The organism is Herbidospora yilanensis (genome assembly GCF_001570565.1).
Lineage (GTDB): Bacteria > Actinomycetota > Actinomycetes > Streptosporangiales > Streptosporangiaceae > Herbidospora > Herbidospora yilanensis.
This window is the reverse complement of the sequence record NZ_BBXE01000018.1, coordinates 55,417-170,759: the sequence shown is the minus strand read 5'-3', so window position 1 is coordinate 170,759 and position 115,343 is coordinate 55,417. Positions and strand designations below refer to the sequence as shown.

General features: G+C 71.2%; 99 protein-coding genes (2 of these 99 only partly in view). 51 read left to right on the top strand and 48 right to left on the bottom strand.

Translation table 11 applies throughout. From position 1 onward, the window contains the following. The 4 genes in view from AW273_RS12025 to AW273_RS12010 are tightly spaced (each overlapping or abutting the next) and all read right to left on the bottom strand, a layout consistent with a single transcriptional unit that may run on beyond the window. Positions 1-61: the 5' portion of a 5-dehydro-4-deoxyglucarate dehydratase gene (locus AW273_RS12025; protein WP_062348233.1), read on the bottom strand. It extends 794 nt beyond the left edge of the window; 61 of the gene's 855 nt are visible here — the first part of the coding sequence; its start codon is at positions 59-61; the stop codon falls past the left edge of the window. After that, positions 62-946, bottom strand: a complete 885-nt coding sequence (locus AW273_RS12020) for an NAD-dependent epimerase/dehydratase family protein (protein WP_062348231.1) — start codon at positions 944-946, stop codon at positions 62-64. Beyond that, positions 946-1,815, bottom strand: coding sequence for a carbohydrate ABC transporter permease (locus AW273_RS12015; RefSeq protein ID WP_083949693.1), 870 nt, complete (start codon positions 1,813-1,815; stop codon positions 946-948). Before AW273_RS12015 ends, AW273_RS12020 begins: the two co-directional genes overlap by 1 nt. Next, the gene (locus tag AW273_RS12010; protein ID WP_062348229.1) at positions 1,812-2,690 is read right to left on the bottom strand and encodes a carbohydrate ABC transporter permease; all 879 of its coding nucleotides are present in this window, start codon (positions 2,688-2,690) and stop codon (positions 1,812-1,814) included. Before AW273_RS12010 ends, AW273_RS12015 begins: the two co-directional genes overlap by 4 nt. Positions 2,691-2,865: 175 nt before the next feature. Here AW273_RS12010 and AW273_RS12005 point away from each other — a divergent pair, with 175 nt between their 5' ends. The 5 genes from AW273_RS12005 to AW273_RS11985 are packed head-to-tail and all read left to right on the top strand — an operon-like array spanning position 2,866 to position 7,174. Then, positions 2,866-3,861, top strand: coding sequence for a LacI family DNA-binding transcriptional regulator (locus tag AW273_RS12005; protein WP_062348228.1), 996 nt, complete (start codon positions 2,866-2,868; stop codon positions 3,859-3,861). Then, a complete protein-coding gene (locus AW273_RS12000) occupies positions 3,839-4,792 on the top strand; it encodes an aldose epimerase family protein (RefSeq protein WP_062348226.1) in 954 nt (317 codons plus the stop codon). Before AW273_RS12005 ends, AW273_RS12000 begins: the two co-directional genes overlap by 23 nt. A 49-nt stretch (positions 4,793-4,841) precedes the next feature. Then, positions 4,842-5,648 (top strand): 5-dehydro-4-deoxy-D-glucuronate isomerase, encoded by an 807-nt coding sequence (kduI, locus tag AW273_RS11995; protein WP_062348224.1) that lies wholly within the window; start codon positions 4,842-4,844, stop codon positions 5,646-5,648. Then, positions 5,645-6,397, top strand: a complete 753-nt coding sequence (locus tag AW273_RS11990) for an SDR family oxidoreductase (RefSeq protein WP_062348222.1) — start codon at positions 5,645-5,647, stop codon at positions 6,395-6,397. Before kduI ends, AW273_RS11990 begins: the two co-directional genes overlap by 4 nt. Before the next feature lie 12 nt (positions 6,398-6,409). Beyond that, entirely contained in the window at positions 6,410-7,174 is a 765-nt protein-coding gene (locus AW273_RS11985) for an IclR family transcriptional regulator (protein WP_062348220.1), read from the top strand. Here the strand turns inward: AW273_RS11985 and AW273_RS11980 are convergent. Next, a complete protein-coding gene (locus tag AW273_RS11980) occupies positions 7,161-8,114 on the bottom strand; it encodes a PfkB family carbohydrate kinase (RefSeq protein WP_198168117.1) in 954 nt (317 codons plus the stop codon). The genes AW273_RS11985 and AW273_RS11980 overlap by 14 nt on opposite strands. A gap of 46 nt (positions 8,115-8,160) precedes the next feature. Here AW273_RS11980 and AW273_RS11975 point away from each other — a divergent pair, with 46 nt between their 5' ends. After that, complete coding sequence (locus AW273_RS11975; RefSeq protein ID WP_030450844.1) at positions 8,161-8,346, top strand: tautomerase family protein; 186 nt, start codon at positions 8,161-8,163, stop codon at positions 8,344-8,346. A gap of 41 nt (positions 8,347-8,387) precedes the next feature. Here the strand turns inward: AW273_RS11975 and AW273_RS11970 are convergent, their stop codons facing one another. Then, positions 8,388-9,872, bottom strand: coding sequence for a sodium:solute symporter family protein (locus AW273_RS11970; RefSeq protein ID WP_062348216.1), 1,485 nt, complete (start codon positions 9,870-9,872; stop codon positions 8,388-8,390). A gap of 243 nt (positions 9,873-10,115) precedes the next feature. Between AW273_RS11970 and AW273_RS11965 the strand changes: the two genes are divergently transcribed. From AW273_RS11965 to AW273_RS11940, 6 genes are all read left to right on the top strand, one after another. Next, positions 10,116-12,632 carry an FtsK/SpoIIIE family DNA translocase gene (locus tag AW273_RS11965; protein ID WP_062348463.1) on the top strand — a complete coding sequence of 839 codons (2,517 nt, stop codon included), beginning with the start codon at positions 10,116-10,118 and terminating at the stop codon, positions 12,630-12,632. A gap of 59 nt (positions 12,633-12,691) precedes the next feature. Beyond that, positions 12,692-13,426 (top strand): helix-turn-helix domain-containing protein, encoded by a 735-nt coding sequence (locus AW273_RS11960; protein ID WP_083949719.1) that lies wholly within the window; start codon positions 12,692-12,694, stop codon positions 13,424-13,426. Between the two features lie 29 nt (positions 13,427-13,455). Beyond that, on the top strand, positions 13,456-14,862 hold the full coding sequence (gene rimO, locus AW273_RS11955) for a 30S ribosomal protein S12 methylthiotransferase RimO (RefSeq protein ID WP_062348461.1): 1,407 nt from the start codon (positions 13,456-13,458) through the stop codon (positions 14,860-14,862). Between the two features lie 29 nt (positions 14,863-14,891). Next, positions 14,892-15,500 carry a CDP-diacylglycerol--glycerol-3-phosphate 3-phosphatidyltransferase gene (gene pgsA, locus AW273_RS11950; protein WP_062348459.1) on the top strand — a complete coding sequence of 203 codons (609 nt, stop codon included), beginning with the start codon at positions 14,892-14,894 and terminating at the stop codon, positions 15,498-15,500. After that, positions 15,497-15,994, top strand: a complete 498-nt coding sequence (locus AW273_RS11945) for a CinA family protein (protein WP_062348212.1) — start codon at positions 15,497-15,499, stop codon at positions 15,992-15,994. Before pgsA ends, AW273_RS11945 begins: the two co-directional genes overlap by 4 nt. Before the next feature lie 253 nt (positions 15,995-16,247). Next, the gene (locus AW273_RS11940; RefSeq protein ID WP_030450836.1) at positions 16,248-16,604 is read left to right on the top strand and encodes a helix-turn-helix domain-containing protein; all 357 of its coding nucleotides are present in this window, start codon (positions 16,248-16,250) and stop codon (positions 16,602-16,604) included. Here AW273_RS11940 and AW273_RS11935 read toward each other — a convergent pair. The 3 genes from AW273_RS11935 to AW273_RS11925 are packed head-to-tail and all read right to left on the bottom strand — an operon-like array spanning position 16,601 to position 19,607. After that, positions 16,601-17,380, bottom strand: a complete 780-nt coding sequence (locus AW273_RS11935; protein WP_062348211.1) for a DNA-formamidopyrimidine glycosylase family protein — start codon at positions 17,378-17,380, stop codon at positions 16,601-16,603. The two genes, AW273_RS11940 and AW273_RS11935, sit on opposite strands and share 4 nt — an antisense overlap. Next, a complete protein-coding gene (locus tag AW273_RS11930; protein WP_061294310.1) occupies positions 17,380-17,847 on the bottom strand; it encodes an RrF2 family transcriptional regulator in 468 nt (155 codons plus the stop codon). The genes AW273_RS11935 and AW273_RS11930 overlap by 1 nt, the downstream gene beginning before the upstream one ends. Before the next feature lie 50 nt (positions 17,848-17,897). After that, the gene (locus tag AW273_RS11925) at positions 17,898-19,607 is read right to left on the bottom strand and encodes an endonuclease/exonuclease/phosphatase family protein (RefSeq protein ID WP_157555726.1); all 1,710 of its coding nucleotides are present in this window, start codon (positions 19,605-19,607) and stop codon (positions 17,898-17,900) included. A gap of 168 nt (positions 19,608-19,775) precedes the next feature. On the opposite strand from AW273_RS11925, the gene AW273_RS11920 reads away from it, so the two are divergent. Then, on the top strand, positions 19,776-20,954 hold the full coding sequence (locus tag AW273_RS11920; protein ID WP_062348207.1) for an ROK family transcriptional regulator: 1,179 nt from the start codon (positions 19,776-19,778) through the stop codon (positions 20,952-20,954). Here the strand turns inward: AW273_RS11920 and AW273_RS11915 are convergent, their stop codons facing one another. The 4 genes from AW273_RS11915 to AW273_RS11900 all read right to left on the bottom strand — a co-directional run bounded on the left by AW273_RS11915 (position 20,955) and on the right by AW273_RS11900 (position 25,782). Beyond that, positions 20,955-22,409 carry a glycoside hydrolase family 3 protein gene (locus AW273_RS11915; protein ID WP_062348205.1) on the bottom strand — a complete coding sequence of 485 codons (1,455 nt, stop codon included), beginning with the start codon at positions 22,407-22,409 and terminating at the stop codon, positions 20,955-20,957. It lies immediately after the preceding gene. Between the two features lie 132 nt (positions 22,410-22,541). Then, positions 22,542-23,408 carry a carbohydrate ABC transporter permease gene (locus tag AW273_RS11910; RefSeq protein ID WP_439648623.1) on the bottom strand — a complete coding sequence of 289 codons (867 nt, stop codon included), beginning with the start codon at positions 23,406-23,408 and terminating at the stop codon, positions 22,542-22,544. A 17-nt stretch (positions 23,409-23,425) separates the two neighbouring features. After that, positions 23,426-24,451 (bottom strand): carbohydrate ABC transporter permease, encoded by a 1,026-nt coding sequence (locus AW273_RS11905; protein WP_062348203.1) that lies wholly within the window; start codon positions 24,449-24,451, stop codon positions 23,426-23,428. 5 nt (positions 24,452-24,456) lie between these two features. Continuing rightward, positions 24,457-25,782: an extracellular solute-binding protein gene (locus AW273_RS11900; RefSeq protein WP_062348201.1), complete on the bottom strand. Its 1,326-nt coding sequence runs from the start codon at positions 25,780-25,782 to the stop codon at positions 24,457-24,459. A 202-nt stretch (positions 25,783-25,984) separates the two neighbouring features. Between AW273_RS11900 and AW273_RS11895 the strand changes: the two genes are divergently transcribed. After that, a complete protein-coding gene (locus tag AW273_RS11895; protein ID WP_062348200.1) occupies positions 25,985-27,151 on the top strand; it encodes an ROK family transcriptional regulator in 1,167 nt (388 codons plus the stop codon). Positions 27,152-27,155: 4 nt separating this feature from the next. Further along, the gene (locus AW273_RS11890; protein ID WP_062348198.1) at positions 27,156-27,794 is read left to right on the top strand and encodes a M15 family metallopeptidase; all 639 of its coding nucleotides are present in this window, start codon (positions 27,156-27,158) and stop codon (positions 27,792-27,794) included. On the opposite strand, the gene AW273_RS11885 is transcribed toward AW273_RS11890, so the two are convergent. The 4 genes from AW273_RS11885 to AW273_RS11870 are packed head-to-tail and all read right to left on the bottom strand — an operon-like array spanning position 27,773 to position 36,141. After that, positions 27,773-29,623, bottom strand: a complete 1,851-nt coding sequence (locus tag AW273_RS11885; RefSeq protein ID WP_062348196.1) for a N,N-dimethylformamidase beta subunit family domain-containing protein — start codon at positions 29,621-29,623, stop codon at positions 27,773-27,775. The genes AW273_RS11890 and AW273_RS11885 overlap by 22 nt on opposite strands. Then, positions 29,620-30,888, bottom strand: a complete 1,269-nt coding sequence (locus AW273_RS11880) for a condensation domain-containing protein (RefSeq protein WP_062348195.1) — start codon at positions 30,886-30,888, stop codon at positions 29,620-29,622. The genes AW273_RS11885 and AW273_RS11880 overlap by 4 nt, the downstream gene beginning before the upstream one ends. Next, positions 30,885-31,127, bottom strand: coding sequence for an acyl carrier protein (locus AW273_RS11875; RefSeq protein ID WP_061294331.1), 243 nt, complete (start codon positions 31,125-31,127; stop codon positions 30,885-30,887). The genes AW273_RS11880 and AW273_RS11875 overlap by 4 nt, the downstream gene beginning before the upstream one ends. Further along, entirely contained in the window at positions 31,087-36,141 is a 5,055-nt protein-coding gene (locus AW273_RS11870) for a non-ribosomal peptide synthetase/MFS transporter (protein ID WP_062348193.1), read from the bottom strand. The genes AW273_RS11875 and AW273_RS11870 overlap by 41 nt, the downstream gene beginning before the upstream one ends. Before the next feature lie 281 nt (positions 36,142-36,422). Here AW273_RS11870 and AW273_RS11865 point away from each other — a divergent pair, with 281 nt between their 5' ends. From AW273_RS11865 to AW273_RS37855, 5 genes are read left to right on the top strand one after another with little or no spacing between them, the layout of a single operon-like run. Continuing rightward, a complete protein-coding gene (locus AW273_RS11865) occupies positions 36,423-37,799 on the top strand; it encodes a class I adenylate-forming enzyme family protein (protein ID WP_062348191.1) in 1,377 nt (458 codons plus the stop codon). After that, positions 37,796-39,211 (top strand): condensation domain-containing protein, encoded by a 1,416-nt coding sequence (locus AW273_RS11860; RefSeq protein WP_062348189.1) that lies wholly within the window; start codon positions 37,796-37,798, stop codon positions 39,209-39,211. The genes AW273_RS11865 and AW273_RS11860 overlap by 4 nt, the downstream gene beginning before the upstream one ends. Next, positions 39,208-40,080, top strand: a complete 873-nt coding sequence (locus AW273_RS11855) for a thiamine pyrophosphate-dependent dehydrogenase E1 component subunit alpha (RefSeq protein ID WP_062348188.1) — start codon at positions 39,208-39,210, stop codon at positions 40,078-40,080. Before AW273_RS11860 ends, AW273_RS11855 begins: the two co-directional genes overlap by 4 nt. After that, a complete protein-coding gene (locus AW273_RS37860) occupies positions 40,077-41,054 on the top strand; it encodes an alpha-ketoacid dehydrogenase subunit beta (RefSeq protein ID WP_062348186.1) in 978 nt (325 codons plus the stop codon). Before AW273_RS11855 ends, AW273_RS37860 begins: the two co-directional genes overlap by 4 nt. Next, entirely contained in the window at positions 41,051-42,130 is a 1,080-nt protein-coding gene (locus AW273_RS37855) for a 2-oxo acid dehydrogenase subunit E2 (protein ID WP_062348184.1), read from the top strand. Before AW273_RS37860 ends, AW273_RS37855 begins: the two co-directional genes overlap by 4 nt. Here the strand turns inward: AW273_RS37855 and AW273_RS11840 are convergent. From AW273_RS11840 to AW273_RS11830, 3 genes are all read right to left on the bottom strand, one after another. Next, entirely contained in the window at positions 42,120-42,548 is a 429-nt protein-coding gene (locus tag AW273_RS11840) for a VOC family protein (protein WP_062348183.1), read from the bottom strand. The two genes, AW273_RS37855 and AW273_RS11840, sit on opposite strands and share 11 nt — an antisense overlap. Before the next feature lie 166 nt (positions 42,549-42,714). Continuing rightward, a complete protein-coding gene (locus tag AW273_RS11835; RefSeq protein ID WP_062348181.1) occupies positions 42,715-43,641 on the bottom strand; it encodes an oxidoreductase in 927 nt (308 codons plus the stop codon). A 46-nt stretch (positions 43,642-43,687) separates the two neighbouring features. After that, positions 43,688-48,304, bottom strand: a complete 4,617-nt coding sequence (locus AW273_RS11830) for an ATP-dependent helicase (RefSeq protein ID WP_062348180.1) — start codon at positions 48,302-48,304, stop codon at positions 43,688-43,690. 90 nt (positions 48,305-48,394) lie between these two features. Here AW273_RS11830 and AW273_RS11825 point away from each other — a divergent pair, with 90 nt between their 5' ends. The 3 genes from AW273_RS11825 to AW273_RS11815 all read left to right on the top strand — a co-directional run bounded on the left by AW273_RS11825 (position 48,395) and on the right by AW273_RS11815 (position 50,384). Next, positions 48,395-48,892 (top strand): VOC family protein, encoded by a 498-nt coding sequence (locus tag AW273_RS11825; protein WP_232327310.1) that lies wholly within the window; start codon positions 48,395-48,397, stop codon positions 48,890-48,892. Positions 48,893-48,923: 31 nt separating this feature from the next. Then, positions 48,924-49,118, top strand: coding sequence for a DUF3046 domain-containing protein (locus AW273_RS11820; protein WP_030450812.1), 195 nt, complete (start codon positions 48,924-48,926; stop codon positions 49,116-49,118). A gap of 135 nt (positions 49,119-49,253) precedes the next feature. Beyond that, a complete protein-coding gene (locus tag AW273_RS11815) occupies positions 49,254-50,384 on the top strand; it encodes an RCC1 domain-containing protein (protein WP_062348176.1) in 1,131 nt (376 codons plus the stop codon). An 85-nt stretch (positions 50,385-50,469) separates the two neighbouring features. Here the strand turns inward: AW273_RS11815 and AW273_RS11810 are convergent, their stop codons facing one another. After that, positions 50,470-51,222 (bottom strand): SDR family NAD(P)-dependent oxidoreductase, encoded by a 753-nt coding sequence (locus tag AW273_RS11810; protein ID WP_062348174.1) that lies wholly within the window; start codon positions 51,220-51,222, stop codon positions 50,470-50,472. A 65-nt stretch (positions 51,223-51,287) separates the two neighbouring features. Beyond that, positions 51,288-51,551 (bottom strand): hypothetical protein, encoded by a 264-nt coding sequence (locus AW273_RS11805; protein WP_062348172.1) that lies wholly within the window; start codon positions 51,549-51,551, stop codon positions 51,288-51,290. 285 nt (positions 51,552-51,836) lie between these two features. Here AW273_RS11805 and recA point away from each other — a divergent pair, with 285 nt between their 5' ends. From recA to cqsA, 5 genes are all read left to right on the top strand, one after another. Beyond that, positions 51,837-52,934: a recombinase RecA gene (gene recA / locus AW273_RS11800; protein WP_062348170.1), complete on the top strand. Its 1,098-nt coding sequence runs from the start codon at positions 51,837-51,839 to the stop codon at positions 52,932-52,934. A gap of 611 nt (positions 52,935-53,545) precedes the next feature. Continuing rightward, complete coding sequence (gene recX / locus AW273_RS36165; RefSeq protein WP_232327347.1) at positions 53,546-54,253, top strand: recombination regulator RecX; 708 nt, start codon at positions 53,546-53,548, stop codon at positions 54,251-54,253. 216 nt (positions 54,254-54,469) lie between these two features. Further along, complete coding sequence (locus tag AW273_RS37140) at positions 54,470-54,685, top strand: hypothetical protein (protein WP_157555724.1); 216 nt, start codon at positions 54,470-54,472, stop codon at positions 54,683-54,685. A 167-nt stretch (positions 54,686-54,852) separates the two neighbouring features. After that, positions 54,853-56,493: a ribonuclease Y gene (gene rny / locus AW273_RS11790; protein ID WP_062348168.1), complete on the top strand. Its 1,641-nt coding sequence runs from the start codon at positions 54,853-54,855 to the stop codon at positions 56,491-56,493. A 468-nt stretch (positions 56,494-56,961) separates the two neighbouring features. After that, a complete protein-coding gene (gene cqsA / locus AW273_RS11785; RefSeq protein WP_062348167.1) occupies positions 56,962-58,128 on the top strand; it encodes an alpha-hydroxyketone-type quorum-sensing autoinducer synthase in 1,167 nt (388 codons plus the stop codon). Between the two features lie 11 nt (positions 58,129-58,139). Here the strand turns inward: cqsA and AW273_RS11780 are convergent, their stop codons facing one another. The 6 genes from AW273_RS11780 to AW273_RS11755 are packed head-to-tail and all read right to left on the bottom strand — an operon-like array spanning position 58,140 to position 63,934. Continuing rightward, the gene (locus tag AW273_RS11780; RefSeq protein ID WP_062348166.1) at positions 58,140-59,951 is read right to left on the bottom strand and encodes a S9 family peptidase; all 1,812 of its coding nucleotides are present in this window, start codon (positions 59,949-59,951) and stop codon (positions 58,140-58,142) included. Between the two features lie 41 nt (positions 59,952-59,992). Next, positions 59,993-60,727 (bottom strand): type 2 periplasmic-binding domain-containing protein, encoded by a 735-nt coding sequence (locus AW273_RS37850; protein ID WP_062348164.1) that lies wholly within the window; start codon positions 60,725-60,727, stop codon positions 59,993-59,995. Positions 60,728-60,780: 53 nt separating this feature from the next. Beyond that, positions 60,781-61,635 carry an amino acid ABC transporter permease gene (locus tag AW273_RS11770; RefSeq protein WP_062348162.1) on the bottom strand — a complete coding sequence of 285 codons (855 nt, stop codon included), beginning with the start codon at positions 61,633-61,635 and terminating at the stop codon, positions 60,781-60,783. Next, positions 61,632-62,300 carry an amino acid ABC transporter permease gene (locus AW273_RS11765; protein ID WP_062348161.1) on the bottom strand — a complete coding sequence of 223 codons (669 nt, stop codon included), beginning with the start codon at positions 62,298-62,300 and terminating at the stop codon, positions 61,632-61,634. Before AW273_RS11765 ends, AW273_RS11770 begins: the two co-directional genes overlap by 4 nt. A 57-nt stretch (positions 62,301-62,357) precedes the next feature. After that, positions 62,358-63,167: a glutamate ABC transporter substrate-binding protein gene (locus tag AW273_RS11760; protein WP_062348159.1), complete on the bottom strand. Its 810-nt coding sequence runs from the start codon at positions 63,165-63,167 to the stop codon at positions 62,358-62,360. An 11-nt stretch (positions 63,168-63,178) separates the two neighbouring features. Then, complete coding sequence (locus AW273_RS11755) at positions 63,179-63,934, bottom strand: amino acid ABC transporter ATP-binding protein (RefSeq protein WP_062340678.1); 756 nt, start codon at positions 63,932-63,934, stop codon at positions 63,179-63,181. Between the two features lie 150 nt (positions 63,935-64,084). Here AW273_RS11755 and AW273_RS11750 point away from each other — a divergent pair, with 150 nt between their 5' ends. After that, positions 64,085-64,714, top strand: coding sequence for a hypothetical protein (locus AW273_RS11750; protein WP_062348158.1), 630 nt, complete (start codon positions 64,085-64,087; stop codon positions 64,712-64,714). Here AW273_RS11750 and AW273_RS11745 read toward each other — a convergent pair. After that, on the bottom strand, positions 64,686-65,321 hold the full coding sequence (locus AW273_RS11745) for a response regulator (RefSeq protein ID WP_157555720.1): 636 nt from the start codon (positions 65,319-65,321) through the stop codon (positions 64,686-64,688). The genes AW273_RS11750 and AW273_RS11745 overlap by 29 nt on opposite strands. Position 65,322: 1 nt before the next feature. Then, the gene (locus tag AW273_RS11740) at positions 65,323-67,224 is read right to left on the bottom strand and encodes a GAF domain-containing sensor histidine kinase (RefSeq protein ID WP_157555718.1); all 1,902 of its coding nucleotides are present in this window, start codon (positions 67,222-67,224) and stop codon (positions 65,323-65,325) included. A 93-nt stretch (positions 67,225-67,317) separates the two neighbouring features. Between AW273_RS11740 and miaB the strand changes: the two genes are divergently transcribed. The 4 genes from miaB to AW273_RS11720 all read left to right on the top strand — a co-directional run bounded on the left by miaB (position 67,318) and on the right by AW273_RS11720 (position 70,962). Continuing rightward, complete coding sequence (miaB, locus tag AW273_RS11735) at positions 67,318-68,799, top strand: tRNA (N6-isopentenyl adenosine(37)-C2)-methylthiotransferase MiaB (RefSeq protein WP_062348154.1); 1,482 nt, start codon at positions 67,318-67,320, stop codon at positions 68,797-68,799. Positions 68,800-69,012: 213 nt separating this feature from the next. Then, positions 69,013-69,621, top strand: a complete 609-nt coding sequence (locus tag AW273_RS11730) for a CAP domain-containing protein (RefSeq protein ID WP_232327309.1) — start codon at positions 69,013-69,015, stop codon at positions 69,619-69,621. Positions 69,622-69,711: 90 nt separating this feature from the next. Beyond that, the gene (locus AW273_RS11725) at positions 69,712-70,221 is read left to right on the top strand and encodes a hypothetical protein (protein ID WP_062348150.1); all 510 of its coding nucleotides are present in this window, start codon (positions 69,712-69,714) and stop codon (positions 70,219-70,221) included. Between the two features lie 78 nt (positions 70,222-70,299). Continuing rightward, positions 70,300-70,962, top strand: coding sequence for a class III extradiol ring-cleavage dioxygenase family protein (locus AW273_RS11720; protein ID WP_062348148.1), 663 nt, complete (start codon positions 70,300-70,302; stop codon positions 70,960-70,962). Here AW273_RS11720 and AW273_RS11715 read toward each other — a convergent pair. Next, on the bottom strand, positions 70,929-71,870 hold the full coding sequence (locus AW273_RS11715) for a ribonuclease Z (RefSeq protein ID WP_062348146.1): 942 nt from the start codon (positions 71,868-71,870) through the stop codon (positions 70,929-70,931). The genes AW273_RS11720 and AW273_RS11715 overlap by 34 nt on opposite strands. A 54-nt stretch (positions 71,871-71,924) precedes the next feature. On the opposite strand from AW273_RS11715, the gene AW273_RS11710 reads away from it, so the two are divergent. Continuing rightward, positions 71,925-72,437 (top strand): methylated-DNA--[protein]-cysteine S-methyltransferase, encoded by a 513-nt coding sequence (locus AW273_RS11710; RefSeq protein ID WP_063909925.1) that lies wholly within the window; start codon positions 71,925-71,927, stop codon positions 72,435-72,437. 80 nt (positions 72,438-72,517) lie between these two features. Here the strand turns inward: AW273_RS11710 and AW273_RS11705 are convergent, their stop codons facing one another. Further along, complete coding sequence (locus AW273_RS11705) at positions 72,518-72,781, bottom strand: antitoxin (RefSeq protein WP_062348144.1); 264 nt, start codon at positions 72,779-72,781, stop codon at positions 72,518-72,520. A gap of 11 nt (positions 72,782-72,792) precedes the next feature. Beyond that, complete coding sequence (locus AW273_RS11700) at positions 72,793-73,020, bottom strand: antitoxin (protein ID WP_232327307.1); 228 nt, start codon at positions 73,018-73,020, stop codon at positions 72,793-72,795. 40 nt (positions 73,021-73,060) lie between these two features. Here AW273_RS11700 and miaA point away from each other — a divergent pair, with 40 nt between their 5' ends. From miaA to AW273_RS11670, 6 genes are all read left to right on the top strand, one after another. Continuing rightward, on the top strand, positions 73,061-73,966 hold the full coding sequence (gene miaA, locus AW273_RS11695) for a tRNA (adenosine(37)-N6)-dimethylallyltransferase MiaA (RefSeq protein WP_062348142.1): 906 nt from the start codon (positions 73,061-73,063) through the stop codon (positions 73,964-73,966). After that, positions 73,954-74,760, top strand: a complete 807-nt coding sequence (dapF, locus tag AW273_RS11690) for a diaminopimelate epimerase (RefSeq protein ID WP_062348140.1) — start codon at positions 73,954-73,956, stop codon at positions 74,758-74,760. Before miaA ends, dapF begins: the two co-directional genes overlap by 13 nt. 64 nt (positions 74,761-74,824) lie before the next feature. After that, complete coding sequence (locus AW273_RS11685) at positions 74,825-75,559, top strand: SCO6745 family protein (RefSeq protein WP_157555716.1); 735 nt, start codon at positions 74,825-74,827, stop codon at positions 75,557-75,559. A 58-nt stretch (positions 75,560-75,617) separates the two neighbouring features. Further along, entirely contained in the window at positions 75,618-77,903 is a 2,286-nt protein-coding gene (locus tag AW273_RS11680) for a hypothetical protein (RefSeq protein ID WP_062348139.1), read from the top strand. 24 nt (positions 77,904-77,927) lie between these two features. Continuing rightward, positions 77,928-78,689, top strand: a complete 762-nt coding sequence (locus tag AW273_RS11675; RefSeq protein ID WP_232327305.1) for an SDR family NAD(P)-dependent oxidoreductase — start codon at positions 77,928-77,930, stop codon at positions 78,687-78,689. Between the two features lie 54 nt (positions 78,690-78,743). Next, on the top strand, positions 78,744-79,502 hold the full coding sequence (locus tag AW273_RS11670) for an HNH endonuclease family protein (protein ID WP_062348137.1): 759 nt from the start codon (positions 78,744-78,746) through the stop codon (positions 79,500-79,502). A gap of 24 nt (positions 79,503-79,526) precedes the next feature. On the opposite strand, the gene AW273_RS11665 is transcribed toward AW273_RS11670, so the two are convergent. Genes AW273_RS11665 through aceB form a run of 6 tightly spaced genes read right to left on the bottom strand, consistent with a single transcriptional unit; the run spans position 79,527 to position 85,830 of the window. Beyond that, positions 79,527-79,739 carry a DUF2277 family protein gene (locus AW273_RS11665; protein ID WP_062348135.1) on the bottom strand — a complete coding sequence of 71 codons (213 nt, stop codon included), beginning with the start codon at positions 79,737-79,739 and terminating at the stop codon, positions 79,527-79,529. Positions 79,740-79,748: 9 nt separating this feature from the next. Next, positions 79,749-80,489, bottom strand: a complete 741-nt coding sequence (locus AW273_RS11660) for an IclR family transcriptional regulator (RefSeq protein ID WP_062348133.1) — start codon at positions 80,487-80,489, stop codon at positions 79,749-79,751. Beyond that, positions 80,486-81,712 carry a (Fe-S)-binding protein gene (locus AW273_RS11655; RefSeq protein WP_062348131.1) on the bottom strand — a complete coding sequence of 409 codons (1,227 nt, stop codon included), beginning with the start codon at positions 81,710-81,712 and terminating at the stop codon, positions 80,486-80,488. The genes AW273_RS11660 and AW273_RS11655 overlap by 4 nt, the downstream gene beginning before the upstream one ends. Position 81,713: 1 nt before the next feature. Continuing rightward, positions 81,714-82,826, bottom strand: a complete 1,113-nt coding sequence (locus tag AW273_RS11650) for an FAD-binding oxidoreductase (protein WP_062348129.1) — start codon at positions 82,824-82,826, stop codon at positions 81,714-81,716. Further along, on the bottom strand, positions 82,826-84,244 hold the full coding sequence (locus tag AW273_RS11645; RefSeq protein ID WP_062348128.1) for an FAD-binding oxidoreductase: 1,419 nt from the start codon (positions 84,242-84,244) through the stop codon (positions 82,826-82,828). Before AW273_RS11645 ends, AW273_RS11650 begins: the two co-directional genes overlap by 1 nt. After that, on the bottom strand, positions 84,241-85,830 hold the full coding sequence (gene aceB, locus AW273_RS11640; protein WP_062348126.1) for a malate synthase A: 1,590 nt from the start codon (positions 85,828-85,830) through the stop codon (positions 84,241-84,243). Before aceB ends, AW273_RS11645 begins: the two co-directional genes overlap by 4 nt. 138 nt (positions 85,831-85,968) lie before the next feature. Between aceB and AW273_RS11635 the strand changes: the two genes are divergently transcribed. Beyond that, positions 85,969-86,655, top strand: coding sequence for a DUF4097 family beta strand repeat-containing protein (locus AW273_RS11635; RefSeq protein ID WP_232327303.1), 687 nt, complete (start codon positions 85,969-85,971; stop codon positions 86,653-86,655). Here the strand turns inward: AW273_RS11635 and AW273_RS11630 are convergent. Then, positions 86,652-87,998, bottom strand: a complete 1,347-nt coding sequence (locus tag AW273_RS11630; RefSeq protein WP_062348122.1) for an FAD-binding oxidoreductase — start codon at positions 87,996-87,998, stop codon at positions 86,652-86,654. The genes AW273_RS11635 and AW273_RS11630 overlap by 4 nt on opposite strands. Positions 87,999-88,140: 142 nt before the next feature. Here AW273_RS11630 and AW273_RS11625 point away from each other — a divergent pair, with 142 nt between their 5' ends. The 4 genes from AW273_RS11625 to AW273_RS11610 all read left to right on the top strand — a co-directional run bounded on the left by AW273_RS11625 (position 88,141) and on the right by AW273_RS11610 (position 95,373). Next, positions 88,141-91,425: an ATP-binding protein gene (locus AW273_RS11625; RefSeq protein ID WP_062348120.1), complete on the top strand. Its 3,285-nt coding sequence runs from the start codon at positions 88,141-88,143 to the stop codon at positions 91,423-91,425. A 75-nt stretch (positions 91,426-91,500) separates the two neighbouring features. Then, complete coding sequence (gene hflX, locus AW273_RS11620; protein WP_062348118.1) at positions 91,501-92,907, top strand: GTPase HflX; 1,407 nt, start codon at positions 91,501-91,503, stop codon at positions 92,905-92,907. Positions 92,908-93,324: 417 nt separating this feature from the next. Next, the gene (gene hutI, locus AW273_RS11615) at positions 93,325-94,533 is read left to right on the top strand and encodes an imidazolonepropionase (protein WP_030450768.1); all 1,209 of its coding nucleotides are present in this window, start codon (positions 93,325-93,327) and stop codon (positions 94,531-94,533) included. Next, a complete protein-coding gene (locus AW273_RS11610) occupies positions 94,534-95,373 on the top strand; it encodes a DegV family protein (RefSeq protein ID WP_062348117.1) in 840 nt (279 codons plus the stop codon). A 296-nt stretch (positions 95,374-95,669) separates the two neighbouring features. Here the strand turns inward: AW273_RS11610 and AW273_RS11605 are convergent, their stop codons facing one another. Beyond that, on the bottom strand, positions 95,670-96,221 hold the full coding sequence (locus AW273_RS11605) for a cysteine hydrolase family protein (protein ID WP_062348115.1): 552 nt from the start codon (positions 96,219-96,221) through the stop codon (positions 95,670-95,672). A 1,206-nt stretch (positions 96,222-97,427) separates the two neighbouring features. Between AW273_RS11605 and AW273_RS11600 the strand changes: the two genes are divergently transcribed. The 4 genes from AW273_RS11600 to AW273_RS11585 all read left to right on the top strand — a co-directional run bounded on the left by AW273_RS11600 (position 97,428) and on the right by AW273_RS11585 (position 102,192). Then, the gene (locus tag AW273_RS11600; protein WP_232327300.1) at positions 97,428-98,066 is read left to right on the top strand and encodes a ComEA family DNA-binding protein; all 639 of its coding nucleotides are present in this window, start codon (positions 97,428-97,430) and stop codon (positions 98,064-98,066) included. Positions 98,067-98,306: 240 nt separating this feature from the next. Next, positions 98,307-100,658 carry a DNA internalization-related competence protein ComEC/Rec2 gene (locus AW273_RS11595; RefSeq protein ID WP_083949689.1) on the top strand — a complete coding sequence of 784 codons (2,352 nt, stop codon included), beginning with the start codon at positions 98,307-98,309 and terminating at the stop codon, positions 100,656-100,658. 17 nt (positions 100,659-100,675) lie between these two features. Further along, positions 100,676-101,641, top strand: a complete 966-nt coding sequence (gene holA, locus AW273_RS11590; RefSeq protein WP_062348113.1) for a DNA polymerase III subunit delta — start codon at positions 100,676-100,678, stop codon at positions 101,639-101,641. A gap of 62 nt (positions 101,642-101,703) precedes the next feature. Next, positions 101,704-102,192 carry an HAD domain-containing protein gene (locus tag AW273_RS11585; RefSeq protein ID WP_062348111.1) on the top strand — a complete coding sequence of 163 codons (489 nt, stop codon included), beginning with the start codon at positions 101,704-101,706 and terminating at the stop codon, positions 102,190-102,192. 49 nt (positions 102,193-102,241) lie between these two features. Here the strand turns inward: AW273_RS11585 and AW273_RS11580 are convergent, their stop codons facing one another. The 6 genes from AW273_RS11580 to AW273_RS11555 all read right to left on the bottom strand — a co-directional run bounded on the left by AW273_RS11580 (position 102,242) and on the right by AW273_RS11555 (position 111,421). Then, positions 102,242-102,931: an ABC transporter ATP-binding protein gene (locus AW273_RS11580; protein ID WP_062348109.1), complete on the bottom strand. Its 690-nt coding sequence runs from the start codon at positions 102,929-102,931 to the stop codon at positions 102,242-102,244. Between the two features lie 103 nt (positions 102,932-103,034). Next, positions 103,035-103,958 (bottom strand): ABC transporter ATP-binding protein, encoded by a 924-nt coding sequence (locus AW273_RS11575; protein ID WP_062348107.1) that lies wholly within the window; start codon positions 103,956-103,958, stop codon positions 103,035-103,037. Next, entirely contained in the window at positions 103,955-106,624 is a 2,670-nt protein-coding gene (locus tag AW273_RS11570) for an FtsX-like permease family protein (RefSeq protein WP_062348105.1), read from the bottom strand. Before AW273_RS11570 ends, AW273_RS11575 begins: the two co-directional genes overlap by 4 nt. Then, complete coding sequence (locus tag AW273_RS11565) at positions 106,625-109,849, bottom strand: FtsX-like permease family protein (protein ID WP_062348104.1); 3,225 nt, start codon at positions 109,847-109,849, stop codon at positions 106,625-106,627. Between the two features lie 219 nt (positions 109,850-110,068). Then, positions 110,069-110,338 carry a 30S ribosomal protein S20 gene (rpsT, locus tag AW273_RS11560; protein ID WP_062348102.1) on the bottom strand — a complete coding sequence of 90 codons (270 nt, stop codon included), beginning with the start codon at positions 110,336-110,338 and terminating at the stop codon, positions 110,069-110,071. Positions 110,339-110,416: 78 nt separating this feature from the next. Then, positions 110,417-111,421, bottom strand: coding sequence for a glycoside hydrolase family 18 protein (locus tag AW273_RS11555; RefSeq protein ID WP_062348100.1), 1,005 nt, complete (start codon positions 111,419-111,421; stop codon positions 110,417-110,419). 74 nt (positions 111,422-111,495) lie between these two features. Here AW273_RS11555 and lepA point away from each other — a divergent pair, with 74 nt between their 5' ends. Next, positions 111,496-113,325, top strand: coding sequence for a translation elongation factor 4 (lepA, locus tag AW273_RS11550; RefSeq protein WP_062348099.1), 1,830 nt, complete (start codon positions 111,496-111,498; stop codon positions 113,323-113,325). A gap of 183 nt (positions 113,326-113,508) precedes the next feature. On the opposite strand, the gene AW273_RS11545 is transcribed toward lepA, so the two are convergent. After that, entirely contained in the window at positions 113,509-114,738 is a 1,230-nt protein-coding gene (locus AW273_RS11545) for a glycoside hydrolase family 18 protein (RefSeq protein ID WP_232327299.1), read from the bottom strand. Between the two features lie 156 nt (positions 114,739-114,894). Between AW273_RS11545 and hemW the strand changes: the two genes are divergently transcribed. Continuing rightward, a protein-coding gene (gene hemW / locus AW273_RS11540) for a radical SAM family heme chaperone HemW (protein WP_062348095.1) crosses the window boundary here: on the top strand, positions 114,895-115,343 show its start. The gene runs 769 nt beyond the window's last position; the window shows 449 of its 1,218 coding nt (coding positions 1-449); its start codon is at positions 114,895-114,897; the stop codon falls past the right edge of the window.

Here is a 115,343-nt window from a genome sequence, read left to right as displayed (position 1 = left end):
CCACCCGGCCATCGGCGTCGAAGGGGGTGACGGGGAAGAAGAGAACCCCGCTGAGGTCCATTCAGATGTCTCCCATCTCGGTACGCCAGCTCCGCTTGGCCTGCCAGCCGAGCAGCCGCCCGGCCTTGGCCGCGGAGAACGCGGGGGAGGTGCCCGTCAGCGCGGCGGCGTGGCCGGCCGTAGACGGGATCACCCGGGGAAGCAGGTCGGCCAGCGGCTCCCTGGCCAGCGCGTCGGGTGCCCCGGCGAAGAACACCTCGCCGCTGGGCACCTCGTGCATCCGGTCGACGAGGGTCAGCACCAGGTCGGAGGCGTCGCGCGCGTCGACGTAGTTGAACAGCGACACCCCGGCGACGCCGGGCCGGTCGAGCCGCTCCCTGATCGTGTGCCCCGACTGCGTCGGCGCGCCCTCCCACTCCTCGGGGGCGACCACGAAGCAGGGCCGCACCGCCGCGAAGTGGGTGTCGGCGCCCGACCGCGCGAACGAGGCCATGACCTGCTCGGCCACGAGCTTGGACACCGCGTAGGCGTTCCACGGCCGCGTCGGATGGTCCTCGTCGATCGGCAGATACGAGGGCGTCCACCCCTGGGGCGAGCCGTAGCCGATGACGGTCGGGCTGGAGGCCACGACCACCCGCCCGACGCCGAGCGCCGTCGCCGCGTCGCAGACGTTGAAGGCCAGTTGCGTGTTGACCCGGAAGGTCAGCCCGTCCGTACGGGAGAACGGCGTCGCGACGGCGGCGAGGTGGACGACGGCGTCGGGCCGGAACCGGCTCATCACCCCGAACGCCTCACCCGGATCGGTCAGGTCGGCCGGCAACCACACGGCCTGCGGGGGAGTGCCCGCGACCGTGTCGATGCCGACCACCTCGTGGCCCGCGTCGGCCAGCGCCGTCACCACACTGCGCCCGAACCGTCCGGCGCTGCCCGTGACCAGTACTCTCATCAGCCCTTCACCGCCCCCGCCGACAGGCCCTGCACGAGATAGCGCTGGATGACCGCGAAGACGAGCACGACCGGCACCGCCGCGACCACGCCGCCGGCGGCCAGCGCCCCGAAGTCGGCGCTGAACTCGCCGATCGTGAAGGCCAGGCCGACCGGCAGGGTGAACTTGTCCTGTTCGTTCACGAACATCAGCGCGAAGAGGAAGTTGTTCCAGGAGTGGATGAACGCGAACGACCCGACCGCGACGAGCGCGGGCCGCAACATCGGGAGCACGACCGCGAAGAAGCCGCGCAGCCGCGAGCAGCCGTCGACCCAGGCCGCCTGTTCGAGCTCGATCGGGATGTTCTTGACGAATCCGCTGATCAGGATGAGCGACAGCGGAAGCTGGAAGACGGTCTCGGCGATCACCAGCGCCCACAGCGAGTTGACCAGCCCGAGCGTCCGGAAGATCTCGAACAGCGGGATCAGCATCATCGCGCCCGGGATGAACTGGGTGCAGAGCATGCCGACCAGGAACGCCTGCCGGCCCCGGAAGTCGTAGCGGGCCAGGGCGTAGCCGCCGGCCAGGGCGATCACCGTGGTCGAGATGAGCGAGGCCACGCCCACCAGCAGCGAGTTCTGGAAGAAGACCGAGAACCCCATGCCGGTCCACACGTGCTCGAAGTTGTCGAGCGTGACCGGCCACGGCAGCAGCGAGTCCGAACCGCGCGGCCGGAACGCGAAGACCACCATCCAGTAGAAGGGGACCAGCGTGAACAGCAGGTAGAGGCCCAGCGGCAGGTAGATCTGCCAGCGGCTCACCCGGTTCGCGGGTTTTCTGGTGATCGGCGGCGCCGCTTTCGCGACAGGCCGGATCAAGGTCGTGGTCACGAGCGGGCTCCGAACTTGCTCAGCCTCAGATAGGCGATCGAGAAGAAGGTCAGCACCAGGAACGCGGCCGTGGTCAGCGCCGAGCCGTAGCCGAAGTCGTGCGACTGGACGGCCTTGGCGGCCACGTAGAGCGGCAGGGTCGTCGTCTGGTGGGCGGGACCGCCGCCGGTCAGCGTGTAGAGCAGGTCGACGTTGTTGAACTCCCACACCGCGCGGAGCAGGGTGGACAGGATGATCGCGTCCTTGAGGTGCGGCAGCGTGATGTGCACGAACCGCCGGATCCGGCTGGCGCCGTCGACCGACGCGGCCTCGTACAGCTCGCCTGAGACCGTTTGCAGGTCGGCGAGCAGCAGGATCGCGAAGAACGGCACCCCGCGCCACAACTCCGCGACCACCGCCGCCGCGAACACCGTCGACGGGTCGGCCAGCGGCGCGGTGTCGTAGCCGCCGATGCCGATGTCGGCGAGGTAGCGGAAGATCCCGGTCGAGGGGTTGTAGAGCAGGATCCAGATCCCGGTCGTGAGCACCCCCGACACCGCCCAGGGTGAGAACACGAGCGCCCGGGAGACCGCGCGGCCGATGAACGTCTCATTGACGATCAGGGCCAGCGCCAGCCCGAAGAGCAACTGCAGCACGACCTCGACGACCACCCACTTCACGCTGAAACCGAGGCTCTGCCAGAAGAGCGGGTCCTCGAACAGCAGGACGCGGAAGTTCTCCAGGCCGGCGAACCCGTTGTCCCAGGGCTGGGTGACGTCGTAGTGCTGCAGGCTGTAATAGATCACGCTGCCCATCGGGTAGACGAGGAACCCGAGCATCGCGATCACCGCGGGGGCGATCAGGACATAGGGGGTGCGCGACCGTGCGACACGCATGGCCGTGACTCCTTAACGAGGGGCCTGTGGGGGAGCGAGACTGCAACCGGTTGCACGAAACATTCCCTTCACTCGCCAGAAACGTCAAGGGGTCAATTTGGAAAAGGACTTTCCGTCTTGACACTGCTGCAACCGTTTGCATTAATCTTCGACAGGTACGAAGGGGAGGAGCTCCGTGGCAGCGACGATCCGTGACGTGGCGCAGGCGTCCGGGGTACATGTGTCGACCGTCTCGCGCACGTTCTCGGCGCCGCACCTGGTCAACACCGAGACCAGGAACAGGGTCCTGGCGGCGGCGGAGGATCTCGGCTACCGGCCCAACCGGGCCGCGCGCGCCCTGACCACCGGGCGCACCCACAACCTCGGCCTGATCGTGGCCGACATCGCCAACCCGTTCTTCTCCCACCTGATCAAGGGCGCCCAGGCCCACGCCCGGACCCGCGACTACCACGTGTTCGTCGCCGACACCGACGAAGACCCGCAGGTCGAGGAGGAGCTCATCCAGACGCTGGCCAAACAGGTCGACGGCGTGTTGCTGTGCTCCCCGCGTCTGTCCAACCGGGTCATCGAGAAGCTCCGCGAGGACGTGCCGTTCGTGGTGGTCAACCGGCGGATGAAGGGCATGTCCAACGTCCTGATGGACGTCGGCAGCGGCGCCCGCGAGGCCATCGGCCACCTGGTGTCGCTCGGCCACCGCCGGATCGCCCTGCTGGCCGGCCCGGCCGGGTCGTGGACGTCGAGGGAGATCACCGACGCGGCCCGCGCGGTGCCCGGCATCGACCTGACCGTCTTCGGCCCCAACTCCCCGACCGAGCACGGCGGCCTGGCGCTGGCCGAGGCGGTCGCGTCGGCCGACGTGACGGGGGTGCTGGCCTACAACGACCTGATGGCGATCGGCCTGGTCGAGGGCTTGACGGCGCTCGGCGTCGAGGTGCCCGGCCGGGTCAGCGTGGTCGGCATAGACGACATCGTGGCCGGGCGCGTCAGCCGGCCCAAGCTGACCACGGTCGCCATGCCCGCCGAGGCCGCCGGGCGTACCGCCGTCGATCTGCTGCTCCAGCTCGTCGGCGCGGGGGAGACGGCCACTCCGGCGCTCGCCACCCTGGCCACCAACCTGATCATCCGCGACTCGACGGGACCGGTGAGGCATGAACTTCGGGCAGACCCCTGACGGCGAGAAGGTCGAACGGCATGTCCTGACCGGCGGCGGGCTGACCGCCGCGGTCCTCACCTACGGCTGCGTGATCCAGTCGCTGGAGGTCGACGGCGTCGACGTCGTGCTGGGCTGCGACACCCTCGGCGACTACCTGACCCGCAGCCGCTACTTCGGCGCGGTCGTCGGCCGCTACGGCAACCGCATCGCCGGCGGCTGCTTCGACCTCGACGGCACGACCTACCGGCTGGCGCGCAACAACGGCACGGCCGCCCTGCACGGGGGCGTGCGCGGGTTCGACAAACGGGTCTGGTCGGCCGAGCCGTCGCCCGGCTCGATCACCCTGCGCCGCGTCAGCCCCGACGGCGAGGAGGGCTATCCCGGCACCCTGTCGGTCGCGGTCACCTACACCCTGGCCGCCACCCCGGCCGCCCGCGCCCTCCGCATCGACTACGCCGCCGTCACCGACGCCCCGACCGTGCTCAACCTGACCAACCACAGCTACTTCAACCTGGCCGGGGGCGGCGACGTGCTCGGCCACGTGGTGACGATCGACGCCGACGCCTACACCCCGGTCGACGAGCACAAGATCCCCACGGGGGAGCTGGCCCCGGTCGAGGGCACCCCGTTCGACTTCCGCTCACCCGTGGCGGTCGGCGCGCGGATGGGGGGCGCGTACGACCACAACTACGTGCTCAACCCCGGCGGGCTGATGCGGGTCGAGTGCGGCGACCGGGTGATGGAGGTGGCCACCGACCAGCCGGGCGTGCAGTTCTACGCCGGCGGCATGCTCTCCCCCGAGCTCACCCCCTACGGCCCCCACGCCGGGCTCTGCCTGGAGACCCAGCACTTCCCCGACTCGCCGAACCAGCCGGGCTTCCCGCCGGTCGTGCTCCGGCCGGGCGAGGAGTTCCGGTCGTGGACGGAGTATCGTTTCCCCATGCGTTAGACTGTTCTATGTAGCGGTACGCAGTTCCGTCTTATGGGAGGGTTGAGAGATGGACGTCCGGCACGCCACCGCACCCGACCAGATCCCCGGCATGACGAACGAGCAGCTCCGGGCGCGGTTCCTGGCCGGCGGGCTGTTCCGGCCGGGAGAGGTCCGGCTGCTCTACTCCCACGAGGACCGGCTCGTGCTCGGCGGCGTGCTCCCGGCCGCCGGGCCCCTGGCGTTGCCGAACCCGTCGGCGCTGGGTTCCGCGACCTTCCTCGAACGCCGTGAGCTGGGCGTGGTCAACGTCGGCCGGCCCGGCATGGTGACGGTCGACGGTTCGGTGTTCGAGCTGGGCACCCGGGACGTCCTCTATGTCGGCCGAGGCGCTCTCGACGTGACGTTCGAGGGCGGCGCCTACTACCTGGTCTCCACGACCGCCCACACGAGCCACCCGACCGCCCTCTCGAAGGACCCCGAGCAGGTCGCCCTCGGCGGCCCGGAGGGCGCCAACGAGCGGGTCGTCCACAAGCACATCCACGAGGCCGGCATCCGGAGTTGCCAGCTCGTGCTCGGAGTGACGGTGCTGGCCCCCGGCAGCATGTGGAACACCATGCCCTGCCACACCCACCACCGCCGCACCGAGGCCTACCTCTACTTCGACCTCGGCCCCGACGACCGCGTCGTCCACCTGATGGGCGAACCGTCGCAGACGCGCCATCTGGTGGTGGCCGACCGCGAGGCGGTCGTCTCGCCGCCGTGGTCGGTCCACTGCGGGTTCGGCACCCGCAGCTACGCCTTCGTGTGGGCCATGGGCGGCGAGAACCAGGACTACCAGGACATGGTGCCGGTGGCGATCGGCGACCTGCGTTGAACCCCTTCTCCCTGGAGGGCAGGACCGCCCTGGTCACCGGGGCGCGGACCGGCATCGGCCGGGCCGTCGCCGTCGGACTGGCCCGCGCCGGGGCCGACCTCGTCCTGCACGGCCACCGCGACGACCTCGACGAGGTGGCGGCCGAGGTCGCGGCGCTCGGCCGGACGGCCCGGCGCTGGGTGCTCGACCTGTCCGCGCCGGAGGCGATCCCGGGGGCCGCCGCCGAGCTGCTCGGCTCCACGAGGGTGGACGTCCTGGTCAACAACGCCGGCGTCATCCGGCGTGCCCCCGCCGCCGGGCACGCCTACCGCGACTGGCGGGAGGTGCTCGGCGTGAACCTCGACGCGGTCTTCCTCCTGTGCCAGGCCTTCGGGGGCCCCATGCTGGACCGGCGCGGCGGCAAGATCGTCATGCTCGCGTCGATGTTGTCGTTCCAGGGCGGCGTCACCGTCCCCGGCTACACCGCGGCCAAGCACGGCGTCGCCGGGCTGACCAAGGCCCTGGCCTGCGAATGGGCGGCGGCCGGCGTCCAGGTCAACGCCATCGCTCCCGGTTACGTCGCCACCGCCAACACCGCCGCCCTCCGGGCCGACCCCGCGCGCGAGGCCGCGATCAGGGCGCGCATCCCGGCCGGGCGGTGGGGCACCCCCGAGGACGTCGCCGGGGCCGCCGTCTTCCTGGCCGGCCCGGCGTCGGATTACGTCAACGGTCATGTTCTGGCCGTGGACGGCGGCTGGCTGGCCCGCTAGTAGGCTCGGGGCGTGGTCAGGGAAGGCAGTTCCATCGACAAGGCGCTCACGGTCCTCGAAGCGATCGCCGAACATCACCGGATCACCGACATCGCGGCCGCCACGGGCGTCTCGAAGTCGACGGTGCACCGCATCCTGCAGTCCCTGGTGGAGTGGGGCTTCGCCAGAACCGACGGCAACGGCGGCTATGAACCGGGCCCCCGCATCCTCACCCTGGCCGGGCGCGTGATGAGCCGCTTCGACCCGGCCCGCCAGGCCGCCGTGGCCCTGCGCGCCCTCCACGAACGCACCGGCTTCACCACCCACTTCGCCATCCGCAGCGGCGACGAGGCCGTCTACGTCGAGAAGCTGGAGGGCCGCCGCCCCTACCAGATGCCCTCGCGCGTCGGCATGAGCCTGCGCCTCCACTCGACGGCCATCGGCAAGGCGGTGCTGGCCCAGCTCGACGACGACGAGGTCCGCGCCATCGTCGCCCGCACCCAGCCGGTCAAGCTGACCCCCAACACCCTCACCGGTGAAGAGGAACTGCTCACCCACCTGGTCGGCGTGCGCGCGGCGGGCTACGCCGTCGACGACGAGGAGAACGTGCCCGGCATCCGCTGCGTCGGCGCGGCCGTCTTCGACCACACCGGCCAGGTGCTCGGCGGCATCTCCATCTCGACGCTGGCGATGGACCTCGAACCCGAGGCGCTGACGGAACTGGCCCCCGAGATCGTGTCGGCGGCCCGCGAGGTCTCCCTGGCCCTGGGCGCCCCGACGACGCTCACCCGCCGCTGACCGGGTCGCCCAGCAGCTCTTCGATCTCCGCCGCGGCCGCCACCCGGCCCGTTCCGCCGCGACCCGCGAGGGAAAGCGACGCCGCCGCGGCGCCGGCCCTCACCGCGTCCGGCAGGGAGGCGCCCCGGGCCAGCCAGGCCGCCATCGCCCCGGTGAAGTTGTCGCCCGCCCCCGTCTGGTCGACGACCAGCCGCGCGGGCACCGCCGGGATCTCGTGCAGAACCTCGCCCTCGGCCAGCAGCACCCCCTCGGCCCCGAGGGTCACGGCCACCGACGGGGCCCCCAGACCGCGGACGCGGTGCGCCGTCTCGACCGGATCGGCGGTGCCCACGAGGGCGATGCTGTCGGCGGGGGCTGAGAGTTTCACGATCGCCGTGTGGGGGGCGACGGCGCGCAGGGTCGCGGCGGCGGCTTCCGGGGCGGTCAGGCGGGCCCGGAAGTTCGCGTCGTAGACGACCCGGCCGGTCGCGTTCTCCGAGGCGGATCTGACCGCCTTCTCGCAGGTGGCCGACAACGCCGCAGTGATGCCGCTCAGCACCAGCACGCGGGCCAGGGCCGCGGGGGAGTCCATCAGGTCGGCGGAGGTCAGGCGGGACGCCGCCGACCCCTGCCGCAGGTAGGCGAAGGCGCGTTCGCCCGACGGGTCGGCGCCCACCACGTAGGCGCCCGTGGGGCCGGGGCCCGGGGTCAGCCAGCGGGTGTCGACGCCGTGGCCGGCGGCGAACCGGATCAGTCGCTCGCCGAACTCGTCGGCGCCCAGCCGGGCCACGAGGGCGGTGCGGGCCCCGGCGGCGGCCGCGGCCACGGCCACGTTCAGGGCGTCGCCGGAGAAGGACAGACGGAAGGTCTCGGCCTCGGTCAGCGGGTGGTCGGCGGAGAATTCGACCAGCGGTTCGCCTGCCACGACCACATCCATGTGCACCTTCTTCTGTTGTTCCATGTAGTGGAATATGGTCTTATTTTACGCAACGCCTAGGGAGGACGTCATGCCCAACATCACCGTGGAACTGCTGTCCGGCCGAACCATGGACCAGCGCAGGGACTTCGTCGCCGCCGTCACCGAGGCGGCGGTCGACATCCTGAAGGCCCGCCCCGAGGCGGTGCGCATCGTGTACTGGGAGATCGAGAAGTCCGACGTCGCCAACGGCGGCGTCCTGGAGTCCGACCGCTAGAAGCCCCGAAGGCCCCCACCGCGCCATGGGGGCCTTCTCCCTCAGGTACGCGCGGGGTCGTGGTCGTCGTTCAGCGAGTCGATCAGCTCGTCGCGGTCCCGGGTGCGCTCGGGCCGCAGGAGGCCGACGGCGACGTACAGGATCAGAGACGTGACCAGAGGCACGCCGACCACCACCGCCTGGTCGCTCGAGCCGGCGATCCACTTCACGTAGGCCCAGACCGACAACCCGGCCGCCCACGACACGATGGCCGCCAGCGGGCCGCTGCGGCGGAACCAGGGCAGCATGCCGAGCATCAGCGGGATCGAGATCGGGCCCATCGTCGCCGCCACCAGGTCGACCACGATCTTCAGGACCACCCCCTGGCCCTCGGTGCTGATCGCGATGACCATGCTGATCAGCACGAACACGAAGGTCGTCACGCGGGCGAAGGTGAGCTGCGCCGCGTCGGCGAGGCGGCGTAACCGGGGCATCAGCACGGGCGCGATATCGCGGGTGATCACCGAGGAGATCACGTTGGCGTCGGAGGAGACCATCGCCATCGTGTGGGAGAAGAACCCCGCCAGCACCAGGCCGATGATCCCCTGTGGCAGCAGGGTCTGCGCCAGCTTCACGTAGGCCTCCTCGGCGTCGGCCAGGCCCGGCACGATGAGCGGCGCGGCGAACATCGGGATGAACAGGATCAGCGGCCAGACCAGCCACAGCACGCTCGACAACAGCGCCGACCGCTTCGCCTCGCTGCCGCTCGGCGCGGCCATGTAGCGCTGCGCCAGGTTCCACATCCCGCCGTTGTACTCGAAGGTCTTGATGAACAGCAGCGCCAGGAAGAACGTCACCGTGTACGGCCCCGCGAACGGGTCGCCGTGGCCTTCGGGCAGCCGGTCCCACATCGTCCACAACGTGGGCAGCCCGTCGAGGTGACTCAGCACCGCGAAGAACATCGCGATCCCGGCCACGCCCTGGATGACGAACTGCCCGAAGTCGGTCAGCACGTCGGCCCACAGGCCCCCGGCCGTGATGTAGACCATCGTGACGAGCCCGGTGACCAGGATGCCCCAGAAGATCGGGATGCCCGCGAACCCTCTGAGGAGGATCGCGATGGCCACCCACTTGGCGGCGATGTCGACCACCTTCAGCAGCGCCCCGCTGTAGGCGAGCACCTGCTGGGCCGGCAGGTTGTAGCGCCGGGCCAGGTATTCCAGCGGGGAGGCCACGCCGTGCGCGGCCCGCAGCCGGTTCCACCGCGCCGCCCACACGAACGCGCCGATGCCGACGCCGAGGCCGATGGTGAGGGCCCACCAGACGTACATGGCCAGGCCGTAGTTGTAGGCCACCGCCGCGAAGGCGACGAACATGATCGCGCTGTAGCCGGACATGTGGTGCGAGATCCCGGCGAGCCACCAGGGGATGCGCCCGCGCGCGGTGAAGAAGTCGATGACGGTGTGGACGCGGCCCTTGGACCAGACGCCGATGCCGATCATCACGACGAAGTAGGCGGCCAGGACCGACCAATCGAGAGCAGACATGCCTGGAGATTCCACTACACAGAACGGCATGTCAACACATGAAATAGCGTTCCGTCACATGGAACTCGTTTATGGACGCCCATGGTGTGAAGACCACGCCGAAGCCGGTCGTATGGCCGACCACGCGAAGCCGTAAACGGAAGAAAGCAGTGAAACCCACGACGGCGAGAGCGTTGGCACGGCGCGTCCGACACGCGAGGGAAATCCCGGGCATTGTCGGGGTTGCGCAATACCGTGACCATCATGGCCACCCGTGCGTCCTCCGGTGGGAAGCGGCCGACGTCTCGGCAGACGCCACGTCCCGCCCCCCGCCCGACCGTCAAGAAGAAGGCGCCACCGCCCCGCCGGAAGCCGGCGCCGCCCAAGCGGCCCGTCGGCACCGGGAACGACCCGCTGTCGTGGGTGTTCCTGATGATCGGCAAGCTCGTCGTCGGCGTCTGGACCCTGATCGCCAACGCGATCGGCGGCGCGGCGCGCGCCATCGGCAACGGCGCGCGCGACCTCGACCCCGCCCACCGGCGCGACGGTCTCGGCCTGGCGGTGCTGGCGGGCGCGATCGTGCTGGCCGCGATGACGTGGCGGACCAGCAAGGGGTCGGTGGCCACGGTGGTCGACGCGGTCGTGCGCGGCACGGTCGGGTCGCTCTTCTGGTCGGTGCCGCTGATCATGGGCCTGATCGCCTGGCGGCTGCTGCGCCACCCCGACCAGAACGGCGAGACGGGCCGCATGCTGATCGGGTTCACCGCGCTGGCGGCCGGCATCCTCGGCATCGTGCACGTCGCGCACGGCACCCCCTATCCGGCGGGCACCTCCGACGACGGGATGGACAAGGTCTCGGCCGCCGGGGGCATGCTCGGCTTCATCGTGGCCGCGCCGCCCGACAGCATCCTGCCGTCGTTCATCACGATCCCGCTGCTGCTGATGCTGGCCGGGTTCGGCGCGCTGGTGGTCACCGCGACGCCCATCCACCGGGTGCCCGAGCGGCTGGGCGAGATCAAGGTGCTGCTGTTCCAGAAGCCCTTCGAGAACTCCTCCGAGAAGAGGCCGAAGAAGAAGCAGCCGCGCCCCGAGCCCGGGGAGCACGTCAAGCCCTACGACACGCCGATCCTGCGGGAGAAGCCGGCCGACCACTCGCCGGAGATCGTGCCGGGCCTCGTCGACGACGAGCCGCTGCCGCCGCCTCCGGCCGACGAGCCGCCCTCGGCCCAGCAGACGCCGCCGCCCGAGCCCACGCCGGCGCCCCGCAAGGTCGAGCAGCTCATGCTCTCGCCGCAGGCCGGTCCCTACACGCTGCCCGACACCCAGATGCTCCGCCCCGGCAGCGCGCCGAAGGCCGAGACCAAGGCCAACAAGACCGTCGTCAACGCGCTGACCAGCGTGCTGGAACAGTTCGCCATCGACGCCCAGGTCACCGGCTTCACCCGCGGCCCGACCGTGACCCGCTACGAGATCGAGCTCGGCCCGTCGGTCAAGGTCGAGAAGGTCACCGCGCTCACCAAGAACATCGCCTACGCCGTCAAGTCGGCCGACGTGCGCATCCTGTCGCCGATCCCCGGCAAGTCGGCGATCGGCGTGGAGATCCCCAACGTCGACAAGGACCTGGTGTCGCTGGGCGACGTGCTGCGCTCGCAGGTGGCCCAGGCCGACCACCACCCGATGATCGTCGGTCTCGGCAAGGACGTCGAGGGCCGCACCATCGTGGCCAACCTGGCCAAGATGCCGCACATCCTCATCGCGGGCGCCACCGGCGCGGGCAAGTCGACCTGCATCAACGGCCTGATCACCTCGGTGCTGATGCGGGCCACCCCCGACGAGGTCCGGATGGTCCTGGTCGACCCCAAGCGGGTCGAGCTCAGCGCGTACGAGGGCATCCCCCACCTCATCACCCCGATCATCACCAACCCGAAGAAGGCCGCCGAGGCCCTCGAATGGGTCGTGGGGGAGATGGACCGCCGCTACGACGACCTGGCCGCCAGCGGCTTCCGGCACGTCGACGACTTCAACAAGGCCGTCCGGGCCGGCAACCTCGTGGCCCCGCCCGGGAGCGAGCGGGTCTACCAGCCCTACCCCTACCTGCTGGTGATCGTCGACGAGCTGGCCGACCTGATGATGGTCGCCCCCCGCGACGTCGAGGACTCGATCGTGCGCATCACCCAGCTCGCCCGCGCGGCCGGCATCCACCTCGTGATCGCCACCCAGCGGCCCTCGGTCGACGTCGTCACCGGCCTGATCAAGGCCAACGTGCCCTCGCGGCTGGCGTTCGCCACCTCCTCGCTCGCCGACTCGCGGGTCATCCTCGACCAGCCCGGCGCCGAGAAGCTGGTGGGCCAGGGTGACGCCCTGTTCCTCCCCATGGGCGCCAGCAAGCCGATGCGGCTGCAGAACGCGTTCGTGTCGGAGAAGGAGATCGCCGAGGTCGTCGGCCACTGCAAGACCCAGATGCAGGTCGAATACCGCTCCGATGTGGCCGCCCAGGCGGCCGCGAAGAAGGAGATCGACGAGGAGATCGGCGACGACCTCGACCTGCTGATCCAGGCCGCCGAGCTGATCGTGACGACCCAGTTCGGCTCGACCTCGATGCTGCAGCGCAAGCTGCGGGTCGGGTTCGCCAAGGCGGGCCGCCTGATGGACCTGCTCGAATCGCGCAACGTCGTCGGCCCGAGCGAGGGCTCGAAGGCCCGTGAGGTGATGGTGAAGCCGGACGAACTCGCCGGATTGCTCGCAGATCTCCGGGGTGGTGACCCCGCCGCCACAGAATAGTGATGTTACTGATTGAATGTAACTCACTACTCAGCGTCGGGATGGGCGGGGGGCCGCAGATGTCCATCGGTGGAACGATCTCGGATGCGCGCGAGCACAGGGGGCTGTCCGTAGCCGACCTGAGCCGGCGCACCCGGATCCGTGAGGCGATCATCGCCGCGATCGAGCGCGACGACTTCTCCGCGTGCAACGGAGACTTCTACGCCCGGGGCCACCTGCGGGCCCTGGCCCGCGAGCTGGGCCTGGAGGGCGACGCCCTGGTCCGGGAGTACGACGCCCTGACGGGCGGCCCGCGCCCCGGCGTGGGTGCGATGTACCCGATCGACAAGGGCATCAAGCTGCGCGAACGCCGAACGCCGAACTGGACGCTCGCGATGGCGGTCGCGCTCGCCATCGTGGCCGTCTTCGGCGTCGGGCGCATCATGGGCAGCGCGATCAAGACGCCCGAGAAGCAGGCGGTCAAGGTCGACTCGGCCCCGGCGGCGGTCAAGGCCGCGCCCCCGGCGGCCGCCCCGGCGGCCCCGGCCAAGGCGGCGACCCACGTCACCGTGAAGGTCACCGCCACCAGCGAGGCGTGGATCCAGGTCCGCGACGCCAAGAACAAGAACGTCTTCATGGGCGTGATCCCGAGCGGCGACAGCCGCAGCTTCCGGATCAAGGAGAAGGCCCGCCTGACCTTCGGCAACGCGGGGTCGGTGCAGCTCAACGTGAACGGCCGCGACCTGGGCGCCCCGGGCCGCGCGGGGGAGACCGTCAAGCGGACGTACGGGGTCGACATCCCGCGTCCCCGGTAGTGGCCGATCCCCGATACCGTAGCTTCATCATGTCTTCACGCCGAACCGTTTCCATGATCACGCTGGGCTGCGCCCGCAACGAGGTCGATTCAGAGGAGCTCGCCGCGCGCCTGGAATCCGCGGGCTGGGCACTGGGTGACGACGACCCCGACGTGATCGTGGTCAACACCTGCGGGTTCATCGAGTCGGCGAAGAAAGACTCGATCGACACCATCCTCGCGGCGGCCGACTCGGGCGCCAAGGTCGTGGCCGCCGGGTGCATGGCCGAGCGCTACGGCACCGAGCTGGCCGGGGCGCTGCCCGAGGCCGCCGCGGTGTTGTCGTTCGACGACTACACCGACATCGGCGCCCGCCTCGACGACGTGCTCGAAGGGCGGGCGCTGACCGCCCACACGCCGCGCGACCGGCGGGCCCTGCTGCCCATCAGCCCGGTCGAGCGCCACGCCGCGCCCGTCGCGGTGCCCGGCCACGGCGACCTGCCGGCCGGTCTCGCGCCCGCCTCCGGGCCGCGCACGCTCCGCAGGCGGCTGACCGGTGGGCCGGTCGCCTCGCTGAAGCTGGCCTCGGGTTGCGACCGGCGCTGCACCTTCTGCGCGATCCCGGCCTTCCGCGGCGCCTACGTCTCGCGCCGTCCCGAAGACCTGCTGGCCGAGGCCGTCTGGCTGGCCGGTCAGGGCGTGCGGGAGCTCGTCCTGGTCAGCGAGAACTCCACCTCCTACGGCAAGGACCTGGGCGACCTCCGGGCGCTGGAGAAGCTGCTGCCGCAACTCGCCGCCGTCGAGGGCGTCGACCGGGTCCGGGTCAGCTACCTGCAGCCCGCCGAACTGCGGCCGGGCCTGCTCGACGTGATCGCCGGCACCGAGGGCGTCGCGCCCTACTTCGACCTGTCGTTCCAGCACGCCAGCAACGCGGTGCTGCGCCGCATGCGGCGCTTCGGCGACCCGGCCCAGTTCCTCGGCCTGCTGAAGCAGATCCGCGAGCGGGCCCCCGAGGCGGGCGTGCGATCCAACTTCATCGTCGGCTTCCCCGGCGAGACCGAGGAACAGTTCGGCGAGCTGGTCGCGTTCCTCGAAGAGGCGCGTCTCGACGTCATCGGGGTGTTCGGCTACTCCGACGAAGACGGCACCGAGGCCGCGGGGTTCGAGGGCAAGCTCGACCAGGACGTGGTCGACGAGCGGGTGGCGATCCTCACCGAACTGGCCGAGGAGCTCACCGCCCAGCGGGCGGAAGACCGCATCGGCACCGAGTTGTCGGTGCTCGTCGAAGACGACCTGGGCGACGGCGGCTACGAGGGCCGCGCCGCCCACCAGGGCCCCGAGGTCGACGGCTCGGTCACGGTCCAGGGCATCGGCCTGGTGCCGGGGCAGATCGTCCGCGCCGTCGCGGTCGACTCGGAAGGGGTTGACCTGATCGCGAGGATCAAGGCCACGACGTGAGCCAGAGCAACGACCCGCCGCCGTCGGTCATGGCCGACGCCACCCCCGAGCGGCTGGTGGTGACCGATCCGGTCGAGCCCGCCACTCCTCCCGTGAGCGCCTGGAACATCGCCAACGCGCTCACGGTCGTACGGCTGCTGGTCGTTCCCGCGTTCATCGTGTTCCTGTTCCTCGAAGGCACCGGCTGGCGGCTGGCCGCCCTCGGCGTCTTCATGTTCGCCTCGATCACCGACCAGCTCGACGGCTTCCTGGCCCGCAAATACGGCCTGATCACCGACTTCGGCAAGATCGCCGACCCGATCGCCGACAAGGCGCTCATCGGGTCGGCGCTGGTCTGCCTGTCGCTCCTCGGCGAGTTGCCGTGGTGGGTGACCGTCGTGATCATCGCCCGTGAGCTGGGCGTGACGGCGCTGCGGTTCGTGGTGATCCGGTTCGGCGTCATCCCGGCCAGCACCGGCGGGAAGATCAAGACGGTCCTGCAGATCTTCGCCGTCGGGTTCTTCCTCGTGCCGGGCCTGCTCGACGTGGTGCGCTGGGCCACCATGGGAACCGCCGTCCTCGTGACGGTGGCGACCGGCGTCGACTACGTTGTGCGGGCAGTCAGACTGCGCCAGGTGGCCCGGAGGGAACAGGTGTGACCGACTCGACCGCAGCGAAGATCGTCTCCCTGCTCGCGGAGCGGGGTGAGACCTTCGCCGTGGCCGAATCCCTCACCGGCGGGCTCATCGGGGCCACCGTGACCGGTGTGGCCGGCTCCTCGGCCGCCTTCGTCGGCGGCGTGATCAGCTACGCCACCGACCTGAAGGCCCGGCTGCTCGGCGTGCCGGCCGACCTGCTGGCCCGCGAGGGCGCCGTCCATCCCGACGTGGCCGCCGCGATGGCCGCCGGTGTACGGAATCTCACCGGCGCGACCTGGGCGGTCGCGGTCACCGGCGTGGCCGGCCCCGAGCCCCAGGACGGCAGGCCCGTCGGCACCGTCTTCTGCGGCCTGAGTGGTCCCGCGGACATCTCGAAAGTCGTTGACCTGCGATTGACCGGAGACCGCCAAGCCATCCGTATCCATACGTGTGAGATGGCTTTGGATCTACTTCTAGGTGTGCTGCAGGCCAATTCGGGGGAACATTCGGGGTGATTACCGCGTTACGTCCCCAGCGAACATGCTCACCATGGTCTGCCGTGGTGTCGCTCGATACAGGTACGGTGGAGCTGTGAGTGAGGTCCGTGAGCCATCGGCGAGGAGCAAGTCCACGGCGCGCCCGGCGCAGGGGCCGAGCGAGCCAATGATGACGGCGAGGAGTATGTACGAAGGGCGTGGAAAGAACGGGCGATATGAACCGAAAGCGCGGAGCGTCGTGACGACTCCCGCGCCGGGAAGGGAGCGACAGATGGTCCTGCTGCGTCAGCTTCTCGGCGACGTCCTGCGGCGGCTAAGGGTGCGGCAGAGCCGCACGCTGCGCGAGGTCTCCACGCTGGCACGGGTCTCCCTCGGCTATCTGTCCGAGGTGGAGCGTGGTCAGAAGGAGGCGTCGTCCGAGCTGCTCGCCTCGATCTGCGGTGCCCTGGGTGTGCCGCTTTCGCAGGTGCTGCGGGAAGTCTCCGATCAGTTCGCGCTCGCCGAGCTTCAGCACGCGCCTGTCTTGGCCGACGTGCCCGAGCGTGAGCGCCTGCCCATCACGGAGACCGTGCCCTCCGGTCCGGAGTTCGACGGTTTCCCCGAAGTCAAGGACATGGTGGCCGCCTAGCCCGGCTGGCAGCGCGGGCACCAGTAGATCAACCGCTCCCGCGGTTGTGATCCCATCTCTCCACGTTCAATGAGCGTTCCGCAGACGCGGCAGGGAAGGTGTGCCCTGCCGTAGACGAACAGCGCACGACCCGGTCGCGGGTCGCCGGTCGTCACCGGTCCATGTTCGTTCTTGTTCTCCACCATCAGGCGGTGGGCCGTTTCGGCCAGCCCCGCCAGATCCGCCACGTCCCCGGTGCGCCGCCACGGCCCGACGCGGGCGACGAAGAGCGTCTCCGCCCGCCATATCGTGCCGATTCCCGCGAGGTTGCGCTGGTCGAGCAGGGCCTCCCCGATCGTGCGGCCGGGATCTCCCAGCAGGTTGGCGACGGCCTTCCCCGTGTCCCAGTCGTCGCCGAGCAGGTCGGGGCCGAGATGCCCGACGACCTGGTCTTCCCCGGCGGTCGGCAGCAGGTCGACCACGCCCAGCTTGATCCCGACGGCCTGCCAAACAGTGTTGGCCAGCACGACCCTGACGACGTCGCCGCCCCTCAGGGGTGTGCCCGCCCTGGTGACCCGCCAGGATCCGTCCATGCGCAGATGGGTGTGGAGCGTCACGCCGCCCTCGACCCGGGTCAGCAGGTTCTTCCCCCGGCTCACCGTGGTCAGCACCCGCCGCCCGCGCAGGTCGGCGGTGGCGTAGCGGGGCACCCGGAAGTCGGAACGGGTCAGTTCCCGGTCGTCGAGCGCCGCCCGCAGCCGGACGGCGGTGCGGTAGACGGCGTCGCCCTCAGGCATCAGACCGGGGCGTTGGGGGAGTCCCAGGCCGACGGGTCGTCGGAGAGGTCGGTGACCCGCTTCGGGAGGTCGCCCGTCGCGATCTGGTCGAGGGTGACCTCTTCGAGGATGGCTCGTTCGCTGGCCCGCAGGGCGATCCAGACCTGCTGGAGAGACTGGGCCGCGCCGGTGTAGCCGACGTGTTCGGGGCGCTCGCCGCGGACGTTGGCCAGTGGGCCGTCGACCGCCCGGATCACGTCGGCCAGGGAGATCTGGCTGGCCGGACGGGCCAGCACGTAGCCGCCCTCGGGGCCGCGCTGGCCGCGGACCAGCCCGGCCCGGCGCATCTGGAGCAGGATGTTCTCCAGATATTTGGGCGGCATCTCCTGGCCCTTGGCGAGTTCGCCCACCGTGGTCGGGCCGTCGCCGGACGCGGCCAGCTCGGCCGCCGCCCGCAGGGCGTAGTCGACACGCGCAGAAAGTCGCATGTAAACGATTATCCCGCCTGGTTGGCACTGGTTGACCTGGGTCCCCCCTCTCAGCCGACGCGGATCCGCATGACGACGGGCAGATGATCGGAGAACGGCACTTTCGGGACCTCGGCGGAGACGGCCGTCAGTCCCGGGCTGAGCAGCACGTGGTCGATGCGTTTGACCGGATCGTCGGCGGGCGAGGTCGGCGGGTCGCCGAAGCCCTTGAGCGGGTCGGTCAGGCCGATTTCGGTCAGCAGGCGGCGGAAGGCCGGGTCGTCGGGGGTGAGGTTCAGGTCGCCGGCCACCACGGCCGGCGGGCGGGGCGTCACGCTGGGCAGCGCGGCGCTCTGGATTTCGGGTTCCTGGAGATGGGTGTTGACGATGGCGACTGGCTTGCCGCCGATCTCCACGGTCACGCTCTGGGCCTGCGCGCCGGTCGGGTATCCCTCGGTGACCAGGGGTACCGAGGAGACGTTCCGGATGGGGAGGTTGGTCAGCACCGCGTCGCCCCAGAGTTCGTCGGCCGCGGGGGCGAAGTGGTAGTGCATGCCCAGGCGGGTGGCGATGCGGTCGAGATCGTCGTGGCCGCCGTTGAGGAACCAGCCCCGGTCGACCTCGCTGAGCAGCACGACGTCGGGCTTCTCCGAGGCGGCCCAGTCGGCGATCCGGTCCAGGTCGAGGGTGCCGGACAGGCCGAATCCCATCCGGATGTTGTACGTGATCAGCGTGAACTCGTCGCGGTCGACGGCCACGCCGGGACCCTCGACGCCCGACGGCTTGGGGAACGTCCACAGGGCGATCACCGCCAGCGCCGCAGCGATGGCCGGGCGGACCTCGGGCAGGTCGGGCAGCCGCACGGCGGTCGCGGCGATCACGACGCCGAACGCCAGCGGGACGTAGGCGTTGTCGAAGCCGAGGACCATGTCGTAGGCGGCGTAGTAGACGAATGTGCCGACGAAGAAGAGGATCATGCCGGCCAGCAGCGCGCCACCGGCGTGGCGGCCCGCCGGGCGGGTCCCCGCCACGCGCAGGCACCATCCCAGCCCCAGGGCGAAGATCGGCAGCGTGGCGACGTGGAGACGACCGTCGTCGTGGGCGATCCAGGCCGCGACGACCATGAGGACGGGCGCGAGCTGGGCCGGGTGGCCGTATGCCCCGGCCAGGGCGAGCACCGCCAGGGCGGCCAGCAGCGCCAGCGTGGGCCAGAGGCGGTCATGAGGGGTCACGCCGTTGCCGATCAGGGCCGACGGGCCGAGGAACATGCCGGTCAGGAGCAAGGCGGGGCCGAAGGCGAACCACAGGGCGCCGGGGGCCGGGCCGGCCGCGTCGGTGACGCCCAGCGTGGCCCACGCGAAGGCCGCGCAGACCAGGGCCGTTGGGACCCAGGGCAGCGGGCCGTCGCGCCAGACCAGGTCGAGGTGGCCGATCGACAGGTGGAGGGCCTGGGAGAGCGCCAGGCCGAGGGGGAGGGCCAGGCGGGCGTGGGGTGCGGCCACGAGCCGTGCGGCGCCGTACAGGAAGACGATGCCGGCGGTGACCGACACGGCGCTCACATAGAGCTGCGGGAACCCGCCGTCGGTGGCCTGGAGGGCGAGGCGGCCCACGGCCAGGACGGCGCCGCCGCCGAGCAGCGCCCACCTGGCCGGTAAGAGCAGGGCGAGCAGCGGGAGGACGAACCACGACGCCGCGAAGAGGCCCAGTTGCTCCGGCGGGGTGTCGCCGGCCTGGCCGTAGACGGTGATGAGGGAGGGGAACAGGACACGCACGGCGTCCATGAAGAGGAGCAGACCCAGAGTCACTGCCGCAACCGGACGCATGGATTGATCCTTTCGTCCGGGTGGGAGCGGTATCAAGGGTCGATTTCCGGGAGCTCGTATAGTCGCTAAGCTGGCCGGAAAAGTTTGTTGACAGTTTTCGCGGGGGCGATCATAGAAAGCAGGAGCATGGAGCGACGTCCTGGCGTGCCCAGGTTGCTCCGGGAGATCAACGACCGGGCCGCCCTCGAACTTCTGCTGGCCTCCGGGCCGCTGACGCGCGGCCAGATCGGTGACCTTACCGGTCTGTCCAAGGTGACCGCCTCCCAGACGCTGTCGCGGCTTGAGGAGCGGGGGCTCGTCGAGGTCGTCGGCGAGCAGGCCGGGAACCGGGGGCCCAACGCGGCCCTCTACGGCGTGATCGCCTCGTGCGCCTACGTGGCGGGGCTCGACGTCGGTCCCGAACACGTCACCGCGGCCATCGCCGACATCAAGGGCGACGTGGTGGCCGAGGTCACCGCCACGCCCAGCGGTGCCGACGACCCCGTCTCGATGGTGCACAACGCGGTCGTGAAGGCCTGCCGGTCGGCCAAGGTCGCGTTGTCGCGGCTGAAGGGCGTCGTCATCGGCACGCCCGGCGTCGTCGACCCGCGCACCGGCGACGTGCAGTTCTCCTTCGACCTGCCCCACTGGCACGAGGGCATCCACGAGGCGCTGGCGCGCGACCTGAAGCGGTCGGTGCGGATCGAGAACGACGTGAACCTCGCCGCCATCGCCGAGCGGTCGAACGGCGCGGCCCGGCGGGCCGACGACTTCGTGCTGCTCTGGGTCGGGCGCGGCATCGGCCTGGCCGTCGTGCTCGGCGGGCGGCTGCATCGCGGGCGTTCGGGCAGCGCGGGCGAGATCGGCTACCTGCCGGTGCCCGGGGTGCCGCTGGCCGAAGACGTCCGGTCGGAGCCGGGGCGGCTGCCCTCGCTCGCCGGCGGCCTGCAGTCGCTGGTGAGCTCCGTGGCGGTGCTCGACCTGGCCCGCGACCTCGGGTTCGAGGGCGCCACGGCGGCCGAGTGCGTGACCGCCGCCGTCGACGCGGGCGACCAGGGCGACCGGCTGCTCGACGAGATCGCCTCCCGGCTGGCGCTCGGGGTGGCGTCGGTGTGCGTGGTGCTCGACCCGGGGCTGGTCGTGCTCGCCGGAGAGGTCGGGCTGGCCGGGGGCGTGTCCCTGACCGGCCGGGTCGAACAGGCGGTGGCCCGCATCTGCCCGATCCGGCCGCAGGTCGTGACGTCCGAGGTGCCCGGCAACCCGGTGTTGCGCGGCGCGGTGATCGCGGCCCTGGAACAGGCCCGCGAGGAGATCTTCTTGTCCTAGTCAGGCCGTGAGGAGTTCGACCGCCGCCTGGGCGTTGGCGCGGGCGGCGCCGTAGGTGGCGATGTGGACGCCGTGGTCGGGGCGCCAGATCGGCAGGCCCATCTCCATGACGACGCCGTCCGGGCGGGCCGAGACGAGTTCGGTCACCAGTTCGCGGCTGGCGGGGTAGCGGTGGGCGTCCTTGACGACCACGACCAGCGACCGGCCCCGGGCCCGCGCGAGCAGGGCGGCTGCCTGGGCCTCCTCCGGCTTCACCCGGACGATCTCCGCTTCCGGCAACCACGGCGCGACGCCCCACGGCACGTCGCCCACGGCGATCGTGGGCGGGGTGTCGATCTCGACCACGAACGGGTTGCGCAGGGGCAGCGTGGCCCCGCTGATCCGGACCGCGCGGCGGGCGGCCTGGAGGCCGACCACGGTGTCCTCGGTGTGCTGGCCCCGGGTCTCGCGGGCCCAGTCGCGCAGCCGCCGCGCGCGGGCGACCGCCTCCTCCAGGCGCTCGACCGGCAGGTCGCCTTGCCGGACCGCCGCCACGATGGCGCTGACGACGGCCTCGGTCTCCTCGTACGTGGGGATGGAGCCCATGCACAACAGGTCGGCGCCCGCCTTGAGCGAGAGGACCGCACCGCCGCCGAGGCCCACGCTCTTGGTGATGGCGTGCATGTCGAGGGCGTCGGTGACGACCACGCCGTCGTAACCGAGTTCGCCGCGCAGCAGCGTGGTCAGCGCCCTCGGGCTGAGCGTGGCCGGGGTGTCGCCCGTCAGCGCGGGGACCGCCACGTGGGCGGTCATGATCGATTGGGTGCCCGCCTCGATCGCGGCCCGGAACGGGGCCAGCTCGCGCTCCCGCAGCAGCTCAAGGGAGGCGTCCACGACCGGGATGGCCAGGTGGGAGTCCTCCGTGGTCGCGCCGTGGCCGGGGAAGTGCTTCACGCAGGCGGCCACGCCGAGCGACTGGAGGCCGCGCACGGCGGCGACCGTGTGGCGGGACACGAGCGCCGGGTTGGAGCCGAAGGAGCGGGTGCCGATCACCGGGTTGTCGTCTGCGGTGTTGACGTCGGCCGACGGGGCCATGTCGAGGTTCACGCCGGCCTTCACGAGGTCGCCCGCGATCGAGCGGTAGACCCGCTCGGTCAGGTCGACGTCGTCGACGGCGCCGAGCGCCGCGTTGCCCGGGTATTCGCTGCCGACGTGGTAGGCGAGCCGGGTGACGTCGCCGCCTTCCTCGTCGAGCGAGATCACCGGGTCGCCGGCGTTCATGAGGCTCGACGTGAGCGTGGCGACCTGTCCGGGGCCTTCGACGTTGAAGCCGAAGAGGCAGACGCCGCCGAGACCTCCGGCCAGGCCGTCCAGCACCCAGTCGGGCGCGGTCAGGCCTCGGAAGGTCACGAGCAGCGTGCCGGCCGCGAGACGGCGCAGCCCCCGATCGCTGTGGCTCGCGGGTACTTCAGGCATGGGAATTCATGACTCCGATCATGGACATGGGAGGGCACGGCCCCGGGTCCCGGGGCCGTACCCGCTCAGGGAAGCGAGACGCGGACGGCCGAAAGCCGGCCATGGCTCGCGCTGGGAACGACAGGCGGGCGGTCAGCCCTTGACGGCGCCCGCGACGAGGCCGGAGACCATGCGCCGCTGCACCAGGAGGAAGAACACGACGACGGGGATCGTCATCAGGGTGGAGCTGGCCATGATGGCGCCCCAGTCGGTGCCCCGCTGTCCGAAGAAGAACTGCAACGCGACGGGCATGGTGTAGCCCGACGAGTCGCTCATCAGCACCAGCGCGAAGATCAGCTCGTTCCACGCGGTGATGAAGGAGAAGATGCTGGTCGCCACCAGACCCGGGGCCACCAGCGGGAAGAGCACCTTCCAGAACGTCGTCATCCGGCTCGCGCCGTCGATCCACGCCGCCTCTTCGAGCGACTTCGGCACGGCCGCCACGAAGGTGCGCAGCATCCAGATGCCGAAGGGCAGGGTCAGTCCGACGTTGACGACGATGAGGCCGAGCAACTGGTCGTACAGGCCCAGCCGCTTGATGCTGAGGAAGAGCGGGATGAGCAGGGCCTCGGCCGGGATCATCTGCACGACCAGCAGGGTGATCAGGAACGAGGTGCGGCCCTTGAAGCGGAAGCGCGAGACCGCCGTGGCGGCCAGCAGCGAGAAGATCGCGCCCACCGCGACCGTGCCGAGGGCGACGATCGCGCTGTTGCGCAGGTAGAGCCAGATGGAGTTGCCGGCGACGCCCTCGCTCAGCACCCGGTCGATGTGCTCGAAGGTGAAGCTGGTCGGGAACGGGATGAACTCCGTGGTGAAGATCTGGTCGTTGGTCTTGAAGGACGTCGAGACCATCCAGTACACGGGGAACATGGCCACGATGAAGACGGCGGTGGCGGTCGCGTTGAGGGCGAACTTGCGCGCCTTCTTGCGGAACTTCGCGGACTTCCGCATGCGCTTCATCTCGTACGACGTGACGGTCACTGCACCTCCTCCGACTTCACCATCTGGCGGACGTAGACCGCGGTGACGACCAGCAGGATGATCGTGAGGATCACCGCGATGGCGGCGCCGGAGCCCATCTTGGGGGGGCTGCGGAACGCCTCCGCGTACGAGAACATCGACAGGTTGAACGCCTCACGGTTGGTGGGGCCGTTCATCAGCACGTACAGCTGCGAGAAGACCTTGAAGTCCCAGATGATGGACAGGATCGTCAGGACCGCGAAGACGGGCTTCAGCAGCGGGAAGGTGATCTTCCGGAACGTCCTCCAGGGGCCGGAGCCGTCGACTCTGGCGGCCTCGTAGAGCTCGCCGGGGATGCTCTTGAGCCCGGCCAGGACCGAGACGGCGATGAACGGGAACGAGGCCCAGACCACCGTCATGACCAGGACGATGTAGATGGTGAACGCCTCGTTGAGCCAGGGTTCGCCGGTCCAGTCGGCACGGCCGAACAGGGCGTTGGAGAGGAAGTCCGGCAGCAGGTTGAGCGCCCAGTTGATGATCCCGGCCTCGGCGTCGAAGAGCCAGCGCCAGATGACACCCTGTGCGACCGGCGGGACCGCCCACGCGAACATGATGCCGATGATCAGGAAGGTCGACATGCGCTTGCTGAGCTGCTGGAGCAGGACCCCGACCGCGGTTCCGACGATCAGGGTGAGGCTCACCGCCACGAACGCGAACACCAGGGTGTTGCGCAGCGACGACCAGAAGACGTCGTTCTCGAAGACCTTGGTGTAGTTCTCCCAGCCCAGCCATTCGGCGGGGCGGGGGTTGATCTCCCGGATCTGCGGCAGTCCGACCTTCTGGAAGGACATGATGAACACTTGGATCATCGGGTACAGCAGCAGCGCCACCATGACCAGCAGGCCGGGGATCAGCAGCGCGTAGGGGATGTACTTCGGGTTGAGACCCGAGGCCTTCTTCGGTGGACGGTGAGAGCGGCGGGGGCGCCCGCTCGGGGCGGAGGCGTTGCCTCCGCCCCGGCGGGCGATCGACGTGTCGGTCATCGTCGCTACTGGTTGAGGATGTCTTCGAGTTCCTTGTTGGCCGTCGCGAGCGCCTCATCGGCCGAAGCCTTGCCCTCGATGACCGAGCGGGCCGCGTTCTGCAGCACCGCCTTGGTCTCGCCCGCCTCGGTCCAGTTCGGGTCGGCCGGGAAGGACCGGGCCTTGGCGAACGCCGCCGCGAACGGGGCCTGGACCGGGTCGCTCGACAGCGAGGCCAGGGTGTCCGGGTAGACCGGGAGCAGACCGCCGTCCTTGGCGTAGCGGTCGGCCCACTGCTTGCTCGTGGCGAGCTTGATGTACTCCTGGGCGAGCTCGGCGTTCTGGGTGGTGCCCCAGACGGCGATGTCGTTGCCGCCGAAGAACGCCGGGGCCTCACCGCCGGTCTTGGCGGGGAGCGGGAAGAAGGCGAGCTGGTCGGCCTTCACCTTGCCCTTGGAGTCGGTCTCGATGCCGGGGATGTCCCACGACGCGGTCAGGTACATGCCGACCTTGTCGTTGGCGAAGCGGGTGCGGATGTCCACGGTGTTCTGGGTCAGCCGCGACTTGCCCGAGAGGCCGCCGGTCACCAGGCCCGTGTACGTCTCGAAGCCGGCCTTGAAGGTCGGGTCGGTGAGCTTGCCCACCCACTTGTCGCCTTCCTTGACGGCGTAGTCGCCGCCCTCGGCCCAGGCCATGGCGCCGAGGAGGTGGTTGGCGTCGGAGCCGCCGTTGAAGGCGAAGCCGTCGACGTCCTTGCCCTTCTCGTCCTGGATCTTCTTGGCGGCGGCGACGACCTCGTCCCAGGTCTTCGGCACCTCGATCTTCAGCTCCTCGAACCAGTCCTTGCGGTAGAGGACCGCGCGGGTGCCGGCGCCCCACGGCACGGCGTAGACCTCGCCGTCGATGGTCTCCAGGCCGAAGAGGTTCTTCGGGATCTGGGCCTGGTCGCCCGCGCTGGTGAGGGCGGTGATGGGGCTGAGCGCCTCCTGGCTGACCCACAGCGGCACCTGGTCGTTGCCGATCTCGGTGACGTCGGGGCCGGCGCCACCCGCGGCGGCGGCGGTGAACTTGTCGTTCACCTGCGGCCACGGGATCCACTCCAGCTTGACCGTGGCGCCGGTGACCTTCTGGAACTCGGCGTTCAGGTCGTCCATATAGGCCTGGGCCGGCGGGTTCGAGTCACCGAGACGCCACATCGTCAGCGTCTGACCGGCGAACTTGGGACCGGAGGCGGCGGGAGCCGATTCGGCGGCGGTGGCGGCGGGTGCCGATTCGGTGGTCTCGCCACCACCACAAGCGGCGACACCCAGGGCGAGGGCGGCGGTGATGCCGGCGATCTTCACGATCTTCACGTTGGGGGTTCTCCCTTCCCGGCTTCTCGTCTAGGCAAGTTGAGGTGTCGGCGGGCCGGGCACCTTGGGGTTGCTGACGGTCGGCGTTTGTGGCACCTCAGAGGCTTGATCGCTTGCCTATGGGGTGACTGCCGTTAAACTAACAAGAAACTTTCTTAAAAAAAACCCGCGTTAGCGGATCGTGACGAGAAGGGAGACAGCGGTGGCCCGACGCCCCGGCACGCCCCGGCTGCTCCGGCAGATAAACGACAGATCGGCCCTGGAGCTCCTTCTCCTGCAGGGCCCGCTCACCCGGGCCGAGCTGGGCGAACTCACCGGACTGAGCAAGGTCACCTCAGGTCAGTTGCTCGCCCGGCTGGAAGATCGCGGCTTGGTCACGACGGCCGGCGAACGGGCCGGCGGGCGCGGCCCGAACGCGGCGCTCTACGCGGTCAACCCCGAATCGGCGTACGTCGCCGGGCTGGAGGTCTCGCCCGACAGCGTGACCGCCGGGGTCGCCGACATCATCGGCCGCGCCATCGCCGAGGTGACCGTCGACCCCAGCGAGGCCCGCGACCCCGTCAAGCTGGTGCACAACGCCCTCTTCCGCGCCTGCGAGAGCGCCGGGATCGTCCTCGACCAGCTCAGCGGCCTGGTGATCGGGACCCGCGGCGTGGTCGACCCCCGCAGCGGGGACGTGCGCTACTCCTTCGACCTGCCCGCGTGGCACTTCGGCGTGCTGGCCGAGCTCCGCGCCGACCTGGGCCGGGCGGTACGCATAGAGAACGACGTCAACCTCGCCGCCCTGGCCGAACAGGCCCACGGGGCCGCGCGCGGCCTCGACGACTTCGTCATCATGTGGGCCGGGACAGGCCAGGGCCTCGGCGTCATGCTCGGCGGCCGGCTGCACCGGGGCATCACCGGCGGCGCGGGCGAGATCGGCTGGTTGCCCGTGCCGGGCGAGCCCCTGCCCTCGAACGTGCGCGACCCCCAGTCCGGCTCCTTCCAGCGCCTGGTCGGCGGGGACGCGCTGCACGGCATGGCGCTGGCCCACGGTGTGGGCCCGGGGGAGGCGCCCGTGGCCGAGCTGGTCGCCAAGGCCGTCGCCGAGGGGAACGGGAGCTTCCTCGACGAGCTCGCCGGCCGCCTGGCCGTCGGCGTCGCGGCCGTGGCGGTGGTTCTCGACCCCGGGCTCATCGTCCTGTCGGGCGACGTCGGCCGGGCCGGCGGCCGCGAGCTGGCCGCCCGGGTCGAGGACGAGGTGGCGCGTGTCTGTCCCTCCCGGCCCCGGGTGGCGGTGACGGAGGTGGACGGCAATCCGGTGCTCCGGGGGGCGCTGGTGGCCGCCCTGGAGGAGGCGAGGGAACAGGTCTTCTCGGATACGGTCTGACAATATGGGTGACGTCATTCTGATCTCCGACCCCCGGGTGACCTCCATACCGGTGATCGATTGCCTTGAGCCGCTCGTCGACGTGCGCGCTTTCCTCCGTGTCGACCTGCGCTTGGCCGACCCGGCCGGTGCGTTCGCGCACCTGCGCGAGGGGGTCGCCGAGCGGCTGCGGCGGGTGGTGCTGCCACTGGGCGTGCACCTGATGGTCGTCGAGGGCTACCGGCCGGTGTCGTTACAGCGGAAGTGGTTCGAGGAGTACCGGGAGACGTTGCGCACGACATTTCCGGACATGTCGAGTGACGAGCTGCACGTGGCGGCGAGCCGGTTCGTGTCGCCCGTCGAGGTCGCGCCCCACACGGCCGGGGCCGCCGTCGACCTGACGCTGTGCGGCGACGACGGCGTCGAACTCGACATGGGCACCGAGGTCAACGCCACGCCGGAACAGAGTGACGGGGCCTGCTACACGGCGTCGACCGACATCTCCGCCGAGGCCGTGCAGAACCGGAAGGTGCTGGCGACGGCGCTGGAGGCGGTCGGGCTGGTCAACTATCCGACCGAGTGGTGGCACTGGTCCTACGGCGACCGTTACTGGGCGATGACGCGGGGGCGCGAGTCGGCGATCTACGGTCCGGTCGAACTCTGATCTCCGGCCCTCGGGCTCGCCCGCCAGCGCAGCGGTTCCCCCGGAGCGGTGGCGACGAAGCGGCCCGCGTGGGCCGTGAACGTCGTCGTGCCCTCGGGGAGGTCGCCCGCCGGGCGCCACTCGTCCGTCGCGTCCGGGCGGCGGGTGACCAGTTCGCCCGTGCTCGTCAGCGCGTAGAGGCGGCCGTTCATGCCGCTCATGGCCACCGCGTCGCACGGGCCCCGGTCGAGCCACTCCTCGCCGGTGAAGGGCATCGCCCACAGGCGGCCCTCCGAGGTCGCGGCCCAGAACGTGCAGTCGGCGATCGCCAGGGCCACGGTTCCCTCCGGGCACCGGGCCTCGTCGGTCCAGGGGGCCGGGACCTCCACGGCCGCCCGCGAGCGCAGCATGCCCTCGGGGGTCACCCCGTACAGCAGGACGCCGCGGGTGCCCGCCGCCTCGCGCGGGGTGTCGAGGCAGGTCACGTCGCCGGCCCAGCCGATCGGCCGCCACAGGAGGTTCTGGGCGCACAGTTCGCGGCTCATCAGCGCGCCGTCGGACGTCACGCCGTAGAGGACGCGGGCGTCGGCGGCCAGGGCGCGGACGTCCGACGGTTCGCCGATCACGTCCCAGCCGTCGTACGGCGAACTGAGGCGGGTCATGACGTTGCGGGTGATGCGGTCGACGACCGGGTCGTGGAGGGTGTTGCCCCAGTTCACCGTGGCGGCGTTGAACACGGTGCCGCGGCCCGAGGTGAAGACGCCCATGGTCGCCCAGCCGCCCTGGCCGCCGCTGCGCCAGTGGCGCAGGTCGGCCGTGGCGAGGACGGTGAAGGACGACGGGGTGCCGTCGCGTGAGGTCACTCTCGGCACGCCGCCGACCTCGACGAACTCGGCCGCGTCGGTCTCGTAGCCGAGCGCGCCCTGGGCGAACTTGTCGCCCTCGGTCAGGCCGGTGCCCTCGAAGACCCAGTGGCCGGCGAAGCGGGTGACGTACGACTCCTCGTTCATCAACGGCATCGACGGGCCCCACGTGCCCGCGCCGGCGCGGAACGACACGCCGGTCATCGTGTTCTCCGGGCGGCCGACGGCCGACCACTCGGCGGTGACCAGCGACGGGTCGTCGACCGGGTCGGTGAAGGGGTCACGGTGGCAGACCAGCGTGCGGCCCTCCAGGCGGGCCTGCCACCAGGCGGTGTTCCCGGCGAAGACGGCCATGTTGCCGCCGCGCCGCACGAACTCCTCGCAGGCGTCGCGCATCTCGCGGGTCCAGTACTCGTCGTGGCCGTTGACCACGAGCAGGCGGTAGCCGTCGAGCAGCTCGGGCGACAGGTCGAGGCCGTCGCAGAAGTCGGCCTCGAAGCCCGCCGGGCGCAGCCAGCGCAGGAAGCCGTCCTCCCAGCGTTCGGGGGAGGGGCCGCCGCCCGGACGGTCGAAGGTGACTTCGGTCGCGCGCGACGGGTCCTCCGTCCAATAGAGGCCCTCACCCGGGACACCGGCGCGGTTGTAGGCCTGCCAGGTGCCGAACGGGATGGACACCAGGATGTGCTTCTTCGGCCCGGACGGCGTCACGACGAAGTAGACCTCGTCGTCGCCGGAGACGTTGACGCCGGGCAACTCGCCGGTCGCCCTCGGTACCTCCGAGGAAGGCGCGTCGGTGAAGTGGGCGCGGTAGAGCGAACTGGGCCAGTGCCCGGGAACGACCAGCGTCCAGCGCGGGCCGGTCGCGCGCGTCGTCAGCACGTGGGCACCCGTGGTGGCGTCGTGGACGTGGACGCCGCTGTCGCCGTCCAGCCGGAAGGTCAGCGGGCGGCCCTGGGGACACGAGGTCGCCTCGGCGTAGGCGATCACCGCAGTGCCGCTTCGACCAGCATCGTCTCCAGCCCGTGCAGGAACCTCTCCATGTCGGCCTTCGACGACCAGCGGGTGTCGGCGGTCACCGACACGTCCATGGTCCCGCTCAGATGGACGCAGAACCGGCAGTTGAGCTGGTCCTGCGACATCGGCCAGCTCAGCGTGCTCTCGCCGAGCGCCCGGCGGATCAGCGCCTCGTCGCGGTAGACGGGGTTGTCGGCGAAGCGCATGTCGTTGAAGCAGCACCACGGATGCACGACCGTCCCCCGGTCGGCCGCGACCCGCTCCAGCGCCGCGGACCGGTCGGCGGGGTCGTGATAGGCGCTCCGGTACGCCCGCAGCGCCGCCGGACCCGCCAGGCCCAGCAGCTCGTCGAACCGCACCTTCTCCACGTCCAGGACGAACAGCCCCTCCTGCGACATCGTGGTCACCGCCGTCCGGGTGTCGGCCCGGAACCGGTTCCCCACGATCGGCAACATCGCCACCGTCTCGTGCCCCGTCATCTCCGACACCAGCGCCGTCACCGCCGTCAGCAGGACCGTGGAGGTGCTCGTGCCGTGCCGGACCGCGATCCGCTGCGCGGCCAGGTCGACCGCGGGGGAGCGCAGCGACGCCCGCCAGATGGGCGGCGACTCCCCGGCCCCCGACGGCACGTGGAACATCGTCGGCGGGATGCGCCGGTGCGCGTCCTCCCAGTACGCCGCCGCCTCGGCCGCCACCCGGCGGCCGGCGGGCGACCCCTGCCAGCGCGCGATGTCCATCGGCTGCGGCGGCCGCGCCGCGGGCGCGCCACCACGCAGGAGCAGCAGGCGCAGGTCGCGGATGGCCTGCTCGGCGCCCAGCCCGTCGGCGGCCAGATGGCAGAAGACCAGCACCAGATGGGTGACCTCACCGGTGGGGGAGAGCACCAGCCCGGCCCGCAGCGGCCACTCGTCCGCGTAGTCGAACGCGGTGGCCGTCATGTCGGCCAGCAGGGTGGCGGGATCGTCGCCGGTCCGGACGCGCAGCTCCCCGCTCGCCCGCAGCGCCTGGCCGCCGTCGCCGACCAGGGTGCGCAGCGACTCGTGCCGCTCGACGAGCCGGCCCAGCGCCCACAACGCCGACGACACCGACGCCGGGCGCGCCCCGAGCGGCAGCACCCGGCCGAAGTTGAAGTAGTGGTCGTCCGGCCGGGTCCGCTCGATCGCCTCCCAGATCGCGCGCTGACCCCAGGTGAACGACGCCGTCCCGGTACGCCCGCCCGAGAAAACGGCCCGGGTCATGCCGGCGACCGGGCGGCCTCGACCCAGGCGGCCAGCCCGTCGACGCTGTCGAGGAACGTCACGTCGCCGCTCAGGTCGACCTCGACGCCGTATTCGCGCTCGACGGCGTCGATGAGCCGCATCTGCGCCAGCGAGGTCACGCCGAGATAGGCCAGCGGCACGGTCGCCGCCAGCACGTCGGCCGGGGTGAGCTCGCCGTCACACGACTCCGACACCAGTTCGGCCAGTCTTTCCTTCATTGCGCACCTTCCGTTCCAGTCCGACCAGGTCGTCGGGGGTGGCGTCGGGGACCGCGTCGTCGAACCGGGCCAGTCTCCGCGTGAGGAGCGCCCCGGCCACGACCAGCAGGATGAATCCGGCGAATACCGCGTACATCAGGGAGACGTCGCCGAGGAGCCCGGTGCCCACGGGGGCGATGATCCCGACGCCGATCGGGATGGTCGACCAGGCGACCATCTGGTTGAGCGCGAACACCCGGCCGTGGAACCGCTGCGGGACCTTGACCTGGATGATCGTGTTGTAGACGCCGTTGACCAGGGCCAGGCCGAAGCTGACGCCGAACGCGCCGGCGCCGATGACGACCAGGTCGTCGCGGAGCGCGACGACGCCGCACGACCCGGCGATGATCAACGTGAGGAGCAGCATGCCGCGCATCCGGCGCCGGGACGGGCCGCCCCACAGGCCCATCGTGAGGCCGCCCGCGACGGCGCCCGAACCGGCCACCAGCGCGATCACACCCGCTTCCTGGACGGTGCCGAACTCCAGCACCAGCGGCGAGTACATCATGAAGACCGGTGACAGGCCGAGCGACAGGAACGCGAAGAAGACGACCATCGCCCGGAAGTAGGGGTTGCCGAACGAGATCTTGAACCCTTCGGCGATCTCCCGGCCGACCGTCTCCCTGCGGCGCAGGGCCAGCGCGGCGGGGAAGGCGACCAGGGCGAGCACGACGATGGTGAAGACGTGGCCGACGACGTCCAGCACGAGGATGCCGTGCAGGCCCCAGACGGCCAGCAGGCCGACGGCCGCGAGCGGCGCGACGAACTGGGCCATGCCGAGCGCCATCTGGGCGATGCCGTTGGCGTGGCCGAGGTAGCGCTTGGGCACCAGTTGCGGCACGGCCGCCGTGAAGGCCAGCCGTTGTGTGGTCAGCGCGACCGACAGCAGCGGGAGCAGGACGTAGAGGGTCCAGACCTGCAGGCCGCCGGTCCACACCAGGACGCCCGTCGCGGCCTGGACGGCCAGGGCCGCCGCGTTGCCGCCGATCATCACGGCGCGTTTGGACGACCGGTCGACCAGCGCCCCGGCCAGCGGCGCGGACAGCACGCCGGGGATGACGGCCAGGACCTGGAGGACGGCGAGCTGGGTCATCGACTGGTGCTGGAGGTAGACCCAGAGGGGCAGCGCGAACTCGGTCAGCGTCGACCCGGCCAGGCAGACCATCTGCCCGAACGCGACCAGCAGGAACCGGGTGACCGAGGGCGCCGGGCCGGCCGGGCCGGACGCGGCCGGCCCGGCCGTGTCGGCGGTGGGGTGCGAGACGAGGTCAGGGTCGCTCGCACCCACGATCTGGGCGAGTTCGTCCGCGCGGTACTTGAGGAAGTAGTGGCCTGCCTCGTCGATCACGACCAGCCGGGTCCGCTCCGCGATGAAGCCCCACTCGGCGTAGCGCTCCTCGTAGTAGTCCGTCGCGGGGTCGTACTCGCCGACGATCGAGACGATCGGCGCCGTCAGCTTCGGGGCGCCGCTGTCCATCAGCGTGGTGAAGTAGTCCTCGGCGGCGCGGGCGTCGCGGCGCATGTTCCCGATGACGAACGCCTTCTGGGCGTCGTCCAGGTCCGACAGGTCGGCGCCGAGCGCGGTGAGCCAGTTGAGCTGGCCCTTGTCGCTGCGGAACCGCTCCAGCCGCGCCAGCCGGGCCCAGCGCCCGAGCACGCCTCTGGTGGGGCGGGCGAACGGGAAGATGCCGCCGAGGTAGACGGTGTCGACCGTGCGTCCGGCCGCTTCGAGGCGGCGGGCGATCTCGACGGTCAGGGCGCCGCCGACGCCGCAGTGGCCGTAGAGGGTGACGGGGGCCTCGATGCGCAGGATCTCCTCGACGCAGCGGCGGGCCACCTCTTCGAGGGGCTGGGACTCCTCGGGCAGGCCCAGGTCGTGGCCGGGGACGGCGACCGACCAGAGCTCCCATTCCGGCGGCAGTGCATCGGCGAGCGGCTGGTAGACGACCGCGCTGCCGCCGCCGTAGGGGACGCAGACCAGGGCCTTGGCGCCCGGCCCGGTCAGGCGGTAGAGGAGCGGCCTCGGTCCGGACGCCGATCGGGCGACGGCCGCGAGGGCGCGGACGGTCGGGTGCTGGAACAGGTCCATCAGCGCGATCGGCGACGAGCCTTCGGGAAGGGTTCTGCGCAGCCTGGCCACGACGCGGGTGGCGAGCAGCGAGTGGCCGCCGAGGTCGAAGAAGTCGTCGAGCACGCCGACCTGCCGGAGACCCAGCACCTCGCACCAGGCGGCGGCGACGGCCTCCTCCCAGGCGTCGGCCGGAGGCTCGAACGGGACGTCGTCCGAGCGGGTGTCCTCGGGGGCGGGCAGGGCCGCCCGGTCGACCTTGCCGTGGCCCTTGAGCGGGAGTTCGTCGAGGAACACCCAGCGGGTCGGGACCATGTACTCCGGCAGCCGCTCGCCCAGCGTCGTGCGCAGGGCGGCGATGGCGGGCCGGGGGTCGGCGACGACGTAGCCGACCAGTTCGCCGTCGCGGGCGTCGGTGACGGCGTGGGAGACGCCGGGCACCAGGCGCAGCGCCTCGTCGATCTCGCCGAGCTCCACGCGGTAGCCGCGGATCTTGACCTGGAGGTCGCGGCGGCCCAGGAACTCCAGGTCTCCGGTCGGGAGCCAGCGGGCCAGGTCGCCCGAACGGTAGAGACGGCCGTACCGGGGGTGGTCGACGAACTTCTCGGCGGTCAGGCCGGGTCGGCCCAGGTATTCGCGGGCCAGCCGGCCGCCGATGCACAGTTCGCCCGGCACGCCCGCCGGGACCTGCGAAAGGTGCCGGTCCAGCACGTACAGCGCCGAATGGCCCAGCGGTCTCCCGATCGGGGTGATCGGACCCGTCGGCGTCACGTCGGGGGAGACGCGGTAGGTGGAGACGCCGACGATGGCCTCGGTCGGGCCGTAGTGGTTGACGACCGGGACCCGTCTGGCGAGGTCGCGGGCGAAGTCCCAGCTCGACCCCTCGCCGCCGAAGATGAGCAGCTTGCGCGGCAGGAGGGCGGCGACGTCGTCGGTGTCGGCGGCGAGGGCGCCCAGGTGGGAGGGGGTGAGCTTGACGTAGTCGATGCCGCGCATGTGCTCGGCGAGTTCGGGGCCGGAGATGCGCGCGGGCAGCAGGTGCAGGGTGCCGCCGGTGCTGAGGCACAGGTAGAGGATCGTGATGCCGAAGTCGAAGGCGAGCGACTGGAGGAGGGCGTACTGCGATTCGTCCTCGACGGCGAAGCGCCGCCGGGCGTCGGCGAGGTAGCGGAGGATCTCGCGGTTCTGGACCGCGACGCCCTTCGGTCTCCCCGTCGAGCCCGAGGTGTAGATGACGTAGGCGAGGTCGTCGCCGTCGCCGAGCGGCTCGATGTCGTCGGCCTCGGCGTCGCCGATCTCGGTGAGCACGACCGCCGCGCCCGAGTCCTCGATCATGAAGGCGCGGCGTTCGTCCGGGTACTCGGGGTCGATGGGCACGTACGCCCCGCCCGCCTTCAGCACCGCGAGCAGCGCCACGGCCAGGTCGATCGACTGCTCCATGCAGACCGCCACCCGCACACCCGGGCCGACCCCCCGCTCGCGCAGCCCCCGCGCGGCGCCGGCGACCCGCCGGTGCAGTTCCCGGTACGTGATCGCCTCGTCCCCGTGCCGGATCGCCACCCGTTCGGGCGACCGGGTGGAGATGACCTCGGCGAGGGTCTCCTGCGCGGGCGTGACCCGCTCGCCGGGCGACGTGGACCACCCGTCGAGAAGCTCCCGCTCGGCATTCGAGACGAGGCCGAGGCGGGAGATCGGCCGCTCCGGGTCGGCGACGATCGAGCGCAGCAGCGTCTCGAAGTTGGCCGCGAACCGTTCGGCCGTCGGGTGGTGGAACAGGTCGGCCGAGTAGACGAAGAAGGCGTCCAGGCCGTCGCCGGTCGGGGTGATCTCCAGCGACAGGTCGAACTTCGCCTGGTGGAAGTCGGGGTCGACCGGTTCGGCGACCAGCCCGTCGAGGCGGAGGCGGGTGCCGGCCTCGCTGCGCAGGCTGAACTGGGTCTGGAAGACGGGCGTCCGGCTCAGGTCGCGGGTCACGCCGAGGTCCTGCACCACCCGGTCGAACGGCGTCTCCGCGTGCGTGAACGCTTCGATCGCGGTCCGGCGGGTGCGCTTGAGCAACTCCCGGAAGGTCGGATCTCCGCTCAGGTCGGCGCGGAGCACGACCGTGTTGAGGAAGAACCCGATGAGCTTCTCGACGTCCTCGTCGGGGCGGGCCGCGACCGGGGTGCCGACGGCGAAGTCGGCGGCGGCCGTGTAGCGGTGGAGCTGGGTCTGGAAGGCGGCCATGAGCAGCATGAACAGGGTGACGCGCTCCTTGCGGGCGAGCGCGTTCACCTGGTCGGTGAGCTCCCGGGGCAGCCTCCTCGTGACTACCGCGCCCTTCGAGGTGCGGACCCTCGGCCGGGGCAGGTCGGCGGGCAGGTCGAGCACCGGCACCCGGTCGAGCCGCGCGCGCCAGTAGGAGGTGTCGATCGGCTGCTCACGCTGCCTGCGGGCGTGCTCGCCGTACTGTGTCGGCAGGTCGGGGAGGTCGCCGCCGGAGTAGAGGGTGGCGATCTCGTCGTACAGGAGCCCGAGCGACCAGCCGTCGCCGGCGATGTGGTGCAGCACGATGACGAGCGTCTGGTCGTCGGTCAGATAGGCCCTGACGACCGGCCCGTTCGCCAGGTCGAACGGGCGGTTGGTGAGGTCGGCGAGCGGCACGCCGGAGACGCGTTCGAGCGGGAGTGCACGGTCCTCGACCAGCGCGACCGGGCTGCCGTCGACGGCCGGGTAGCGCGTCCGCAGCACCTCGTGCCGCCGCATGACCGTGTCAAGTGCCCGCTGGAGCGCGGCCACGTCGAGATCCCCGACGAGCCGTTCGGTCACACAGATGTTGTACGACGCGTCGTCGGGGTTGAGCTCGTGCAGGAACCAGAGCCGTTCCTGTCCGAGCGAGAGCGGATTGGCCGGTGTGACGGCGAGCATCTTCCCTCAAGTGATCGGACGAATGCAGCACAAAGAGGCCAAACGCCTCAGCTCGGGAAGCTAACTGGAAAGGTTCTTTGCAATTAGCGGACGGCGTCAGTCTGGCATGCCCCGCGTCCGCTCACAAGCTCTAAACGTGCCCAACCCATTGGGCTGCCGGAGCCTGGGACCCCTTGTGACGAGCGTCCGGACCGTGCCACACTGGCGACTGACCTAACTGGAAAGAATCTTTTCAGTAAGGCAGTGCTCGGGCAGTATTCATCCGATCTTTGAGGAAGCCGATGACGCTCTCGGATCTGCTGGCGGCCCGCGCCGCCGCCGAGCCTGACGGCGTCGCCATGATCGTCCACGGGGTGGGGGAACTGACCTACGCCGCCTGGCACTCCCGTGCCGACGGTCTGGCGAACCTGCTGATCACCGAAGGTGTGCGCCCCGGGGAGCCGGTGGGGCTGGTGTTCCCCCACGCGGGATGGCTCGACTACGCGGTGGCGTTCATGGGGGTGCTGCGGGCGGGGGCCGTCGCGGTGCCGATCTCCGACCGCACCCCGGAGGGAGAGATCCGACATCTCGCGGAACGTGTTGGAATCGGCAGAATCCTGCGCGATGTAACTTTCATGGACGGATCGGTTTCCCCGCTCCCTCGGGTGTCTCCGGCCGACCCCGCTCAGATCCTCTTCACCTCCGGCACCACCGGGGTGGCCAAGGGGGTCACCGCCGCCCACGCCAACCTCGCCTTCGGCCTCCACCGCGACCCGCGCCGCCGGGCCTTCCGGCACTCCGGGCACCTCGCGCACGCGTTCCCCATCGGGACCAACGCCGGCCAGATGATGCTGGTCAACGCCGTCGCCGCGCACCCCACCGTCGTCACGACCGCCGTCTTCACCCCACGCCGGTTCGCCTCGCTCATCGCGAAATACCAGGCCGGGACGGTGTTCCTGGTGCCCGCCATGGCCATCGAGCTGCTGTCGGCCGGGGTCGAGCCCCTCGACAGCGTGCTCCTGCTCGGGTCGGCCGCCGCGCCGCTGCCCTCGGCCGTGGCGGTGAAGCTGGCCGGGCTGTTCCCGGCCGCGATGATCACGAACTACTACACCTCCACCGAGGCCGCCCCCGCTCAGACGATCATGGTCTTCGACCCCGAGCGCCCGGGGTCGGTGGGCCGCGCGGCGGCCGGCGGCTCGGTCAGGATCAGCTCGCCCGACGGGACCGCGGCCGCCCCCGGGGACGTCGGCGAGGTGTGGATGCGCTCGCCCGCCGCGCCCCGCGCCTACCTCGGCGAGACCGCGTCGGACACCTTCCGCGACGGCTGGGTGCGCATGGGCGACCTCGGCTACCTCGACGAGGAGGGCTACCTGTTCCTGGTCGACCGGACCGGCGACGTCGTCAAGTCGGGCGCCCACAAGGTCTCCACCCTGAAGATCGAGGAGGCGCTGCACGCCCATCCGCTGGTCACCGAGGCCGCCGCCTACGGCGTCCCCCACCCGGTGCTCGGGACGGTGGTGGCGGCGGCTCTGGTCGTCCGGGAGGAGATCTCCCCCGCGGACCTGCGGGCGTTCCTGATCGACCGGCTCGCCCCGCACGAGCTGCCGGCGAAGGTCACCACGATGGACACGCTGCCGCGCAACCGGGGCGGCAAGGTCGACAAGAAGGCGCTGCCATGACCGAGGCGTCGTTCGCGCAGACCGGGATGTGGATCACCGAGCGGATGGGACGGGCCCGGACCGCCTACCACATGCCGCTGGTCGTCGACTTCGAGGGACGGCTCGACGCGTGCGCGCTCCACCAGGCCTGTGCGGCGGTCGTCCGGCGGCACGCGGTGTTGTCCAGCGCGGTCGCCGAGGTCGACGGGCTGCCCGTGATGGTGCCCGGACAACGCCCGCCGATCCGGCTGACCGTCGCCGGCGACCTTCATGAGCTCGTACGCGAGGAGACCCTGCGGCCCTTCGACGTCGAGAACGGGCCGCTCGCCCGGTTCACCCTCGCCAAGCTGGGCCCCGAGCGGCACGCGCTGGTGTTCGTCGCGCACCACCTGGTGTTCGACGGCGAGTCGAAGGACATCCTGGTCAGGGACCTGGCCGACTTCTACAACGGCGAGTCGCGGCCCCGGCTCGGCATGTCGTACGCGAGCTTCGCCGAAGGGGAACGCGAACGGGTCCGCGACGACCTCGACGAGGCGAAGGCCTACTGGGCGGCGCGGCCACCCGGAGAGGCCACGCCGCTGCCCGGCCTGGCCACGGCCGGACGCGGGGCCGCCGAAGGGGCGGTGCACACCTTCCGCGGCCGGATGCCCGACCTGCCCGGCGTCTCGCGCTTCGAGCTCTTCCTGGCCTCCGTCCACACCCTGCTGCACCGCTACGGCGACCCGGCCCCGACCCTCGCCGTCGACCTGTCCACCCGGGTCCCGGACGTCCGCGACAACATCGGCCTGTTCGTCAACGAGCTCCCCGTCACCGTCGCGCCGGCGGGCACCGTCGCCGACGTCGCCCGGACCCTCCACCACGACCTGCGCGAGATGTACCGCTTCCGGCACGTGCCCTACGCCCGCGCCGTCAGGGGAGTGCGCCCGCGCACCGCCCTCGCCCAGGTCTCCGTCAGCTACCGCAAACGGCGCCCCGACCCGGTCTTCACCGGCGTGAAGACCACGGTCGACTGGGCCGCCTTCAACCATTCCGTACGCAGCACCCTGCACCTCCAGGCCGTCGACCACCCCGACGGCCTCTACGTGATCATGCAGTACGGCGCCGGCTCCGGCACGGAGCCGGACGTCGCCCGGATAGCGGAGGACCTTCTCACCATCATGAACAACCCCGAAAGCCCGGTGGACGGCACCCCACAGGCGTCCGGCCTGGACGACGCCGTCCGCGAGATCTGGCAGGAAGTGCTGGGCATCGACGAGATCGGCGACGAGGAGGACCTGTTCGACCTCGGCGGGCACTCCCTGACCATCACCCAGATCATCGCCCGCATGCGCAAACGCCTCGGCGTCGAGGTCCCCCTGGACGTCTTCTTCGACACCCCGACCATCGCGGGCGTCGTCCAGGCGATCCGCGAGGCGGAACCGGCCGTCAGGTGACCACCGATCTCGACCGGCTCCTGCTCATCCGCCACTTCGAGCGCGCCCTGCTCGACCTGTTCGCGAAGGGCGAGCTGAACGGCACCACCCACACCTGCCTGGGCCAGGAGATCGTCCCCGTGGCGCTGGCGCCGCTGCTGGGCCCGGACGACCACGTCTTCAGCAACCATCGCGGCCACGGCCACTACCTGGCCCGCTTCGACGACCCCGCCGGCCTGCTGGCCGAGATCATGGGCCGCGAGGGCGCGGTCTGCGACGGCGTCGGCGGCAGCCAGCACATCCTGCGCGAGGGCTACCTGTCGACGGGCGTCCAGGGCGAGAGCCTGCCGGTGGCCGTCGGCGCGGCCCTGCACCTGCGCGGCTCCGGCGCCCTGGCGTGCGCCTACATCGGGGACGGCACGTGGGGCGAGGGCGCGGTCTACGAGTCCCTCAACCTGGCCGCGTTGTGGGGGCTGCCGCTGCTGGTCGTGGTCGAGCACAACGGCATCGCGCAGACCACGCCGACCGAACTGGCCATGTCGGGCACCATCGGGGCACGCTGCGCGGCCTTCGGGGTCGCGCACACGGCCCTGCCCGCCGACGACGTCTCCGCGATCCGGACCGTGCTGACCCCTCTGGTGGCCGCGGTGCGGACCGGCTCCCCGCTGGTGGTGGAGTTCGCCGTCAACCGGCTGGGCCCGCACAGCAAGGGCGACGACACCCGGTCGGGCGTCTCCGAGCTCCGCGACTGGTATCGCGACATGTCCGACGTGACCGGGTTCGCGGAGGCGGACGCCCGCGCCCGCGACCTGGTCGGCTCCGTCGTCCGTGAGGTCAAGGCACGCCCCCTGTCGACGTGGGGCCGACAAGCCGTGAGGCGGGGCGCATGAGAGTCGTGGAGAACCTCAACCACGCGCTGCACGAGGTGCTCGCCGCGAACCCGAGGGCCTTCCTCCTCGGGGAGGACCTCCTGGACCCCTACGGCGGCGCCTTCAAAGCCACCCGCGGCCTCTCGACGCGCTTCCCCTCGCGGGTCATCACCACCCCGATCAGCGAATCGGCCATCACCGGCGTCGGGGCGGGCCTGGCGTTGTGCGGCGACACCGCGATCGTCGAGATCATGTTCAGCGACTTCGTCACACTGGCGTTCGACCAGATCGTGAACTTCGCCGCCAAGTCCGTCTCCATGTACGGCACCCGCGTCCCGATGCGCCTCATCGTCCGCCTGCCCACCGGCGGCGGCCGGGGCTACGGTCCCACCCACAGCCAGAGCCTGCAGAAACACTTCATCGGCGTGCCCGGCCTCGACGTCTACGAGATGTCCCCCCTGCACGACAACCACGCCGTCTTCACCCAGATGATCGCCGCCGAGCGCCCCTGCGTCTTCTTCGAGGACAAGGTCCTCTACACCAAGCGCATGCACGAGGTGGACGACCTGTTCACCTGGGACCTCACCGACGGCCTGGCCCGCGTCCACGTCGACACCCCGCCCGACTGCGTGATCATCGCCCCCGGCGGCGTCACCCACCGCGCCCTCGCCGCCATGCGCCGCCTCCTGCTGGAACAGGAGATCGTCTGCACCCTGCTCGTGCCCTCCCGCCTCCACCCCCTCGACGCGGCCCCGCTGGTGGCCGTGGCGCGCGAGGCCAGGTCGGTGGTGGTCGCCGAGGAGAGCACCGCCGGGGGGACGTGGGGCGCCGAGGTCGCCCACGTGCTGCACCGGGAGTTGTGGGGCGTGCTGCGCAACCCGGTCGCGCTGGCCCACTCGGCCGACAGCATCATCCCGACGGCGAGCCACCTGGAACGTGCCGTCCTGCTGACCGAAACCACCATCCACGACACGGTCCTGGAGTCCCTCAAGTGAAGGTCCCCAAGCTCAACAACAACGACGACACCTACGTCCTGGTCGAATGGCTGGTGGCGACGGGGACCGAGGTCAAGGAGGGCGACCCGGTGGCCGTCCTGGAGACCTCCAAGTCGGCCGAGGAGGTGACGGCCGACGCGACGGGAGTGTTGCGGCAGGAGGTCGCCCTGATGGCCGACTGCGCCCCGGGCGACCTGCTGGCGACCATCGGCTCGTCGGCCCCGGCCCCCGCGCCGATCGAGTCTCCGGTGACGCCGGAGAGCCGTACCGGCCCGGTGATCACCGCGCCCGCGCGGGCGGCCATGGACGAACTCGGCGTGACCGAAGAGCAGGTCGGCACCCTGGGCGTCAACGTCGTCCGGCGGGCCGACGTCGAGCGGCTGGCCGCGGAGAGTTCCGTCGCCACCGCCCCGTTGTCGAAGGTGCAGCAGGCCGTCGGCCGGGCGGTCACGCTCTCGCACTCCACCATCCCCGCGGCCTACGCCGTCCTCGACATGGCTCTCGACGAGGAACTCGCCGCCACCCGCCGGCTGACGAAACAGGTCCGCCGCCCCGTCGGCCTGGCCGAGCTCTTCGTCATGGCCGTGGCCAGACTCCACACCGAGTTCCCGCTGTTCTTCGCCACCCTCGGCGACGACCGCACCAAGGCGGTGCTCGCGGAGACCGCCAACGTCGGCGTCACCTTCGACACCGGCGACGGCCTGTACGTCCCGGTCGTCCACGACGCCGGAACCAAGACGCTCCAGGAGGTCGCGACCAGGCTGATGGAATATCGCGTCGCCGCGATGAAGGGCGATTTCAGCGCCGCCGACCTGGCCGGCGCGAACATCGCCGTCACCCTCCACCACGACGGCGGCATCACCCTGGCCATCCCGTTCATCTTCCCCGGGACCGCCTGCGCGCTGGCCGTGACGGCTCCCCGGGAGGTCCTCTACCTGGACGGGACCGAGGTGAGATCGCGGCAGGTGGCCCACATCGGCCTGGCCTACGACCACCGCCTGATCAACGGCCGCGACGCCGCCCGTTTCCTCAACGCCCTCCAGCGGGAGACCAGGGCCCTGACCGCTACGGAGTGACGGTCTGCCCGCCCCATTCCTCGGGAGCGACGTCGTCGAGCGTCTCGGAGAAGGTCCAGTGGTGGCCGGCGAGATCCTCGGCGGCGTACTGCCGCTCGCCGTACTCGAAATCGGTGGGCTCCATGAGGATGCGCGCGCCGAAGGCCCGGGCGTGCTCGCAGTGCGCCATGGCGTCCTCCACGCGCACGGTGACCGAATGGGTCACCTCTCCTGGGCGTGGGGGCCTCCGCTCGCCGCGCACGTCAGCGATGATCAGCGCTCCATCGCCGTGGCGAAGCTGGGAGCGGTGGTTCTCGCCGATCCGCACCCGCTCCTCGAAGCCGAACGCCCCAGTGAGCCAGGCGACCGCCTCCCGGACATCGGGATAGATCAGGACGGGGATGACCGCGGCGGACGGAATGGACCGATTGGCTTTCACCCACCGCAGTCAACCGACGGTGTGTGCCCAGGTCAACGGCCGGTGTCTCGCGATGACGCGAAACCGGCCCTGGCGAGGAGCGCCCGGCCTCACCGCGCGAAACCGGTCGTGACGAGGAGCGTCGTGGCTCACGCCGCGGAACCGGCCGTGGCGAGGAGTGTCCGGCTCATCCCGCGAAGCTGTATCGCACGCCCGTCATCTGCTCCGACTCGTCCCACAACCGCCGGGCCGCTGTCTCGTCATGTGACGCCGCGCTGCTGGAGACCAGCTTCGGATACCCTCGCATCTCCCCGCGCCCGTCAGGCCCGAAATATCCCGCGCGCGGCACACCCGGCGCCGTGGCCGCGTAGAGCTGGGGCAACACGCCCATCTCGGCGCGCTGCGCCATGACCGCGTTCGCCGCCCGCACGATCAGCCCCTGGACCCGGCTCTTCGTCATCTGCGGCCCGGCCTCCTGGAGCCCGGTCGCCGAATAGCCCGGATGCGCGGCCAGCGACAACAGGGGAGTGGCCGCCGCCCGCCGCTGGAGTTCGTAGGCGAACAGCAGGTTCGCCAGCTTCGACTGCGAGTAGGCCCCGTAGGGCGAGTAGCGCCTGCTCCCGTGGAGGTCGTCGAAGTCGATCCGCCCGCGCCTGTGCATGCCCGAGCTCACCGTCACCACCCGCGGCGCGGGCCGCAGCAACAGGGACGACAGCAGCAGCCCGGTGAGCGCGAAATGCCCCAGGTGGTTGGTCGCGAACTGCATCTCGTAGCCGTCGGCCGACAACCGCCGGGGCAGCGCCATCACACCGGCGTTGTTCATCAGGATGTCGAGCCCGTTGGGGAACACCTCGGGCATCCGCCCGGCGAAGTCGCGCACGGACGACAGGTCGGACAGGTCGAGCCGCGACACCACGATCTCGGCCTTGGGGGCGGCGGACCGCACCCGCGCCGCGGCCGCCTCGCCCTTGGTGACGTCGCGCACCGCGAAGACGACCTTCGCGCCGCGCCGGGCCAGCTCACCTGCCGCGAGGAGCCCGAGCCCGTTGCTCGCGCCGGTCACGATCGCGCCCTTGCCCGACAGATCGGCGATGTCCGCAGCCGTCCATGCCATTACGCCTCCTCGCGTCGGCCGTGTCTTTCCTCACCATAGGCGGCGATCACCCCCTTATCCGCAGGCCTCGCGGTGTCGGGTGGAAACCGGCCGCCTCCAGCGCCGCCGCGAGAGGCGAGTCGTTGATCGCCGTGCCGTCGGCCCGCTCGACGGTCAGCCGCCCCAGGGCCCCGTCTCGCACGGCCCCCGCCAACGCCCCCACCGCCACGGTCAGATGGTCGTCTTCGCCGAAGGACAGCAGCGTCTTCCCGCCGCGTTCGACATAGAGCACCAGCCGCCCCGCCACGGTCACCACGAGCGCTCCGGCCTTCCGCCCCGGACGGTGCCCGGCGTCGCCACCCCGGTCGGGCCACGGCAGCGCCGCCCCGAACGGGTTGGCCGGATCGGCCGCCGCCATCACGGTCGCCTTCGGCGTCTCGCGCTCGGTCTCGCGGGGACGCCAGGCCGTCCACGGGTCGACGTATTCCCCCTCGGCCGGCGCCGGGGCCGGCACCTCGACTTCCTTGCGGTCGGACGCCCGCAGCCGGTCGACGGCCCCCGGCAGCGCGAACTGCGCCCCGCCCAGCCCCTCGACGAAGTAGCCCCGGCGGCACCGCCCGCTCTCCTCGAACGCCCGCAGCACCTGGTAGACGGCGGCGAACCCGCCTGGCAGCCGCTCGGCGGTCACCCCGCCGCGTGTCACCACGCCGTGGCGTTCGAGCAGCATCTCGGCCTGCGCCTGGGCCCGCGGCGTCGCCTCGGCCGAGGGTTCGGGCAGCAGCCACCACCGCCCCCCGACCGTCGGCGGCCCCGACCGCGTCGGCAGCACGGCCCGGCGACGCCGCGACGGCGACGCCGGACGATGCGCCGGTTTCCCGGTTCCCAGCGTGGCCCGCAGCGGCGCGAGCGTGTCGCCCGTCACCCGTCCCGACCAGACCAGATCCCACAACGCCGCCGCCAGCGTGGCGTCGTCGGGCATCCCGTCGTGCACCACCCGGTTCGACAGGTCGCGGAAGAACAGCGCCCCGCCGCCCGCCAGCACATCGAGCACGGCCTCGTGGACCGGCGTCACGGTGATCTCGGCCGGCTCGGGCATCAGCAGCGGCGCGGTGTCGGCGAAGTAGAGGGACACCCACCCGTCGCCCCCCGGCAGCGCCCCCTGCCCCACCCAGAGCACCTCGCCCGACGAGGTCAGCTCGTCGAGCAGCGACGGCGAGTATCCGGGCACCCGCCCCGGCAGCACCAGCGTCTCCAGCGCCGAGGCCGGAACGGCCGCCCCCTGCAACCGCTCGACGGCGGCGACCAGCGAATCCATCGCGCGGTGGGAGGCGGCCGACCCCGGCTCGGGGCGGCCTCCGGACCGCGTGAGGCGCCCATCGCCGGAAGCGCCCCCCGGCGGTTCGTAGGCCGTGATCCCGTGCCACCGGGGCAGGAACATCGCCAGCGCCTCGGGCGGCACCGGCTCGACCTCCTTGCGCAGCCGGGCCAGCGACCGCCGCCGCAGCAGCCGCAGCACCCCGGCGTCGCACCACTCCTCGCCCCGTCCGCCGGGCCGGAACTCGCCCGGCACCACCCGGCCGGACGCCGCCAGCCGGGCCAGCGCGTCGCACACCACCGCGATCCCCACCCCGAACCGGGCGGCGGCCGTCGAGGCCGGGAACGGCCCGCGGGTGCGGGCGTGCCGGGACAGCAGATCGCCCAGCGGATCGGGCCGGGCGGACGTCTCGGGCGCGTCGAGGAACTCCAGCGGCACCCCCACCGGCAGCGGCGCGCCGAGCGCGTCGCGCAGCCGCCAGGCGTCTTCGATCGCCGCCCACTGCGGCACGCCCGCGACCCGCACCTGGATCGCCCGCCGCGACCGCTCCAGCTCGGCCAGCCAGCCGGGATCGCCTTCGCGGATGGCGACGTCTTCGGCGAGCAGCGGCCCGTGGGACCGGAGCAGGTCGGCCAGGTCTTCGGTGTCGCGCAGCGGGCGGTCGAGCCGGGCCAGCTCGCGCTCGGTCTCGGCGATCACGTCGGGATCGAGGAGCTCCCGCAGGTCGGCCTGCCCGAGCAGCTCGGCCAGCAGGGAGGTGTCGAGCGCCAGAGCCTGGGCCCGGCGCTCGGCGAGGGGGGCGTCGCCCTCGTACATGAACTCGCCGATGTAGTTGAACAGCAGCGACGCCGCGAACGGCGACGCCTGCCGGGTCTCCACCTCGACCACCCGGATCCGCCGCGCCGAGATGTCGCGCATCAGCCGCACCAGGCCGGGCACGTCGAACACGTCTTGCAGGCACTCGCGCATCGTCTCGAGCACGACCGGGAAGCCGGCGTACTTGGCCGCCACGCCCAGCAGCGACGCCGACCGCTGCCGCTGCTGCCACAGAGGGCTGCGCCGCCCGGGGGTGCGGCGCGGAAGCAACAACGACCGCCCGGCGCATTCGCGGAACCGGGCCGCGAACAGGGCCGATCCGCCGAGCTCCTCGGTGACGATCTGCTCGATCTCCTCCGGGTCGAACGCCGCGACGTCGCTCGGCGCCTCGTCGAGGGTGTCGGGGACACGCAGGATGATCCCGTCGTCGGAGTGGACGGCCTGCACGTCGATCCCGTAGCGCTCCCGCAGCCGCCGCCCGATGGCCAGCGCCCAGGGCGCGTGCACCCGCGCGCCGAAGGGGGAGTGGATGATCACCCGCCAGTCGCCCAGTTCGTCGTGGAACCGTTCGACCAGCAGCGTGCGGTCGTCGGGCACGTATCCCGTCGCCTCCCGCTGCTCCGCCAGATAGCCGATGAGGTTCCCGGTCGCGAACTCGTCGAGCCCGGCCTCGCGGACGCGGTCGGCGGCGGCCGGCCCGGCCCCGGCCAGCTCCCGGACGAACGCGCCGATCGCCCGGCCCAGCTCGGCCGGACGGCCCTGGGGGTCGCCCTTCCAGAACGGCAACTTGCCCGGCAGGCCGGGTGCGGGGGAGACCAGCACCCGGTCGGCCGTGATGTCTTCGATCCGCCAGGAGGTGGCGCCCAGGACGAAGACGTCGCCGACGCGGGATTCGTACACCATCTCCTCGTCGAGCTCCCCGACCCGGGACGCCTTCTCGCCTACGAGGAACACGCCGAACAGGCCCCGGTCGGGGATGGTGCCGCCGTTGGTGACGGCGAGCCGCTGGGCCCCCGGACGGCCGCGCAGCGTGCCGGTCACCCGGTCCCACACCAGGCGGGGACGCAGTTCGGCGAACTCCTCGCTCGGATAGCGCCCGGCCAGCATGTCGAGCGTGGCCTCCAGCGCCGACCTCGGCAGCGTGGCATAGGGCGCGGCCCGGCGGACCACGGTCTCCAGCTCGTCGACGGTCCACTCGTCGAGCGCGGTCATCGCGACGATCTGCTGCGCCAGCACGTCGAGCGCGTTGCGCGGATAACGCATCTCCTCGATCTGGCCGCTCTTCATCCGCTCGGCCACCACGGCCGTCTGCACGAGGTCGCCACGGTATTTCGGGAAGATCACCCCACGTGAGACTGCCCCCACCTGGTGGCCCGCCCGCCCGACCCGCTGCAGCCCGCTGGCCACACTGGGCGGCGCCTCCACGCACGCGACCAGGTCGACCGACCCCATGTCGATGCCGAGCTCCAGGCTGGAGGTCGCCACGACGGCCGGCAGCCGCCCCGACTTCAGCGCCTCCTCGATCTGCGACCGCTCCTCTTTCGACACCGACCCGTGATGGGCCCGCACGACCTCGGGAACCGCCCCCTTGGACGCCCCCGCCTGCGCCATCACCTCGGCCGGCACCCCCGGGGGCATCGGCTCGGACGTGCTCCTCTCATATGCGAGCTCGTTGAGACGGCTGCACAGACGCTCCGACAGCCGCCGCGAGTTGGCGAAGACGATCGTCGACCGGTGGGCCTCGATCAGATCGAGAAGATGCTCCTCCACGTGGGGCCAGATGCTGCGCCGGTTGGGCTCGCCCTCGTCGCGCGAGGTGATCTCGGCCATGTCTTCGACCGGGACGACCACGTCGATCTCGATCTGCTTCTCGGACGGCGGCTGCACCACCGTCGCCGGCCGTGTGCCCCCGAGGAACGCCGCCACCTCCGAGACCGGCCGCACGGTCGCCGACAACCCGATCCGCTGCGCGGGCTTCGGCAGCAGGGCGTCGAGCCGTTCGAGGGTGAGCGCCAGATGGGCGCCCCGCTTGGTGCCCGCCACCGCGTGGACCTCGTCGACGATCACCGTCTCGACCCCGCGCAACGCCTCCCGCGCCTGCGAGGTGAGCAGCAGGAACAGCGACTCCGGCGTGGTGATCAGGATGTCGGAGGGCTTGGACGCGAACCGCCGCCGCTCCTCGGCCGGGGTGTCGCCCGACCGGATCGCCACCGAGATCTCCGGCACGGTCACCCCCGTGCGCCGGGCCGTCTGCCGCACCCCGGTCAGCGGCGCCCGCAGGTTGCGTTCGACGTCGACCGCCAGCGCCTTCAAAGGCGACACGTAGATCACCCGGCACTTCCGCTCGGGATCTTCCCGGGTGGCCAGCCGGTCGATCGACCACAGGAACGCCGCCAGCGTCTTGCCCGAGCCGGTCGGCGCCACCACCAGCGTGTTGTCGCCGTCGGCGATGGAGTTCCAGGCGCCCTCCTGGGCGGCGGTCGGCTCGGCGAAGGCGCCGGTGAACCACTCGCGCGTGACCGTTCCGAACCTGCTCAGCGCGCCTTTCACCATGCTCCTCCACCTCCTCCGCACATCATGCCTCCGGCCACCGACAGTACTGGCCGGACCTGATGTGGTTGATCTGCGGGTAAAGCGACAATCATGAGAACCATGGACATCGACTACGAGGCCATCGAAGCCACCCGTGCCTCCATAAAAGAACGCCATCTGAACGAGCGCCGGCCCCCGAGCAGTGCGCGCGGCCTCCACCACTTCGCCCTGCTGTCATCCGATGTCGAACGCACGATCGAATTCTACCAGGGCCTTCTGGAGTTCCCGCTCACCGAGATCTTCGAGAACCGCGACTACAAGGGCTCCAACCACTTCTTCTTCGACATCGGCAACGGCAACCTGCTGGCCTTCTTCGACTTCCCCGGCCTCGACCTCGGCCCCTACAAAGAGGTGCTCGGCGGCCTCCACCACATCGCCATCTCCGTCGACCCCGTCGTGTGGGAGCGCCTGCGCGGCAAGCTGGAGGCCGCCGGGGTGCCCTACGTCATGGAGAGCGGCGCCTCCATCTACTTCTCCGACCCCGACGGAGCCCGGCTGGAGCTCCTCGCCGACCCCCTCGGCGAGATGTACGGCTCCCGCGTGCTCTGACCACCCGCGCGGCACGGCCATACTGGGGGCCATGCGACTCACGGAATTCTGGAACCGCATGTCCCGCCATTTCGGCGAGACGTACGCCGAGTCCTGGGCGAAGGACTACGTGATCGCAGGACTCGGCGGCCGGACGGTCGAACAGGCCCTGGCCGACGGGTTCGCGGCCAAGCAGGTCTGGCAAGCGGTCTGCCAGGTCGTCGACGTCGACCCCCGCCTCCGCTGACCGGGAGAGACACCGCGCGAACCCCCTCACACCCATTGGGCCACTCCTTCGGCGAGCACACGCCGGCAGTGGACCTCGTCTCGGGCGCCGCTCCCGGGTTTCCCTGGAAATCCATTCAGACAAGGGGGCAGAACCATGAGGCACACACGTGCGCTGACCGTGCTCACGGTCGTGATCACGTTACTGGCGGCGGCGGTGCCGGCACCGGCCGGCGCCTTCGCTCCACTGGCCAAGGCGTGGGGCTCGAACTTCCACGGCGAGCTCGGCGGCGGGTTCACGGGGCCCGTCGGCGGCCATGATCCGCTCACGGTGGTCAACGGTCACCAGTACGCCGAGGTCGCGCCGGGCCTGGCGTACACGGTCGCCCGCGACACGCTCGGCCGGGTGTGGCACTGGGGCGATTACATCACCGCCACGGGGACCCGCGACATCGTCAACCCGGAGCAGGTGCCGGGCCTGACCGGCGTCGTCGACGTGGCCGCGGGGCGCAGCTTCGGCCTGGCGCTGAAATCAGACGGGACCGTCCACGCATGGGGGACGAACGACTTCGGCCAGCTCGGCGTCGGCGACCTCGACCAGCGCCTCACGCCGGTGCCGGTGGGCGTCCCGCAGACCACGAAGATCTACGCCTCCAGCATGCACGCCTTCGCCATCGGAGCCAACGGCAACACCTACGCCTGGGGAGACAACTACTACGGCCAGCTCGGCGACGGCACCACCATCGAGCGCCACGCACCCCGGGTGATCTCGCTGGGCCAGATCTCCACGCTGTCGGCGGGGGAGACCCACACCCTGGCCCTGTCGGGCGGCACGAACGAACTGTTCGCGTGGGGCGACAACAGCAAGGGCCAGCTGGGCGACGGCACCACGACCAGGCGTCCCCAGCCCACCAAGGTCCTGGGCAACCTGTACGGCCTGACCGCCGTGGCCGCCGGAGGCTCGCACAGCATGGCCATGGGCGGCAGCGGGTTCGTCGTGACGTGGGGCTCGAACGCCAACCTCCAGCTCGGCGTCTCGGGTGTCGCCTACAGGCTCCAGCCGGAGCTGGCCCCCCACGTCGGCGGCGTCACCCGCATCGCGGCAAGCAGGGACTCCAGCTACGTCGTCCAAGGGGGCAAGGTCTACTCGTGGGGCAGCCGGAGCTTCTGCATGCTGGGCGCGTGCGGCGCGCCGTTCGACCGTGACACGCCGTTCGAGGTGCCCGGCATGACGGGGGCACGGGAGATCACCGCCGGCCCGCTGACGGCGTTCGTCCTGATCGCCTGACGCCTGTGGGGAGGGCGGCCCGGCAGAACAGCCAACGGCCGGGCCGCTCTCCTCGTCTCATCGCCTGAGACCGCCGCACCCGTCGTCAGACGATCAGGCCGCCGGTCGCCCTCAGGTTCTGCCCGGTGATCCACTGTGAGTCGGGCCCGGCCAGGAACGCCACCACGTTGGCGATGTCGGCCGGCTCGCCCAGCCGCCGCAGGGCGGTCTTGGCGGTGATCCCGTCGAACGTGTCGTCGGCGCTCGCCCCCGACGACTCGCGCATCAGCTCGGTGTCGGTCACCCCGGGCGAGACGGCGTTGACGGTGATCCCGCGCGCGCCCAGCTCCCGGGCCGCCACGGCGGTCAGCAGCTCCAGCGCCGCCTTGCTGGCCAGATAGAGCGACAGCCCCTCGGCGGGCGCGCGGGTGCCGAACGACGAGATGTTCACGATCCGCCCGCCCGCGCGCAGAATGCGGGCCGCCGCCTGAATCGCCAGGAACGGCCCCTTCGCGTTCACGCCCATCACGCGGTCGAAGTCGTCGGGGGTGGCGTCGATGATGCGCCGGATCGGGTTGATCGCCGCGTTGTTGACAAGGATGTCGAGGGCGCCCAGCCGGCGTACCGCCTGCTCGAAGAGGAGTTTCACGTCGTCGGGGCAGCCCATGTCGGCCCGCACGGCGTGGGCGGTGCCGCCGAACCGGGCCACCTGCGCGACGACCTCGTCGGCCGCCGAACGGTTCTCGTTGAAGCTGAAGACCACATGAGCGCCTTCACGGGCCAGTTTCTGTACGACAGCCCGCCCGATCCCCCGCGACCCACCCGTCACCAGAGCCGCCTTCGCCTCCAGTGCGCCCATGTGTCGTCTCCTCACCGCGTGGGGCTCAACGGATCAGGGTGCCACACATTTGTGGAGAAGGAGTGTCAAGCGGCCTGAGAGAGGAGTTTCCCGAGGGTGTCGGCGGCCACGTCGGGATCGGCGGCGTCTTCCTGCCCGTCGGGCGACCAGAGGAACAACCACCCCCCGGCCGACTGCGTGGCGAAGACGATCGTCTGCCGGTTCGTACGGGGATGCCAGATCCACAACACGGGCTCGCCCCCGCCGAGCATCCGCCCCTGGAGCCCTCGCCCCGGAAGCCGTTCGGCGAGCGCCTCAAGGAGAGTACGGCGTTCGTTTTCGGTCGACACGGCGCCGCCTTCTCACTCGCGGTTCTGGTCTGGCTGATTCGCCCGTCTCCTCCAGGATCGCCGCAGGTCAACGGCATGGCAACACCCTGATCACAATGCCCGGGAATGTGACCTTCCGGATGGGTTCCCTTTCCCGAACCGATGGCCCGTTCGAGGTGTGGTCGAACAGTCGTTCGGCTATATTTGTGCTGCCGCCCTGGAGGCAGCGTCTCCAGAAAATGTCAGTGGCACCCCATAGCGTTCCGTTGACCGGAACAACCCACGACCCTCACAGGGGGCACCCCAATGGCAGTGAACGACCGCGACAAGGCCCTCGAGACCGCCCTCGCCCAGATCGAGCGGCAGTTCGGCAAGGGCTCCGTCATGCGCCTCGGCGAAGACGCGCGCGCCCCCGTCGAGGTCATCCCGACCGGCGCGATCGCCCTCGACGTCGCCCTGGGCATCGGCGGCTTCCCCCGCGGCCGGATCGTCGAGGTCTACGGGCCCGAGTCCTCCGGTAAGACCACCGTCGCCCTCCACGCCGTGGCCAACGCCCAGCGCCAGGGCGGCATCGCCGCGTTCATCGACGCCGAGCACGCGCTCGACCCCGAATACGCCAAGAAGCTCGGCGTCGACGTCGACGCCCTCCTGGTCTCCCAGCCCGACACGGGTGAGCAGGCCCTGGAGATCGCCGACATGCTGATCCGCTCCGGCGCGATCGACATCATCGTCATCGACTCGGTGGCGGCCCTGGTGCCCAAGGCCGAAATCGAGGGCGAGATGGGCGACAGCCACGTGGGTCTCCAGGCCCGCCTGATGTCCCAGGCCCTCCGCAAGGTCGCCGGCGCCCTCAACAACACCGGCACCACCGCCATCTTCATCAACCAGCTCCGCGAGAAGATCGGCGTCATGTTCGGCTCGCCCGAGACCACGACCGGTGGTAAGGCGCTGAAGTTCTACGCGTCGGTCCGCCTCGACGTCCGCCGCATCGAGACCCTGAAGGACGGCACCGAGCCGGTCGGCAACCGCACCCGTGTGAAGGTCGTCAAGAACAAGATGGCCCCGCCCTTCCGCACGGCCGACTTCGACATCCTCTACGGCTTCGGCATCAGCCGCGAGGGCGGCCTGATCGACATGGGCGTGGAGCACGGCTTCGTCCGCAAGGCCGGCGCCTGGTACACCTACGAGGGCGACCAGCTCGGCCAGGGCAAGGAGAACGCCCGCAACTTCCTGAAGAACCACCCCGACATCGCCAACGAGATCGAGAAGAAGATCAAGGAGAAGCTCGGCGTCGGCCCCCGTCTCGACGCCGCTCCCGAGGCGCCCGCGGTGCCCGTCGCCGCCCCGGCCCCGTCCGGCCGAGGATCGAAGGCGTCGGCCACCCCCAAGCCGGGTGACGTCTGACCGATCCGGTGCGACCTTCCGACTCCTGGCACGACGACGACCGGGGCGCCTGGGGCCGCCCCGGGTGGCCGCATGACGACGACCGATGGGCCGACGAGCGCGAGTCCGACCCCCCGGGATGGGGCTTCCCGGATTCGCGCTCCGAGTGGACCTCGGGCGGCCCGGCATGGTCGGAGATCGACCCGGAGACGGTACGCGACGGCGGCGAGGCATGGCCGGGCGCCGCGTTCGACGACGACCCGGGCGAGCACTCGGGCCCGTTGATCGGGGATGGGGCCGGCGCCTCGGCCCTCGGGTCGGTCGGCTCGGCTTCCGACGGGCGAAACATGTGGGTCCCCGGCCGTCGTGACTCTCCCGATGAGCGGGAGCGTGCACGATCCGACCGGCCGTCTGACGACGCGGGATCGGCGTCCGGCGATGACACGGTCTCCGGGCCCCGCCATGCCGGCGGCCTGTCCGGAGGGTCGTCTCGCGCGTCTTCTGATGCCGATGTCTGGGGGGCGGTGGGCCAGGCGTCCGATGGGCCGCGTCACGCGGATCTGTTCCCCGGTGGTGACGGGGGCGACGGCGCGGCAGCGGATGATCGCCCGAATCCGCTCGACTGGGGCGGTCTGCCGGATGAGGAACCCGCCGGGCGGGGCAGACGTGGGCGTCGGCCGAAGACCGGCAGGGCGGGACGGCGCGCTTCGCGCCGCGATGACTCGAATGGCGGCGACCCCGATGAGGGTGACGGGCTCTTCGGCAGTGACGGCGTCGGTGGCGGTTCCGGTGGTCCGTCGAAGCGGCGGGGGCCGTTCTCCGAGGAGCAGAGTTCCGATCCCGAAGCGCGGGCGCGGGGGATCTGCCTGCGCCTGCTGACCCTCGCCCCCCGGACACGCGCCCAGCTCGCCGAGGCCCTGCTGAAGCGGGAGATCCCCGCCGAGGTGGCCGAACGTGTCCTCGAACGGTTCTCCGAGGTCGGGCTGATCGACGACCAGGCGTTCGCCGCCATGTGGGTGAGCTCGCGTCACCACGGGCGGGGGCTCGCGCGGCGGGCGCTGGCTCAGGAGTTGCGGCATCGCGGGGTCGAGGAGGAGATGGTCAAGGAGGCCGTCGAGCGGCTCGATCCCGACGAGGAGGTCGAGACGGCCCGGCGGCTCGTGGCCCGGAAGCTGGGCTCGACCAGGGGCGCCGATCCACGCGCCCGGACCCGCAAGCTCGTCGGCATGCTGGCGCGAAAGGGATATCCGGCGGGGCTGGCGTTCCGGATCGTCAGGGAGGCCCTGGAGGCCGAGGGGGAGGAGACGTCCGAGGAGGGCGGCTACCTCGATTCTCTGTGACGGTCCCGGCGGACGGCCCCCCGTATTCTCTGTGACCGTCTCGGCGGGTCGCTCCGCGAGGTCCTCACTTCCCGGCAGACCCATCCGCTCGCCCTGCCGAGTTCAGGCCCGTGTCGCGCCATGGCCGGCCCGGGTCCGGGTCGTCCCGTTAGGGGTGTCTGGGGTCATCCGGTCTCCGCGTGTCTTGACGCCGATTATGACCGCCCCCGTGCTGAAATGATCCTGATCGCATTTCTTGGCCGCATCTGGGCCCTCGTCGTAACGCCGTCTTCGCGGCATCTGGCGCGCATCGCCCATGACGTAGCGAAATGGATCAAACCCGGTCTGTCATCGGGTGCCCCGTCCGGCTCGTCCGGAAACCGGGAAATGATGATCGAGAAAAACTCGCCACCTGCCGCGTCTTTGCTTGCTCGTTACCCGAATGACGCTTAACCTCGACCGCAGTGAGGAGTTACTCCGCGCAGCGCGGATTGCCATAACGGTGAACCACGGCCCCGATCGTTTCGGGGTACGAATATATGCCCTGGTGGTGCCACCAGGTCTCTTCGTGCTGTGCTGGTGACCCCTTGTCGGCTTGACGCTAGAAGGGGTGGGTGCGCATGGACATGACGATCGTGATCGTGCTGGCAGTGGCGGTGCTGCTGCTTGCCTTCGCGGCGATTGCGGCCCTCCTGATCATTTTGCTGCGGCGTACCGCCCCGAAAGAGCTCGGTCCGAGTCAGGAGCAGCTTGACCAGATCCGCTTGGAGCTCAGCGAGAGCCTCCGGGAGAAGGAGCTGGAGAGGGCGCGCGAAGAGGCGGCGGAGATCCGCGACAAGGCCGAGAACGACGCCGGGGAGATCATCCGGAAGTCCGAGGCGCTCGTCGAAGGGGCGGCGCTGATGCGGCGGGAGGTCGAGGAGGAGTCGCGCGTCCTGAAGAACGAGCTGAAGGAACTGCGCGCCGACCTCGAACGGCGGGAAAGCCGGCTGGCGGAGCGGGAGCGGCGGCTCGACGAAGAGGGGCGCGCGCACCTCGAACGGGCCGGGAGGCTGGCCGAGAGCGAGACCGACCTGGCCGACCGGCGGGCCGAGCTCGAGAAGCTGGGGGAGCAGCGGCGGGAGATCCTCGAACGGCTGGCCGGGCTGACCGCCGACCAGGCCAAGGGCGAGCTCGTCAAGGAGATCGAGAACCAGGCGAAGCGCGAGGCGGCGCTGATCGTCCGCGAGATCGAGAGCGATGCCCGCAAGGAGGGCGAGAAGCGGGCTTGCAAGATCGTGACGCTGGCGGTGCAGCGGGTCGCCACCGAGCAGACGGCCGAGTCGGTCGTCAGTGTGCTGCACCTGCCCGGTGACGAGATGAAGGGGCGCATCATCGGGCGCGAGGGCCGCAACATCCGGGCCTTCGAGTCGACGACCGGCGTGAACCTGATCATCGACGACACCCCCGAGGCGGTGCTGCTGTCGTGTTTCGATCCGGTGCGCCGCGAGACCGCGCGGCTGACACTCGAGAAGCTGGTCCTCGACGGGCGCATCCACCCGCAGCGCATCGAGGAGGCCTACGAGCGCAGCCGCGCCGAGGTCCGGGATCTGTGTGTACGTGCCGGTGAGGACGCCCTCGTCGAACTCGGCATCACCGAGATGCACCCCGAGCTGATCACCCTCCTCGGGCAGTTGCGCTACCGCACCTCCTACGGCCAGAACGTGCTCAAGCACCTCATCGAGTCGGCCCACATCGCCGGCATCATGGCCTCCGAGCTGCGCCTCGACCGCGACCTCGTCAAGCGCTGCGCGCTGCTCCACGACATCGGCAAGGCCCTCACCCACGAGGTCGAGGGCAGCCATGCCCTGATCGGCGCCGAGATCGCCCGCCGCTACGGCGAGCACGACGACGTCGTCCACGCCATCGAGGCCCACCACAACGAGGTCGAGGTGCGTACCGTCGAAGCGGTTCTCACCCAGGCCGCCGACGCGATCAGCGGCAGCCGCCCGGGGGCGCGGCGGGAGAGCCTGGAGGCCTACGTGAAGCGCCTGGAGCGCCTGGAGGAGATCGCCCAGGGGCACGAGGGCGTGGAGAAGGTCTTCGCCATGCAGGCGGGCCGCGAGATCCGCGTGATGGTCCGGCCCGACAACGTCGATGACATCCAGGCCCAGGTCATCGCCCGTGACGTGGCCAAGCAGGTCGAGGAGGAACTGACCTACCCGGGCCAGATCCGCATCACGGTCGTCAGGGAGTCGAGAGCGACGGAGTTCGCCCGCTGACCCGTCCCCGCGTGCGGCCGAGCACACGCCAGTGAGCCCGGGGGCGAGTCGTAAGGTCGGCTCGGTCGGCCTGAGAAGAACCACTCGCCGTTGTGGTCGTCGGCCGCTCGTCGTTCTCGCCGTCGCCGGTGAAAGGCTTTTCTTCCATTACGGCTTCGCCCACCCATCCAGCCGAGTGGCCGTGACCGGCTCCGGAAGACTACGAAGACCACATGATTCGCCGCCTCAGTCGTCCGGCCGACGATGAGCGGGCTGATACCACTCATGGCCGGGGGCCTCATCGTCGAGATCGACAACTCGCACGTGCCGATGATGAGCCACCCGGCACGGTGACCTCGCTGATCGTGAAGGCCTGGCGCGCTTGCTGGGGCGATCTTGACCCGTTCCGGGTGGCATTCGATACCCGTCGCGTTGTATCACTCTGTGTTGTTGAAAGATCACTTTACGGCTCAGAGAAAGCTTGGTGCGATGACCACGTCTTCCCCGCCCGCCGCCGCTCGTGTCCGGGCCCGGGTCGAACGGTTCCACGAGGCCAGGGTGGCCGGGGAGTGGGGTGGCCGGGAACTCTTCTTCGGACGGTCGCCGGAGGCGGGTGACGTCCTGGTCAACAGCAACGACTACCTGGCCCTGGCCGGTGACGATCGGGTCGCCAAGAGCATCGCCGACAGCCTGGCCGACGGCCTCGGCACACTCGCGTCGGGGGTGTACGTCCACGGCGACCACCCCCAGCTCGTCCTGGAACGGGATCTGGCCGCCCACATGCACGCGCCCGCCGGGGTGTTGTGCCAGTCGGGATGGGACGCGAACCTCGGCCTCCTGCAGGCGATCAGCGACGCGCACACCCCCGTGTACGTCGACCAGATCGCCCACATGTCCCTCGCCGCCGGGGCGCGGCTGGCGGGCGCGCCGCTGCACGTGTTCCGCCACAACGACCTGGGCCACCTGCGGTCGCGGACCGACCGCCACGGCCCCGGGGTGATCGCGGTCGACGCCCTCTACAGCACGAACGGGAGCCACTGCCCCCTCAGGGAGATGTGCGACCTGGCCGAGGAGACCGGGTGCGTGCTCGTGGTCGACGAGTCCCACTCGCTCGGCACGACCGGTCCGCTGGGCGCCGGAATGGTCGTCGAGCTCGGCCTGGCCCACCGGGTGCACTTCCGGATCGCCAGCCTCTCCAAGGCCTTCGCCGGGCGGGCCGGGTTCGTCACGGCCACCGACCCGGCCTTCGTCCCCTACTTCCGGCTGGAGTCCTTCCCCGCGGTGTTCTCCTCGGCGCTGCCGGCGCACGACGTGGCGGGCCTGTCGGCGACGCTGGAGGCCGTGCGGGCCGACGAGTGGCGGCGCGACCGGCTCCACCAGGTGTCGGAGTGGGTGCGCGACGAGGTCGCGGCCCTCGGCTTCGACCTGGAGGGCTCGGTGAGCCAGATCGTGGCGCTCCAGACCGGGACGGAGTGGGCCACCATCGAGGTCCGCGAACTGCTGGAGGAGCACGGCGTGTTCGGTGCGGTGTTCGCGCCGCCGGCGACGCCCCGGGACCGGGCGCTGGTCAGGCTGTCGCTGCACGCGGGGCTCGGCGACGACGACGTCGACCGGATCATCGCGGCCTGCGAGTCCGTGCGGGATCGCTGGCGTTGATCATCGGGCCGCTAGCCGAATATCTGCAGGTAGAACGAGAGCTCGGCGGCGAGGGCGGCGGTCTTGGTCTCGATGCGGCGGAACCCGTGGGCCTCGCCCTCGAAGGCGAGGTAGGTACATGGCACACCCCGGGCGGCGAGCGCCGCGACGAAGGTCTCGGCCTGTGACGGCGGCACGACCGGGTCGTTCTGCCCCTGCAGCAGCAGGACGGGGCAGTCGATCTCGCCGACCCGGGCCAGCGGCTCGCGGCGCCGGCCGTCGGGGCCGGCGAGCCAGTCGGCGTACCGGGACTCGAAGTCGTGGGTGGCCTCCAGCAGCGGGCCGAGCGAGGTGACGCCGGCGATCGACACGCCCCCGGTGAACACGCCGGAGGCCGCGCAGGCCGCCAGGACCGTCCAGCCTCCGGCGCTGCCGCCGCGGATCGCGATGCGGTCGGGGTCGGCGTGGCCCGAGAAGGCGAGCCATTCGGCGGCGGCGATCACGTCGTCGACGTCGACCGCGCCCCACCGGCCGCGCAGTTTCTCGCGGTAGGCGCGCCCGTAGCCGGTGGAGCCGCCGTAGTTCACGTCGAGCACGCCGATGCCGCGTGTGGTGAAGAAGGCCCGTGCCAGGCTGAGCTCCGTCGTCACGTGGGCGGTGGGGCCGCCGTGGGCGAACACCACGAACGGGGACGGCCCGGTCGCGTCGAGCGGGGCGTAGAGGTAGGCGGGCACCCGGTGGTCGATCAGCACCTCCGAGGGGCGGGGGAGGCAGGCCACGTCGGGCAGTTCGGCGATGTCGCGGCGCAGGCCCTCGACCCGGCCGGTCACCGTGTCGACGCGGACGACCGAGCGGGGCACGTCCCAGCCGTAGCCGAGGCCGACCAGCGTCCGGCCGTCGGCCGACAGTTCCGGGTGGAAGCCGTCGTAGGGCACGTCGAGGTCGGTCAGCACGCCCGACTCGACGTCGAGCACCCCCAGCCGCAGGTTGCCCTGCCCGTGGAGCACGCCGAGCCGGTCGCCGCCGAGCACCACGTAGGGCCGTCCGCCGAGTTGCCACAGCGGGCCCGCGAACTCCTCCTCGGCGGGGTAGAGGGCGCGGGGCGAGGTGCCGAACATGCCGATCTGGTAGATGTTCCACCAGCCCGACCAGTCGGACACCAGGTAGAGGTTGCGGTCGTCCTTCCACGCCGGCGCGAGCACCGACTCGGCCTGCCCGCCCTTGACCGTCCACGACGAGCCGTCGTCGATGCGGGTGATCCGCAACTCGGTGCCCACCCACGGCATGCGGGGGTGGTTCCAGCAGATGTAGGCCACGTGTTCCCCGTCGGGGGAGACCGCGGGGGAGGCGTAGAAGTCCGACCCCGACGCGATGACCGAGACCGACCCGTCGAGCGAGACGGCCACGACGGCGCGCTCCACCTTTCCGTCGTCGTGGTGGCGTTCCTGTACGCCGAATATCCGCCCGTGCGCCCAGGAGAGGTCGGCGTAACGGCAGTCGCCCTCGTCGGTGACCGCTCGCGGTGTTCCGTCGGAGACGAGGTAGAGCCGCTGGTCGGAGTGTTCGGCGAAGACGACCCCGAGTTCGGGGATGACGACATAGGACCGTCCGCCGTATTCGTGCACCCGCGTGCGCGCGTCCCAGGGCGCGGGCAGGATCTCGCGCCGCCGTCCGTCGGCGGCGCGGTGGACGATGGTCCGGCGGCCGTTCTGGGCGGGCCGGTCTTCCTCCCACCACACCTCGTCGCCGATCACGGTCGGGAAGCCGAGGTTGAGGCCCGACCGGGCCACGTCGGCGGTGGATATGCGGGCGGCGTACGGCAACGGCGTGCGCTCGGGGAGCATGGACGGCATCCTGCCGGAACCCGGCTGACGCTGTCGCGTGGTTAGCGCTTTTCCAGGGCCGGCGGCATCTCGTATTGGGTGGCGAGCTCGCCCAGGTAGTCGATGACGGCCCGGTGCCACGAACCGTCGTCGTACATCTGGCGCAGCGCGTCCTCGATCTCGTCGCGCCACGACTCGGTCCGCTCCGACAGGCCGATCCCGTACCGTTCCTGCGCGAGAGGCCGTCCGACCAGCCGGAACCGGCCGGGGTACTGGGCCGAGAGGCCGGCCAGCACGGGCGCGTCGGCGATGATGGCGTCGGTGCGCCGGTCGGCCAGCAGCGGCCCGCACGCCGCGGGCACGTTGGCCTCGGCCAGGTGGGCGGCCCGCCATTCGGCGCCGAACCGGCCGGCCAGGCCCAGGGTGTCGGCCCGGGTGCCGCACACGAGCCCCCCGGCCAGCTCCTTCAGCGACCGGTCGCGGTCGCGGGCCCGGACCAGGATGTCTTTGGCCGCGACCAGGTAGGGGCCGACGTACGGCTCCCGCGCCGGCCCCATCACCAGGTCGGCCGAGTCGAGGTCGGTGGTGTACCGGATCTGGTCCTTGCGGTAGCCGAGCTGCCGGGCCACGTAATGGGCCACGGCGATGTCGAAACCGGACCAGCCGCCGCCGGGCAGCGTCTCGGCCAGGCCGGGCTGGCCCGCACGGACGCCGATCAGGAGGCCGGTGCCCGAACAGCCCGTGAGCCCGGCCGCGATCGAGAGGGCCGCGATACCCGCGGAGACGACGCGCCACACCCGATCAGGATCAGATCTTGATCGCCGATCTCGGCGAACCGACACGTAAAGGCCTACCCAACGCCGACCGACTGGGGGGCCTCGACGGGCTTGACCGTGGTCTTGCGGCTGCGGCGGGAGCGGCGTTCCAGCCAGTTGGCGAGCAGCCCGACCAGGACGTTGATGATGATGTAGATGATCGCGACGACGATCACCGCCGGGATCAGGTTGCGGAAGTTGGCGGGCAGGATGCGGGCGCCCGCGTTCAGCAGGTCCTCGAACGCCACGATGAACCCGAGCGCGGTGTCCTTGAGCAGCACGATGAGCTGGCTGACGATGGCCGGCATCATCGCGGTCACCGCCTGCGGCAGCAGGATCAGCCGCATGACCTGCCCCTTGCGCAGCCCGACGGCCAGCGCGGCCTCGGTCTGGCCGCGCGGCAGCGACTGGATCCCGGCCCGGACGATCTCGGCCAGCACCGAGCCGTTGTAGAGCACCAGCCCGAACACGACGGCAGTGAAGGAGGTCACGGTGAGCCCGAGCACGGCCGAGCCGCCGTACTGGGCGAAGAAGATCATGATGAGCAGCGGGATGGCGCGGAAGAACTCCACGACCGCCCCGGCGGGCACCCTGATCCACTTGTGCTCCGACAACCGGGCGATGCCGAACACGAACCCGAACGGCACCGCGATCAGCGCGGCCACGGCGGCGGCCGACAGGGTGTTCAGCAGGCCCGGGATGATCAGGTTCACCCACACGTCGCCCTGGAGGAACGGCTCCCACAGGGCCGGGTCGAACTGGCCCTTCTCGTCGAACTTCAGGTAGGCGAAGTAGAGCCCGGCCAGCAGCGCGGCGGCGAAGACGAACGTCAGGATCCGGTTGCGCAGGATGCCGCGCGGGCCGGGGGTGTCGTACAGGACGGTGCTCATCGGACCACCTTCAGCCGTCGGGACAGCCAGCCGAAGAACAGGCCGGTGGGGAGGGTGAGCACGAGGAAGGCCAGCGCGAACCCGAAGAAGATCGCGACCACCGAGTCCTGGTGCCGCTCGAACAGCGACTTCATCGTCAGCGACGCCTCGGCCACGCCGATCGCGGCGGCGACCGTGGTGTTCTTCGTCAGTGCGATCAGCAGGCTGCCGAGCGGCGCGATGATCGCCCGGAACGCCTGCGGCAACACGATGAACCGCAGGTTCTGGGTGAACGTCAGCCCGAGCGCCCGCGCCGCTTCGGCCTGCCCGACGGGCACGGTGTTGATGCCCGACCTGATCGCCTCGCAGACGAACGCGGCCGTGTACGCCGACAGCCCGATGATCGACAACCACAGGTAGTTGGTCGACAGCGACTCGGAGAACGACACGTCGAGCACCAGCCCGAGGCCGAGCCCGCAGAACACGATCACCAGGGTCAGCGGCGTGTTCCGCAGCGTGTTGACGTACACCGTGGCCACCCCGCGCAGCACGCCGAACGGGCTGACCCGCATGGCGGCCAGGACGGTGCCCAGCACCAGCGCCGCCGCGGCGCTGGCCAGCGTGAGCCGTATGGTCAGCCAGAACGCGCCCAGGATGACCGGGAACTCTTCGACGAGGGCGCCCACGCCCTACCTCCCCATGAGAACGGCCCTCCCCTGGGGGAGGGCCGGGAGCCGGTCAGATCAGTACTTCTCCAGGGCCGGCGGGGTCGCGAAGTTGGGGGCGAACTCGCCGAAGTTCGCGTCCACGGCCTTCTTCCACGAGCCGTCGGAGAACATCTTCTCGATGGCCGCGTTGACCTTGTCGCGGGTCTCCTTGTCGTCCTTCTTGAGGCCGACGCCGTACTTCTCCTCGGAGAAGACCTGCCCGACGAGGCGGAACTTGCCGGGGCTCTGGGCGGCGAAGCCGGCCAGGATGGTGGCGTCGGTGGAGATCGCGTCGACCTGGCCCTGCTCCAGCAGCGGCAGGCAGGCGCCGTAGCCCTGCTGCTCGGTCAGGTACTGGCCCTTCCAGGCCTCGCCGAACTTCTCGATCAGGCGGGCCGGGGAGCTGGAGCCCTGGGCGCCGCAGACCTTCTTGGTCTGCAGGCTGTCCTGGCCGGTGATCGTGGTGTCGTCGGCGCGGGTCAGGATGTCCTGACCGGTGATCAGATAGGGACCGGCGAAGGAGATGACCTCCTTGCGCTTGTCGGTGATCGAGTAGGTCGCCACCACCATGTCGACCTGGCCCTGCTGGATGAAGGGCTCGCGGTTGGCCGACACGGTCTCCTTCCACTCGATCTGCTCAGGGGTGTAGCCGAGTTCCTTGGCGATGTAGGCGGCGACGTCGACGTCGAAACCCTTCACCGAACCGTCGGTCTGCTTCAGGCCGAGACCCGGCTGGTCGAACTTCACGCCGATGACGAACTTGTCGTCGCCACCGCTGCACGCGGTCACGGACGCCGCCAGCGCGGCGGCGGTCATCAGGAGGGCACCAATTCGACGGACACGCATGACAGCCACCTTCAGTGTGTGAGGATCTTGCTGAGGAAATCGCGGGCACGGTCGGTGCCCGGATTCGTGAAGAATTCGTCGGGGGTGTTCTGCTCGACGACGGCGCCGTCGGCCATGAAGACCACCCGGTTGGCGGCCCGGCGGGCGAAGCCCATCTCGTGGGTGACGACGAGCATGGTCATGCCGTCTCTGGCCAGCGAGATCATGACGTCGAGCACCTCCTGGACCATCTCGGGGTCGAGCGCGGAGGTGGGCTCGTCGAAGAGGATCATCTTCGGGTCCATGGCCAGGGCGCGGGCGATGGCCACACGCTGCTGCTGGCCGCCGGAGAGCTGGGCGGGGTACTTCTCCGCCTGCGAGGCGATGCCGACCCGCTCCAGGAGCTCCATGCCGCGCTTCTCGGCCTGGTCGCGCGCGATCTTGCGGACCCTGATCGGCCCGAGGGTGACGTTCTCGAGGATCGTCTTGTGGGCGAAGAGGTTGAACGACTGGAACACCATGCCGACCTCGGAGCGGAGCTGGGCCAGCGCGCGGCCCTCGACGGCCAGGCTCTTGCCGTCGAAGGTGATGGTGCCCGAGTCGATCGTCTCCAGCCGGTTGATCACCCGGCAGAGGGTCGACTTGCCGGCCCCGGAGGGGCCGATGGCGACCACGACCTCGCCCCGCGCGATGTCGAGGTCGATGTCCTTCAGCACGTGCAGGGTGCCGAAGTGCTTGTTGACGTTCTCAAGTCTGACGAGAGAAGTCGATCCGACGGCTTCTGTCATGGGAGTCAACGTAAAGGGGGCTATATCTCCAAGTCAGCAGCGGAGTTATACCGATCACATCACGACTGTCCTGGTCATCCCGGCTGGTCGGGACATTTTTCCCGAGTCTGACTCATGAGATTTGGGGCAGGTCGTCGGTTTGCTGAGGGCATGACCGATAACTACCGGCGCCTCGTCGCCGCAGGCGCGCTGGTCGCCTGGCCCGTCCTGCTGTTCGCCGCCTTCCTCACCTCGCCGCCCGGCCAGGAGCACGATCCGGCCGTCTTCGCCGCCATGCCCGGCCAGGTGCAGGTCAGCGGCCTGCTGTTCCTGTACGCCACCCTCGCGATGATCCCCGCGTTCTTCGGCCTGGCCGCGCTCCTCTACCCCCGGTCCAGGGGCCTGGCCAACACGGGCCTGACGCTGGGCCTGTTCGGCGCGGCGGCGGCGTGCACCCTGTTCACGACCGACTTCTACGACCTGGCGCTGGCCCAGACCGTGCCCGCCGAGACGGCCGAGAAGGTCATCGCGACGGCCGGCGAGCTGCCCGGTTTCCTGTTCGGCATGTTGTTCCCCGGCTTCTTCACCCATGTCGGCACGCTGGTCCTGCTCGTCGGGCTCGCGGTCAAGAAGGTCGCCCCCTGGTGGGTGCCGGCGGCGGTGGTCGCCGGCATCGCGGTGCCGTTCGCGGTGGCGGGCGCCTCGCCCGCCGTCCAGTCGATCGGCGCGCTGCTGGAGCTGGCCGCACTGGGATGGATGGCCCGGATCCTGCTCAGAACCCCGACTCACGAGCCCGCGTGATCGCTTCGGCGCGGTCGGCGACGTGCAGCTTGGCGAAGATGCTCGACACGTGGTTGCGGATCGTCTTGCCGCTCAGCCCGAGCCGCTCGGCGATCACCGGATTGGTCAGATGACCGGCCATCAGGGTCAGGATCTCCCGCTCCCGGGCGGTCAGCTCGGGGAAGCCCTGCTCACGTCGGGCCAGACCGGTGAAGTAGCCGGTCAGCCGCGACGCGATGGCCGGCCCGAAGATCGCCTCGCCGCCGTGCACCGCCACGATCGACCGCACCAGCTCGGCCTTCCTGGCCCCTTTCAGCACATATCCCCGGGCTCCGGCCCGCAGGGCGGCGAAGACCGAGTCGTCGTCGTCGGCCATGCTCAGCACCAGCACCCGGATGTGCGGGTGGTCGCGCACCAGCCGCTCGGTCGCGGCCACCCCGCCCATGCCGGGCATGGCGAGGTCCATCAGCACCACGTCGGGCTGCACCCCGCCGGCGAGCGCCAGGGCCTGCTCGCCGGTGGACGCCTCGTCGGCGATCACGACCTCACGGACCGGCTTGAGCAGCGCCGACAGGCCCGCCCGGAACGCGGGGTGGTCGTCGACGAGCAGGACGCGGATCGGGTCCAATTCAGGCTCCCATCGGCAACTGCGCGCGGACGGTGGTGCCGCGCGCGGTGATGACCGCGAAGGAGCCGCCCAGTTCGACGGCCCGTTCGCGCAGAGAAGTAAGGCCGATGCCCGGTGGCCCCTCGGCCCCGCGGCCGTCGTCGACGACTTCGACCAGCAGGTTCTTCCAGGGCACGAGCCGGAGCGTGACGGTGTCCGCGCCTGAGTGGCGGCGGGCGTTGTTGATCGCCTCGACAGCGATATGGTAAGCCGCCACCTCGGTGGCCGCCGACAGTTCGGGCAGTTCGACAGGCAGATCGAGACCTACCCGCGGCTCCCCGGGCAGTCCCGCCACATGGGCCCGCAGCGCGCCGAGGAGGCCGAGGGAGTCGAGCGCGGGCGGGCGCAGCCCGTCGATGAGGGCCCGCACGTCGGCGGTGGCCGCCTGGGCCGCGCCGATCATCTCCTCCAGCAGGTCCTGCGCCCTCGGGTCGTCGACCAGGTCCTGCACCGCCTCGGCCCGCATCGTCAGCGCGGCCAGCGTCGGCCCGAGCCCGTCGTGCAGGTCCCTCCTGAGCCGCCGCCGCTCCTCCTCGCGGGCCACCACCAGGCGTTCGCGCGAGGCCCGCAGGTCGGCGGCCAGCCGTTCGGCGTGCACGACCGAGCCCATCTGCCGGGCCAGGTCCCGCAGCAGCCGCAGGTCGCGGGCGCCGAACCCCTTCTGCCCCGGGCGCGGCGCGAGGGCCAGGTGTCCGACGAGCTCGTTCTTGTACGTCAGCGGCAACCGCACCAGGCCGGGATCTCCGGCGTGACCGGGCGGCTCGACCGCGGCGTGGGGGAGTTTCAGCGCCTCGGCCACCGACTCGGCCGCCGCGCGGGCGTCCGGCCGGGCCTCCAGGCTGCGGCCCAGGTGGGCGAGGGCGGCGTAGGGGTCGTCGCGGCGGCCGTACATGAGCACGTTGACGGCGCGCTGGACGCGGGCCCTGAGCGGCGCGAAGACGACGGCGACCACGGCGGCGGCGGCCACGGAGAGCGGCAGGCCCGTGCTCTGGAAGACCGCGCCGAGGTAGCCGACGACCGCGACGTAACCGCCGGTCACGAACGCGGTGAGGACGGCGTAGACGACCGTGCGGTTGATGACCAGCTCGATGTCGAACAGGCCGTGCCGCACGATCGCGATGCCGATGGCGGCCAGCACGAGGGTGATCGCGGCCGTCCCGGCGACCTCCCAGAAGCCGCTGTCGAGGGGCCACATCACGCCGGGCAGGTCGTCGGTCAGCCCGGCGGCCAGCCGGAGCACGACGACCACGCCGGCGACCGAGACGGCGTACACGAGCCACTGGACCTGGGCCCGCTCGACGCGCCGGGCCCTCCGGGCGAAATCGGCGGCGCCGAACAGGAACAGCAGGGCCGCGACCCCGGTGATCGCGGGCTCCATGAACGCCGCGACGCCGGCCAGCGCGTCGATCCCGAGGGGGTTGGGCATCGCGATCCCGTAGCCGAGCTGCTGGTTGGCCCCCGGCGCGAACGCGCAGGGCAGCGCGGCCAGCGCCACGGCCGGGACGACCAGCCTCGGCGCGGGCAGCCGCCGGTCGGGGAAGCAGTAGGGGATCGCGCCCATCGCCAGGTTGGCCGGCACCCACAGGAAGTTCTGCGGCCAGGCCAGCAGGTACAACTCCGGCCGCCAGAGCGCGAGCTGCCCGAAGAAGTCGAGGGCCGTGAACGAGAGCCCGGCGGTCAGCAGGAGCGTGCCCACGGCGTTCCCCGGCCGGTTCACCAGGATGATCGTGCCGATCAGCACGCCGGCGGCGGCGTACAGCAGATGACTGAGCGCGACCACGCCGAGCCCGTTGACCAGCCCGAGGACGAGCGCCACGGCCCCGGCCGCGAGCCCGGTCACGCCGACGGCCCATCTTGTTGTCATCGCACGTCAGGATATAGACGGCGATGCCCGGACAACCGGGACATTGTCCCGGGCTTTTCGGGCTCGCCGGAGCGCCTACGCTTGTGGATTGAGATGACTGCGACAGAGGAGAGCACCCGCACGTACGAGGTACGGACCTACGGGTGCCAGATGAACGTCCACGACTCCGAGCGCCTCTCCGGCCTGCTCGAAGACGCCGGCTACGTGCGCGCGCCCGAGGGTGACACCCCCGACGTGGTCGTGTTCAACACCTGCGCCGTGCGCGAGAACGCCGACAACCGCCTCTACGGCAACCTCGGCCACCTGCGCCCGATCAAGGCCGCCCGCGAGGGCATGCAGATCGCCGTCGGCGGCTGCCTGGCCCAGAAGGACCAGGGCGAGATCGTGCGCCGCGCGCCGTGGGTCGACGTGGTCTTCGGCACCCACAACATCGGCTCCCTGCCGGTCCTGCTCGAACGCGCCCGCATCGCGCAGGAGTCGCAGGTCGAGCTGGAGGAGTCGCTGTCGGTCTTCCCGTCGACCCTCCCGACCAAGCGCGAGTCGGCCTACGCCGCGTGGGTCGCCATCTCGGTGGGCTGCAACAACACCTGCACGTTCTGCATCGTGCCCGCCCTGCGCGGCAAGGAGAAGGACCGCCGTCCCGGCGACATCCTGGGCGAGATCAGGGCCCTGGTCGAGCAGGGCGTCATGGAGGTCACCCTCCTCGGGCAGAACGTGAACACCTACGGCGTCGAGTTCGGCGACCGGCTCGCCTTCGGCAAGCTGCTGCGCGCCTGCGGCGAGGTCGAGGGGCTGGAGCGGGTCAGGTTCACCTCGCCCCACCCCGCCGCCTTCACCGACGACGTGATCGCCGCCATGGCCGAGACCCCCAACGTGATGCACCAGCTCCACATGCCGCTGCAGTCGGGGTCCGACCGGGTGCTGAAGGCGATGCGCCGCTCCTACCGGGCCGAGAAGTACCTCGGGATCATCTCCCGGGTCCGCGCCGCGATGCCCGACGCCGCCATCTCGACCGACATCATCGTCGGCTTCCCCGGCGAGACCGAAGACGACTTCCAGGCCACGCTCGACGTGGTGCGGGAGTCGCGGTTCGCCAACGCCTTCACCTTCCAGTACTCGATCCGCCCCGGCACCCCGGCCGCGACCATGCCCGACCAGGTGCCGAAGGAGGTCGTCCGCGAGCGGTACGACCGGCTCATCGAGGTCCAGGAGGAGATCGCCTGGGCCGAGAACAGGAAGCAGACCGGGCGGGTCGTCGAGGTGCTGATCGCCGAGGGCGAGGGCCGTAAGGACGACGCCACCCGGCGGTTGTCGGGCCGCGCGCCCGACAACCGGCTGGTCCACGTGGCCTGGGCCGACGCACGCCCCGGCGACGTCGTCACCGCCGAGGTGACCTACGCGGCCCCCCACCACCTGGTGGCCGACAAGGTCGTCGGCGTCCGGCGCACACGGTCGGGCGACGCTTGGGAGGCCCGCCAGGGGCGTCCCGCCGCCGCCAAGGGGGTCGACCTGGGCATGCCCACGATCGGGCGGCCGGCACCGCTGCCGGTCGTCTCGGGGTGCGAGGTCTCCTAGCCGTCGGTCCCCGTGCCGGGAGCGGCCGGGTGGGCGGAGCCGTGACGGAAAGTCGGCTTTTGTCACCTGCGGCGACACGAGGCGAGATGTCGTGATTCTTTCGTGATTCGCGAGCGGCGAATTCGTTACTGGGATTAGTGTGTCACCCGTTCGCTGAGTGACACAGGAAGGTCCCGGATGCCCTCGTTCCGGCAGCGTGGCTGGCTTTTTCTGGTGCCCGCGCTCCTGACCGCCTGCGGGAGCGGGCAGACCGGGGCGTTCGACCTGGCCAGTGAGCCCCCCGTGCCGGTCGACTCCTACACGGTGCCGAGCCCCGAGGCCACCCCGAAGCCGCCGAGGCAGAAGCCGACGGTCCGGGTGAAGACCAACAGGCCGGCCCGTAAGACGACCAGGGAACGCGCCGGGGCCGCCCCGGTCGCCGCCACCGCGCCGTCGAACCCGCTGAAGGCGGCCGAAGACGAGGTGGTCCGGCTGACCAATGTCGCGCGCCGCGCCGAGGGGTGCGAGCCGTTGCGGATCGACGAACGGCTCCGCCGGGCGGCCCGGCTCCACTCGGCCGACATGGCCGCCCGCGACTACTTCAGCCACGACTCCCTCGACGGCCGCTCGCCGTGGGACCGCATCGAGGCGGCCGGCTACGACTACCCGGCCGCCGAGAACATCGCCCGAGGTCAGACCACCCCCAGGCAGGTCGTGCAGGCGTGGCTCGACAGCCCCGGCCACCGGGCCAACATCGTCAACTGCGACCTGGAGGCCATCGGGGTGGGCCTGAAGCAGGGCGTCGACGGGCCGTGGTGGACGCAGGACTTCGGCTACCGCTGATTTGTACCTAAATCGGCATTTATGGGCCTAGATTTCGGGTTTGTCGTTAGGCTGCTGGGACCCTCAACCCAAGCAGCTGGAGTCACCCTCATGAACCGATCCGCGCGAAAGGCACCTCCGCCGGGCCGCGCACGATCAGGCGGCAACACCAAGACGATCGCGATCGTCGCCGGCGTGCTGGTGGCGGTCGTCGGCGGAGCCGGCGTCGGCCTCGCCCTCAACGGCGACCCGACCCCTCCGGCCCCCGCCCCCGCGGCGACCACGGCCGCGCCTCCCGCCGCCGACGCCGACCCGGCCGACCCCGACGTGGCCGAAGGCCCCGAGGCCGAGTCGCCGCCGGACGACGTCGTGGCCGAAGACGGCGAGGCGCCCGCGGTGCAGGAGGACGTCCAGGACGACACCGCCGTCGCCTCCGGCGACGCGCCGGGCCGGACCGAGCAGGGAAGCGGCGGGAACAGCGGGCAGAACAAGCCCGCGGCCGAGCCCACCGGGAAGCCGGCCGCGAAGCCGACCCAGTCGGCGCAGGACGACCCGGATGCCATCGACCGCAGCGGCGACGCGGGCGCGATCGAGCCTGGCGAGCCGATCGGCGGGTACTAAACGCGGTGTCGCGAGCGGACACCAGGCCGGGGCTGATGGGGGGACGCTGGACGGATCAGCGGTGGATACGCTGAGGCGGTGCTCGTCGCCGCTGCCGTGTGCCCGAATCCACCGCTGATCGTTCCCTCCCTCGCCGGGGAGGCCGCGGGGGAGCTCGATCCCCTCCGGGCCGCCTGCGCGGAGGCCGTGGCGGTGCTGCGCTCCGCCGCACCCGACCTGATCGCGGTCGTCGGTGGCGCCGACGTCGGGCGCGTCTATCCGCCGTCCGCCGCCGGCACGCTGAGGCCCTGGGGCGCGGATGTGACCGTCGGGAGCGGGACGCCGGTTCTGCCGCTGTCGCTCACGATCGGGCGGTGGTTGCTGGCCTCCTCCGACGTGCCGCTCCATCTCGAAACCCTCCGCCACGGCACCCCTCCCGAGGGCTGCCGCGCCGTCGGCGAACGGGTGGCGGCGCTGGCCCCGCGGGTGGCGTTGCTGGTCATGGGCGACGGCTCGGCCCGGCTGACCGAGAAGTCGCCCGGCTATCTGCACCCCGGCGCGGCGGCCTACTCGCGGCGGCTGGAGGCGGCCCTCGTGGCGGGCCGGACCGCCGCGCTCGACCCCGGCGAGGCGGCCGAGATGTGGGCGGCGGGAAGGGCGGCCTTCCAGACCCTGCCCGCCTGGCCCTTCGTGCCGCTCTATTCCGACGCGCCCTACGGGGTGGCCTACTACGTCACGGCGGCGTCGGCTCCCGAGTCCTGACCGCGGCGTCTGGGCACCGGCACGCGCAGGAGGTCGCGGGCCACCACGATGTCGCCCGAATAGGCCTTCGCGGCCTCCTCGGCGAAGCGGAGTTCGTCGTCGCGGCCGTAGCGTTCGGAGAAGTGGGTCAGCACCAGCTTCCGCACGCCCGCCGCCGCGGCGACCTGCCCGGCCTGGGCGGCGGTGAGGTGCCCGTAGTCGCGGGCGAGGGCCGACTCCGGCGTCAGGAACGTCGACTCGACCACCAGCAGGTCGACGCCCTCGGCCAGGGCGTGGACGCCGTCGCACAGCCGGGTGTCCATGACGAACGCCATGCTCTGGCCCCGGCGCGGTTCGCTGACCTGCTCCAGGGTGACCGGGCCCAGGCGGCCCTCCCGCTGGAGTTCGCCCACCTGCGCGCCGCCGATGCCGTGGCGGGCGAGTTCGGCGGCGATCATCCGGCGGCCCGGCGGCTCGTCGAGCCGGTAGCCGTAGGCGTCGACCGGGTGGGACAACCGCCGGGCGGTCAGCGTGAGCCCCGCGAACGGCAGGGTCGTGACCTCGCCCTCGACGGGGCACGGCGTGACGACCGAGGTGTCGGCGAAGGCGGTGGCGTGGCGGAGCCGCAGCCAGTAGTCCTCGCCGCTCGCCGGATAGACGGCCCGCACCTCGTGGCGCACGCCGTCGCGCGCGATGCGCTGGATCACCCCCGGCAGGCCCAGGCAGTGGTCGCCGTGGAAGTGGGTGACGCAGATCGTCGTGACGTCGTGGGCGCTGACCCCGGCCAACCGCATCTGCCGCTGGGTGCCCTCGCCCGGGTCGAAGAGGAAGCCCTGGTCGTCCCAGCGGAGGAAGTAGCCGTTGTGGTTGCGCGACCGCGTCGGCACGGCACTCGACGTGCCGAGGACGATCAGCTCACGGTTGGACATCGCCTCATGGTAGGAGGTCCGGTCGTGTCGGTGGCGGGGGCTATGGTCGGGTGAATGGGGCTGGGTTTCGTGTCGGTGCCGACCGATGTCGGGCTTGTCGTGGCGGCCGTGACCTCCGTCGGGGTGGTGGCCACCTCGTTCGACGACGGTCCGGAGTTCCGTGCGCGCGTCCGTGAGCGGATGCGCCCGTTCCCCGACGACGCGGGCGAGCCCGAGACCGCCGAGGTCGGCCGTCAGCTCGCGGCCTACTTCGCCGGAGAACTGACCGAGTTCACGGTGCCTCTCGACTGGCGGCTGACGTCCACGACGCAGCGCCGGGTGCTGGGCCTGCTGTTCGAGAGCGTGCCCTACGGGCGGGCGGTGACCTACGGCGACCTGGCCCGTGAGACGGGCATCCCGGCGCGGGCCATCGGATCGATCATGGGGAGCAACCCGATCCCGATCATCGTGCCGTGCCACCGGGTCGTGGCGGGCGGCGGGCTGGGCGGGTTCTCCGGCGGGGCGGGCGTCGAGTCGAAGCGCCGGCTGCTGACCATGGAAGGTCACCTGCCGCCGACCCTGTTCTGATCAGAGGGGTTCTGACCAGCCGCGTTCTGACCGGCCGCGCCCGCCTCCGCGAGAACGAGAGGCGGGCGGGACGGAGGAGCCTAGTCCTGCTTGCCGTCGATCTTGTCGGCGGCGTTCCTGGCTGAGCCGGCCGTGCGGTTGATCTTGTCGCGGTACTTGCCCTTGGTCATCTCGTCGGCCTTCCGGGCGGCGGAGTCGATGCCGCTCTTCACGGAATCCTCCACCTTGTCGCGGAAGCCGTCCTGCTCGGTGCCGGGCATGCGCTGGGGTCGAGGAGTCGTCGGGGCGGACTGGGTGTGATGGTGTCCGCCGAACATGTCCTTGACCTTGTCGAAGAACGACATCGGAGTTCCCCCTACTGCTTGCCGTCGATCTTGTCGGCCGCGTCCTTGGCCTTGTCGGCGACCTTGTCGATCTTGTCGTCGTGGCGGCCGCCGGTCTTGTGGCGGGCGGTCTCGGAGACCTTGTCGACGCCCTTCTTGGCGGCGTCCTCCACCTTGTCGGAGTGTTCGCCGAGCTTGTCCTTGGCCTTGTCGAACATGGACATGTCGTATCCCCCGATCGTGACGCTGACGGGCGCCACTCGTCCCATTCTTACCCGGGGGCTTGGGACACTGGATGGTGTGGGGCAGCTACCAGTCATCGCCGTCGTGGGGCCCACGGCGGCCGGAAAGTCCGACCTTGCCGTGGAATTGGCGATCCGTCTCGGGGGCGAGGCGGTGAACGCCGACTCCATGCAGCTTTACCGAGGAATGGACATCGGCACAGCCAAATTGACCATCCCCGAACGAAAAGGTGTCATCCACCATTTGTTCGACATCTGGGCCGTCGACCAGACCGCGAGCGTGGCCGAATACCAGCGGATCGCCCGTCCCCTGATCGACGGGCTGCTGGCCAGGGGCGTCACCCCGGTGATCGTCGGAGGTTCGGGCCTGTACGTCCGGGCGATCCTCGACGACCTGGAGTTCCCCGGCACCGACAGCGTGATCCGGGCCAGGCTCGAAGCCGAACTGGCCGAGAGGGGCGTCGCGCCCCTCTACGCCCGCCTCAAGGCCGAAGACCCGGTGGCCGCCGCCGCGATCCTGCCCAGCAACGGGCGGCGGGTGGTGCGCGCACTGGAGGTCATCGAGTTGTCCGGGCGGCCGTTCTCGGCCACCATGCCGTCCTACGAGTCGGTCTACCGATCGGCGCAGATCGGGCTGAGCATCCCCCGCCCGGTGCTCGACGAGCGCATCGAGGCCCGGGTTCACCGCATGTGGGCGGCCGGTTTCGTGGAAGAGACGCGGAAACTGCACGAGGCGGGCATGGGCGTGACGGCGTCGCGGGCCCTCGGATACGCCCAGGTGATCAAATACCTCGACGGCGAGTGGACCGAGGAACAGGCCCTCGACGAGACGGTCAGGGCCACCAGGCGCTTCGCGCGCCGCCAGGAGTCGTGGTTCCGCCGCGATCCCCGGGTGGTCTGGCTGCCCTACGACGCCCCGGACCTCCCTGCTCAAGCGATTAAGGTTGTCTCATGCGCTTCGTGAAGGGTCATGGGACCGAGAACGATTTCGTCCTGCTTCCCGACCCGGAGGGGCGTCTCGACCTGCCCGCGCCGCTCGTGGCCCGGATCTGCGACCGCCGGGCCGGAATCGGCGGCGACGGCGTCCTCCACGTGGTCCCGACCAAGTTGGTCCCCGAGGTGGAGTCCCAGGCCCCCGAGGCCGAATGGTTCATGGACTACCGCAACGCCGACGGCAGCCTCGCCGAGATGTGCGGCAACGGGGTGCGGGTGTTCGCGCGCTACCTGGTCGACGCCGGTCTGGCCGAGCCGGGCGAGTTCGGCGTGGCGACCCGGGCCGGGGTCCGGCGGGTGCGCCTGGGCGCCTCGGGCGACGTGCGCGTCGACATGGGCCGGCCGGTCGTGTCGGGCGAGAGCCGGACCGTCCTGAACGGGCGCGAATACCGAGGCCTGCGCGTCAACGTGGGCAACCCCCACCTGGCCTGCGTGATCACCGATCCGGTCACCGAGCTCGACCTCTCGGCCCAGCCGTCCTTCGACCGCCACGCCTTCCCCGACGGGGTCAACATCGAGTTGATCAACCCGATCGGCGACCACTCGGTCTCGATGCGCGTCTACGAACGCGGCTCCGGCGAGACCCGCTCCTGCGGCACCGGCGCGGTGGCCACGGCGGTGGCGGCGGCCCATGCCGCGGGTGAGGACGAGGGGGTCTGGTCCGTACGAGTGCTCGGCGGGACCCTGACGATCACCCTCGACGGGCGGACCAGCTACCTGGCCGGGCCGGCCGAACTGGTGGCCGAGGGCGACTACCACGGCTGAACGGGTTGCCGAATATTGTTCTGTCTTCCATGCTGGGTGCGCTGTGCAGACCCAGGAGGCGGACATGTACAAGAAGGCGATCGGGGCGCTCGGGGGCAGATTCATGATCTCCCGCGAGGTCAAGGCCCTCTGCGACGAGCACGGGCTCGGCCGGTGGGAGATGTACTTCCGGGGCCGCTGCGGCGTCCTCGGGGAGGTCCACCCCGATGTGGTCCTGGCCGCCGCGCCGTTCTTCGAGCCGGGCTTCGTCCGCACGACGTGGGAGGGCGGGCGGTCGCTGCCCGCCGAGAAGGCCGCCACCCTGTTCGCCGGCGCGTGCGCCGACTGGGGCCGCCGCAACCTCGACTTCGGCGGGGCGGGACGACTCGCCGACCTGCTCACGAAGGCCACCGCGGCGGCCTCCCCGGCGGCGGCGCCGCTGTTCGCCGGCTGGCGCGCGCTGCCGCTCCCCGGCGACGGCCCCGGCCGCGCCGCCCACGCGCTCCAGGTGGCGAGGGAGCACCGGGGCGGCATGCACGCCGTCGCGGTCGCCGCCGCGCGGCTCGACCCCCTCATGGCCACCATCGTCGGCAGCGACGAGTCCGGCGCGCCGCTCGCCTATCGGAGCACTTCCGAGGTCGCCAGGTTTCTGTCGTGGCCGGAGCCCTATCCCGTACCCGCGGAAGAGGACCTGGCGAAGCGGGCGCACGCCGAGGAACTGACCGACGCGCTGGTCGCGCCCGCATATGACGTGCTCACCGATGGTGAGGCGGCCGAGCTGGGGGAACTGCTGGGCGAGGCACAAGCCGCGGTGAATTAGCGCGCCCAGCCGTGCGGACGTTTGGGGCAGCCCTGGTGACCTGGCAGACTGGCTGCCCATGGACGTGGACATCTGGTCGTGGGTCGGCGGCACCCAGCGGCAACTGCACGAGGCGGGAAATGTCGGGCTGGCGATGGCGCTGGGCGACGTTCCCGCGCAGGCCCTCGAAGGCCGCTACGGCCAGCTCGACGTCGTGGCTCCGGCGATCGCGCAGCAGGCCGAGGGCATGGAGCAGCCCTGGCTCGAACTGTTCGCCCGTTACTGGCATCTGATCGGCCGGGTCGGCGACCGCGCGAACGGCTCCGTGGCCATCGACGACGCGCGTGAGCTCGTCAGCTTCGCCGCCCGCGGCGACGTCGCCGACTGCCCGGCGGCCTCGGGGGCCGTCGAGGTGCTGGCGATCGCCCAGGCCAACACCGACGGGCCCGGCTACGCCGACGAGCGGCTCGGCTCGCTGGGCCGCGCGCTGCAGACCGTGGGGCCCGACTCGCTGGCCTTCTCCGGGCTCACCACCCAATACGTGCTGGCCCTGCTCGACGCGGGCAAGCCCGCCGAGGCCGTCGCCTACGCCGAGGCCGCCGTCGAGCGGCTGCGCGGCGCCGGGCGCGAGGCCTCCTGGGAGCTCGCCGCCATGTCGGCGCGGGCGCTGCTGGCCACCGGCCGCGCGCAGGACGCGCTGGAGGCGCTCCACGCGGCCAACGGCTTCAAGCCCGACGACCCGGTCGCCAAGGTCCGGCGCGAGGGCATCCTGCACTCCCGCATCCTGGTCGAGCTCGGCCAGGTCCAGCACGCCGTCGAGTCGCTGCCCGACCTCGACGTCGTCGGCGAGCACCCGCGCGACTGGGTCGAGTGGGCCCAGGTCGTCCACCGGTTGTCGGAGCAGGACGCCATCCAGAACTCCTGGCAGCTCGGCCGGATCGTCCGGCAGTGGATGAGCTACTTCGAGACCATGGGCTCCCCGCGGGCCCGCGTCGACCTGGCGTTCACCGGCGCGCGGCTGGCGCTGCGGCGGCAGGGCGTCTGGCAGGCCCGGCTGCTCGCCGACCTGGCCGAGGCCGCCTCGCGCGAGCTGAAGTCGGCCGAGGGCGTCGCCGAGCAGATCGCCGCGCTGCGCGCCGAGTGCGACGCCGCCGTCGAGCTGCCGCCGCCCGGCCCCGAGGCAGAGCTGGTCGCCTACTTCGACGCCGCCGACGGCCGCACCGCCGACCCCGAGCGCTGGGTCGGCTGGTTGTGGCCCCTGTCGGGCAAAGACCTCGAAGCGACCCGCCGCCACACGACCACCCTCGGCTTCCTGGGCTACGCGCCCACCGGCGCCGACGTCTACTGGCAGATGGCCGCCGTCCAGGGCGACCCGGCGCAGGCCGACCCCGAAGACATCGGCTACCTGACCGGCCTCCTCATCGAGGCGGGGCAGGACGAACGTGTCCACGACCTCGCGGGCCGCCTCAAGGCGCCCGCCTCCCACCTGGCGCTGGCCCGCCTCCACCGGGCGCGCGAGCGCTGGGAGGAGACGGCCGACGAGGCCGAGAAGGCCGCCAAGGGCGGCGCCGGTCTCGAATCGCTGCGCCTGTGGTCGGGCGCCGTGCAGCAGCTCGGCGACAACACCCGCGCCGCCGAGATCCTCCGCCCGATCATCGACGGCGACGTCGAGGGCGAGGAAGAAGACATCTGGCGCGTGATCGTGCTGGCGACGGCCGCCGAAGACTGGGTGACGGTCCGCAAGGGCGCGGCCAGGCTCGGCATGCCGATCCAGTCGCCCGAGGGCCCGATCGAGGAGGAGTGGCACCTCATCCGCGCCATCCTCCCCGCGCCCGACGGCAGCCAGCGCGAGGTCCTCGCGGTCCGCACCGGCCCCGCCACCGCCCGGCTGGCCATCCCGCAGCCGCGCGGCATGGAATACAACGCCGGCGACATCGTCGTCATCGACCCGCGCCCGCTGGAGCCGGTGCCCGAGTCCGAAGAGGAGAAGGAGAACTTCGTCATCCCGTTCGCCGGGGTCACGATGCTCCGTCCGGGCGGCTACACGAGCTGGTTCTTCGACGGCGCCGCCCCGACCGACGAGGAGTGGTCGGAGTTCGACGAGCTGATGGCCGAGCGCGGCTGGCCGATGTGGGTCTACTCCGACAAGAACTACACGGTCACCCACCCCGGCACCGGCGAGCAGCTCCCGGGCGTGTTCGGCTGGATCGCGCTCCCGCCCGACGCGAGCCCGACCGAGCTCGACGCCGTCCTCGACGACGTGACCGAGACGTGGGTCCACCCGCTGGCCTGGCTCGACCTGGCCCGCGAGGTCGGTGTAGAGGCCGAGCGCCACGAGCACATCGTGAAGGAGTACGGCCTCTAGAACTTGGTTCGGTATCGTGGCGCCGTGATTCTCGAACGATTTCGTCTTGACGGGAAGGTCGCGGTCGTCACGGGGGCCTCGTCGGGCCTGGGCGTGGCCTTCGCCCGGGGCCTGGCCGAGGCCGGAGCCGACGTCGCCATCGGCGCGCGGCGGGCCGAACGGCTGGAGGAGACACGGCGGCTGGTCGAGGAGACCGGCCGCCGTTGTGTCGCCGTGGCCACCGACGTGACCTCACCCGACGACTGCGCCGCCCTGGTCTCCGCGGCCGTCGCCGAGCTGGGCGGGGTCGACATCCTGATCAACAACGCGGGGGTCGGGACCGCCGTGCCCGCCCTCAGGGAGACCGCCGAGGAGTTCCGCGCGGTCGTCGACGTCAACCTCAACGGGGCCTTCCACATGGCCCAGGCCTGCGCCCGGGTGATGCGTCCCGGCTCCTCGATCGTGAACATCGGGAGCATCCTGGGCGAGACGACCGGAGGGTTGCCGCAGGCGGCCTACTCGGCGTCCAAGGCGGCGCTGACCGGGTTGACCAGGGATCTCGCGCAGCAGTGGACGGGGCGCCGGGGCATCCGCGTCAACTGCCTGGAGCCGGGGTTCTTCGCCTCCGAGATGACCTCGCAGTACCCCGAGGGCTACCTGGAGAAGGCGCTGGCCCTGCGGGTGCCCGCCGGGCGGGTGGGGGAGGCCGAGGAGTTGGTCTGCGCGGCCATCTTCCTGGCCTCGGCCGCCGGATCGTACGTGACCGGGGCGGTGCTTCCGGTGGACGGCGGAATCCTGATCACCTGACGGCTTCTTAAAGCCGGAAATTTGGGCATTTGCTATACCTGGGCAGGGAATTTCATGACCTGGGGGTGGGCGGTGCTGCGCAGACTTGGCGCCGGGTTCGTGCTGGCGGGACTACTCGTGTCGGGCTGCGGCGCGATCGAGGCGGCCGGGCCGCCCGGCGACTCGGGAGGCGGGGGGTCGTCGTCGGGGACCAACCCGCTCGACAACCCCGAAGGCACCAAGCCCGGTCTGGCGGCGATCACGTCGGAGGCCGATCGCAAGGAGGCCCTGGAGCTCATCGAGAAGGTCGACACCAAGGGACGCGGCCCGAAGACCGGCTACGACCGGGACGACTTCGGCTACGCCTGGGCCGACAACGCCGACGGCATCCCCCTCGCCCGCAACGGCTGCGACACCCGCAACGACCTCCTCCAGCGCGACGGGGAGGACGTCGAGTTCCGCGGCGGCTCCGACTGCGTGGTCGTCTCGATGACCCTCGACGACCCCTACACGGGCAAGACCATCGACTGGCACAAGGAGGACGCGGCCGAGGTGCAGATCGACCACGTGATCCCGCTGTCGTACAGCTGGCAGATGGGCTCCTCGCGGTGGAGCGAGGCCGAGCGCAAGCGGCTGGCCAACGACCCGCTCAACCTGCTCCCGGTCGACGGCTCGACCAACTCCTCGAAGAGCGACTCCGGGCCGGCGGCGTGGTTACCGCCGGTGCGGAAGATCCGCTGCTCCTATGTGGTCAGGTTCGCCCAGGTGGCGCTGAAGTATGACCTGCCGGTCACCACGGCCGACAAGGACATCATGCTGACGCAGTGTGCCTGACCGGGCTCCTGAGTGGGCTCCTGATCACTTCGCGCCCCGGACCTCCAGCGCCGCGAGCAGTTTCGCGCTCGCGGCGGTGATCTCCGCGACCGCCTCGTCGAAGGCCGCCGCGTTGTGCGCGGCGGGGGCGCGGAATCCGCTGATCTTGCGGACGTACTGGAGCGCCGCGGCCTCGATGTCGTTGTCGGTCACGTTGTCGGCGAACGGCGGGCGCAGGGTCTTGATGCTTCGGCACATGCCCACAATTTAGCCCCGGACGCCGAAGACCTCCGCGCCGAAGTCGTCGGCGATCTTCCGCAGGCCCCGGGCCAGTTCGTCGCGGTCGAGGGCGGAGATGCGCTCGGCCGGGCCCGACACCGACATGGCCGCCACCACCCGGGAGCCGTCGGCCACCGGGACCGCCAGGCAGTGGACCCCGGACTCCTCCTCGCCGAGGTCCATGGCGTAGCCCCGGTCGGCCACCAGCGACAACTCGGTCATCAGGGCGCCGACGCTGGTGATGGTCCGGTCGGTGCGCCGGGGGAGGCCGGTCCGCTCGAACACCGCCGCCGCGTTCGGGTGGTCGGCCAGCAGGACCTTGCCGACGGCGGTGCTGTGGGGCAGCACCCGGCGGCCGACCTCGGCGAACATCCGCAACCGCCGGGGCGAGGGGACCTGGGCGACGTACACCACGAAGTCGCCCTCCAGGACGGCCATGTTGGCCGTCTCGCCGGACAGTTCCACCATCTTCGCCAGGTAGGGCTCGGCCCACGAACCCACCAGCCGTTCGGCCGCGCCGCCGATCCGGACCAGGGCGCCGCCGAGCGCGTAACGCCGGTCGGACTCCTGCCGGACGTACCCGCGCAGGAGGAGCGTCTGGAGCAGGCGGTGGATGGTGCCGTAGGGCAGGCCGGTCCGGGCGGCGATCTCCGACAGGCCCGCCTCGCCGCCGTGGTCGGCCAGGGCTTCGAGCACGTCGAGCGCGCGCTCGACCGACTGGACGCTCACCGCACCGTCCCCAGCCCCCGCAGGGACGCGTCGAGGACCTGGGCGGTGTGGGCGACGGGGATGGGCGGGCGGCCGAGCCGCCGCATGGCGGTGGTGATCTGCATGGTGCAGCCGGGGTTGGCCGAGACGAGCAGGTCGGCGCCGGTCTCCTCCACCCGGGCCGCCTTCCGTTCCCCGAGCTCCCGGGCGGGGGCGGGCTGGAAGAGGTTGTAGGTGCCGGCCGACCCGCAGCAGATGGCCGACTCGGAGATCTCCCGCACCTTCAGGTCCGGGATCTCGCCGAGCAGCTCCCTCGGCTGGGCGCGCACCCCCTGCGCGTGGGCGAGGTGGCAGGCGTCGTGGTAGGCCACGGTCATCGGCAGCGGGTGGCGTTCGGCGACCGGGCCCAGTTCCACCAGATATTCGGCCAGGTCGCGCACCTTCAGCCGGGAGGCCCGGAGCCGCCAGTCGGGGTCGTCGGCCAGCACGTCGGCGTAGTCCTTCATCGACGACCCGCACCCGGCGGCGTTGACCACGACGGTGCCGACGCCGGCCTTCTCGAAGGTCTCGATGGTCTTCTTCGCGAACCTGCGGGCGTCGTACCCGGAATGCAGGGACAGCGCCCCGCAGCATCCCTGACCTCGCGGGATGACCACGTCGCAACCTTCGAGCGCGAGCACCCGCGCCGTCGCCCGGTTCACGTCGGGGAAGAACGCCCCCTGCACGCACCCGGTCAGCAACCCCACCCGGGCCCGCCGCCGCCCCCGCGCCCGGACGAGCGCGGGCAGCGGCCTGGTGCGCGACCGGGGCGGCGTGAGCTCGGCCAGCGCCCCGAGGGTCGGATGCACCCGCTCCAGGAACGGCGCCAGCCGCCGGTTGAGCCGGGTGAACGGCTTGACCAGCCGCAGCCGCCGGGGATAGGGGAACAGGGCGAACACCAGCGCCCGGACCGCCCGGTCACGGGGCTCGCGGGTGTGCTCCCGCTCGACGACGGGGCGGGTGTGCTCGATGAGCCGGTCGTACTGGACCCCCGAAGGGCACGCCGTCACGCACGCCATGCAGCCCAGGCACGCGTCGAAGTGGCCGGCCATCTCGGGCGACATCTCGACGCCCTCGTTGTGCTGGGCCATCAGGTGGATGCGGCCGCGGGGGGAGTCCATCTCCTCGCCCCACAACACGTAGGTCGGGCACGTCGGCAGGCAGAAGCCGCAGTGCACGCAGTCTTTGATCAGCTCTGGGTCCATGTCACACGCCTCCCGCGAGCCGGCCGGGCGACATGCGCCGGTCGGGGTCGAAACGCTCCTTGACCCGCCGCGTCAGCGGCAGCGACGGGATCGGGCCCCACCGGTCGCCGGTGAACTCGCCGGCCAGGCCCACGAGGCGGGCGTCGCCGGGCAGCCGCGAACGCCACGCGTCGAGGTCGGTCGCGCCCGAGGCGAGGTAGACGCCGGTGGCGAGCGAGCCGCGCACCGACACGCCCTCGGGCACGTGGGGCGCCACGCGGCAGCGCAGCGACGCCAGCGGCGAGCCCGGCGGGCGGCCCCACCACGACGGCGGGTCGGCGCGCAGTTCCCCGCCGCCGAGCACCTCGCGGGCGGCTTCGGCGCGGTCTCGGGCCGCCGAGCCCTCGAACAGGGCGGCCACCATCGACAGGCCCTCGGCCGGGTGGTCGATCTCGACGGCGCTCGGTTCGAGCTGGGACCGCAGCAGCGCCCCGGCGTCCTCCCAGCCCTCGCACTCGAAGGTGAGCCAGCGGCGGTCGGCGGGCAGCGGATGGAGCCGGAACGTCGCCTCGGCGATCACGCCCAGGGTGCCGTAGGAGCCGGTGAACAACTTGCCGAGGTCGTAGCCGGCGACGTTCTTCACGACCTTGCCGCCGGCCCGCGCGATCGTGCCGTCGGCCAGCACGACCGTCACGCCGATCAGCAGGTCGCGGGCGTTGCCGTAGCGGTAGGCGCGCGGGCCCGGCGACGGGGCGGCCAGGGTGCCGCCGATGGTCGCCTCGGGGAAGGGCACGTCGAGCGCCAGCTCCTGCCCGGCGCCGGCCAGCACCTCGGCCAGCCGGGCCAGCGGGATGCCCGCCTGGACGCGGACCACCAGGTCGCCCGCCACGTGTTCGAGCACCTCGTGCATGGCCGACAGGTCGAGCAGCACGTCGACGCGTTCGGGCGGGGCCGCCCAGCCGAGCTTGGTGCGCGCCCCGGCCGGGGTCACCGCCAGGCCGGCGTCGGCGCAGGCGCCCAGCACGACCGAGATCTCCTCGACGCTCTCGGGCAGCGCGACCCACCGGGGGACCACCCCGCCCACCGCGTCGGCGGGGCCGCCGTCGCGGATCGTCACCCTCGTGTGGCCGAGCATCAGAAGATCTCCCCGGGTGAGCCTTTGCGGACGCGGGGCACCTCGCCGCACAGGCGCGGCGTCGGGAACACCTTGCCCGGGTTCGACCGGCCGCCGGGGTCGAAGGCGCAGCGCACCCGTTGCATGGTGTCGAGGTCGGCGTCGGTGAACATCCGGGGCATGTAGCGGGCCTTGTCGACGCCCACGCCGTGTTCGCCGGTGATCGAGCCGCCGTGCAGGATGCACAGGTCGAGGATCCGGCCGCTGACCACCTCGGCGCGCTCTCCCTCGCCGGGCGCGGTGTCGTCGAACAGCACCAGCGGGTGGAGGTTGCCGTCGCCGGCGTGGAAGACGTTGGCGACCCGGATGCCGAACTCGTCCTGCAGCGCGTCGATCCCGGCCAGCACCTCGCCGAGGCAGGTCCTCGGGACCACGCCGTCCTGGACGATGTAGGCGGGGCTGATCCGGCCGACCGCGGCGAAGGCCGACTTGCGGCCCTTCCAGATCTTGGCCCGCTCGTCGGCCGAGGCGGCCACCCGCTGCTCGAACGAGCCGGTCGCCACGCAGATGGCGATCACCTCGGCGAGTTGCGACTCGACCTCGGGCGCGGGCCCGTCGAGCTCGACGATCAGCACCGCTCCCGCGTCGGCCGGATAGCCGCAGGCCACGGCCGCTTCGGCGGCCTCAATCGCGAGGGCGTCCATCATCTCGATCGCGGCCGGCAGGATGCCCGCGCCGACGATCGACGACACCGCCTGGCCGCCCGCCTCGATGGTCTCGAACGCGGCCAGCAGGGTGGTCACCGATTCGGGCGCGCGCATCAACCGGACCGTGATCTTGGTGGCGATGCCGAGCGTGCCCTCCGACCCCACGAACGCGCCGAGCAGGTCGTAGCCGAAGTCGTCTTCGGAGATCTCGACGATCTCGCCGTCGGGGGTGACGATCTCCAGGGCCTGTACGTGGTTCACGGTGAACCCGTATTTGAGGCAGTGGGCCCCGCCCGAGTTCTCGGCCACGTTGCCGCCGATCGAGCAGATCTGCTGGCTGGAGGGGTCGGGCGCGTAGTAGTAGCCCCGGTCGCGGACCGCCTCGGTGATCGCCAGGTTGGTGACCCCGGGCTCCACGACGGCCTGCCGCCGGTCAAGGTCGACCGAGAGGATGCGCCGCATCCGCGACGTCACGATGAGGACCCCGTCGGAGCGCGGCAGCGCCCCGCCGGACAGGCCCGTGCCCGAGCCGCGCGCCACGAACGGCACGCCGAACTCGGCGCACGCCCGCACCACCGCCGCGACCTCTTCCGCGGTCTCCGGCAGGACCACGACCATCGGGGTCGCGCGATGGTAGGTGAGGCCGTCGCACTCGTAGGTGCGCAGCCGGACCGGGTCGGTGATGACCCGGTCAGGCGGAAAGACCGCTTCGAGCCGGTCGAACACCGTCACGGCATCTGAGAATACGCCGGAAGAGTCAAAAACTCGGCGAAGTCGTCGTCAAGAGCGACCTGTTTGAACAGCGCGGTGGCCTGGGTGAACAGGGCCTCGTCCCAGATCGGCTCGGTTCTGATCTTGGCGAGCTCCTCGTCGATGATGCGCTCGACGAGCTCCTTGGTGACCACCTCGCCGGTGTCGGCGAGCTCGATGTCGTTGTGGATCCACTGCCAGATCTGCGACCGGGAGATCTCGGCGGTGGCGGCGTCCTCCATCAGGTTGTGGATGGCCACCGCGCCGCTGCCGCCCATCCAGGCCGCGAGGTAGCGCAACGCGACGTCGACGTTGTTGCGCAGGCCGGTCTCGGTGATCTCGCCCGGGGTCTTGGAGACCGACAGCAGGTCTTCGGCGGTGACGCTCACGTCCTCGCGCAGCCGGTCGAGCTGGTTCGGCCGGTCGCCGAGCACGCCGTCGAAGACCTCCGCGCAGATCGGCACCAGGTCGGGGTGGGCCACCCACGAGCCGTCGAAGCCGTCGCCCGACTCGCGCGTCTTGTCGGCCCGCACCTTCTCCAGGGCCACCGCGTTCACCTCGGGGTCTCTCCTGGACGGGATGAAGGCGGCCATGCCGCCGATGGCGTGCGCGCCGCGCTTGTGGCAGGTCCGCACCAGCAGTTCCGTGTACGCCCGCATGAAGGGCGCCGTCATCGTCACCGTGTTGCGCTCGGGGAGCAGGAACTCTCGGCCCCGGGTGCGGAACTTCTTGATCACGCTGAACAGGTAGTCCCACCGGCCGGCGTTGAGGCCGGCGGAGTGGTCGCGCAGTTCGTAAAGGATCTCCTCCATCTCGAAGGCCGCCGGGTAGGTCTCGATCAGGACCGTGGCCCGGACGGTGCCCAGGGGGAGGCCGAGCGTGTTCTGGGCGGCGACGAAGACGTCGTTCCAGAGGCGGGCCTCCAGGTGGGACTCGATCTTCGGGAGGTAGAAGTAGGGGCCCTTGCCCTTGGCCAGCAGGCGGCGGGCGTTGTGGAAGAAGTAGAGCGCGAAGTCGAACAGCGACGCCGAGACCGGCCGCCCGTCGACGGTCAGGTGCTTCTCGTCGAGGTGCCAGCCGCGCGGGCGGACCACGATCGTGGCCAGTTCCTCGTCGGGCCTGAGCGTGTAGGACTTGCCGCCGCTCTCGAAGTCGATCTCGCGGTCGAGGGCGGCCCGCAGGTTGAGCTGCCCGTTGACGTTGTTCTCCCAGGTGGGGGAGTTGGCGTCTTCGAAGTCGGCCAGCCACACCTTGGCGCCGGAGTTGAGCGCGTTGATGGTCATCTTGCGGTCGACCGGGCCGGTGATCTCGACCCGGCGGTCTTCCAGGCCGAACGCCGGGGGCGCCACCTGCCAGTCGCCGCGCCTGATCTCCTCCGTTTCGGGAAGGAATCCCAGCATGCCCCCCGCCGACAGTTCGGCCTGGCGGGTCTGGCGCGCGGCCAGCAGGTCGCGGCGGCGGTCGTCGAAGGCCCGGTGGAGATCCGCCACGAAGGCGAGGGCCTCGGGGGTGAGGATCTCGTCGAACCGGTCGGACATCGGGCCGTGGATCTCAACGCCGTCGGTCATCGCCCACTCTTTCCATGATGTGGAAATCATCTTCTGTCCAATGGAAGATTATCAGAGGGCGTTCCTGAGGGTCCTCTCAGGGAGCCCTGGGGGCCATCCCCGATGGGAGGGCGGGCCCCGGGCTCGCAGACTGAGGGCATGAGAATGAAGAGCATCGCGGCCGCGGGCCTGCTGGCCGGATCCGCGCTGGTCCTGACCGCCTGCGGCGATCTCGACCTCGACTTCGGCCTCCGCAGCGAGGCGGTCGAGAAGTACGACGTCACCGACGCCGTCACGGCCCTGCGCATCCAGAGCGGGTCGGGCGACGTGGTCGTCACCGAGTCGGCCCGCACCGGCATCGCGGTGACCGAGACCCTCCACTACCGGGGCGACAAGCCGACCGACGGCCACGAGCTCGGCGACGGCATCCTCACTCTCGCCTACAAGTGCGGAGACTGCTCGATCGACTACGACGTGCAGGTGCCCAAGGGCCTGAGCGTCAAGGTCGACACCGGTTCCGGCGAGATCACGCTGCGCTCCCTCAGCGGCCCGGTCGACGTCTCGACCGGCTCCGGCGAGGTCGACGCCAGCGACCTGCTCGCCAAGACCTTCGTCGCCGAGGCCGGTTCGGGCAGCGTCGAGGCGAAGTTCGGCGCCGCCCCCGACTCGGTCACCATCGAGACCGGTTCGGGCGACGGCATCGCGTGGGTGCCCGGCGGCACCTACCACGCCACCCTCCACACCGGCTCGGGCGAGCAGACCCTCGAAGTGGCCAACGACCCGGCCGCCCCCAAGAAGATCGTCATCCAGTCGGGCTCGGGCGACAGCAAGGTCCTCAAGCTCTAACGCACGGGGTGGTTCGAGCGGAACGTCCCCAGGGGGTCGCGCCGGGACTTGATCCGGCGCAGGCGGGCGAACGTCTCGGCGGGGAACGCCGCGTCGGCCGGTTCGTCGTGGCCGAGGAAGGTGAACACCTTGCGGTCCGACGTGCAGGGCGCCAGCGCCCGCGCGATCGAGGCCTGCCGTTCCCTGATCGGCCCGGCCAGCTCCGGCCAGGGCAGCATGCCGGCGGCGTGGACCTGGTACTTCTCCGTCAGGTGGCCACAGGCGCCCCCGTCCGGACGCTCCACCGCCAGGGCGCCGCCGAGGTGGCGGATCGTCACGAAGGTGAGCGGGGCGACCGTGCCGGGGCCGGTCGCGGCCAGCAGCGTGGCGGCGGCCCGGTCGTCGAGGTCGGTCAGCAGGTGTGAGGTGAGCAGCGCGGGGCTGGGGTCGGTCGGCTCCATGCAGATCTCGGCGAGCCGGTCGACCGGCATCGTCCCCCGGGTGTCCATGACCGCGCCGGGGATCGTGTCGAAGCGGGCCAGCAGCTCGCGGGCCTTCTCCTCGCCGCCCAGATAGGTGGCGTCGAGGCAGACCGCCGACAGGCCGCGCAGCGGCTCGGGCAGCTCGGGGAACGGCGGGAACTGCAGCAGGCTGAACCACACGGTCAGCTCGTCGGGGGCGGCGCCGGTGACCTCGCGGAAGGCGGCCAGCACCTCGGCGGCGCGGGCGGCGGGCCACATGATCCGGCCGCCGAACAGCTCGGGGGCCGGGAACAGGCCGATCTCGACGGCGGTGACGATCGCGTAGTCGCCGCCGCCCCCGCGCAGCGCCCAGAACAGGTCGGGGTCGGCGCCCGCGGTCACCCGCCGGTGCTCGCCCTGGGCGTTCACCACCTCGAAGGCCACCACGGCGTCCGCGGCGAAGCCGTGCTTGCGGCCGAACCAGCTCAGCCCGCCGCCGAGCACGAACCCGGTCACGCTCACCGCGCCGGTGCTGCCGGCCAGGCCGGTCAGGCCGTGCTTGGCGGCGGCGGTCAGCACCTCCTGCCACGACGCGCCGGCCTCCACCCGGGCCACCCGCTCCTCGGGACGCACGTGCACCGCGCGCATCCGGGAGGTGCGCAGCAGGATCGCCCCCTCGAACCCGGCCGACGGCGCGTGGCCGTTGGGCTGGGTGGCGACCGACAGGCCGTACCGGCTCGCGTGCCGGACCACGGCCGCCACGTCGGCGGCGTCCTCGGCCTCCACGACCGCCAGTACACGCTGGTCCACCGCGCCGTCCCATGGCTCGCGGGCCTGGTCGAACCCCTCGTCACCGGCGGCCAGCACACGGCCGCGGACCACCTGCCGCAAGTCGTTGATCATGATTCCTCCTCGTTCGTCTGGGTCGAGGATCGATCGGGCCGTTTGAGGCCGAATTGGCGTGCAGTTGGAACGTGACTTGAAGCCGCTTTGAAGGGGGGCGGAGCGGGTCGTAGTGTTGGCGTCGATCGACGCAAGGAGAACCGTGGAGCCGCTGTTCTTTCGCCTGTTCGGGCCGCTGGAGGTCCGGCCGGGAGACGGCGGGCCCCTCGACCTGGGGCCGCCCAAGCAGCGGGCCGTCCTGGCGCTGCTGGCGCTGGAGGCCGGGCACATCGTGCCGCTCGACCGGCTCATCGACGAGTTGTGGGCCGACGAGGCGCCCTCCAGCGCGACGGGAACGTTGCAGGCCTACATCTCCCACCTGCGCCGGGCCCTGGAACCGGGCCGCGCGCCGCGCACGCCGCCCAAGGTGCTGGTGACGCGGGAACCCGGCTACCTGCTGGCGGTGCCGCCCGGCCAGGTCGACCTGGCCCGGTTCGCCCGGCTGGCCGACGACGGCCGCCGCATGCTGGTCAGGGGCGACCACCCGGGCGCGCTGGAGGCCCTCGACAACGCGCTCGACACCTGGCGGGGCGAGCCGCTCGCCGAGTTCGCCGACTACGCCTTCGCCGGCCCCGTCGCCGCCCGGCTCACCGAGCTGCACGCCTCGGCCTCCGAAGACCGGTTCGAAGCCCGGCTCGCGCTGGGCGACGCCGCCTCGTGCGTGGCCGACCTCGAACGGCTGGTCCGCGCCCACCCCTACCGGGAACGGATGTGGGGCCTGCTGACCCTGGCCCTCTACCGGTCCGGCCGGCAGGCCGACGCGCTGGGCGCCCTCCGGCGGGTGCGCGCCCTGCTGGCCGACGAACTCGGCCTGGAGCCCGGCCCCGAACTGCGGCGCATCGAGAAGGCCGTCTTCGAGCAGTCGGCCGACCTGCCCGGCCCCGCGCCCGAGACCCCGGTCGCCGTCGCCGCGCCCGTCCCCGCCGCGCCCCGGCTGATCGCGCGCGGCCCGCAGCTCGCCCGGATGGCCGAGCGGGTGATGGAGGCCCGGCGCGGCCGGGGCGGGATCGTGCTGGTCACCGGCGAGGCCGGAATCGGCAAGACGCTGTTCGCCCGGACCGCCGGCGAGGAGGCCCGCGCGCTCGGCCTGCGGGTGGTCTGGGGCCGCTGCTCCGAAGGCGACACCGCGCCCGCGTTCTGGCCGTGGCTGCAGGCGGTCCGCGAGCTGGGCGAGGCCGGCCGGGAGGCGGCCGCGCTGCTCTCGGGCGACGTCGCCGGGCCGACCGCCGACCCGGGCGCGGCGCTCTACGACCTCCACGACACCGTGTTCGCCGCGTTCGCGGCGGGCGGGCCGACGGTGGTCGTCCTCGACGACCTGCACGCCGCCGACATCGCCTCGCTCCGGCTGCTGAGCTTCGCCGCCGGGCAGGTGCACCACCGGTCGGTGCTCATCGTGGCGACCCTGCGTCCCGAGCCCGGCCGGGAACCCGAGCAGCTCAGCGGCACCCTGGCCGGGCTGGCCCGCGAACCCGGCACCGAACGGCTGCCGCTGCCGCCCTTCGGCCTGGCCGACGTCGCCGCCTTCCTCGGCCGCGACGACCCCGCCCTTGCCGAGACCCTCCACCAGCGGACCGGCGGCAACCCCTTCTACCTGGGCGAGCTCCTGCGCCTGGCCGACAGCGAACACGGCCTGAGCGAGGTGCCCGACGGCGTGCGCGAGGTCATCGGCCGCCGCGTCGCCCGGCTGCCCGACCGCACCCGCGACCTGCTCCAGGTCGCCTCGGCCCTGGGCCGCGACGTGTCGCTCGACGTGTTGTCGGTCGCCGCCGGAGAGCCCGCGGAAGTGGTCATGTCCGACCTCGAACCGGCCGTCGCCGTCGGCCTGCTGGCCGAGTCCGACGGGTTCGACTACCGCTTCAGCCACGTCCTGGTCTGCGACGCGCTCTACTCCGGCCTGCCCCGGCTCGCCAGAGCGCGCCTCCACCTCAAGGTCGGCGAGGCGATGGAGTCGCTGCCCGGCGGCGACGTCACCGCCCGCCTGCCGGTGCTGGCCCACCACTTCGCCATGGCCGCCCGTGTCGGCGGCGCCAGAAGGGCCGTCGAGTACGCCGCCCGCGCCGCCCGCAGGGCCTGCGCCCAGCGCGCCTACGACGAGGCCGTCGAGCTCTACAAGCGGGCGCTGGCCGCCCACGGAGCCGCCGACCCCGCCAAACGGGTCGAACTGCTCACCGAGCTCGGCCGCGCCCAGCGGGCCACCGGCGACGTCGCGGGCGCCCACGCCGTGCTGGAGGAGGCCATCGAGCTGGCCGAGACCCTCGGCGACCGCAACGCCATGGCCGAGGCCGCCATGGTCTACGGCGGCGTCACCGTCTGGAACTGGCGCTTCTACGGCGTCGTCGACGACCGCATGGTCGCCCGGCTCGAAGACCTGCTCGCGGGCCCGCTGGAGGACTACCAGCGGGCCGCGCTCCTCGGCACCCTCAGCCTGGAACTCCACTACGGCCCGAGGGTCCTGGAGGGCCGCGCCCACGCGCTGGAGGCCGTCGAGATCGCCCGCCGCCTCGGCGACCCCGGCCTGCTGGCCCAGACGCTCAACAACGCCCTGAGCGCCTTCTGGACCGAAGACGGACTGACCCGGCGCGCGGCCTGGTGCGACGAGATGCTGGCGCTGCCCGGCCTGCCCAAGTCGACCGAACTGGTCGCCCGCATCATGCGCATGGTCGTCACCCTGCAACTCGGCGACCTGCCCGCCTGGCACGCCGACCTCGGCCGCTGCCGCCGCCTGCTCAGCGAGGTCCACCGCCCCGACCTGGCCGCCATGGTCTGGGTGGCCGAGTCGACCGGCGCCGCCCTGGCCGGCCGCTTCGAGGAGTCCCTGCGCTACTACGAGGCCGACACCGCCCGCCTCCTGGGCGCGACCACCATGTGGGGCCTCGACGACTGCCGGGTCCTCGCCCGGTACGTCGCCAAGGAGGCCGAGGGCCGCGCCGGAGACCTGGCCGACGAACTGATCGCGATGGCCCACGAGCCGGTGCACGCCTCCCTGCGCACCGCCGCCGTGCTGGCCGCGATCGACGCCGGCCGGATCGAGGAGGCCCGGCGGCTGGCCGAACGCTGGAGCGGCTACACCCCCCTCGACTGGAGCCACGACTTCATCACCCGGGGCTGGGGCCTGGTCGCGGCCCGCATCGGCGTGCCCGACCCGGCCGCCAAGTACGCCGAGCTCGCCCCCTTCGCCGGCCAGTTCGTCGTGATGGGCAGCTCGGTGACCTGCTGGGGCTCGATGCACCTGGTGCTGGCCGAACTCGCCGCCGCCACCGGCCGCCCGGACCTGGCCGCCGACCACGCCGCCGCCGCGCTCGACGTCCACTCCCGCCTCGGCCTGCCGCACCTGACCGGGCGCAGCCGCGCCCTGCTCGACCGCTACGCCACTGAGCTGGGGGCTTAACGTGATGCGCGGGATTCCCGTGTCGTGCCACCATCGATGGGAAGACACGGTGGTGTCGCATTGTTGTCAGGAGAAATGACGTATATGCCTAACGAGCCAGAAGACATCGGCGATTACGAACTCGAAGAGCGTCAGGCGCTACGGCGGGTCGCGGGTCTTTCGACGGAGCTCGAAGATGTCACCGAAGTCGAATACCGGCAGCTCCGCCTTGAGAGGGTCGTCCTGATCGGGGTGTGGACCAGCGGCACCTCCTTCGACGCCGAGAACTCCCTCCAGGAACTGAAGCTGCTGGCCGAGACGGCGGGCTCCGAGGTCCTCGAAGGACTGATCCAGCGGCGCGACCGGCCCGACCCGGCCACCTACATCGGTTCGGGCAAGGCGGTCGAGCTGCGCGACATCGTCGCCTCGACCGGCGCCGACACGGTGATCTGCGACGGTGAGCTGACCCCCGGCCAGCTCCGTCAGCTCGAAGAGGTGGTGAAGGTCAAGGTCATCGACCGCACCGCCCTGATCCTCGACATCTTCGCCCAGCACGCCAAGAGCCGCGAGGGCAAGGCCCAGGTCGAACTGGCCCAGCTCTCCTACCTGCTGCCGCGCCTGCGCGGCTGGGGTGGCAACCTGTCCCGCCAGGTCGGCGGACGGGCGGCCGGCGGCGTCGGCATCGGCGGCCGCGGCCCCGGTGAGACGAAGATCGAGCTCGACCGCCGCCGCATCCGCGAGCGCATGGCCAAACTCCGCCGCCAGATCAAGGAGATGTCGACCGCCCGCGACACCAAGCGCCACTCGCGCCGCCGCCGCGAGGTCCCCGCCGTGGCGATCGCCGGCTACACCAACGCCGGCAAGTCGTCGCTGCTGAACCGCCTCACCGGCGCGGGCGTGCTGGTCGAGGACGCCCTGTTCGCCACCCTCGACCCGACGGTACGCCGCGCGCGCACCCCCGAAGGCCGCCTGTTCACCCTGGCCGACACGGTGGGTTTCGTGCGCCACCTGCCCCACCAGCTCGTCGAGGCGTTCCGCTCGACCCTGGAGGAGGTCGGCGACGCCGACCTGATCCTCCACGTGGTCGACGGTTCCCACCCCGACCCCGAGTCGCAGCTCGCCGCCGTCCGCGAGGTCTTCGGCGAGATCGAGGGCGCCCGCGACATCCCCGAGATCGTCGTGATCAACAAGGCCGACGCTGCGGCCCGCGAGGTCATCGACCGGCTGACGATGCGCGAGCGCCACAGCATCGTGGTCAGCGCCCGCACCGGCCAGGGCATCTCCGAGCTGATGGACCTGATCGAGCAGGAGCTGCCCCACCTCGACCACGAGGTCCACGTGCTGATCCCCTACGACCGGGGCGACCTGGTCGCGCGGGCCCACAAGGAGGGCGAGGTGCTGTCGGTCGACCACACCGGCGACGGCACGATCCTGCACGCGCGGGTTCCGTCGACCCTGCACTACGAGCTGGACAAGGTGGCCAAGCCGGTGGAAACCGTCTAATTCTCCACCTTTTCCGTAAAGCGGCAGGAAAGCGGCGGTGGCTAGCATGCTTCGCCGTTGGTACGATATGGCGAACCTCACGGCGAATTTCGCCGTGAGTGCCGTTACGCGTGGGGGACGCGCGCTTTACCGGGCCCAACCTGGGGGAATGGGCTCGGGCGTGACAGGAGAGCAGGGCGGGCCAACCGGATGCCCAGGAGGCGAACCGGCGTTCTTCTCAATAACCCTGTACAGCGAGGCGACCTGTGAAATAACGTAACTGGACTGAAATCGCCGAGGCGATCCCCGGCGATCGGTCCATCGCACAACCCGGTGCGCGATGAGAGCAGGAGACCCCCCAATGACGTCCGGACACGGAGCGGACCCGGCGGGTCCACCGGTGGTGACGACATTGGCGTCCTCATTGGTGGTGGTCGGATGACCGTTAGGCTGCTCACGAACATCGGCCGCCTCTGGACCGGCCACGATGTCTGCAGCAACGCCTCGATTCTCGTCCACAACGACCGCATCGCCTGGGTCGGCCGCGCGGCCGACCTGCCGCAGTCGGTCCCCGGCGTCGTCGACGACATCACCGACGTCGACCACGTGGAGAACCTGGGCGGGGCCCTGGTGACCCCCGGTCTCATCGACGCCCACACCCACCCGGTGTACGCCGGCAACCGCTACGCCGAACTGGCGATGCGCTCGGGCGGCTCGACCGCCTCCGCCATCACCGCCGCGGGCGGCGGCATCGGCTCCACCGTCACCGTGACGCGCGGCACCGACCCCTGGACGTTGTGCAACGGCGTCCGCGAACGCCTGCGCGAATGGCTCCTCAGCGGCACCACGACCGTCGAGGCGAAGACGGGCTACCACCTGACGCGCGACGGCGAACTCGCCGACGTGCGCCTTCTCCGCGAACTGGAGAAGGAACCGATGATGCCGCGCGTCCACGTGACCTTCATGGCCGCCCACGTGGTCCCGCCGGAATACTTCGGCCGCCAGCGCGACTACGTCGAGGCCGTCGCCGCCTGGTGCGCCGACGCCGCGGCGGCCGGCGCCGACTCGGTCGACGTCTACTGCGACGACGGGCACTTCTCCACCGAGGAGGCCCGCTGGGTGCTGGCCTCCGGCCGTAACGTCGGCCTGCTGCCCCGCGTCCACGCCGGCGCCTACGCCAAGCGCGGCGCGGTGCAACTCGCGGCCGAGATGGGCTGCGCGTCGGCCGACCTGCTCCACCACGTGACCGACGAGGACATCGCGCTGATGGCCCGCTACGGCGTGCCCGCCGTCGTCTGCCCCGGCACCGCCCTCCAGCAGGGCTCGTTGCCCCCGGTCCGCCGCCTGCTGTCGCAGCACGTGCCCGTCGCCCTCGGCAGCGACCACAACCCCGGCCACTGCGGCATCACCTCGATGTCCCTGGTCATCAGCCTGGCCGTGGCCGCCTTCGGCATGAGCGTCGGCGACGCCCTCCGCGCCGCCACCCTGGGCGGCGCCCAGGTCCTCGGCGCCCCCGACCGCGGCATCCTCGCCCCCGGCCGCCTGGCCGACATCGTTCAATGGGACGCCGACCACGAAGGCGCCTTCGCCTGGGCCTTCGGCCTGAAGCCCCGCCGCGTCTGGCGCGGCGGCACGCCCGTGCAGTAGATGACGGTCGCCGTCGTCACCGACTCGACCGCCTACCTGCCTCCCGGCGAGGCGTCGCGGTACGGGATCACCGTGGTACCGGTGACCGTGGTCGTCGGCGACCGCGAGTTCCTGGACGGATCCCCGACCTCCGCTGAGGCCGTGTCCGCGGCGCTCCGGGTGTCGTCGGCGGTGACGACGTCCAGGCCCTCTCCCGAGCGACTTCTGAGCGTCTACGAGGCCGCCGCGGCCGGCGGGGCCACCGGGGTGGTGTCGGTGCACCTGTCGGGCACGATGTCCGGGACGGTGGAGGCGGCTCGGTTCGCCGCCCAGTCGGCCTCCGTGCCCGTCGAGGTCGTCGACAGCCGGTCGGTGGGGATGGGGCTGGGTTTCGCCGTTCTCGCGGCCGGGGTCTCCTCCGCTCTCGGGGAGCCGCTTTCCTCTGTTGCTGCGGCAGCTCGGCGGTGTGCCGGGGGGACCTTCTCCTTCTTTTACGTGGACACGTTGGAACATCTGCGGAAGAGCGGGCGGATCGGGGTCGCCGCCGGGCTGTTGGGGAGCGCCCTTGCCGTGAAGCCTCTCCTGCATGTCAGCGGTGGGGCCGTGTCGGTGCTGGAGAAGGTGCGGACTGCTTCTCGGGCGCTTTCCCGGTTGGAGGATCTGGCTGTGGTGGCGGCGGGGGACGAGGTCGTGAACCTGGGGGTGCAGCACCTGGGGGCCGCTGAACGGGCCGGGGGGCTGGTGGAGCGGTTGCGGGGGCGGGTGCCCAAGGTGGCGGCGGTTTGGGTGGGGGAGATCGGGGCGGCCATCGGGGCGCACACGGGGCCCGGGGTGGTGGGGGTTACGGTTTCGCCGGCTTGAACCGTCTTCGCGGTGGTGAAGGCTGTGACGGCATCGAGGCCCGCCTTCGGATCGAAGGGCGTCCTCTCTCCCAGATCCGTGGGCGGACCTGTTTCTCGGCGAGATTCACTCACCGGGTGTCGCTACGGCACAGGCCCGGCCCACCTGCTCTGTCTCATGCGCGAAGAACCGGGGCCGGACCCCGTCGTCGTGTGCTGGGAGCACCCCAAGTGACCTTCGGATTCCGTTGGCATGGCCGCGTCACCTTGGGGAGGGGCGCTCCGACCATCCCTCTGCGCCGGGCGGTTCTCCGCTGTCTACGCGAAGGTGACGTCGCTGGTGTCGACGACGCCGGCTTCGCGGCCCGGGGCGGTCTGGAACTTCCAGTAGAGGTTCGTGTGGGCGATGACCTGGTCGACCGGAGGGGCGCCGTAGGCGGTGAGGTCTTCGGTCGTGTGGGCGTCGCCGACGAGGGTGACGTCGTAGCCACGGGTAAGAGCGCCGTGGAGGGTCGAGCGGATGCAGGCGTCGGTCTGGGCGCCCGTGACGATCAGGCGGCCCACGCCGCGTTCGGCGAGGACGGTGTCGAGGTCGGTGTCCTCGAAGGAGTCGCCGTAGAGCTTGTGGACCAGGGGCTCGGGGTCTTCCCGGGTCAGCTCGGGGACGTACTGCCAGTCGTCGCTGCCGTATTCGAGGCCGTCGTCCGAGTGCTGGACCCAGACGACCGGGACCTTCTCCGCGCGGGCCTTGCCGATCAGCGTGTTGATGTTGGCGACCACCTCGTCGCGGCGGAGTGCGCCCTCGACCACTCCGTTCTGGACGTCGATGACGAGCAGGGCGGTGTTCGGGCGGTTGGGCAGGGTCGTCATGGGGATCTCCTGGTGCTCCGTGTGAACGGTGACGTGCACACGGTAGGGGTGGGCCGGCGGCGTCTGGCCAGGGCTTTCGCCGTCGGCTTTGGTGCGCGTCCACACTAGGACGGGGCACCGACAAAACCCGATGGCCTGATCCCGGACGCACCCGGTCTGCGGCCGTGGGATGCGTCGCGAAGGTGGTGCCGTCGTCGTGAGCTCCGGTTGAGCGGGCGTTCGGTCGCCGTGTCGGGGCCCGCCGGGGGCTGAGGTGATTTGGGTGTGGAATCACAGGTGGGGAAAACCGGGGCGCAAAGTCTGGATTGCCATGGATTCCGGCTTCTGTTCTCTGTGGGTTATCCACAGAATCGAATTCCGGGTCGGCGGGATCATCAGGTGAGGCTTTACCTTCTCCGGGTGCGTAGCAGGGAGCGGGAAAGTCACCAAGCCGTGGCGCAGGCGCGTCTCAATCAGATCGTCGATCGGCCGCCGCCATCGTTCGGCGCCGTCCAGCCTCAACCGGTGTATCCGGCGCGGTCGGGTTCCCGTCCGACGAGGCAGGTAGGTCACAGAGGGCGTGATCCCTATCAGGTCGAGCCGCCATCCGATTATCAGGACGGTGCGGCTTCGTCGGCTTTCGGTGCTCCGCCCGACCAGATCGGCGATTCCCCTTCGTTCGGGGTTGATCGGTCGGGGCCGATGGATCCTGGGCATTCGGATTCCCGGCCGACGAGAGCGGTCGATCCTTACCGGCCTGATGTGCACGGCCGTGCGTCTTCCTCTCGTGGCGGTCCGTCCAACCAGGTCGGTGATTCTCTTTCGTTCGGGGTTGGTCAGTCGGGGCCGATGGATCCTGGGCATTCGGATTCCCGGTCGACGAGAGGGGTCGATCCTTACCGGCCTGATGTGCACGGCCGTGCGTCTCCCTCTCGTGGCGGTCCGCCCGACCACGTCGGCGATTCTCTTTCGTTCGGGGCTGGTCAGTCGGGGCCGGTGCATTCGGGTTCCCGATCGGCGAGAGGGTCTGACCACGATCAGCCCTTTGGTGCTCCCGCCGACCGGATCGGGGATTCTCAACCGAAGTATCCGGTGCAGTCCGAGTCCCGATCGACAATGCCGGCACGTCCCCGAGGTCGTGATCCTTACCTGGCCGAGTCTGATCCCCAGGCCGGTGCTGCCCTTTCACCCGGTGGCGTGCCGCCCTCGTTCGGGAAGGCGCCGCCATTGCCGAGGTGGCCGCTTCTCGATGAGGACGAACTGGCCGACGACCTCGACGGTCCGCTCGACCCGGGGCGCCGGGGCATCAAGGGGCTGATCGTGGTGGGGGTCGTGGCGGCGCTGGTCGCCGTGGCCATCGCGATCTGGACGCGTCCACGGGAGGAACCGCTGGCGCCGCCGACCCCGGTGGCCGGGTCGTCCGTCGCGCCCAGTCCAGCGCAGTCGGCCGCCGTCGCCGAGGTGACGGTCTACGTGTCGGGCAAGGTCAAACGTCCTGGGGTGATCGCGCTGCCGCTGGGGTCGCGCGTGGTCGACGCGATCATGGCAGCGGGCGGGCTGAGACAGGGCGCCCAACCGGGAGGGCTCAACCTCGCCCGCCGGGTGATCGACGGCGAGCAGATCGCGGTGGGCGAACCCGGGGTGGCGGCACCGCCGCCCGGGGTCACGGAGTCGGGTGTGGTCAGCCTCAACACGGCGACCGTCGACCAGCTCGACCGGTTACCCGGTGTGGGAGAGGTGCTGGCGCAGCGGATCGTCGAATACCGCGACACCAACGGGGGATTCCAGAGCATCGAGCAGCTACGCGAGGTCGAGGGCATCGGCGAGGCCAAGTTCGCCGACCTGAAAGACCAGGTCACGCTGTGACGAGCAATTTCCCGTACGACCGACAAGCGCCCGACACGAACGGGTGAGGGGTTGAGATCGACGTCCATGCAAGACGTCGGCCCATCTCGTGCTGGACCCGTAGCCGGTTGGGGGTGACGGCCGGCACTGGCGAGAGGTCGATTCCACACCGGACCTGCAGCCATCTCGACCGGCGATCGGTTCTGCCAAGAAGGCGGTTCCAGCCCATCCCACTCCCGTAGCCCAGGAAGTCAGCGTCATATGAGCAGCCGGTTGCACCCGCGCAGCACCCTCCCACTGGGTGACAGGCTCAAAGCGCGAATCCGGCAACGGACCGACCGCTACCGCCCCAAACGCCCAAGAGACGACGAGCTCCTCACCCCGCCCGCCAACGTCTGGCAAGGTCACTCCGTCGAACTCGTCGTCCCGGCCGTGGCGGCCTGGCTCGCCGCGCTCATCCTCATCGGTCTCCCCGCCTGGGCCTCCTTCCTCGCCGCCGGACTCTTCGGTCTGGTCGCCCTGTCGAGAAGACGGATCCTCGTCGCGGTCGCCATCGCGGGATGCGCCGTCTCGGCAGTGGTCGGCGTCAAAGTCCACGGCGTCACCTCGGGCCCGCTGGCGGAGATGGCGAAGAGGAACGCCACCGTCTCGGCCGAACTCGTCATCTCGGCCGACCCAAGAGTCAAAGGCGACCTCGTCTTCGTCGAGGCCCGCGTGGTCGCCGTGGACCGGTTGAGGCTCGACGCCCCCGTGCTCGTCTTCGCCCGGGGCGAGAACTGGCCCGCCCTCCTCCCCAGCCACCATGTCAGAGTCTCCGGCCGTCTCGGCGTAGCGGAACCGGGACAACTCCTCGCTGCCGTCTTCATGGCCCGGGGCGACCCGGTCGTCCTGGCCTCGCCATCGACGTCCCACGGCATCGCGGGCGCCGTGAGAGCGGGGCTGAGAGAGGCCAGTTCCGTCCTGGGCTCGGCCGAACGCGGGCTCCTCCCCGGTCTGGTCGTCGGCGACGTCACCAACCTCGGTGAAGACGTCAAGGCCGACTTCAAGACCGCCGGGCTCTCCCACCTCACGGCGGTGAGCGGGGCCAACCTCGCGATCATGGGCGGCGCCGTCCTGCTCCTGGGCCGGGCCGTGGGGCTGACGCTCGTCTGGCGGGCCGTGCTCGTCGTGGTCGCCATGGTGGCGTTCGCGTTCGTCGCCCGATTCTCGCCGAGTGTGCTGCGGGCCCTCGTCATGGGCACGGTCGCCGCGCTCGCCCTCGGCGCCGGCCGGCAGAAGGACGGCGTGTCGGCCCTGTCGGTGGCCGTTCTGCTGTTGCTGTTGTTCAACCCGGGTCTGGCCAGGGAGTACGGGTTCGCCCTCTCGGTCTCCGCCACCGCCGGCATCATCCTGCTGGCCCCGTACTGGCGGGATCGCATGGCTCGCAGGATGCCCCTCTGGTGCGCCGAGGCGATCGCGGTGCCGGCGGCGGCGCAGGTCGCGGTCACGCCGATCCTCGTGCTCATGTCGGGGGAGATCGGGCTCGTCGCCATCCCCGCCAACCTGCTGGCCGGGCCTGCCGTCGCGCCGGCCACGATCATCGGGTTCGTCGCCGCGCTCACGGCGCCGATCAGCATGGACCTCGCCCAGTTGGTCACCCGCCCGGCCGGGCTGGCCGTCGGGTGGATCGTCCTGGTCGCGGACCGGGCGGCCGACGTACCGGCGGCGACCATCGGGTGGCCCGGCGGCCTGGTGGGGGTGGCGCTGCTCGTACCGGTGGGGATCGCCCTCTGGCATCGGGGGGCCAGGCGCGTCAGTCTCGCCGTCGCGGGCGGGGTGCTGGTCGCGACGCTCGTGGCGGGGCCGGTGGTGTCCGGTTGGCCGCCCAGCGGGTGGCTCATGGTGATGTGCGACGTCGGGCAGGGTGACGCGATCGTGCTGCGCGCCGGAGACGGGGCGGGGATCGTCGTCGACACCGGGCCCGAACCTGATCTCGTCGACGCCTGCCTCGACCGTCTCGGCGTCGACGCGGTGCCGCTGCTCGTGCTCACCCATCCGCACGCCGACCACACCGGCGGGCTCACCGGGGTGTTACGGGATCGGCGGGTGGGCGCGGTCGTGGTCAGCCCGAAGCGGGTCGTCAGTCCCGAACTGGCCGCGCGCCGCATCCCCGAATGGGTCGTCACGCCCGGCACCACCTGGAGGTTCGGCGATCTCGTCCTCACCGTCGTCGCGCCCGCGCCCGACGCGCCCTCCAAGGGCGCCGGGGAAGGGTCGGTGCTGAACAACGCCAGTGTGGTGCTGCACGCCAAGTGGCCGGGCCTCTCCGCGCTGCTCGCCGGTGACCTGGAGACCGAGGCGGAGTCCGCTCTCGTACGCACGATCCCGCCGGCCGACATCCTCAAGGTCCCCCACCACGGGAGCGCCCGGCAGGACCCCGCCTTCCTGGCCGCCGCGCGCTCCCGGCTGGCCCTGATCAGCGTGGGCGCCGGGAACGACTACGGCCACCCGGCCGACTCGACCCTCGCCACGCTGACCATGCTCGGCGCGCGCATCCACCGCACCGACGTCCAGGGCGACATCGCGGTCGTGACCAGGGAGGGCACGCCGGCCGTGGTCGCGCGGGGGCCGTGATGTGGCATGCTGCCGGGATGGGGAACGCCGCGCCGGTGACGCTCGTGTCGGGTGACGAGGAACTGCTCGCCGACCGGGCGGTCGCGTCGGTGGTCTCGTCCGTACGCGCCGAGGAGCCCACCGCCGAGGTCCACGACCTCGTCGGGGGGAAGGTCGAGCCCGGCGAGCTGACCCGGCTGATGTCGCCCTCGCTGTTCGGCGACCGGTCGGTCGTGGTGGTGCGCAACGCCCAGGACCTGACGAAAGACGTCGTCACCGAGACGGTGAAGTACGCCGCGCATCCGTCCGACGACGTGACCCTCGTGCTCGTCCACCCGGGCGGGGTGAAGGGCAAGGCGCTGGTCGACGGGGTGAAGAAGGCCGGCGCGCAGGTGGTCACGGTCGCCAAGCTCACCAAAGCGGGCGAACGCATCGACTTCATCCGCAACGAGTTCCGCGGTCTCGGCCGTACGATCGCGCCCGCCGCCGCCCACGCCCTGCTCGACGCCGTCGGGAGCGACCTGCGCGAGCTGGCGGCGGCCTGCAGCCAGCTCGCGTTCGACACCCAGGAGAAGACGGTCGGCGAGGCCGCCGTGGCCCGCTACCACCGGGGCCGGGCCGAGGTGAGCGGCTTCAACGTGGCCGACATGGCGGTCGAGGGCAAACTCGCCGAAGCCCTGGAGCAGCTCCGCTGGGCCCTGTCGACCGGCGTGGCCCCCGTCCTGATCGTCAGCGCCCTGGCGGGCGGCCTGCGCAGCCTCGCCAAGGTGTCGGGCGCGCCGCGCAACGCCAATGAGAACCAGCTCGCCGGGCGGCTGGGCATGCCCCCCTGGAAGATCCGCAACGCCCGCCGCCAGCTCAACGGCTGGGGGCCCGAGGGCCTGTCCCGCGCGATCCAGGCGGTGGCGACGGCCGACGAACAGGTCAAGGGCGGCGGCACCGACGCGGCCTACGCCCTGGAGAACACCGTCCAGACCATCGTCCGCAGCCGAAACGGCCGCTGACCCCTCTGCGCCGACTCGCCCGAAACGGCGGCCTCCGGCCGGATGCCGCTTATGCTCTGCCAATGCCCGGCGATCTTCCGATTCTGTTCCTGGACGTCGACGGCCCGGTCATCCCCTTCGGCGGGCACCACCCCACCCGTAACTCCCACGCTTCGTCACGGGAGAACCCGTTGCTCGCCCGCGTCGACCCGGCGCTCGGTCCCAAGCTCGCGGCGTTGCGCTGCGAACTCGTCTGGGCGACCACCTGGGCATCCCAGGCCAACGACGTCATCGTGCCGATCCTCGGCCTGCCCGACCTGCCCTACGTCGACTGGCCCGACGCCGACGAACAGGGCGAACTCCACTGGAAGACTCGCCACCTGGTGGAGTGGGCCGCAGGCCGTCCCTTCATCTGGGCGGATGACGAAATGACGGACATCGACCGCCGCTGGGTGGCCCGGCATCACCCCGCCCCCGCCCTGCTCCACCAGGTGCGCCCCCAAGACGGCATGACAGACGCCGACATTCAGCTCATCGGCGCATGGCTCGCCGGATCGCCGACGGTCGAGTGACGGCCCTACCCGGGACGCCGGGACCGATGTGGCCAGGCGCCGGCGGTGTTCAGGCCGCCGACGTCTCCGCCTCCAGGAAGACCCCGTCCCGCAGCTCCAGCACCCGGTCGGCCAGCGTGATCAGGCTCGGGTCGTGCGTGGCCACCACCGCGGTGACCCCCTCGCTCCGCACCAGCGCCCGCAGCAGTTGCATGATCTGCCGGGCCGTCTGCGAGTCGAGCTGCCCCGTGGGCTCGTCCGCGATCAGCAACTTCGGCCGGTTCGCGAGAGACCGCGCGATCGCCACCCGCTGCTGCTGCCCGCCGGAAAGCTCATAAGGCCGCTGGTTGGCATGCTGCTCCAGCCCGACCAACGCCAGCAGCGCCTTCACCCGCTCGTCCCGCTCCTTGGGCGCCGTCCGGCTCAGCCGCATCGGCACGCCCACGTTCTCCGCGGCGGACAACACGGGGATCAGCCCGAACGACTGGAACACGAACCCGATCACGTCGCGCCGCAGCTCCAGCAGGCCCGCCTCGGGAAGGGCCGTGACCTCCTTCCCGTCGACGAAGACCCGGCCCTCGGTGGGCGCGTCCAGGCCTCCGAGCAGGTTGAGCAGGGTCGTCTTCCCCGACCCCGACCGGCCGCGGACGGCGATGAGTTCGCCGGGGGAGGCGGTGAAGGACACCCCACGCAACGCCTCGACCCCGCGCGGGTAGACCTTCCGCAGGTTTTCGACCACGACAAGCGGTTCGCTCAGCAAAACTTCTCCAGTGAGGAAACCCGGTCCTTCAGGGCCGGGAGAAAACGCGGCACGGTACCGGTCCGTGAGGGCCGGAATCCCCCTCCTCCAGGGCGGGGAGTGGTCACTCGCCGTTCTCCTCTCCAGCGCCGGCCGGCCACACCCCGATGTGGTCGCGTTCGAGTTCGAGACGTACGCGCCGTTCCATCTCCAGCGCGTTCATGAAGTCACGCGGCAACTGCAGCCGCCCCACCCGGTCGAGCACCGCGTACTCCTCGGCGATCACGTCGCCGTCCTCGGAGGTGCGCCGCAGAGTCTCGCTGGAGGTGCGGCCGTCGCGGATGCCGACGGTGCGGTCGACCTGCTCGGAGACCAGGGGGTCGTGGGTGACGATCACGGCGGTCACGCCGAGTTCGCGGTTGGCCCGGCGCAGCGCGCCGAACACCTCTTCGGAGGTGTCGCTGTCGAGTTCGCCCGTCGGCTCGTCGGCCAGGATCACCTCGGGGGAGTTGGCCAGCGCGACGGCGATGGCCACGCGCTGCTGCTCGCCGCCCGACATCTGGCCGGGGCGGCGCGGGGCGCAGTCGGCGACGCCGAGGAGTTCGAGCAGGTCGTCGGCCCGGCCGGCGGCCGTCTTCTGCCCGGCGAGCTTCATCGGGAGCAGCACGTTCTCGCGCGCCGTCAGGTAGGGGAGGAGGTTCCGGGCCGTCTGCTGCCAGATGAAGCCGACCACCGACCGGCGGTAGCGGAGGCGGTCTTTGGCCGTCATCGACAGCAGGTCCATCCCGGCGACCCGGGCCAGGCCGGCGGTGGGGACGTCCAGGCCCGAGAGGACGTTCAGCAGGGTCGACTTGCCCGAGCCCGACGCGCCGACGATCGCGATCAGCTCGCCCTTCTCGATCAGCAGGTCGAGGCCCTGCAGGGCGACCACTTCCACACCCTCGGTCTTGTAGATGCGGACCAGGTTGTCGCACAGGATGTGGGCGTGCTCGCCGAACGCGGGCGCGCGGCGGCTCGCCTGGGCCTCCAGGTCGGACAGTGTGGTCATGAGGATTCCCCCACTCGGAGTGCGGTGGTGACGCGGCGGCCGGCGGTCGCGTGGGCGAAGGCGCCGAGGAGTGAGACGGCGGTCAGGGCGGCCGCCAGCAGGGCGGGTGTGGTGAAGGTGAGCGGGAAGTCGGTGACGGTGAGGCCGGCGAACGACGACAGGTCGAGGCCGGGGCCGATGACCAGGGGCAGCACCAGGCCGAGCGCGAGGCCGGCCACGGCGGTCAGGACGATCAGGGGGGCCACCTCCAGCACGGTCAGCGTGCGGGCCTGGTGCTGGGACAGGCCCAGCGTACGCAGGAACGACAGCGCCTTGGCGCGGTCGGCGGCGCCGATCACCAGCGCCACGATCACGGCGATCAGCGCGTAGGCGCCCATGGCCAGGGTGGCGACGGTGAAGGCGACCGTGATGGCACCGGTCAGCGGGGTGTTCCGGATGTCGGCCAGCGCGGTCGCGTAGGTCTCGATCTCGGCGTCGGCCAGGCCCACCGTGCGTTCCAGCGTGGCACGGTCGACGTCGCCGTCGACCAGCAGCATGTTCGTGTACGTCCGGAGCCCGCCCCTCTTGGGCCCGTCGAACGGCATCACGATCAGGTTCTCGCCGGGGAACGACAGTCCGGGCAGCTCGTCGATCCGGCCCATGTTGCGGATCGTCATCCGGTTGTGCCACCCGAGCTCGATCTCCTTGTACGGCACCAGCGTCGTCGACACCAGCGCCGGGACCCCGAGCCCGCGCGGCGGGTCGGGCACCGTCAGGGGCGTGCCGGCGACGAGGTCGCGGTAGTCCTTCAGGTCGATGGAGAGCACCGTGGCCCGCAGGCCGCTGATCCCGACCTGCACGTTGCCCTTGCCCGCCCGCACCACCGAGGTCACCCCGGGCAGCGCCTCGACCCTGGCCACCACGTCCTCGGGGATCTCGGCGGCCCGCTCGATCCGGGCCGGCGCCCCGACGTCGCGCCACGCGGCCCGGCTCTGGGTGTGGCCGATCGCGCCCGACACCAGCGCCCCGAACACCGACACGGCCAGCGCGGGCAGCAGGATCAGCACCGGCAGCGCCGCCCCGCCGCGCGACCGGGCGGCCAGCGTGAGGCCGAGGAACGGGACCGCCCCGGGACGCCGTCCGGCCAGCCGCGTGACCAGCTTCAACGGCAGCGGATAGAGCCGCAGCGTCAGGATCCCGGCGGCCAGGGCCAGCCCGGCGGGCGCCAGGACGAGGAACGGGTCGGCCCCGAGTTCCTGCGCGTCGCTCGCGACCCCGCGTGTGCGCAGCAGGTAGGCCCCGCCCACGCCGAGCAGCACCACGAGGAACTCCAGGGCGATGCGGCGGGGCGACGGACGTGCCGACACGAGATCGGATCGGGTGTCCTTCAGGGGGCGCCGGTGCGCCAGCGCGAGCCGGCCGGCCGCGAACAGCAGCGTCGTCAGGGTCAGCACGACCGGGACGACGTGCGCGAGCGGCGTCGACGGGCCGGGCACCAGATACGACAGGCCATAGCCGGCCAGCGCGGCGGGCAGCACGGCGAGCGCGACCACCGCGACCCCGGCCCGCACCACCTGCGCCAGGGAGGCGCCGCGGGCGCGTACCAGCGACAAGCCCGTGCGCATCCGCTCGGTGAGCAGTTGCACGGCCAGCGCCAGCACCCCGAGCGACACCACCGCGAGCCCGCCCAGCAGCAGGTAGAGCAGGGTCTCGGCGGTGCGCAACACGACCAGGAAGTCGCCCAGCACCCGGCCGAGGCCGGTCCAGAGCTCGAATCGGAGTTCCAGCGGGTTGCCCACCCCGCCGCCCGACAGGTCGCCCAGGAAACGCTGGTAGTCGCCGATCCCGGTGATCAACGCGGGGGCGGCGGCCGCCTCGACGCGGGTCCGGTCGACGCCGTAGACCCACCAGTAACTGACCTCGCGGCGCTCGTCGAGCTTGGCGAGCCCGTCGTCGCTGATGAGCCCGGCGGTCAGCCACTCGTTCTCGGTCGAGCCGGGGATGGGGCGCTCGACGACCCGGGTGACCTCGCCGTTGTGCTCCCAGTAGGGGTCGGCGGCGTCGGCGATCTCGTAGAGGCCGGTGACCTTGGCCACGACCGGGTAGCTGTTGCCGAGCAGCAGGGTCGCGCCGACGTCGATGCCCATCTCCTCGACGGCCTCGGCCACGAGGCCGATCTCCATGACCGTCAGGTCCTTCAGCTCGGGCCGGCCGGGCACCCGGGCCAGCGTCGACGACGCGCCCGGCGCTTCGCCCTTGACCCACTTCACCCGGGTGGCCGCGCCGGGCAACCAGGCGAAGTCGACGTACTGGTTGTTCCGCCGGGAACCGCCGATGCGGTCGTTGACCGGGGTGCCGGTGGTCTTGGCGCCGAAGTGGGAGGTGCCCTGCCCGAGCGGGACGACGACCTCGCGCACCCGCGGCGGCAGACCCTTCGCGATCTCCTCGTACCGGCTCTGGAAGTCGGCCGGGTGGGTGAGCAGCGCGTCGGACACGATCGGCCGCCCGGTCACGCCGAGGTCGGTCACCTGGGCGGAGACGTCGCCGAGCATGCCGTGGACGGCGTCGTCGTAGGCCCGCTCATAGCCCCGGGGCAGCGCCGCCAGCAGCAGCGACGCGGAGAGGCTCAGCAGCGCCAGCACCAGGGCGGTGGCCCGGTGCACCTTGACGAGCTGCCAGACGTTCACTCAGTCCTCCCCGATGCGCAGCGCGCGGCCGAGACCCTGGCGGCGGAGCGTGCGGGCCAGGCCCCCGACCACCGCGAACAGCAACAGCGCCACCGCCGCGAGCAGGGCGGCCGTCGCGCCCCACGGGATGTCCAGCAGCACTCCGGGCGTCACGGCCGTCGCCTGCCCGGTGAGCACGATGTGCGGCACGACGAGGGTGGCCACGGCGACGGCGAGAGCCGTACCGCCCAGCAGGGACAACCCGATGATGAAGGTCTGCTCGACGGCGAGCAGCCCGAAGACCTGGTTGAAGCTCACCCCGAGCGCGCGCAGCAGCGCGAACTCGGTGGCGCGTTCGCGGGCCGCGACGGCCGCGTTGACGAGGAAGCCGAGCACCGCGAAGACCAGCGCCGCCGCGAAGCCCAGGATCAGCGCGCCCTGCAGGCCGCTGGCCAGCGGGTCGTCCTGGAGCTGGCGGGTCAGCGCCGCCCGCGACACGATCGTCTGGTCCCAGTCGAGGTGCCTTCTCATCTCCGCCTCGGCCCGCGGGCCGTCGGTGGCGAGCCACCACTCCGTGGCGGAATGGGGGGTGTACGCCCCCGCGAGGTCCCGCGCCTGGACGGTCTCCAGGTCGGCCAGCACGGCCGGCTGCGCGCCCTCGGTCCCGGGCATCGCGTCCAGGACGGCGACGGGCGTCACCGGGGTCGGCGTGCCGTCGATCGCCATGGTCGTGGTCTTGCCGATCACGAGCTTCGAGCTGGCGGCGAGGTCGGCGGTGACCGCGACCGGCAGCGTGGTCGTGGCCGCCGGGCCGGGCAGCAGCGCGATGTGCTCCCATTCGAACGGCGCGTCGGCCGGGTGGGGGGCGGGCCGGCCGGTCGTCAGCGTCAGGAACCCGCCGGGCGTGACCGAGGGCTTGTCGAGGTTCTGCTTGCCGCGCTGGGCGACCGTCCAGGAGGGCGCCTCCAGCGTGGTCCCGGCGTCGGTGGTGACGGCGTCGACGGCCAGGGTGATCGGGCTGCCCTCGGGCGGGATCGGCACGTCGAGCAGCACGCCCTCAAGCGTCAGCGGGTAGGCGATCGTGCCGGAGCGCCCGCCCAGCGCCTTCAGATCGGCCGTGACCCGGTGGTGGCGGCCGTCGGGCGCGAGCAGGCCGGTCCAGACCTCGGTCCGGGTGCCGAGACGGTCGCGGACCACCAGGCGCAGCGGGATGCTCCGGTAGGCGTCCGCGAGGGCCGGGTCGTCGAGGGTGAGCCGGGTGCCGAGCGTCAGGGCGCCGGGCTCGCCGGGGATCGTGATCGAGGCCGGGTCGGGTCGGGCCGAGGACAACTCGCCCGCGAGCTCCGGCACGGTCATCGGGGTCAGGTCGGGGCGCAGGTGCAGCAGCCCGTCGAGGCGTCCGGCGTCGGCGGCCAGGAACACCGCGTCGTCGCCGCCGAGTTCGACCGTGCCCCGGTAGACCGGGCTGATCCCGGTGACGCCGGGCAGCGCGGCGTAGGTGCCCGCCCGGCCGAGCGTGCCGAGTTCGGCGCCCGCGATGGGCCCGGCGACCCGCAGGTCGGCGGCGGCGATGTGGCGTGCCTGGTCCTCCTGGGACCCCCGCCAGGTCGCCGCCGTCGCGATCGACACCACGCCGATCGCGATGGCCATCGTCAGCAGCAGCACGGGGCCCGAGTAGCGCAGCGGGCGGCGGCTGACCTGCCAGGCGCCCAGCGCCGGCGCGAGGCTGGACCTGCGGCTCGTCCACCGTTCGGCGATGCCCGAGACGATCGGGACGAGCCGCAGGCCCAGCATGCCCCCGCACAGAAGGGCCAGTGCCGGTCCCGTCACGATCAGCGGGTCGATGCCGAGACCGCCGCTCGTCGTGGAGGTGACCGGAGAGCCGTACCGCTGGAGCTGCCAGACCGCGAGCGCTGCGACGACCAGCAGGACCAGGTCGCCCCCGGCGCGCTGGACGATGCCCTGCTTCTCGCCGCGCCCGCGGGCCGACTGTTCTTCTATGTACGTCCGCCGCGCCCCCCGCCACGCCGGCAGCGCCAGCAGGACGGCGCACGCGAGCGCGACCCCCGCCGAGATCAGGAACGTCGACAGGTCGGGCGTGGGCGTCAGCCGCACCCCGGTGGCCCGCAACCACGGCAGCGACCCGACCAGCGTCAGCACGGGCGGGGCCAGGAACGGGGCGATGATGGCGCACGGCAGCGCCACCAGCAGCGACTCGGCCCCCGCCAGCAGCCCCAGCCGCAGCGAGCCCGCGCCGCGCGAGCGCAGCAGCGCGACCTCCATCCGCCGGTGGTCGGCCAGCAGCCGCGCCGTCAGCATCAGCGCGTACGCCGCCAGCACCAGCAGTTGCAGCACCGGCACCAGCATCGTCGAGCGGGCCACCAGCGCGGCCTGGTCGAGCTGGCCGAGCATCTCGGGCAGGTTGCTGATCGCCGCGCAGCCCGGGCACTCGCGCTTGAGGTCGTCGTTGAGGGCGGCCACCGCGCCGGCGAACGGCCGCAGCTCCTCACGCGGCAGGTTCCGCAGGTCGGGCACCGCGAACCAGGTCGCCGTCACGTTCGTCGCGAACCGCTGCACGAACGTCTCCGGCGCCACCATCATCGGCCCGTACGTCGTGTAGTTGCGGATCTCCGCTCCCCGCCGCAGCAGTTCGTCGCCGTTCCACCGGTCGCTGTAGGGGTCGGTGAGCTGGTAGATCCCGCTGACCTTCACGTCGACCGGCTTGGCGTCGAGCCGCCCCACGACCGTGAAGGTGGCGCCGCTGGTCAGGTTCATCTCCTGCGCGGCCGGTTGCGACAACACGACCTCGACGGCCCCCGTCGGCGAGGCCGCCGGCCAGGCGCCCTCGACGAGCTGGGCGTGCCGGTCGAGGTTCTCGTAGGTGGCGAACCGCGTCAGCTCGGGCTGCTCCAGCTTCTCCTGGCCGGGCATCGCGTAGGAGTCGGACCGGATGCCGACCGTGACCTCGGCGGGCACGTCGCCGTAGGTCTTGCCGAGCTGCGCCCGGACGAGGGCGTCGCGCTGGGGGAAGGTCGTCGCGTCGACCGGCGTGGTGACCTTGGCCGAGGTGGTCCGGATCGGGGCCGTCTCCATGGTCCGCCGGACGCCGACCTCGGCGACGGTGACGGCGTACATGATCAGCGCCACGAGCGCCGTGGTGGCCAGCAGGATCGAACCGAACGCGGCGACGAGGAGGAGCGGCTGGCTGAGCGCGCGTCGCAGGACCAGCGGAATACGCCCCCGCATGTACCGACTCCCATCGTTTTTGCCGTTGTGCGGCACACGATAGGGGAGCGGGCCCTCTTGACGGCCGGTCAGGGAAGACGGTGACCTAGCCGGTACGCTGCGGCGATGCCAATGTGATATCGAAAACGTGACATTTTACGGGTTGAATCCCGACAACGACGAAAGCCGCGCCCGACGCTGTCGGGACACGGCTTCCGGATGTCGCTTGAACGCAGACCTTTAGCCGGCCGCGAGGGCGGCGGCGCGCTTGGCGATCGCCGACTTGCGGTTGGCGGCCTGGTTCTTGTGGATGACGCCCTTGCTCACGGCCTTGTCGAGCTGGCGGCTGGCCGCCTGCATCGCCGCGGACGCCGCGGCGGCGTCACCGGACTCGGCGGCCTCGCGGAACTTGCGGACAGCCGTCTTGAGGGACGACTTGACGGCCTTGTTGCGCTGCCGGGCCTTTTCGTTCTGCCGGTTGCGCTTGATCTGGGACTTGATGTTCGCCACGAAGAAGCCTCGAAATGAAGTCTGGGTTTCGGTATGGGTCGCGCTGGCTCGGTGAGAGGGCGTGCCATACGCAGTTGTCTAGGATACCAGCACCCATGACTCGCGGTACTCCCTCCAATCCTCCTCCGTGGCGGCGAAGTCGACGTAGAGGGCCAGTCCGGTGTCCTCGCGCGGAGTCTCGCTGATCACCAGCCGGAGCCCTTCGGCGGCCATCTCCACACTCTCGGCGTAATCGGTGAGGCCGAGTTTGTGGTCGTGGTAGGCCGGGGCGCCGATCAGCACGCCCGTCGATTCGGGGGCCAGCGCGAAGGCCTTGCGCGCCTGGCGGGCGACCCAGCCGCCGTACACGGTCTGGAGAGGCGTCCACGAGTCGTAGGTCATGATCGCGACCTGGTCGACCCGCTCGGCCACCTTCGCGAAGTAGCCCTCCGACCAGTACTTCCCGTGCCCGACCACGGCGTTCCAGCCCGTCACCGCCCCGGGGAAGGGCTCGATCTGGTGGCTCGCGACGGAGATCCGGGCGTTCGGGACGGCCTGCCGCGTCTCCTCAAGAAGCCTCAGATAGGAGGCGTCGCCGTCCATGACGGGCTCGAAGTTGTAGTGGACGCCGTCGTAGCCGAGCGCGACGATCTCGCGCGCCCCCGCGATGATGTTCGCCCGGGTGGCCGGGTCGTCGAGGTCGAGGAAGCCCGCGTCGTCCTCGTTGACCGTCTGCCCCAGCCACGGCAGCACCCGCACCCCCGGCAGGTGGGCGCGCGCCCAGGAGAGGAAGTCGCGCGACCCCGGGTGGAGGGCCGGGTCGAGCCGCCCGTCGGAGCCATAGGGCCCGGAGTGCACGAACACGTCGCGCATGTGGGTGAGACGCGGCTTCAGCGCTTCGAGATCCTTCTCGGTACGCCGCCCGTCGACCCACATGTGCCCCATCCACAACGCGTCGGTCCCCGCCGAGCGTGCCGTGGCCGAGGGAGTGCCCAGGTAGTCGAGTCGTAATACGGCCATGCCGGTCACCGCCGGCACGAGGGGAACGGCGAGGAGAATCGACAGGCCGAGCAGCACACGGCGGCGGGTGGTCGAGGCAAGCATGGGGACATGCGACCATGGAGGGTGGCTGCTCCGCCAGCCGTCGATCGCCTCAATCCCAGTTGAAACGGACTTCGGTGCGCACTCAGACCGGCCAGACCGACCCCGCGTTGATCCGCAATTTCTGCATCATCGCGCACATCGACCATGGCAAGTCAACGCTTGCCGACCGGATGCTCCAGATCACCGGTGTGGTCGACGACCGGTCCATGCGCGCCCAATACCTCGACCGGATGGACATCGAGCGCGAGCGCGGCATCACCATCAAGTCCCAGGCGGTCCGGCTGCCCTGGAACGGCCACGTGCTCAACATGATCGACACGCCCGGCCACGTCGACTTCACCTATGAGGTGTCGCGGTCGCTCCAGGCGTGCGAGGGCGCGGTCCTGCTGGTCGACGCCGCCCAGGGCATCGAGGCCCAGACGCTGGCCAACCTCTACCTGGCCATGAACGCCGACCTCAACATCATCCCGGTCCTCAACAAGATCGACCTCCCGGCCGCCCAGCCGGAGAAGTACGCCGAGGAGCTGGCCGGCCTGATCGGCTGCGACCCCTCCGACGTGCTGCGCGTCTCGGGCAAGACCGGCGTGGGCGTCAAGGAGCTGCTCGACCACGTCGTCGACACGATCCCCGCCCCGGTCGGCGACGCCGACGCCCCCGCGCGGGCCCTCATCTTCGACTCGGTCTACGACACCTACCGGGGCGTGGTCACCTACGTCCGCGTGATGGACGGCCACCTCGGCAAGCGCGAGCGCATCCTCATGATGTCGACCCGCGCCCAGCACGAGACGCTGGAGATCGGCGTCATCAGCCCCGAGCCGCTGCCGTCGCCCCTCGGCCTCGGCGTCGGCGAGGTGGGCTACCTGATCACCGGCGTGAAGGACGTCCGCCAGTCCCGGGTGGGCGACACGGTCACCTCGGCCGTCAAGCCGGCCGACGACGCGCTCGGCGGCTACGAGCACCCCCGGCCGATGGTCTACTCGGGCCTCTACCCGATCGACGGCGACGACTTCCCCGAGCTCCGCGAGGCCCTCGACAAGCTCCGCCTCAACGACGCGGCCCTGGTCTACGAGCCCGAGTCGTCGGCGGCCCTGGGCTTCGGCTTCCGCTGCGGCTTCCTCGGCCTGCTCCACATGGAGATCGTGCGCGAGCGCCTGGAGCGCGAGTTCAACCTGGCCCTGATCTCGACCGCCCCCAACGTCATCTACCGCGTCATCATGGAAGACGGCACCGAGCACACGGTGACCAACCCCTCGGAGTTCCCCGAGGGCAAGATCGCCGAGATCTACGAGCCGACCGTGAAGGCGACCGTCCTGGCCCCCGCCGAGTTCATCGGGGCCATCATGGAGCTCTGCCAGGGCCGCCGCGGCGCCCTCCAGGGCATGGACTACCTGAGCGAAGACCGCGTCGAGATCCGCTACACCCTGCCCCTCGGCGAGATCATCTTCGACTTCTTCGACCAGCTCAAGTCGAAGACCCGGGGCTACGCCTCCCTCGACTACGAGCCCTCCGGCGAGCAGGACTCCGACCTGGTCAAGGTCGACATCCTCCTCCAGGGCGAGGCCGTCGACGCCTTCTCGGCCATCGTCCACCGCGAGAAGGCCTACGCCTACGGCGTCGACATGGCCAAGAAGCTCAAAGACCTGATCCCGAGGCAGCAGTTCGAGGTCCCCATCCAGGCGGCCATCGGCGCCCGCGTGATCGCCCGCGAGAACATCCGCGCGATCCGGAAGGACGTGCTCGCGAAGTGCTACGGCGGCGACATCTCCCGCAAGCGCAAGCTGCTGGAGAAGCAGAAGGAGGGCAAGAAGCGCATGAAGATGGTCGGCCGCGTGGAGGTCCCCCAGGAGGCCTTCGTGGCCGCGCTGAGCACCGACTCCAGCGGCGCCGAAAAGGCCAAGAAGTAGGGCCATGAGCTCCCTGCGTGGCCGAGGTGCTCAGGCTGGTCCGCGAGTATCTCGCCGGCGAGACCGGGGTCTGGCCATCTGAAACTCACCGTGTCCGGTCTGCCGCCGGTCGTGGAGACGTACACGAGACGAGAGAAAGGGCCGGAGCGCGACCCAGTTGCGCTCCGGCCCTCGTCGTTCGGGTCAGCGCAGGACCTTGTAGAGCGCGGTCGTCAGGGACGCCTTGTCGTCGTCCTGGTCGATCGACCACATCATCGCGCCGCCGAGGCCCTTCAGGCGGATGTACGCCGCCTTCTCGACCAGTGAGATCGGGTCGTCGTAGGACCAGAACTCGTTGCCGTCGTACAGCCACAACGCGCCGGTCAGCAGGTCGCGGTGGCGCTTGCCGGGTTTGGTGACGATGTCCTTGTAGTCGTCGGTGCCGTTGGCCCACTTGCCGGGGGCGGGGCCGGTGGCGGGCTTCCAGAGGCCGTTGCCGCCGGCGGTGACGCCGGTCCAGCCCTGGCCGTAGAACGGGACGCCGACGACGATCTTCTTCTTGGGGGCGCCGCGGCTCAGGTAGTCCTTGACCGTCTGGTCGACGCTGAACTTGACCGTGTTGGGGTCCCTGCGGTCGGTGAACAGGTTGCCGTTGTGGCCGGTCACCTGCTCCCACGAGCCGTGCAGGTCGTAGCCCTGGACGGTGGCGAAGTCGAGGTAGGAGAAGACCTTCTTGACCTCGAAGCCGGCGTCGATCTTGGCGGCGGCGGCGGGGAGGAAGGCGGTGAGCTCGTGCTTCTTGTTGTAGGCGTTCATCTGGCTGCGCAGCTCGGCCAGGAACAGCGTGAAGTTCTGCTTGTCCTCGGGGCGGATCACGTTGCCGACCTCGCCGGACGAGCCGGGCCACTCCCAGTCGAGGTCGATGCCGTCGAAGACGCCCGCGCCCGCGCCGGGGGCGGCGCCGGGCAGGTTGCCCTTCAGCCACAGGTCGACGCAGGAGGCGGCCAGCTTGGTGCGGGCCTCGGGGGTGAGGACGGCGTCGGAGAACCACTTGGAGCCGGTCCAGCCGCCCAGCGAGATGAGGACCTTGAGGCTCGGGTACTTGGCCTTCAGCTTCTTGAGCTGGTTGAGGTTGCCGGCGATGGCGCCGGTGCCGTCGTCGGCCACGCCGTCGACGCTCTGCTCGGCCGGGACGGGGCGCTGCCAGTCGGCCCACGGGTCGGCCGAGTAGCACTCGCCGCCCTGGTTGACGAAGCCGAAGGCGTAGTTGACGTGGGTGAGCTTGGCGGCGGCGCCGGTCGTCACCATGTCCTTGACGTGGTAGTCGCGGCCGTAGATGCCCCACTGGATGAAATAGGCCACCCGCTTGTATCCCGAGCTGCCGGTCGAGGCCTGGGCGGGAACGGGCGCGGCGGTGGCGACGAGGCCCGCCACCAGGGCTAACAGAAGGGGGGTGCGAAGTCTCGGCACTGTTGTCTCCGCTGCTAGGAGGCACTTCTTATAGGAAAGTTTCCTGTAAGTTTGCCGGGATCATAAATGGGCCCAGGTGACCGCGTCAATGAACCTCCCGGCATCGGGCAGACTGGGCGGATGCCCTCCGTGCTCCCCGACGGTGAACCCGTCCCCACGTCCGGTGAACTGCCGTCCGCGGCGCTCGCCGCCCTGGGCGAGCGCCCGTTCGGTTTCTATGTGCACGTCCCCTTCTGCGCGACCCGCTGCGGCTACTGCGACTTCAACACCTACACGGCGTCGGAGCTGGGGTCCGGGGCCTCGCAAAGCGCTTACGCCGACACCGCGATCGAGGAGATCCGGCTGGCCCGGCGGGTGCTGGGCGACGCCGACCTGCCGGTCTCGACGGTGTTCTTCGGCGGCGGCACCCCGACGCTGCTGCCTCCTGACGATCTTGTACGCATCCTCCGGGCCGTCCACGAGGAGTTCGGGCTCGACCTCGACGCCGAGGTCACGACCGAGGCCAACCCCGAATCGGTCGGCCCGCGCGAACTGGCCGTGCTCCGCGAGGGCGGCATCAACCGCGTCTC

Bases quoted from the DNA above. Each gene is read 5' to 3' on its own strand.
- AW273_RS11575 (WP_062348107.1), bottom strand. From the start codon at position 103,958: ATGACCACACTGTCCGACCTGGAGGCCCAGGCGAGCCGCCGCGCGCCC.
- AW273_RS12010 (WP_062348229.1), bottom strand. From the start codon at position 2,690: ATGCGTGTCGCACGGTCGCGCACCCCCTATGTCCTGATCGCCCCCGCG.
- AW273_RS11650 (WP_062348129.1), bottom strand. From the start codon at position 82,826: ATGCTCGGCCACACGAGGGTGACGATCCGCGACGGCGGCCCCGCCGAC.
- AW273_RS11825 (WP_232327310.1), top strand. From the start codon at position 48,395: ATGAGAACCATGGACATCGACTACGAGGCCATCGAAGCCACCCGTGCC.
- kduI (WP_062348224.1), top strand. From the start codon at position 4,842: ATGGACGTCCGGCACGCCACCGCACCCGACCAGATCCCCGGCATGACG.
- recA (WP_062348170.1), top strand. From the start codon at position 51,837: ATGGCAGTGAACGACCGCGACAAGGCCCTCGAGACCGCCCTCGCCCAG.
- AW273_RS12000 (WP_062348226.1), top strand. From the start codon at position 3,839: ATGAACTTCGGGCAGACCCCTGACGGCGAGAAGGTCGAACGGCATGTC.
- AW273_RS11965 (WP_062348463.1), top strand. From the start codon at position 10,116: ATGGCCACCCGTGCGTCCTCCGGTGGGAAGCGGCCGACGTCTCGGCAG.
- AW273_RS11970 (WP_062348216.1), bottom strand. From the start codon at position 9,872: ATGTCTGCTCTCGATTGGTCGGTCCTGGCCGCCTACTTCGTCGTGATG.
- AW273_RS11875 (WP_061294331.1), bottom strand. From the start codon at position 31,127: ATGAAGGAAAGACTGGCCGAACTGGTGTCGGAGTCGTGTGACGGCGAG.
- AW273_RS11780 (WP_062348166.1), bottom strand. From the start codon at position 59,951: ATGCTCCCCGAGCGCACGCCGTTGCCGTACGCCGCCCGCATATCCACC.
- AW273_RS37140 (WP_157555724.1), top strand. From the start codon at position 54,470: ATGATCCTGATCGCATTTCTTGGCCGCATCTGGGCCCTCGTCGTAACG.
- AW273_RS11710 (WP_063909925.1), top strand. From the start codon at position 71,925: ATGGGGCTGGGTTTCGTGTCGGTGCCGACCGATGTCGGGCTTGTCGTG.
- AW273_RS12020 (WP_062348231.1), bottom strand. From the start codon at position 946: ATGAGAGTACTGGTCACGGGCAGCGCCGGACGGTTCGGGCGCAGTGTG.
- AW273_RS11555 (WP_062348100.1), bottom strand. From the start codon at position 111,421: ATGCTTGCCTCGACCACCCGCCGCCGTGTGCTGCTCGGCCTGTCGATT.
- AW273_RS11770 (WP_062348162.1), bottom strand. From the start codon at position 61,635: ATGAGCACCGTCCTGTACGACACCCCCGGCCCGCGCGGCATCCTGCGC.
- AW273_RS11925 (WP_157555726.1), bottom strand. From the start codon at position 19,607: ATGGACGCCGTGCGTGTCCTGTTCCCCTCCCTCATCACCGTCTACGGC.
- AW273_RS11890 (WP_062348198.1), top strand. From the start codon at position 27,156: ATGGGTGACGTCATTCTGATCTCCGACCCCCGGGTGACCTCCATACCG.
- AW273_RS11665 (WP_062348135.1), bottom strand. From the start codon at position 79,739: ATGTGCCGAAGCATCAAGACCCTGCGCCCGCCGTTCGCCGACAACGTG.
- AW273_RS11915 (WP_062348205.1), bottom strand. From the start codon at position 22,409: ATGCCTGAAGTACCCGCGAGCCACAGCGATCGGGGGCTGCGCCGTCTC.
- AW273_RS11725 (WP_062348150.1), top strand. From the start codon at position 69,712: ATGAACCGATCCGCGCGAAAGGCACCTCCGCCGGGCCGCGCACGATCA.
- AW273_RS11610 (WP_062348117.1), top strand. From the start codon at position 94,534: ATGACGGTCGCCGTCGTCACCGACTCGACCGCCTACCTGCCTCCCGGC.
- AW273_RS11870 (WP_062348193.1), bottom strand. From the start codon at position 36,141: ATGCTCGCCGTCACACCGGCCAATCCGCTCTCGCTCGGACAGGAACGG.
- AW273_RS11605 (WP_062348115.1), bottom strand. From the start codon at position 96,221: ATGACGACCCTGCCCAACCGCCCGAACACCGCCCTGCTCGTCATCGAC.
- AW273_RS11585 (WP_062348111.1), top strand. From the start codon at position 101,704: ATGCCCGGCGATCTTCCGATTCTGTTCCTGGACGTCGACGGCCCGGTC.
- hflX (WP_062348118.1), top strand. From the start codon at position 91,501: ATGACGTATATGCCTAACGAGCCAGAAGACATCGGCGATTACGAACTC.
- AW273_RS11930 (WP_061294310.1), bottom strand. From the start codon at position 17,847: ATGCGACTTTCTGCGCGTGTCGACTACGCCCTGCGGGCGGCGGCCGAG.
- AW273_RS11670 (WP_062348137.1), top strand. From the start codon at position 78,744: ATGACCTGGGGGTGGGCGGTGCTGCGCAGACTTGGCGCCGGGTTCGTG.
- AW273_RS11715 (WP_062348146.1), bottom strand. From the start codon at position 71,870: ATGTCCAACCGTGAGCTGATCGTCCTCGGCACGTCGAGTGCCGTGCCG.
- AW273_RS11940 (WP_030450836.1), top strand. From the start codon at position 16,248: ATGGTCCTGCTGCGTCAGCTTCTCGGCGACGTCCTGCGGCGGCTAAGG.
- AW273_RS11935 (WP_062348211.1), bottom strand. From the start codon at position 17,380: ATGCCTGAGGGCGACGCCGTCTACCGCACCGCCGTCCGGCTGCGGGCG.
- AW273_RS11630 (WP_062348122.1), bottom strand. From the start codon at position 87,998: ATGATCAACGACTTGCGGCAGGTGGTCCGCGGCCGTGTGCTGGCCGCC.
- miaB (WP_062348154.1), top strand. From the start codon at position 67,318: ATGACTGCGACAGAGGAGAGCACCCGCACGTACGAGGTACGGACCTAC.
- AW273_RS11635 (WP_232327303.1), top strand. From the start codon at position 85,969: ATGAGAATGAAGAGCATCGCGGCCGCGGGCCTGCTGGCCGGATCCGCG.
- AW273_RS11960 (WP_083949719.1), top strand. From the start codon at position 12,692: ATGTCCATCGGTGGAACGATCTCGGATGCGCGCGAGCACAGGGGGCTG.
- dapF (WP_062348140.1), top strand. From the start codon at position 73,954: ATGCGCTTCGTGAAGGGTCATGGGACCGAGAACGATTTCGTCCTGCTT.
- rny (WP_062348168.1), top strand. From the start codon at position 54,853: ATGGACATGACGATCGTGATCGTGCTGGCAGTGGCGGTGCTGCTGCTT.
- pgsA (WP_062348459.1), top strand. From the start codon at position 14,892: ATGGCCGACGCCACCCCCGAGCGGCTGGTGGTGACCGATCCGGTCGAG.
- AW273_RS11980 (WP_198168117.1), bottom strand. From the start codon at position 8,114: ATGGAACAACAGAAGAAGGTGCACATGGATGTGGTCGTGGCAGGCGAA.
- AW273_RS11705 (WP_062348144.1), bottom strand. From the start codon at position 72,781: ATGTCGTTCTTCGACAAGGTCAAGGACATGTTCGGCGGACACCATCAC.
- AW273_RS11820 (WP_030450812.1), top strand. From the start codon at position 48,924: ATGCGACTCACGGAATTCTGGAACCGCATGTCCCGCCATTTCGGCGAG.
- AW273_RS11740 (WP_157555718.1), bottom strand. From the start codon at position 67,224: ATGACAACAAGATGGGCCGTCGGCGTGACCGGGCTCGCGGCCGGGGCC.
- rimO (WP_062348461.1), top strand. From the start codon at position 13,456: ATGTCTTCACGCCGAACCGTTTCCATGATCACGCTGGGCTGCGCCCGC.
- holA (WP_062348113.1), top strand. From the start codon at position 100,676: ATGGGGAACGCCGCGCCGGTGACGCTCGTGTCGGGTGACGAGGAACTG.
- AW273_RS11815 (WP_062348176.1), top strand. From the start codon at position 49,254: ATGAGGCACACACGTGCGCTGACCGTGCTCACGGTCGTGATCACGTTA.
- AW273_RS11830 (WP_062348180.1), bottom strand. From the start codon at position 48,304: ATGGTGAAAGGCGCGCTGAGCAGGTTCGGAACGGTCACGCGCGAGTGG.
- hutI (WP_030450768.1), top strand. From the start codon at position 93,325: ATGACCGTTAGGCTGCTCACGAACATCGGCCGCCTCTGGACCGGCCAC.
- AW273_RS11760 (WP_062348159.1), bottom strand. From the start codon at position 63,167: ATGCGTGTCCGTCGAATTGGTGCCCTCCTGATGACCGCCGCCGCGCTG.
- AW273_RS11835 (WP_062348181.1), bottom strand. From the start codon at position 43,641: ATGGCATGGACGGCTGCGGACATCGCCGATCTGTCGGGCAAGGGCGCG.
- aceB (WP_062348126.1), bottom strand. From the start codon at position 85,830: ATGACCGACGGCGTTGAGATCCACGGCCCGATGTCCGACCGGTTCGAC.
- AW273_RS11920 (WP_062348207.1), top strand. From the start codon at position 19,776: ATGGAGCGACGTCCTGGCGTGCCCAGGTTGCTCCGGGAGATCAACGAC.
- AW273_RS11595 (WP_083949689.1), top strand. From the start codon at position 98,307: ATGAGCAGCCGGTTGCACCCGCGCAGCACCCTCCCACTGGGTGACAGG.
- AW273_RS11680 (WP_062348139.1), top strand. From the start codon at position 75,618: ATGGACGTGGACATCTGGTCGTGGGTCGGCGGCACCCAGCGGCAACTG.
- AW273_RS11565 (WP_062348104.1), bottom strand. From the start codon at position 109,849: ATGCGGGGGCGTATTCCGCTGGTCCTGCGACGCGCGCTCAGCCAGCCG.
- AW273_RS11810 (WP_062348174.1), bottom strand. From the start codon at position 51,222: ATGGGCGCACTGGAGGCGAAGGCGGCTCTGGTGACGGGTGGGTCGCGG.
- AW273_RS11905 (WP_062348203.1), bottom strand. From the start codon at position 24,451: ATGACCGACACGTCGATCGCCCGCCGGGGCGGAGGCAACGCCTCCGCC.
- AW273_RS11910 (WP_439648623.1), bottom strand. From the start codon at position 23,408: ATGAAGCGCATGCGGAAGTCCGCGAAGTTCCGCAAGAAGGCGCGCAAG.
- AW273_RS37860 (WP_062348186.1), top strand. From the start codon at position 40,077: ATGAGAGTCGTGGAGAACCTCAACCACGCGCTGCACGAGGTGCTCGCC.
- AW273_RS11880 (WP_062348195.1), bottom strand. From the start codon at position 30,888: ATGACCCGGGCCGTTTTCTCGGGCGGGCGTACCGGGACGGCGTCGTTC.
- cqsA (WP_062348167.1), top strand. From the start codon at position 56,962: ATGACCACGTCTTCCCCGCCCGCCGCCGCTCGTGTCCGGGCCCGGGTC.
- AW273_RS11655 (WP_062348131.1), bottom strand. From the start codon at position 81,712: ATGGACCCAGAGCTGATCAAAGACTGCGTGCACTGCGGCTTCTGCCTG.
- AW273_RS11865 (WP_062348191.1), top strand. From the start codon at position 36,423: ATGACGCTCTCGGATCTGCTGGCGGCCCGCGCCGCCGCCGAGCCTGAC.
- AW273_RS11750 (WP_062348158.1), top strand. From the start codon at position 64,085: ATGACCGATAACTACCGGCGCCTCGTCGCCGCAGGCGCGCTGGTCGCC.
- AW273_RS11755 (WP_062340678.1), bottom strand. From the start codon at position 63,934: ATGACAGAAGCCGTCGGATCGACTTCTCTCGTCAGACTTGAGAACGTC.
- AW273_RS11860 (WP_062348189.1), top strand. From the start codon at position 37,796: ATGACCGAGGCGTCGTTCGCGCAGACCGGGATGTGGATCACCGAGCGG.
- AW273_RS11685 (WP_157555716.1), top strand. From the start codon at position 74,825: ATGTACAAGAAGGCGATCGGGGCGCTCGGGGGCAGATTCATGATCTCC.
- AW273_RS11975 (WP_030450844.1), top strand. From the start codon at position 8,161: ATGCCCAACATCACCGTGGAACTGCTGTCCGGCCGAACCATGGACCAG.